This window comes from Bordetella petrii, assembly GCF_017356245.1.
GTDB classification, from domain to species: domain Bacteria; phylum Pseudomonadota; class Gammaproteobacteria; order Burkholderiales; family Burkholderiaceae_B; genus Bordetella_A; species Bordetella_A petrii_D.
The window spans coordinates 337,214-450,023 of sequence record NZ_JAFMZZ010000004.1 but is presented as its reverse complement, the minus strand read 5'-3'; the positions used below and the strand labels follow the sequence as shown (position 1 = coordinate 450,023).

Genomic DNA, 112,810 nt, shown 5'->3' with positions numbered 1-112,810 from the left:
TGATCTGGTAGTTCGAGAACGTGGGGCCCAGCTCGGGCGTCTGGCGCGCCTTGGCCAGGAAGGCCTGGGTGGCCTTGTCCAGCTCGGCGTAGCCCAGCGCGGCGCGGTCTTCGATCTGCAGCTTGAAGCCGCCCATGGTGCCCAGCCCCATCACCGGCGGCGGCGGGAACACCGCGATGAAGGCGTCCTTGATGCCGGCGAACTTGGCATTCAGGCTGCCGGTGATGGCATTGCCCGACAGCGCCGCGCTGTGGCGTTCTTCGAACGGTTTCAGCGTAACGAACACGATGCCGGCGCTGGAGCTGTTGGTAAAGCCGTTGATCGACAGGCCCGGGAAGGCAATCGCGCTTTCCACGCCGGGTTCTTTCAGCGCGATGTCCGACATGCGGCGGATCACGTCTTCGGTGCGGTCCAGCGAGGCGCCGTTGGGCAGCTGGGCAAAGCCGATCAGGTACTGCTTGTCCTGCGCCGGCACGAACCCGCCCGGCACCAGGTACGAAATGCCCACCGTGGCCGCCAGCAGCACCGCGTACACGGCCATCGCGCCGCCCTTGCGGCGGATCACGCCGGTGACGCCAATGGCGTACGAATCGGATGCCCGCCCGAAAAAGCGGTTGAACCAGTTGAAAAAGCCGCCAAACACCCGGTTCATGCCGCGCGTCAGCCAGTCGGGCTTGTCGTGGTGGCCCTTGAGCAGCAGGGCCGATAGCGCCGGCGACAGGGTCAGCGAGTTGAAGGCCGAGATCACCGTCGAGATGGCGATGGTCATGGCGAACTGCTTGTAGAACTGGCCCGACAGCCCGGTCATGAAGGCCAGCGGCACGAACACCGCGCACAGCGTCAGCGCAATGGCGATGATGGGCCCGCTGACTTCGCGCATGGCGCGGTAGGTGGCTTCGCGCGGCGTCAGCCCGGCCGCGATGTTGCGCTCGACGTTTTCCACCACCACGATCGCGTCGTCGACCACAATGCCGATGGCCAGCACCATGCCGAACAGCGACAGCGCATTGATCGAATAGCCGAACAGCAGCAGCAGCGAGAACGTGCCCACAATGGACACCGGCACCGCCAGCAGCGGAATGATCGAGGCGCGCCAGGTCTGCAGGAACACGATCACCACCAGCACCACCAGCGCAATGGCTTCCAGCAGCGTCGAGATCACCGCCTTGATGCTCGACCGCACGAACTGCGTGGGGTCGTATTCAATGCGGTATTCCACCCCGGGCGGGAAGTCGGCCGACAGTTCCTTCATGGTGTCGCGCACCTGGGACGACACGTCCAGCGCATTGGCGCCGGGCGACTGCATGATGCCCATGCCGATGGCCGGCTTGTTGTTCAGCAGCGAGCGCAGGCCGTATTCCTGCGCGCCCAGCTCGATGCGGGCCACGTCCGACAGCCGCGTCACGGCGCCGTCGGGCGACGACTTCAGGATGATGTTGCCGAACTCGGTTTCGTTCTGCAGGCGGCCCTGGGCGTTTACCGAGAACTGCATCGGCACATCGCCCTGCGTGGGCGACGCGCCGATCACGCCGGCCGCCACCTGCACGTTCTGCTCGCGTATCGCGTTGACCACGTCGGATGCCGTCAGGCCGCGCTGCGCCACCTTCTGCGGATCCAGCCACACGCGCATCGAGTAGCTGCCCGAGCCCCAGATCTGCACTTCGCCCACGCCGCCGATGCGCGCCAGGCGGTCTTTGACGTTCAGGACCGCGTAGTTGCGCAGGTAGGTGATGTCGTAGCGGTCGTCGGGCGAGATCAGGTGCACCACCAGCGTCAGGGTGGGCGAGCTTTTGGTGGTGGTCACGCCCAGGCGCTGCACGTCGGGCGGCAGGCGCGGCAGCGCCTGCGACACGCGGTTCTGCACCAGCTGCTGGGCCTTGTCGGGGTCGACGCCCAGCTTGAAGTACACGGTGACCGCCAGGTTGCCGTCGCTGTTGGCCTGCGACTGCATGTACAGCATGTCTTCGACGCCGTTGATGGACTCTTCCAGCGGCGAGGCCACCGTGGCGGCAATGACCTTGGGGTTGGCGCCGGGGTATTGTGCCCGCACCACCACCGAAGGCGGTACCACTTCGGGGTACTCGGAGATCGGCAGCTGGAACATGGCCAACAGGCCCGCCAGCAGCACGATCACCGACAGCACGCCCGCGAAGATCGGCCGGTCGATGAAGAATTTCGAGATATTCATGCTTGCTTCCGATCGCTTAGTTCAGGCTGGCCGCGGCGGTTTGCACGGCGGCCGCCGGCGTGTCCATCGACACCAGGTTGGGCGCCACCGTGTCGCCCGGGCGCACGCGCTGCAGGCCGTTGACGACGATGCGCTCGCCGGCCTTCAGGCCGCTGGTGATGACGCGCAGGTTGCCCCGGCTGGCGCCCAGCGACACCTGGCGGTACGCGGTCTTGTTGGCGTCGTCCACCACCAGCACGAAGCGCTTGTCCTGGTCGGTGCCGATGGCGCGTTCTTCCACCAGCACCGCCTCGCGCGGCTGGGTGCCGCCCAGGCGGATGCGGGCGTACATGCCCGGCACCAGCAGGCCGTCGGGGTTGTTGAACACGGCGCGCACGCGGATCGTGCCCGACGAGGTGTCGATGCGGTTGTCCACCGACTTCACCACGCCTTCACGCGAATAGCCCGCTTCGTTGGCCAGGCCCAGCTGCACCGGCACCGATACGCCCGCGGCGCGGGCCGGGCTGACATACTTCAGGTAGGCCTGCTCGTCCACATCGAAGGCCGCGTACATTTGCGACACCGACACCAGGGTGGTCAGCGGCACCGAGCTGGCGCCCGCGGCCACCACGTTGCCCTCGGTGATCTCGGCGCGCGACACGCGGCCGGCCACCGGCGCCACGATCTCGGTGTAGCCCAGGTTCAGCTTGGCCGCGTCCAGCGCGGCCTCGGCCGCCTGCAGGTTGGCGGCGGCTTCGCGCGCGTCGTTGCGCTTGGACTCGAAATCGCGGCGGGCGATGGCGTTTTCGGCCAGCAGCCGCTTGCCGCGCGCCAGTTCCGACGCCGTGAAGGCCACCCGCGCGCGGGTGGCGGCCAGTTGGGCGGCAGCGCGGTCCACTTCGGCCGCGTAGGGGCGGGGGTCGATGGTGAACAGGGGGTCGCCCTTGTTCACCAGGCTGCCGTCCTGGAAGTGCACGGCGGTCAGCGTGCCCGATACCAGCGGGCGGATGTCGACCCGGTCAATGGCTTCCAGCCGGCCGGAATAATCCTGCCAGTCGACAATGGTCTTGCCCAGGGCGGGCGCCACGTCCACGGCGGGGGCGGCCGGGGCCGACTGGGCCTGGGCCGCGCCGCCGCCGGCCGGGCCGCGCAGCAGGGTGTAGCTGCCGCCGGCGGCGATCAGGGCCGCGAAAACCGCCAGCAATACAATGCGTTGGCGCGAAACAGTCATGGTGTTTCCTTGAACATAATATGGGGACGAATGACCAAGGGCGGCGGGGAAGCAGGCGTCCCGCGGGGGCAGGGACCAGCGCGGGGCGTTGGTCTGAGGCTATCGGTCAATTCAAGACGATTGCATTTTGAATGTTTTCCACCAGGGGATAAACATTGCTGGATCGTCAACACTAGTCGAACCGGACGAACAATAGCGGCGCAAAGCGCGGTATGCTGAGCGCACTCATTTCATTTATTGCCATCCAGGACACGACCATGGACCGCTTTCAAGCCATGCAGGTCTTCGTGCGCGTTGTCGACGCCAACAGCTTCACCCGGGCCGCCGACAGCCTGGCGTTGCCCCGCACCACCGTCACCACCGCCGTCCAGAATCTCGAGCGCCGCCTGGGCGTGCGCCTGCTCAACCGCACCACGCGCCGCATCAGCCTCACGCCCGACGGCGCCGCCTATTACGAGCACAGCACCCGCATCCTGGCCGAAGTCGAAGAAACCGAAGCCTGCTTCCAGGAAGCGGCGCTGCGGCCCAAGGGCAAGCTGCGCATCGACGTGCCGGCCAGCATCGGCCGCCTGATCCTGATCCCCGCGTTGTGCGAGTTCCACACCCGCTATCCCGACGTCGAGCTGGTGCTCGGCATGGGCGACCGCCGGGTCGACATGGTGCAGGAAGCCGTCGATTGCGTGATCCGCGGCGGCGAACTGGAAGACTCCAGCCTGGTGGCGCGCCGCATCGGCACGTTCCAGGTGCTGACCTGCGCGGCGCCGTCCTACCTTGAGCGGCAGGGCATGCCCCACACGCTGGACGACCTGAACAGCCATTACGCGGTGCATTACTTTTCCAGCCGTTCCGGGCGCAACTGCAACTGGGATTTCGTCATCGACGGCAAGACCCGCGAAATCGACGTGCCGGGCTGCGTATCGGTCAACGACTGGAGCGCCCACCTGGCCTGCGCCCTGCAGGGCTTCGGCCTGGTGCAGACGGCCCGCTTCATGGCGCTGCCGCACCTGCAGGCCGGCGAACTGATCGAAGTGCTGCCGCAATGGAAACCGCGCCCGGTGCCGATCTCGCTGCTGTATCCGCAAAGCCGGCAGCTGTCGCCCAAGGTGCGGGTGTTTTCCGACTGGGTTGCCGAGCTGTTCGCGCGCTGCCCGCTGCTCAGCGGCGGCGACGGCAGCGAAGGCTGCGCCGGCGTCGAGAAAGCCGAGCTTACCCCGGCGGCCGAGCGGGCCACCCGGCGCGGCGTGGCGATCGAGGCCGAGTACGTGCTGTAAAACCGCGCCGGCGCGGCGGCCGGGGCGGGGGGTGAATTCCGTACTGTATATTTGGGCGTCGCGTCCACGCACCCCCCGTTTCCCGCCCCATGCATCAGCCCGTCCTACCCGCGTACCTGATCGCCCGCTGGCTACTGCTGCTGGTGCTGCTGGCGGGCGCCTATTTTCTTAGCGGATTCCTGGTTCCCGCCCTGGCGGCGCTGATCATCGGCCTGGCCACCTGGCCGCTGTTCCAGCGCATTGTCGGCAAGTGCGGCGGCCGCACCGCCCTGGCCGCCACCGTGGCGCTGGTGGGCGTCATCCTGGTGCTGATCGTGCCGCTGACGCTGGCGCTGTCGTACGCGGTGCAGGAAGCCAGCAACTTCTTCGCCTGGGCGCTGGCCGCCAACCGCCACGGCATGGCGGTGCCCGACTGGATTTCCTCGCTGCCCGCCGTGGGGCCGCGCCTGGCCGTGTACTGGCAAACCTATCTGGGCGAGCCGCACGCCCTGGGCGCCCTGGTGGAAATGGTCAGCGGCGAGCACCTGGGCAACATCTACCGCATGGTGCTGTCGGCCACCGGCAACGTGTTCCAGCTGGTGCTGAACGTGGTGTTCATGCTGATCACCCTGTTCTTTGTCTATAAAGACGGCGACCGCATGATCGCCCAGCTCGACGTGCTGGGCGAGCGCATCCTGCCCACGCGCTGGCAGCGCTTTTCGCGGGTGGTGCCGGCCACGGTGGGCTCTACCGTTACCGGCATGAGCCTGATCGCCGTGGGCGAGGGCGTGGTGCTGGGCGTGGCCTACTGGCTGGCCGGCGTGCCTTCGCCGGTGCTGCTGGGCGTGGTCACCGGCTTCATGGCGCTGATTCCGGGCGGCGCGCCGCTGTCGTTCACCCTGGTGTCGCTGTACCTGATCGGTTCGGGCCACTTGGTGGCGGGCCTGGCGCTGCTGGCCTGGGGCACCATCGAATTGTTCATCGTCGACAAGACCCTGCGCCCGCGGCTGGTAGGCGGGCCGGTCAAGCTGCCGTTCCTGCCCACCTTCTTCGGCCTGATCGGCGGCGTCAAGACCATGGGCATCGTGGGTTTGTTCGTCGGGCCGGTGCTGATGGCCCTGCTGGTGGCCGTGTGGCGCGAGTGGGTGCGCAATGTCGAGCGCGAACGCGACGCCGCGCGGCTGGAGGCCGCCGCCGAGCCGCGCGGCGACTAGGCCCAGGCCCGCGCGCCGCCAACGGCCGGGCGCGGTAAGCTGGGCATGGTCTGGCTTTTATTCGTTCGAGGTTCAGAATGTCTGCATCATCCGTGGCCGAGCAGGTGGCCACACTGCGCGAGCAGGGCTTCGTGGTGGCCCGCCAGTTCGCCGCGCCCGCCACGGTGGCCGCGCTGCGCGGCCAGGCCGAACAAGACCTGGCCCGGCAAGTCGGGCCGATTGAATACGAAGCCGACCTGCAATACCCCGGCGCGCCCGCATCGCGCCAGGCGCAGGGCGGATCCACCGTGCGCCGGCTGCTGGGCGCCTACGGGCGCGGCCCGTTGTTCCAGGCCTGGGCCACCTCGTCCGAGGTAGGCGCCTGGATGCGCGCCTACTTCGCCGACACGCCGGTGCTGTCCACCGTGCACCACAACTGCGTGATGACCAAACATCCCGCCTACGGCAGCCTGACCGGCTGGCACCAGGACATCCGCTACTGGTCGTTCAGCGACGACGACCTGGTTTCCACCTGGCTGGCGCTGGGGCACGAAACCGCCGACAACGGCGGACTGTTCTTCATTCCCGGTTCGCACGCGCAATCGTTTTCGGCCGCGCAATTCGACGACAAGAAATTCTTCCACGCCGATTTGCCCGAAAACCAGCCATGGATCGACCGCGCCGTATGCCCCGACCTGCAACCCGGCGACGTCGTGTTCTTCCACTGCCGCACCCTGCACGCCGCGCGGCAGAACAGCAGCCAGCAGGTAAAACTGTCGCTGGTGCACACCTACTATCCGCAGAGCTGTACGCCCTTGCCGGGCACGCGCTCAGCCTCATCGCCGGGAGTGCCGCTGGCCTGAGCGGCAAAAGCGCGCAGGTGCAGCACAGGTGTCTCAGAAAGCCAGGAGACAGGTGTCTGACTCCCAAAGGGTGTCAGACACCGCACTGCTTGAGACAGCCGTCGCACCCCTCGATGTCTGACGCCCTCCGAGAGTCAGGCGCCTGCTTGCCAAGCTTCAATCCCCCCGGTCCCCGCGCGCCACCCGCTGGTCCAGCAGTTTGCCCAGCTCGCTTGCCTCGCGCTGCAATATCTTGGCCAATTCCTTTTCCCGCGCCGGCGTCATCCGCAGCGCGATAGCGGTGACGCTCAGCGCGGCCACCGGCCGGCCCGCCGCCGTCAGAATCGCCACGCTGACCGTGCGCGCGCCCGGCACTGCCACGACGTCCATCGCCACATAGCCCGCCTTGCGTGCCTTGGCCCGCAGGGCGCGCACCCGGTCCACGCTCATGCCTTCATAAGTGGCGATGCGTTGCGCGTTGTGGCCCAGCACCAGCTCCGCCACGTCGTCCGGCAGCGCGCTCAGCATCGCCAGGCTGCCGCCGCCCACCCCCAGCGGGCGGCGCGTGCCCACATCCACCACGAACGTCTTGATGGGATACGACCCGATGGCGCGGTCGGCGCACACCGCATCGTCGCCGCTGCGCACCATCAGGAACACGGTATCGCCCGTGTCGTCGGCAATGCGTGCCAGCGCGGGCTTGCACAGCTGCGGCAGGTCCAGCCGTTCGGCCGCGGCCATGCCAATGTCGTAGGCCAGCCGGCCGAAAGAATAGCGCCGCGTGTCGGCGTCGTACGCCAGCAGGTCTTCGGCGGCCAGGCACTGCAGCATGCGATGCGCGGTGCTGCGGTCGATGCCCGTGCGCGCCGCCAACTGCGCGGACGAAGCACCCTTGCGGCAGACAGTCAGTTCGCGCAGCAAGGCCACAACGCGTTCGATGCTTTGGGTGCCGGAGCGGGGCGTGGAATGAAGTGGGGTTTTTTGCATGATCATAATGTGATCATAAATTTACTGGGTTTGCTTGCCTGGAAACAGGCTTGCTCGTAGAGTCTTCAAAAAACAGCCGTAGCACCCACGGGAATCTGCACTCTATCGCATTTTCGATATGTGCACAATGTGAACATACTGGCCGAAAAATCCCGACGGCCAACAGGAGACAAACTCATGCAACTGATGTCCTTCTTTTGGAACCGTCTGGCATGCACAGCCGCGGCGGCCTGCCTGGCTTTCGCCGCGCTGCCCGCGCATGCCGACACCTACCCCGCGCGCCCGATCCGCATCATCGTGCCCTTCGCCGCCGCGGGCACCACCGACCTGGTCACGCGCATCCTGGCGCAAGAACTGGGTACCCGCTGGAACGTGCCCATCGTGGTGGACAACCGTCCCGGCGCGGGCGGCAACATCGGGTCCGACGCCGCCGCGCATGCCGAACCCGATGGCTACACGTTGCTGATGGGCACCGTGGCCACGCACGGCATCAATGCCAGCCTGTACAAGCGCATGCCTTACGACCCGGTGAAAGACTTCGCGCCGATCGGGCTGGTGGCATCCACGCCCAGCGTGCTGGAAGTCAATCCCAAGGTGCCGGTCGATTCGGTGGCGCAGTTCATCGACTACCTGAAGGCCAACCCCGGCAAGTTGTATTTTGGTTCGGCCGGCAACGGCAGTTCGCACCACCTGGCGGGCGAATTGTTCGATTCGATGGCGGGGGTGAAGATGGTGCACGTGCCGTATCGCGGCACCGCCGCCGCCGTCACCGACTTGCTGGCCGGGCAAGTTCAGGTGATCTTCGACACGTTGCCGTCCGCCATGCCCTACGTGAAGTCCGGCAAGCTGAAGGCGCTGGCCGTTACCAGCCCGCAGCGCGACCCGGCCTTGCCCGATGTGCCCACCCTGGCCGAATCGGGCCTGCCGGGCTACGAAGTGGGCTCGTGGTACGGCCTGCTGGCGCCGGCCGGCACTCCGCCCGACGTGGTGAAAAAAATCAGCACCGCCGTGGCCGACATCGTGCATACCCCCGACACCCGCCGCAAGCTGCTGGAACTGGGCGCCACCCCGGTGGGCAACACGCCCGCGCAATTCGCCGACTATATCCAGCGCGAAATCGCCAAGTGGGCCGTGGTGGTGAAGGCGTCCGGCGCCCAGGTGGACTAGGCCCGCACACGAACACGGAGACGCCAATGAAAATACTGGCCGACGGCGCGCATGCCATCTACATGATAGGCGGCGGGGGCATGGGGGTGTCGCACCCCACCGATGCGCACATTTACGTGGTGGACGGCGGCAGCGAAGCCGCCATGATCGACGCCGGCAGCGGCATACAGCCCGAGTGGATGCAGTCCAACCTGGCAAGCGACGGCGTGCCCCTGGAAAAGATCCGGCAGATCGTGCTTACGCACACGCACTGGGATCACGCGCGCGGCTGCGCCTGGTGGCAGCGCGCCACGGGCGCGCGCATCCTGGCGCACAGCCTGGGCCGCGCCACGGTGGAAGAGGGTGAGTGGGCCCATTCGCACGTCGCGCGCCGTGGCATTCCTTCGCAGGGGGCTTCGGTCGCGCGCAGTCTTGAAGACGGCGACGAGATCGCGGTGGGCGGCTTGCGGCTGCAAGTTGTGCATACGCCGGGCCACAGCAGCGACTCGATTTCCCTGCTGCTGCAATTTGGCGGCAAGCGCGTGCTATTCGGCGGCGACACCGTGTTCGCCGAAGGCGGCCACGGCACCGTGTCGGCCAACACCGATTTCCGCGCCTACCGCGATTCCGTGCGGCGCCTGGCTGCCCTGGAAATCGATGCGCTGCTACCCAGCCACAAGCAATTCGTGTTGTCGCGCGCCCACGAGCACGTCGCCATGCTGGAACGCAAGCTATCGGCCAACTGGACCGATGTCGTCACCGCCCGGGTGCCATTCTTTCCCACGTGGTGGCTCGAACACGACGCCAGTCTTTATGAAGATGCCGTCGCCAGCGCCTCGCGCTAGGCAGATTTTCTTGCAGTCAATTGGAGAGTTAAAACATGGATCGGAACAAGCCCGCCATCGGCGTGGTCGGATTGGGCAACGCGGGCCTGTCGCTGGCCGTGCCGCTGATGCACGCCTTCGGCGTCATGGGCTATGACCGCGACGCGAGCCAATGCGACAGGGCGCGCCAGGCTGGCTTGCGCATCGCAGCCACGGCCGCCGAGCTGGCCGCGCGGTGCGACATCGTGCTGCTATCCCTGCCCACGCCCGCGGCGTCGCTGGCGGCAGCCAGCGAGCTGGCGCAAGGCGGCCTGGCGGGCCGCCTGATCATCGAAACCAGCACCGTCAGCCCGCACGACGTCGCCGAGCTATGCGCGCTGGCCGCGCAGCACGGCGCCACCGTGGTCGACGCCGCCATCGTCGGCGGCGTGCACAAGCTGCAACAGGGCCGCGCCACCTTCCTGGTGGGCGCTTCGGCGGGCGACTACGCGCGCGCGAAGCCCGTGCTGGAAGCCGCCGCCGAAGAAATATTCCACTTGGGCGAGGCGGGCAGCGGCATGCGGGCCAAGCTGGTCAACAACGCCGTCGCGCACACCACCATGGTCATGCTGCTGGAAGGCGCCGCTCTGGCTGTGAAAGCGGGCGTGCCCATCGAGGTGTACTACACGCTGATGGAGCGCGAATCCGGCCTGCTGCGGCCGTTGACGCACCGCTTCGGCGAGCGCATCCGCCAGCAGAATTTCGAAGGCGGCATGCCCACTGCCAACGCCCGCAAGGACTCGATGCTGGCGCTGGACCTGGCCCGCGAACTGGGCGTGCCGCTGTTCACCATGCAGGCCTCGCACACGGTGTACGAAATCGCCCATGGCCAGGGGCTGGACCGGCTGGACTACGCCGCGATCTCCAAGCTGTGGGAAAACTGGCTGGATATCGGCTTCGACAGGGGCTGGAATGAGCAATAACATCGCGGCCGCCGGCGTGAACCCGTGGTTTTACGACTACCTGGACCACATCGCCAACCTCGAACTCAAGAACAAGCCGGCCCAGCAGGGCGGCACTCAACTGCGCTACGGCGTGGCGCGCGAACAGCAGGGCGGCACACCCATCTGCGGCCAGATCTCGCAGGCCCTGGTGCCGCGCCTGCATCTGGGTACCGTCATCGTGGTAACGGGCACCGGCAATCCGGTGTGGCTGCCGCACGGCGAAACCGACGGGCCGTCGGGCGCGGCCGTGCTGGCGCGTATGTTCGCCGCACTGGGTGTGCGTACCTGCGTGCTGTCCGAAGCGCAGTTCCTGCCTGGCATCCAGGCATCGATACAGGCTGGCGGTACGCCGTTGCTGGCCGAAAATTCCTGGCGGCAGCGCAGCAACGCCGCATGGTGCCTGCCGTTTCCCGCCGGCAACGCGGCGGCAGGGCCGTTTGTGCAACAGCTGCTGCAACAACTACCGGATCTATCGGGGGCGTTTTTTGTGGAAAAGCCCGGACCCAATCTGAAGGGGGTATTTCACAACAGCAGCGGCAAGGCCAAAGACCCCGATTGGGTGGCCCATGCGCACGTGCTGGCCCAGGCGTTGCGCCAGCGTGGCGTGCTGACAGTGGGCGTGGGCGATGGCGGCAATGAAATCGGCTTTGGGAGAATCCGCGAGCAGCTGGAAAGCCGCCATCCGTATGGAAGGGACTGCGGGTGCGATTGCCATGGTGGCTTGCTGGATTCCACGATGGTCGACTTCCTGCTGCCGGCATCGGTGTCCAACTGGGGGGCTTATGCCATTGCGGCGGCCATGGCATTGGCCTGTGGGCGGCCTGCGTTGTTGCCCGCTTGGGACGATGTGGCGCAGAGTATTGGCGCGCCTATCGCCTATGGGGCGTTCGATGGGTATAGCGGGATGGCGGTGAGTACCGTGGATGGGGTATCGCTGGGGGCCAACCGGGCGGTTTATCGGTTGATGGAAGAGGTGGTGGAGCTGGATCGACAGGGACGGGAGGTGGGGTTGTAGTAGGGGTAGCTGAGGGAAGCCGGTCGACAGGCTGGAATCGGCTCATTTCTGGGGGAACTGTCGATACCAGTATTGCCAATGGCCTTGTTGCGACACGAAGCCAATAGAACAATCCTTTCGAACCTTGCTTCGAAAGGATAGGCCGCATGAAAATCTCGTTTTTGCACACGATCGAAAGCAACAAAGCGCTCTTCGGACGCGCGGCAGTGAAAGCCGGCTGGTCATCAGATCAAATTCGCCATGCAACTCGCGAAGATCTTCGGCAGGCAATGGCACAGCGATCGGCGCCAGGCGGCGGCGCACACGGGCTGGTCCACGAAGCGCTGCGGGGCTTGATGGCCGAGGCCGATGCGGTAATCGTGACGTGCGCAACGCTTGGCCCCGCGGCCGACACCATGGCAGCACCCTCCGTTCCCATCATCCGGGCGGACGCGGCCCTGGCCAAAGCGGCGTCGCGCGCCGGAAGAAACCTTGCCGTGCTCTGTGCCGTCGAATCAAGCGTTGCATCGAACCGGGCGCTCTTCGAGCACTACGCGGCCGCCACCGGCGCGAGTGTGACGGTTCGATTGATTCCCGGCGCCTGGGCGCTTTACCAGGAAGGCAAACAGGCGGCATGCATGGCGGCATGCGCGCAGGCGGCAGATGAGGCGTATGCCCAGGGCTTTGATGTCGTGGCCTACGCGCATCCATGGATGGCGGACTCTGCGGAGTTGGTGGAGAGCAACTGCCGGCCGATGCACGGCGTACAGGCGGCGCTGGACGCGGCCCGCGCCCTGCAGGTGGTGTAGCAACGCTTCGCCGTACGTTATGAGAGCCGTGCCCGTAGCTCGCCGGAGCGGGCAGGTTCCGACTTCTGCCATGCATCCAAGGCGCGAACCTGTGCGAACCATCTTTGTAGATGCTCGTATGCCGCGATTGGAAGCTTCGCCGCCTCAGTATGCATAAGAGGAGATGCAATCGCCAGGTCTGCCAGGGTGAGCCTGTCCTGGGCGACCCATTGCTTATCAGCAAGATGCTCGTCAAGCACTTTCGCAGACGCGAAGATCAGGGCCTCGCCCCGCGCGATTTCAGCCGGGTCGGGGCCGCCTGTTCCGCCAACCATCTTCTTGGAGATTCGCTCTCTGCTGATGATGCCGACTGCCGGGGTGAAATGGTACGCAGACCAGAAAAGCCACCGATTGATATCAGCGCGAAGCTGAATATCTTGGGGGTATAGCGCTTCTGCGCCTCTCTTATCCGCCAGATATTGCATGATCGCGTGAGATTCCCAAAGCAAGAATCCGTCATCGTCCAGCAGAGGCACCTTGCCGTTCGGGTTGATTCGGAGGTATGCGCCGGTTCTGTGCTCGCCCTTGAGCAGATCAACAGTGATGAGCTCCAACTTTGCTTCCAATATGATCGCTGTTAGAAGAACGCGGCGGGAATTGGAAGAAACCGGATGATAGTAGAGGCGCATTTGTCCTTTCCACGATGGGGGCGGGGTTGTAATTTCCCATCCGGCACAAGAACCAGGATGCGTTTGTTCCGCTACCTGCAGCGTATGGCAAAGGAAAAAGAGCGGCTATACGGATCTTGCTCTGATATTGGGCGATGACATCTGTTCAACGATTCGTTGAAACGGAACGATCGGGTGTAGGTCCGCAACGGATCGGAATCGGTGTATCGCCAGCCGCCCGATCAGGGCCGTAGGAACGAATGAAGCGTTTCATGCCTTAACGCTCGCCGCTTCCAGCCCGTGTGCCTTGCTCCAGCGCCTCTGCGAACTTGCGCATCAGACGCACCAGGTCCGTAATGTCTTCCGCAGTCCAGTCCTGAAAGATCCCCCGTGCCAGGCGCTCGCGGGCCTGGTCAAGCTGGTCAGTTATGGCCTTGCCTTTGGAAGACACCACCGCTTCGCGTATCCGGCGATCTTCCGAATTCTCATGCCGCATCACCATCTCCATGCGTTCCAGCTTGGCGACCTGCCGGCTGATGGTCGTGTAGTCCCTGCCTAGTCGATCCGCCAGATCCACCACGCCGATCGGGCCCACCCGTTCGATCACCACCAACAGGCGAAAAAGCGCTTGGTCCAGCTGTACGCCGGCTTCCGCGATCAGCCGTTCGTCGTTGCGCGGGCGGTTCATCACGCTCACGATCGAGATCAAGGACCGATGGAGATCCTTCAGTTGCGCCGAAATATGTGTATCTTGCACTTTCTTTTTGATGGTCATAAACTGCCCTCCTGATATGTGCATTTTACACATTATTTGGAGAAACGATATGCGTGAGCCTGTTGATGTGCTGGTCTGCGGTGCTGGTGCCGCCGGCATGACCCTGGCAATAGAACTGGCGCGGCGCGGCGTGCGCTTTGCCCTCATCGACAAACTCGCATCCCCCTTTTCGGGCTCGCGCGGCAAAGGGATTCAACCGCGTACTCAGGAGGTCTTTGAAGATATGGGGATCCTGGACCGAACCATGGCCGCGGGTGGCGTCTACCCCACGGTTCGCAGATACTCGAATGACGGCAGTCATGTGGATCAGGAAGTGACGAGTGCGGTTGACCCCACTCCCGCCGAGCCCTATCCGTTTCCGTTGATGGTTCCGCAGTTCAAGACCGAAGCGGTCATGCGAGAGCGCCTGGTCGAACTGGGCCATGCGCCGGAGTTCGGTGTCGAGCTGACCGGGATGGTGATTGGCGCCGACGGGGTAGATGCCCGGCTTTCCACCCCCGAGGGCCAGCAGACTTTCCACGCTCGCTACCTTGTGGGAGCAGACGGCGGGCGCAGCATGGTGCGCAGCACCCTGGGGATTGGCTTTCCCGGCAAGACTTTGGGCGTGCGGGCAATCGTGGCCGATGTCGTGCTGGAAGGGCTGTCGCGCGATAGGTGGCACCAGTTCGATGGCAACGGCGCAGGTCCCATTGCCATCTGCCCGCTGGCGGGCACCGACCTGTTCCAGATCCAGGCGCCCGTTGCCCTGGACGGCGACATCGACCTCACCGCTGCAGCGCTGACCGAACGGATTGCCCTGCATACCGGGCGCACGGACGTTACGGTCCATTCGGTTGCCTGGTCCTCCACCTACAACATGAATGCCAGGCTTGCTGACCGTTACCGCGATGGCCCCGTGTTCCTGGTTGGCGATGCGGCGCATGTCCATCCGCCCACCGGCGGACAAGGCCTCAACACCAGCGTGCAGGACGCCTACAACCTGGGCTGGAAGCTGGCGGCCGTGCTTGCCGGCGCGCCCGAGGCGCTTCTGGATACCTACGAAGCCGAACGCCGGCCCGTGGCTACGGACGTACTCGGCCTGTCCACCCGGCTGCTTGCCGGTTTCAAGACCGGGGACAACAGACGGACCCGTGAAGTCCAGCAACTGGACATCGGCTATCCCACCTCGCCGTTATCGCTTTCGTCGCAAGCCGCGAGCAGGCTTGCACCGGGCAATCGCGCGCCTGATGCCATTGTGCGTGGCGCAGGCGGCAGCCCCACGCGCCTGTTCAACCTGTTCAAGGGTACGCACTGGACCTTGCTTGTCAACGGCGCTTCGACCTTTTTACCAAGCGCCGGCTTGCACATCCACAGCATCGGCCCCGGCATGGAGATCGAAGACCACCTGGACCAGTTCGCCAGGTTCTATGGCCTTGGTGAGGGCGTCGCCGTGCTGGTCAGGCCAGATGGCTATTTGGCGGGAATCTTTCGCAGGGATCAGGTGGCAGTGTTGCGAGAGTACCTGGACCGGTATTGCAGGTTAGGGGAGGTTTACTCTGCGGTCGGTCCGGTTGGCAGAAGCCGTTTATAAGTCGATCCCACCCGTTCCGCCCTGATTTGGTTATCGGCCGTGCTCTCCAGCGATGCATCCCGCGTCAGTCGCGTTTTCCGGTGGGACCATGCTATGGATCCACGATTGACCGCTTGGGATTGCAAACCGTGTACCAGTACCGACGGCTATCGGCCAGCAGCAGATATCTCCTCACACTGCCTAATCCAAAGAACTTTCAAGGTTCCATGAGATTCCCGGTGCACCGACGCCTCGTTGCTCCTGCACCTTCTCCACCATGGCTTTCCTGTGTCCAGCACCAAGGAGAAGCACTCCATGAGAGAGTGCGCAGCGGATGCAATAGCCATTGATGTTATCTAGCATGCCAGTCTCGCGACGGTCATTTGTCTCGCTCCACAGAGCGTAGATCTGCCGCAATCTGGCCTCGCCGATCCATCCAACGGTTGCATACACTTCGTCATAGATGGCTGCCCATGCTCGGGCGCAGCGATCGCTATTAAGGTATGGAAAACCGTGATCTCGTGTGTCGAGGCTGTTCTGATCCATCAGGCGGCGATATGCAGGGCTCGCTCTTTCGACCTTTTCGAACATCTCCTGAGATTTTCTGAAGAACTCGTCGTTCGGTCTGTTTAAGTCCACAGGTATAACGTCGACTGGACAGTGCTTCCGATAGAGGGCAACGGCAGCAGACTCGAGATTGCCGTGAGAGCCGTCGAGATAGTTAGGAAGATTGGCAGTAGGAATTTCAGCAAAGATGACGTCAGGCTGAAGGCGTTCAAGAATCGTCCGCAATTCCGCCAAGTTGGCGTGTCCACTTTCGGCGTGGACAGTTCCGATCAGCGATATGCGCATTAGATTTAGGCTCGAGAGGCAGACTGAATGGCGCTTGAAAGCGTTATGGCAGTTAAACGGGGATGAACCACGGTGGCCGAAGTCCTTGATCTGCCACGATATATGTGTGATACGGGGCGCTAGGTCGAATCGGTATGGACTCACCGTTACTGTGTAGTACACGAAGTGGTGATACTGGTGCCATACAGCGCCGGTGTGGACATGCATCCGGTTTGCAGGGGCGGTGATAGGGTAAACGTCGAGGCGTGAGCAGTGGCTGCAATGCTCTCAGCCAGGCCGTACGCGGCGAGCGTATTCAGAATTTCATCGTAGGCGGCCAAGGCTGCGGCCTTGCGCCGCTGGCGAACTGCTCGCTGGACTAACGCAATGGCACTTTGTAGCTCCACAATATAGGTCGAATAATCCGTTAGCGAAATTTGGCCCGCTTCGAATTTCTTTGAGATATCAATAGCGTGAATCAACAAATCAAGAGTCAGTTTTGAACCGTCCATCTGCGGCATCGCACTCAATCGATCATAAATTCCTTGGTAATAGTTGCTCGGCGACATTCGTCCCGCCTGCGCCTCTGCTAGTGCCCAATCTTCCCAGTAGAGCGCTTCACGTTGCTGCGTGGACATACAGCCAGGGAGTAAGGTAGCGCAGAGTAGACAAATAAGGCAATTTCGAAGCATTGGGCGGCGGTGTAAGGTATTCGAGCAGTCAGCGTACCTGTGTGACGCCGATTCAATGTCTCGAAGAATGGCTCGATTTCGGGGGAATTTCTCGTCAAGGCCAATTTTCGTGAGGTTAAGCCCCGAGTGCCGTCCTTCTCATAAGTCAAGCATTCAAGGACAGAGGGCTCTTTGTCAGGATGCACGTCGTGCAGCGTGACTTGCACTTCGCTGAAAGGAGCTGCAAAACCGGAGGTAATTCAGGGTTTGTCAGTTTAGTCATATGGCATCTTGCTTGTTACCCTAGCACCCCGCATGCGGCACACAGCAGTCACATGACAATGAATATCTGGTACAGCGTAGTCGACCACTACCTCGGCCACTTCTTTGTGCGGGCGTCCACGTGGCGTGGCCGGGTAAGAGGCAATTGTTTTAAAAACTTCGTAGTTACGGGGATGTGCCCAGGGTGTTGTATTGCCTGAATTCATATGGCATAGCGAAATACGCGCCTCGTGAGCTGCGACGAGCGACGCGGTATCTACTATGAGGATGTCGTGTTCGCTTTCAGCATAAGCTTCAAGCAGCGTGATCAAGCGTGTTTGTGTTGCCCAGAAGAATGTCTTTCGGTTTATGAATTCGTACCATTCCTTTGGCGTAATCCCGTCCAGCAAGCAACTTGTTAAACGAGCATCACTCATTGGCTTCTGGTCGCGCAGCACCAAGTTCGTCCCATCACGCAAATTGACAACGACTTTTTGAGGTCGCCGTGCGCTTTCGATCTGCGTCCGCAGATCTGTAGTGACTATTGACTGGTCCAGACTGGCCGTAGTCGACAATAGTCCGCGTTCGCGGATGCTAGGCCAGCTACCGGGCTCCGCCATATGATAAAGTTTGGGGTATCGCGCGATGAAATCTTGTATTTGCATGGCGGTCAGGAGACTCGTGCCGTCCAGTTTCTTCGATCAATAATTGTTCGGATATCGCCCTCTGCATCGGGCCCACGTGGAAAGCGTGTGTTGATAAGTGAGACTGGAGCCTGGGCTACGCGCTCTAGTTCCTCGACAAAATTGATAGTTTTGGCGGATAGTTGTTCGAATCTCCTCGCATCACGATTTTTCCCGTGTAAGTAGTCTGCGAACGCTAGCACTATATCGGTCGGCGCATTTAATGCGCAGGCTTGGCGAAATTGTTCCCATTCAAACCATCCGACTCGCCTGTTGCGCCGGGTCGTTGAGGTCTTTTCGTTTTTTTCCATTTCCTCCGCGTCTAGCTCAACTTCGTCTGCGATTTCGCGGAAGCTTGTCTGGTGCTTCAAACGACCTGACGTGGCATTCTGATCGCCATCGGGGTCTCCCACTCGAATGGGTGTAGGGCGCACTACCATAAGTACTCGGCGCACTCGATTAGGCGATATGCCCGCCTCTGCCAGACAACCTGCGACGTTCGTATCTCGCGAGGTTACATGGGGATAGCTGCCATGGAAAATGCTGAGCCCACTACCCTGTGTGCCCTCCAACAAGACCGACTGGCGCTTGCGGTAGGCAATTTCTAGCTGACGCATCGTCGAGCCGCGATATGGTTCCTTCTCGCCAACGTACGGCGCGAGTTCCGGAACGTCTTTAGCAAGTCTTACTGTCGTCAAACCCCGGTCATTGATCCGGCGCGCCGCGGCGGCTCCGCTTCCACTAGCAGTCGATGCGATCGCGCTTTTCACACGTGCCTCTGCTTCCTTATCCGCCTGTTCGATGATCATCGCGTGCGGATCGATGAACAAGCGGTCAGGCTGAACTCCACAGTCCGCAATCTCTTTTAGCAGGTCTGGAACGAACATCGTCATTCCAGGCCCAAGCAGCAACTTGGCATTCACATCCATAGAGCCGGATGGAAGGTGGTGGTATGTGTATTGTCCTCTGGGTCCCAAAACCGTGTGACCAGCATTGGGGCCGCCAACACGTACCAACACGTCGTACTCCTTGGCGAGATAGGCGACAACATGCCCTTTCCCTTCGCTTCCATACTGCCCGCCAACCAGCACGTCCACGCAACGCACGTCGGGGGCAGAAAACAACCCTAAGCTAGCGGCGACCCGAGCAATTGTGTCTCGATTGTCGTTTTTCGTGGTGTTGACGCGGAGGTCTGCGTCACCCTTGAAACCCTCGATATCCTTCTCGCTCTTGATTAAATCGGCTTCCACATAGTCCGGTGCCGCGTCTCGGTCTTGGCGTTCGTGAAATCGCTTACGTAATGCGACGGTTTGGCCATAGAGATGGACATGTACACATGGCAGGGCGTGGTCTTGGCGGAAATGCTCAAGTTGTTTGCGAGTCCGCACGCTGTCGACCACTATTCGCAGTAAGCTATTCCTCTGCGATTGCGCCATCTTGCATACCGCTCGATAGAGCCAAGCGTCGTCGGTCTCCCGGTCTAATATGTCGCCGAGCTCTTGCAGCGATTTTCGGTCCAATGCCCTGCCTCGTCGTGTGGCCTCCTGTCTTAAGAACTCACTGCTACTAAAGCGAAGATAATCAAACTCGGACTCCAGTATCCGGGCTAGCCCGCTTTTACCAGCGCCGAGGTGCCCGCTGATCAACACTACTTGGTCCATGGTGTAGTCCTTGGATTATCTTGAAAATGTCTTCAGCAATAATTTCTGCAGATTTGTTTCCCGAGTCATAGATGACGTCTGCAATGGAGCCGAGCGCCCGCGATGCCACCTCGTTCGGATGGCACACTACCGCCTCATAGTTGATACTTGCGTCTAATCCTTGATCTACGGTCTGGCGCTGTGCGAAGCGCCTGCGCAGAATTTCTTCAGATGCGATGACATGCACGTGTAGTACATGAACGAAAGCAGTTCGGAATTGTGCTGCCTGTTGCGGCTTTCTTACTGCATCAAGTAGCCAATACAGCGCGTTGCTCTGGGCTTCGTGGATCTGTTCTAAGGCTACCGTTACCGGCCAGCGGTAATCGGTCTGCACATCGAGCATGTCACCCAAATTCTGTAAAGCGGTTCGCTCAATGGGGAGTGCTTGGGCCGAGGCGAGCGCGCTAAGGTGGGCACTGGTATTGATCTTGCGAAATCCATGGGTGCTCAGCAGCGCGTTAGCTATGGAGGTTTTGCCTCCCGCTACCGCACCACTGAGCAAAAGCAACCGCTTGTCCGAACGGGCTAAGGTAACCATGCAGCAAAATGTAGAACATATCGGTTACATATGCTAATCAGGGGTTTCCCTCGTCCACCGCCGTCTTTAGTCCTAATTCCGACAGCCAGCGCTGTATTGCTTTCTCCGGCCCCTCCCAATTTGGCGGCTTTAACAACTTCCCATCGACATCGAGTCGGGCAACACCATCCGGCCACAATTTTGCCAGATTGCTTTCATAAACTAACGTCATGGGCACTCCAGGACGTACCCCCATTTCCACCAACGCTCCCATCACGTGACATAGGATGTCCATTAACGCGTCAACTTGGTCGACAATATCTACCGCTCGACGTAGCTCGTCGATTTCAGATTGCATCCACTTTGCACGGGCCTTAGTTCTGATTATTCCAAGAGGGCGAGGGTGGTGCAGAACTGGAAGCCCCAGAGTTCTGTGCATCAGAACAAAGCGGGTATGTGCATCATCTAGTCCAGCAAATTTATTAGCGAGGCGCTGATCGGTCATCGATTCTTCCTTCTAATCTATATTGGTCGCAGCACTTATCGGTCATAGTTGGAGATTAAACCTCTACTTTTGCGAGCCGAGCCGCGTTGGGGTTACCTGTCGATGCTGTGGGCCGATGACATGTGGGGAAAACTTAACCAGAGCTGGTCATTGACTGTGGCCGTAGCAAAAACCCGCCTTTCTTCTGCTTAATCGATTCGGGTTAATGTACTGATTTTTCTTGGGGATTTCGATTTTGACGTCTCGATATCGATTTAGCCCAGGCGCCGGCGATGGGAGGACACTTCCACCCCGATCACGCCGCAGGCCTATCCAATACAGCCAAGGCAGCATCCAGGAACCGAAGTCTTTGTGTCGGGTCACCAGCCCGGATTCTTTCTTAAAGGAATTTACTGTGCAGGCATCGGACACGCTTCAGCCCTGTAAAAGCACGCTGGGTGCCCTGGTTGGCGTGGGTATCGTCGCCGGTTTTGTCTCTGCCCTGGTCAAGTCCAGCGTCGAAACCGTGCTTCCGCCCCGGCCGCCCACGGCGGTGCAGCCGCGGATAGGGCTGCTCGACATGATGGGCATCGATGCGGCATCGGTGAATTACGTGTTCAACCAGACCGCGGTGAACTGGGGCGGCAACGGATTCCACATCCTGTTTTCGCTGGTTATCGTCGTGGTCTATGCGATCCGATGCCGAAGGGCAACCTTTCCGAAGTGAAACTCCACGAGCTGGGGCGCATGAGGCGCGTGATTCGATAGGACTAGGACTGCCAGATGGGATTCCAACTATCGGCTTCAACCCGGACACTTTCGAAGAAGACCAATCTTCAAAATTCACATACGAGCCGGAAAAGATCGATGTCGTGTACCTCGAGTTTATTGCTGCAATTGAGTTGATTCTGAGCAGTCCGGAAGTAAGCGCATTACGTGAAGCTATTGCTAAGGATCTTGGAGTTGTCGATTGAGGAGGGCTGTCTCAAACTGTAATTTCAGCGATCCCAAGGCGCTCCCCAGATATGGTTATCGTCGAATATGATGTCCGTTCAGGGTCGACAGCAGACACTCGCGAATGACAGTCTCCGACCCAACCGGCCTCCACCACCCCACCCCAATCAATCCTCCGGAAACTCCCATTTCTGCGCACTAGCCCCCGCCAATTCCTGCACGCGCTGCTCGTCCTTCCCAAACTCCGACGCAACGCCGCTATACGTAATAGTCCCCCGGTCCAGCACATAGGCACGATCGGCCACCCCAATTGCAGCCCGCACGTTCTGTTCGATCAGCAGCACCGCCGCGCCTTCGTTGCGCGCGGCCACAATAATGTCGAATACGTTCTGCACGATCAGCGGCGCCAGGCCCTGGGATGGCTCGTCCAGCATCAGCAGCCTGGGGTTAAGCAGCAGGACGCGGGCGATGGACAGCATTTCCTGCTCGCCCCCGGATAGCTGCCCGCCCTTGTGGCCCTTGCGTTCGGCCAGCCGCGGAAAGGCTTTATACACGCGGGCGATATTCCACGGCCCCGGGCGGTCTACCGGCACCTTCAGGTTTTCTTCAACGGTCAGGTTCGAGAAAACACGGCGCCCCTCCGGCACCAGGCCTACGCCCAGGCCGGCGATGCGAAACGGCGGCAGGTGCGTGGAATCGGTGCCGAATATTTTCACGTGGCCGGCGCGGGCCGGCGTCAGCCCCATGATGCTGCGCAGCGTGGTGGATTTGCCCGCGCCATTGCGGCCCAGCAGCGTGACCAGTTCACCTTCGTTGACTTCAATATCAATGCCATGAAGGATGTGGCTTTTGCCGTAGAAGGTATTCAGTTGCTGTACCTCAAGCGCCTTCATGTGATTCCCCCAGATAAGCAACTTGCACTTTCTCGCTGGCGGCGATCTGCTCGGGTGTGCCCTGTTCCAGCACTTCGCCTTCGGTCAGCACCGTAATGCGGTCGGCCAGGTTGAAAATGACGCGCATGTCGTGTTCAACCAGCACGATCGTCAGCTTTTGCGCGCGGTGCAGTTTGCGTATCAGCAGCGCGGTTTCGTAGGTTTCCTTGTTGCCCATGCCCGCCGCCGGTTCGTCCAGCAGCAGCAGCTTGGGTTTCAATGCAAGCGCCATCATGATTTCCGCCGAACGCTGGTCGCCGTGCGACAGTTCGCCGACCAGGCGTTCGGCCTTGTCCGTCAGCCCGCCCAAATCCAGCAATTCGTCGATGCGGTCTTCGGTTTCACGGGCCTGTTGCCGCGAACGAAACAGCTTCAGCCTCAGGCCTTGCGTCACTTCGACGGCAACGCGCAGGTTTTCCCGCACGGTCAGCTCGCGAAACACTTCGGTAATCTGGAAGGTGCGCGCCATGCCCATGGCCACGCGGTTCTGTGGCTGCACGTCGGTGACGTCGGCGCCGTCGAACACGATGCGGCCTCGCGTGGGCCGGTAGAACCCGCTGATCATGTTGAAGAACGTGGTCTTGCCCGCGCCGTTCGGGCCGATGATCGCGTGCAGTTCTCCGGGTTCGACGGTGAGCGAGACGTCGTTCACCGCCACCAGCTGGCCGAAATGCTGGGAAACGTTATGGACCTGGAGCAGGCTCATTGTGCCCTCCGCTGGAAAAGTCCGGCGATACCGCGGGGAATAAGCAGCACGACCAGCACGAAGATCATCCCGATGAAGAACATCCAGTCTTGCGTAACGCCGGAAAGGTAGTCCTGCGCCAGCACGAAGATGGCGGCCCCGAGCAGCGGGCCCCAGAAAGAACGCATGCCGCCGATGACCGCCATGAGCACGAAGTCGCCCGACTGCGTCCAGTACAGGTCGTGGGGGCTGGCGAAGTTGTTCAGCAGGGCGTACAGCGAGCCCGCCACCGACACGAAGAAGCACGAGATGGTGTAGGCGATCCAGATGTGGCGGTTGACCGGAATGCTCAGGAACTGCGCACGCCGTTCGTTTTCGCGGATGGCCTGCAGCGTATGCCCGAACGGAGACCGCAGGATGGTGGCCATGGCATACGCGCACAGCGCCAGGACGGCCAGCGCGACGTAGTAAAAGGCCAGGCTGGACGTGATGTCGAATTCCACGAAGCCCAGGTCTATGGCCAGGCGGTGGAAACCGCGCAGGCCGTTGTCCCCGCCGGTGACCGAGTTCCAGCGGAAGGCAATGAAGTAGAACACCTGGCCGAAGGCGATGGTGGCCAGCGCGAAGTAAATGCCGCGCAGCCTGACGATCAGGGCGCCGATCAGCATGCCGCCCAGTGTGCCGACCAGGACGCCCACGACGAAGGCCGCGGGCGTGCTCGGCATCAGGTACTTCAGGGTCAGGCCCGTGGCGTACGCGCCCAGGCCGAAGTAGGCGGCATGGCCGAACGAATTGACTCCGGTATGGCCGACCAGCAGGTTGGTTGCCATGGCCGCCAGCCCGATGACGAGCAGGCGTGTGGCAAGGTCGGTATATCCGCCCAGGGCCGTGATCCAGTACGGCATGCTCAACAGCACGGCCCACAGAATCCACTGATAATGCTTTGATATGTTCATGCGGTGATTCACAGTTTGGTCCCGCCTTTTTCGCCAAACAGGCCGTATGGCCGGAACAACAGCACGATCGCCATGATCACGTAGATGGACGCTTCCGAGGCCGACGGATAGAACACCGTCACGACGCCCGCTGCTACGCCTATTACCAGGCCGCCGAACAGGGTGCCGACCAGGCTGCCCAGGCCGCCCACGATGACCGCCACGAAGCTGGGCATGATCAGGGCTTCGCCGATGGTGGGCGTCAGCCCCAGCATGCCGGCCGCCAGTACGCCGGCCAGGCCCGCAAAAAAGATGCCCAGGCCGAAGTTGAGATTGCGCAGGATGCGCACATCCACGCCCAGGGCGGACACCATTTCCAGGTCGAGCGTGCCGGCGCGTATGCGCATGCCCACGCGGGTTTTCTTCAATACGTAGAACAGCACCGTCACGGCCGCCGCCACCAGGGCCACCATGAAGACCCGGTAGCCCGTCAGGAAGAACAGCGTGGGGCTGAGCGGCGAGTTCAGGATGGCGGGAGTCTGCAGCGGCAAGCCCTGCGCGCCCCAGATGAAGCGGATCGAATCCTGCAGCACGTAGGCCAGCCCGAATGTAAGCAGCAGGCTGTAGAGCGGGTCGCGGTTGTACAGGGGGCGTATCAGCACGCGCTCGACGATCAGGCCGATGATCGCCGTGATGAACGGCGACACGATCAGCGCCCACCAGAATCCCAGGTAGGGGTCCAGCGTAAAGGCGATGTAGCCGCCCAGCGCAAGGAATTCGCCGTGGGCGAAGTTGATGACGTTGGTCAGGTTGATGATCAGGGACAGGCCCAGGGCCATCAGCGCATAGAACGCGCCGATGACCAACCCGTTGAATATGTTGAAAAGGATCAACTGGGTCACGCCAGTTCTCCGTTAAAGCGGCAAGATTCGTCCCCGGCAGGGGCGCATCTGCCTGGCTCAGGGTATGACGGGATTGATGCGAACCGGGCCATCCGCGCTAGCGCGCGGATGGGCCCGGTTGTTCAATGGCGCAGGCCGTCAGGTGGGCCAGGACATCTTGCAGCCGGCTTCTGCGATGGTTGGCGCGATGGTTTTGCTATCGATGATGGTATCGATATGGAACAGGTCGTCGTCGCCCTTGCCCTGGGTCTGCGCGTGGCCGGCCCACAGCGTGCCGATAAGCAGGTGCTGGTCGGCCCGATAGACGGCCTGGCCAGGCTGCAGCGCGACCTCGGGCGGCAGCACAAGCCCGTCCAGCGCCCTGGCCATCTTCACCGCATCCAGCGATTTTGCCTTTGCGGCCGCCAGCGCGCAGGCGTGGATGGATGTGTGGCCGAACCAGGTGCGCGCTGTGGGCACCCGGCCGGTCTTCTTCTTGATGGCGTCGACGAACGCTTGCACGTGCGGCACATCGGGCTGGTTCCAGTACCACTCGATGACCCAGTTGCCGATGCGCGCGTTCGGCGGCAGCGCTTCCAGCGTTTCGAGCTCGATGTTCGCGCCCGCGATGTGAAAGCGCTTGTCCAGGCCGAACTGTACCGCCTGCTTCAGGACGTTGGTCTGGTCGTCACCGTTTTGCAGAATGACGATTACGTCCGGGCTGGCCGACTGCGCCTTGATAAGGTAAGAGGAATAGTCGGCGGTGCCCAGGGGGATCAGGTCGGCGCCGACGTTGGTGGCGCCATACTTTTTCAGGTTGGCGTTATAGGCTTGCAGCAGGCCATGGCCGAACGCGTAATCGGGAACCAGGAAGTAGAACTTCTTGCCGAAGCGTTTGATCAGATCGGGCGCGATTGCGTTGACCAGCAAGGTGGTGGAAGGGCAGGTCTGGAACACGTTCCAGTGGCATTCGGTGCCGGTGATGGGGTCGGCGTGCCCGCCCGGGTCCAGCATGAATACGCCTTTCGCGTGCGCCACCTGGGAAATGGCTTCGGTCAGGCCGGAATTCACATTGCCGATAAGAAAATCGACCTTGTCACGGTCGATGAGTTTGCGCGCTTTTTGTACCGCCACCCCGGCATCGCCGCTGGTTGAATCTTCAACGACCAGCACGGCCTGGCGCCCCAGGATGCCGCCCTTGGCATTGATTTCCTCGATGGCGAGTTGCATGCCTTGCAACTCATTCCTGCCGGTGATTGCGTAGGTTCCCGTCACCGGATTGTCTACGCCGAACTTCACGGGTTGCTCGCCGGCCGCCATGACAATACGCGGCGAGACTATCGCGGCAGCGCCTGTGGTGGCTGCCATTTTGAGAAGGGTGCGGCGGCTGATTCCTTTCGAATTGCTTATGTCGTCCACTCTGTCGTTCATTTAGAACTGTCTCCTGTTGTGGCGAGCTAGCATGTGCCGCGTTTATCAGTACTTGCTGATAAATCTACAAACCCACGCCCCAGTAAATCGAAATTAATCCCCGTGTTGAAACGTTGGTGACATTGCTCCGAAGGTTAGGAAATGTCAATCAGAATAAACGGAAAGTTACGCTCTGGAGGCCTTTCTGCTGCTTGAACTGGTCAGACCAGTGCCTGCCCCTGGTTGATATTGCATTCCCGCACATACTCCACGAATGCCTTCAACGCCGCCGGCACCAATCTTCGCCCCGGGTAATAAAGAAACGGCCCTGAAAACTCCGGCCACCAGTCTTCCAGCACCGGTTCGAGCTCTCCGCGGTCCAGGTACGGCCGTAGCCAGTCCTCGAACAAATAAATCATTCCCGTCCCTGCCGCCGCCGCCTCGATGGCCAGATCGACTGCCGCGCCTGCCTGTACGATTAGCTTCGCCGGGGGATCGAGCTTCAGCATCTCTTTTTTCCGCTTGAATTCCCAGGCCGGCATTACTCCGCTATGAAAGCGAAAACGCAGGCATGAATGTTCCAGGATCTCGCGGGGATGCCTGGGCCGGCCATGGCGCTTCAGATAACCCGGCGCCGCCGCGCAAGCAAAGCGCTGTACGCGCGGACCAATTGGTACGGCGATCATGTCCTGTTCCAGCCGCTCGTCGTACCGGATGCCGGCATCGCAGCCTTCTGCCAGCACGTCGACAAAGTTGTCGTCGGCCACCACGTGCAGCACGATGTCGGGATAAGCCGCCAGAAAACCGGGCACGATGGCGGGCAGCACCAGGCGCACGGCGCTGACGGGCACGTTCAGGCGCAGCGTGCCGGCAGGCCGGTCGCGGAAATGGTTGACGACATCCAGCGCCGCCTCTACCTCGCCCAGCGCCGGCGCCAGGCGTTCCAGCAGGCGCTGGCCGGCTTCGGTGGGTACTACAGAGCGCGTGGTTCGATGCAGCAGCCGCACGCCCAATTGGGTTTCCAGGCGGCGCACGGCTTCGCTGACGGCCGATGCGCTGGCGCCGCTTTGCCGGGCGCCGCCGCGAAAGCCCTTGGCCGCCACGACGGCGACGAAGGCGTTCAGGTCGCTCAAGTTGGTTTTCATTGTCCGGATTTCCGCACAAACTGTGCTGATTGTGCGTACTTATCGAGCGGCGGGTCAAGGCCTAGACTGGGCGCTTCATTATTCAAGGTGACTGCCATGAACCATGTCGACCAGGCCGGCACGTATCTGCTGGGCGAACGCAAGGTGTCCCGCATGGGCTACGGCGCCATGCAGCTTGCCGGCCCCAAAGTCTTCGGCCCGCCGAAGGACCGCGCCGCCGCCGTGGCGGTGCTGCGCGCGGCGGTGGAAAGCGGGGTAACGCACATCGACACCAGCGATTTCTATGGCCCGCACATTACCAACCAGATCATCCGCGAGGCGCTCAGCCCTTATCGCCCGGACCTGACCATGGTGACCAAGGTGGGCGCGGTGCGCGACGACCAGGCCAATTGGTTGCCCGCCTATTCGCCGCGGGCACTGACGCAGGCGGTGCACGACAATTTGCGCAATCTGGGCCTGGACGTGCTGGACGTGGTGAATCTGCGCATTATGTTCGACGTGCATGGCCCGGCCGAAGGGTCGATCGAGGAACCCCTGGCGGTGCTGGCGGGTTTGCAGCAGCAAGGCCTGATCAGGCACATCGGCCTCAGCAACGTGACCGCCGCGCAGCTTGCCCAGGGCCGCGGCCTGTGCCCGATCGTGTGCGTGCAAAATCACTACAACCTGGTGCACCGTGGCGATGACGCGCTGATCGACGCCCTGGCGGGCGATGGCATCGCCTACGTGCCGTTCTTTCCCCTGGGCGGCTTCAGCCCGCTGCAATCGGCCGGGCTGTCCCAGGTGGCGCAAGACCTGGGCGCCACCTCCATGCAGGTGGCGCTGGCCTGGCTGCTGCGGCGTTCGCCCAATATTCTGCTGATTCCGGGCACGTCGTCGCTGGCGCATTTGCAGGAAAACCTGGCCGCCGGTTCGCTGGCGCTGCCGGCCGGCGCCATGGCGGCGCTGGACCGGGTCGCCGCGCAGGACTAGTCCTGTGCACCGCCCTGGGCCTGGGCGGGACGCGTTATTCTTCCTGGTTTTGCGGGGTTGCCAGCCTTCCAGGGCGCCCCGCCATTCACAGGAACCCCATCTTGGCCGAATCCGATACCCGCCACGCCGCCGGCATGCCCAGCAAAGACGTGTCCACGCCCGGCGGGCTGCGGCGCACGCTGGCATCCCGCCATTTGTCCATGATTGCCGTGGGCGGCTCTATCGGCACGGGCCTGTTCGTGGCGTCGGGCAACACCATTGCGCAGGCCGGCCCGGGCGGGGCGTTGCTGGGTTATGCGCTGATCGGCCTGATGGTCTATTTTCTGATGACCAGCCTGGGCGAACTGGCCGCGGCCATGCCGGTGGCGGGCTCGTTTTCCACTTATGGCTCGCGCTATGTCGAGCCGGGCTTCGGTTTCGCGCTGGGCTGGAACTACTGGTACAACTGGGCGGTGACGGTGGCCGTGGACCTGGTGGCGGCGCAGCTGGTCATGGCTTACTGGTTTCCCGATGTGCCGGGCGTGTACTGGAGCGCGCTGTTCCTGGCCATTACCTTCGGCCTGAATGCCTTGTCGGCGCGCGGCTTCGGCGAGGCGGAATTCTGGTTCGCGCTGATCAAGGTAATTGCCGTGCTGGCGTTCATTGCCCTGGGCGTGCTGATGCTGCTGGGCATTATCCGCGGCGGCGAAACCGGCGGCTGGCAGAACTGGACGGTGGGCGACGCGCCTTTTGCCGGCGGGTTCGCCGCGCTGATCGGCGTGGCGATGGTGGTGGGCTTTTCTTTCCAGGGCACCGAACTGATCGGCATTGCCGCCGGCGAATCCAAAGACCCGGCGCGCAATATTCCGCGCGCGGTGCGCCAGGTGTTCTGGCGCATTCTGCTGTTTTACGTGCTGGCCATCGGCGTGATCGGCCTGCTTATCCCCTATACCGACCCGCAGCTGCTGCGCAACGACGTTACCGACATCAGTGTCAGCCCGTTCGCGCTGATTTTCGACCGGGCCGGCCTGCTGGCGGCCGCGTCGGTGATGAATGCGGTGGTGCTGACCTCGGTGCTGTCGGCAGGCAATTCCGGCATGTACGCGGCCACCCGCATGCTGTACGCGCTGGCGCGCGAAGGCAAGGCGCCGGCGGTGTTCGGGCGGGTGTCGGCCAGCGGCGTGCCGGTGCTGGCCCTGCTGGCCACCACCGCGCTGGCCGCGCTGTGCTTTCTGTCGTTTGTGTTCAGCCCTAACCAGGTCTATATCTGGCTGCTGAATACGTCGGGCATGACGGGCTTCATTGCATGGCTGGGCATCGCCATCAGCCATTATCGCTTTCGCCGCGGCTATGTGGCGCAGGGCAACCGGCTGGCCGACCTGCCTTATGTATCGCCGTTTTTTCCGTTCGGGCCGATTTTCGCTTTCGTGCTGTGCCTGGTCATCACGCTGGGCCAGAACTACCAGGCCTTTCTGCAAGACCGCATCGACTGGGTGGGCGCCGGGGCCACGTATATTGGCATTCCCGTATTCCTGCTGATCTGGGCGGGCTATCGGCTGTCGCGCGGATCGCGCTTTGTGCGTTATGGGGACATGACGTTTCCGCTGCGCCAAGGCTGACCCGCCACGGCCGGGGCGCCGCGTGCCGGCCGCCTTATGCCGCGGCCAGCGGCGCGGCAGGAATGCTGGCCAGCTTCCAGCCCGCCTGGCCGTCCAGGCTGACGCCCATGTCATGGAAGGCATCCAGCGTGCTGCGATGCCCCACGCTGACGATCATGCAGTCGGGCAGCTGGCTGCGCAGCAGGCCGTATAGCGCGTGTTCCAGCCCTTCGTCGGTGGCCGAGGTGGCTTCGTCCATGAACACGATGGCCGGCCGGTTGAACAGCACGCGCGCGAAGGCCAGGCGCTGCTGTTCGCCCAGCGACAGAATGCGCGACCAGTCGCCGGTCTGGTCCAGCGCGCCCGCCAGGTGCCCCAGCTGTGTCTGCCGCAGCACGTCTTGCAGGCGCGCGTCGTCGGCCGGGGTGGCCGTGGCGGGGTAGGCGATGGCGGTGCGCAGGTCGCCCAGCGGCAGATAGGGGCGCTGCGACAGGAACAATGCCTGGCCGCCCACGGGGCGCCGCACCTGGCCCTGCGCGTACGGCCACAGCCCGGCCAGGCCGCGCAGCAGGGTGGTCTTGCCGCTGCCCGACGGGCCCTTGATCAGCAGGGCCTGCCCGGGCGCCAGCTGCAGGTGCAGGTCTTGCAGCAGCACCTGGCCGTCGGGGCGCTGCACGGTCATGCCTTCGATGCGCAGCCCATCGGCCAGGGTGTCGATGCGCATGCCGGGCAGCTTGCGTGCCTGCCGGTTGGCGTCCTGGAAGCCGTCCAGCCGGGTCAGCGTGGCGCGGTACTGCGCGAAGGCGTCGTACGAGGTGCGGAAGAACGACAGCGCATCCTGCACCTGGCCGAAGGCCTGCGAGGTCTGCATGACATCGCCCAGCTTGATGGCGCCGCTGAAAAAGCGCGGCGCCTGCAAAATGAAGGGGAACACCACCGCCACCTGGCTCACCGCCAGGTTCAGGCCCGAGAATTTCAGCGTGCGGCGGATCAGGGCCCACAGGTTGCCGATGTACGCCGCGAAGCGCGTGCCCAGTGTCTGCCGCTCGACTTCGGCGCCCTGGTAAAAGGCGACGTTCTCGGCGTTTTCGCGCAGGCGCACCAGCGCGTAGCGGAAGTTTGCCGTCAGCTGTTCGCTAAGAAAGTTCAGGCCAATTAGCGGCCGCCCCACCTTGAAGGCCAGCAGCGTGGCCACGATCACGTAAAGATAAACCAGCAGCACCATGGCGCGCGGCACTTCCAGGCTGCCGAGCTGCAGCGGGCCGGACAAATGCCACAAGATGGCGGTGAATTCCACCAGCGACACTACCGCGCTGACCGCGCCCAGCGCCAGGGTGCGCGAGCCGGTCACGAACGAGGCAATGTCCAGTTCGATGCGCTGGTCGGGGTTGTCTATCGGGTGGTCCAGGAACTGGCCGCGGTAATACGCGTTGCCCGCCAGCCAGTCGTGCGTCAGGTGCGTGTTCAGCCAGGTGCGCCAGTCGATCTCGAACGCCTGGCCCACGTAGTAGTCGACCAGGGCGCGCGCCACGTGCACGGTGGCCAGCACGCCGAAGATGACCAGCATGGTCCAGAAGGCGGCCATGTTCAGCGCCTGCAGGGCGTCGTAGAAGCCCTTGTACCAGTACGAGAACAGCACCGTCATGCGCACCGCGGCCAGCGTCAGCAGCAGTTGCAGCACCAGGCTGCCCAGCGGGCGCCAGCTGCGGCGCGGCGTCAGGTAGGGCCAGGCCAGGCGCCAGAACTGGCGGCCCCAGGCCGTGCCGTGCGCCAGGGCCCACACCAGGGCCGCCGAGGCCAGGCCCGCGATGGCAAAGCTGCCCAGCAGCCATAGCAGGCTGCTGCCGAGTTGCTGATGCCAGTTCAGGTCCATATCGTGCGTATATTGTTCTTCTGGAAATTAGATGCCGCACAAAGGAATAGTTCCCGCTATTCGCCGTGCGCGGCCTGCACCGCCCGCCAGAAGGCGCAGGCGGCCGGGGCCAGCGTCTCGTCCGGGCGAAACAGGCGGATATCGGCCTGCAGGCGCCAGGATGCGTCGCCCGCCTCGACCAGCCGGCCGTCGCGCAGTTCGGCGTCGACCATGCTGTGCGGCAGCCAGGCCACGCCGCGCCCGTCCAGCGCCATGCTTTTCAGCACCGCGGCCAGGTGGGCGGTGAACACGGGCTCGACCCGCGCCTGCGGCAGCGAGGCGCCCAGCAGCGCGCGCACCAGCCGGCCCAGGCCCGATTCGGCGCTGTACGCCAGCAGGGGCACGGCCTTGCGGGCCCGCATCGACAAGGCATGGCGCGGCCGCCCGGTGCGGTCTGGCGCGCACACCGGCACCAGCGTGTCGGTGCCCACTTTCAGTGAACGGTAAGCCGGCGTGTCCAGGCGGCCGGGGGCCTGCGCGTGGGTGTGGCACAGCAGGAACTGCACGCGGCCCTGCTGCATCCAGGCTTCGCATTGCTGCAGCATGTCGGACACCAGCTGGATCGGCCCGATGGGGGTGCGCGATTCCAGGCCGCGCAGCCATTGCGGCAGGAAGGTCAGCGACAGCGCGTGGGTGGCGGCAAAGCGCAGCGTGGCCGACCCGGCGGCGGCCACGGCGCGCGCCTCGTCGGGCACCCGCGCAACCCGGCCCAGGATCTCTTGCGCGGTGGCGCGGAACCATTCGCCGGTTTCGGTCAGCGCCACCGGATGCGTGGCGCGGTCGAACAGGGCCACGCCCAGCCAGTCTTCCAGGGCGCGGATGCGGCGGCTGAAGGCCGGCTGCGTCATGTGGCGGTCTTGCGCGGCGCGCGAGAAATTGCCGCTGGCGGCCAGGGCCAGGAAGTCTTCCAGCCAGGACAGGTTCATGGGCGATGCCTACAAAGCATGAAAGCAGAAAAAAACGGCATTGGGCAAGCGTGCCGCACGGCCCCGATAATACGCTGCATCATCCGCCGGCACGCCGGCGCCGCCCCCGTCACTGCCGGAGCCTTTCTTTATGAAGATCGTCGAAGTCCGCGAGTCCACGCGTCCCATCAAGTCCAATATCCGCAATGCGTACATCGACTTTTCCAAGATGACGCTCAGCCTGGTCGCCGTGGTAACCGACGTGGTGCGCGACGGCAAACCCGTGATCGGCTACGGCTTCAATTCAAACGGCCGCTACGGCCAGGGCGGCCTGATCCGCGACCGTTTCGCGCCGCGCATTCTGGAAGCCGATCCGGCCAGCCTGCGCGACCAGGCGCGCGACAACCTCGACCCGCACAAGGTCTGGGCCGCCATGATGACCAACGAAAAGCCCGGCGGCCACGGCGAACGCTCGGTGGCGGTGGGCACCATCGACATGGCGGTATGGGATGCGGTGGCCAAGATCGAGGGCAAGCCGCTGTACCAGCTGCTGGCCGAACGCTACGGCAATGGCCAGGCCAGGCGCGACGTGTTCGTGTACGCCGCCGGCGGCTACTACTGGCCGGGCCAGGGCCTGGACGGCCTGCGGCGCGAAATGCAAAGCTACCTGGACCGCGGCTATTCAGTGGTGAAGAAGAAAATCGGCGGCGCGTCGCTGGCCGAAGACTGCCAGCGCATCGAGGCGGTGCTGAAGCTGCTGGGCCCGGGCCAGCGCCTGGCCGTCGACGCCAACGGCCGCTTCGACCTGAAGACCGCCATCGAATACGCCAAGGCGCTGTCGCAGTACGACCTGTTCTGGTACGAAGAAGCGGGCGATCCGCTGGACTACGCTCTGCAGGCCGAATTGGCCAACCATTACGACAAACCGATGGCCACCGGCGAAAACCTGTTTTCCATGCAGGATGCCCGCAACCTGATCCGCTACGGCGGCATGCGGCCCGACCGCGACTGGCTGCAGTTCGACTGCGCGCTCAGCTACGGGCTGGTGGAATACCTGCGCACGCTGGACATGCTGAAGGAATACGGCTGGTCGGCCTCGCGCTGCATTCCGCACGGCGGCCACCAGATGTCGCTGGCCATCGCGGCCGGCCTGGGCCTGGGCGGCAACGAATCGTACCCGGACCTGTTCCAGCCCTATGGCGGATTTCCGGACGGCGTGCGGGTGCAAGACAGCATCGTCACCCTGCCGGAACTGCCGGGCATCGGGTTCGAAGGCAAGGCCGATCTGTATGCCGAGATGAAGGCGCTGGCCAGTTGATACGCTGGCGGCGTGCGGGTGCTTCAGGCATTGCGACGTGCAAGGCGTCTTGCCGGATGAGTGATCAAGCGAGGGGACAGATTCCCGTCGACCGGGATATGATGTAGCTCATTCGAGGCCTCTGATCCAATAATGAGAATCATGCCAACTTCTCGCGTTATTGGAATCCTGACCAGGCGAGCGCAACGGGGCAGAACCGGCAGACAGCAATTCCTGGCCTCATTGCCACTCAAAAGCCGCCCGTATCTGGCTTCAACGGTGCGCCTGGCGATCACTGGCATGGGTGGCGCGGCCGCCCTGGCGTTCGTCGCTGCGGCGCCCGCCGCTGTACTGTGTTTCGATACTGCGGGGAAATGGCAAGAGAATGCATCGCCGGCGCAACGCGCGATACGTTGTCAAGACGTGCCCCTGCCTGTTCATGCCGAAGTGCAATGGGCCTTCATGCCGGCACAGCCATTATCTTCTTCGCCCCGCCTGGCCGCTACCGGCGCTGGCGGCAACGCGCGATTTCAGGCCGTTCAGGTGCTGGCCGATGTTCCCGGCCCACCGGCGTCTGTCGCGTTACCCTTCGGGCAGCCGCTGTTGCCCCGCCTGATCGCCTCGCCGTTTGGCGTTGAAGAGCGGGCCATTCTGGCGCATAGTGCTGCAAATCGGGTAACCATTGCCTGCCGGCCAGGAGCACGGCCCGCTGGCGTGACGCTGCGCGGCCCGGGGGTTCGCCTGCCTCGCGGAGCTTCCGGCGTGCTGCGCGTTGCGGCTTCTGGCGATGCCGGTTTTCTGCTCGGACTGGGCAGTGCCGGCCAGGATCCTGACGGGTTATGGCCGGCCGATGTTGCACAAGAACGAGATTCTGTCGATATCCCCTTGCCGCAGGCGGAAGGCGAGCTCGAGCCTGCGCGGGATTCAATAGTGGTTGTGTGTCCTGCTTCGGCTGCCACCTTGACTTTGACTGATGTGCAATTGCTACCGGCTGGCGCTTCGCAACGGGCGACGCGGGCCGGCTGGGCCTGGGCGGAAAGCCGGTGGCGCGATGGGGGCGGCGCGCTGCTGGATGCGGCTCTGCAACATGGCATCCGCAGCATCTATATTTCCGTATCGCTGGCGGGCGATCGCCTGGCCGAGCCCGCGGCATTGGAGCGCTTCGTGCAGGCAGCGTCTGCCAGCGGCGTGGCCGTGTGGGCAGTCGAAGGCGATCCCGGCATGGTTCTTGCCGCAGGCCGCGAACATGCGCTGAGCAGGCTGAATGCCATCAAACAATATCAGTCAGCCGTTGCCGCCGCTGCGCGGCTGGCCGGTATCCAGTATGACATCGAACCTTATCTGCTATCCGCATATACCGAAAACCCGTCGCACATTGCCCGTCAATGGCGCGACACGCTGCTCGCACTGGGTGACGCGGCCGGATCGATGCCCATGGATGTCGTCTTGCCGTTCTGGGTGCTGGACAGCCCGGGCGGAAAAGAAGTGGCTTCATCCGTGCGTATGCCCGGTCGGTCAATAACAGTGATGGCCTACCGTACTGAGGTGGCCGCCATCCAGGCCGCTGCCGAACCCTTGCTGGCTTGGGGGGCGTCCAACAAAGTGCCGGTGCGCGTTGCGCTCGAGGCCGGGCCGTTGCAGGACGAGTTGACGCAATACTACGCTGTAGACCATAGTGGCGGGAAATCGATATTGTGGGCGATCCCGGTTGCAGGCACTGAGGTGATCGTACGGCTGAGCCAGCCCATGCAGATCGAGCATGGCCGTGGCTACCAGCCGCTGCGCGAAAGCACCACGCCCGCCTCGCGGGTCAGTTTCCTGGGAAACTGGCCACGCATGCGCGCCGCCGTCGGCGTGCTGGAGAACATATTTCCCGCCTGGCCCAGCTACGCTGGCATGTCCCTGCACGGACTGCTCGACTAAGGAGATCTTGCATGACGGCACCCCTGGTTCTGATCGCGGACGATGACGATCTGCTGCGGGATCTCGTCCAGCACAAGCTGTCTCTCAGAGGATACACGGTCGAGCAGGTTGCCGATGGGATGGCCGCTTATGAATTCATCAAGGCGCGCCGGCCTGCGTTGGCTGTCCTGGATGCCATGATGCCCGACCTCGACGGCTTCGCATTGCTGCGCCGGCTGAACGCCGAAGGCCTGCTGCAATACACGCGCGTCATCATGCTGACCGCGCGCAAACTCGAAAGTGACATTGTCGGTGCATTCCGCGCGGGCGCGGCCGATTATCTGCAGAAGCCTTTCAAGCCCGAAGAGCTAATGTCGCGCGTCGTCAGGGTCGTCCCACCGGAGTCCGTTTGATGCGGCCATTGGGCAGCTGGATGATTGGCGTTGCGGTGTTCGCCGGCGGAATGGCGAGCGTGGGTATGCCGGATGTGGCTGCCGGCCAGGCGATGCCGGCGCAAACGGCCGAACAACTTTATCTGGACGGGGTGCGCGCGCGCCGGGCCGGCCACACCGACGAAGCGATCGAACTGCTGTCGCGCGCCGCGGCCGCAGAGCCCCGGAATGCGGACGTGCTGTTGCAGCGCGGGTTGGCCCAAGCGGACGCGGGCTGCCTCGAGGCCGCGCGGGCCGACCTGAACGAAGTCCTGCGGCTGGCGCCTGACTATGCCGATGCGCGGCTGGCATTGGCACGCATTGCCCTGCGCGAGAATCAAACCGCACAGGCCCAGGCGCAACTGCAGAAAGTGCTGACAGTCGAACCTGCCAACCGGGAAGCCCGATTGTTGCAAGCCCGCCTGTTGGTGCAGAGCGGCCGGGTACAGGCGGCCGAACGGCCACGCTTCCGGCTGGATATCAACGGCAGCCTGAGCCATTTATCAAATGATTTGCCCCATTGGCGCGAAGGCGCGGTCAGGCTGGCGTATGCCGCCAATGACCGGACCACTTATTCAGGCGGCATGGACGTCAGCCATCGTTTTGGCACTACTGATACGTATATCGAAGGCCGGGTCGATCACCAATTTACTGGACGCCTGGCAGCCTATGTCTACGCGGGCGGAACGCCCGACGCGTCATTGTTGCCCGAAGTCGCGCTGGGCAGCGGCATCAGCGCGCGCCTGCAGCAGCCGGGCGGCCGTCATGCCACTTTTGCGACCTTGGATGGGCGCTTTGCTCGATACGTGACAGGCAACGTCTGGTCGCTGAACCCGGGCCTGGTCCAGTATCTGGCCTCTGATCGCCTGTGGCTGACCGCCAGATGGATCAACACCCTCGACGAACAAAACCATTACCTGACAGGCTGGTCATTGCGAGCCGACTGGCAGGCCTGGGATCGCGCGCGGTTATTGGCCGGCTATGCCAATGCGCCGGAATCCAGCGATGGCATCACGGTGCGTACGCGCGCCATTTATGGCGGCCTGGCCTACGATCTGGATGAACGCAATAGCATCCAGCTTATCGGTGCACACGAAAAACGGGCGGGCCTCTACGATCGCAACAGCATTACGCTGGGCCTGACGACCCGGTTCTGATGGAGCACGTATGTTGCTAGCTATCTGGTGGGGTTCCTGGGTACTCTGCGCGGCCGCGTTGGCCGCGCTTGCCGCATTGATCTGCGTGCGCGCCTATCGGCGCCGGCGCGATCTGCGAGACCAGGCTCTGGTTCGCGACTTGTCGCGCCACCTGATCATCTGGCTGGACGACTCGTCTCATGATATTTCTGCCATCCGGCCGGTCGCCGCCGCACGCCCTTCGATGATCGAAAACTTGCTGTTTCGCACAGCTGATCTGGTGCAGGGCGATGAGCGGACGCGGCTGATTGCTCTGGCGCAGGCACTCGGCTTGCAGGAGCGATTGCTTCGCAAATTGCGGCGCGGGGGATCCGTGCAGCGGCGTCAGGCTGCCGAAACCTTGGTAATGTTCGAGGCCGATGCGGTTGTCGCCGCCCTGGTTACGGCGCTGGACGACCGAAATGTGGCCGTGAGGCTGGCCGCGGCACGTGCGCTGGCCGGCCAAGGCCGGCCGGTGCCCCTGGCCCGCCTGGCAGCCGACCCCGCGTGGTTTGGCGATTCGGTCCTGATTCAGGACCTCTTCGGCAAGCTTGCCTCCTATCAGGCTGATGATCTGGCCATGTTGGCGGTCGACGAAAAAATGGATTTCCGCGTGCGTGCGGCCGCCGCGCAAGCGGTGGCCAGCGCCGGCCGCTATGAGGCTTTGCCGCTGTTTCTGGAAATGGCATCTTCGCGTCACGACACGCTGCGCGAAGCCGCCGCTGTCGCACTGGGGATACTGGCGCATCCACGTGCCGCCGCAACGCTGCGGTCATTGTTGCGGGACCCGTATTGGCCGGTGCGGGCGGCGGCAGCCGAGGCTGCCGGCCGCGTTGCTTCTGCAGACCTCGCGCCTGGCCTGGAAGATGCATTGAACGACGAAAACTGGTGGGTGCGTTCGCGAGCCGCGGACGCCTTGCGCGCCGTCGGCGCCGTGGGGCAAGCCGTGTTGTCGCGCGTTGCTCAGGGGCCCGCGTCGCCGGCCCGCGACGCCGCCGCGCTGCACCTGCCTGGGCAGGAGGCGTAATGTCCGAGTTCTTCCAGCTGCTGGTGCAGGGCGCCCAGATCGTGGTGCTGGCCATCATTGCCACCGGCGTGGCCCAGGACTTGGTCTATCTGCTACAGCTATGCATTGTTGCCGCGCCCCGTGACAAGACCGATGGCGCCGGCTCGGCTGATGAGCTGTGGCAGCGCTACGGCGACGTCTGTCCGCCCATTGCCTTGCTGGTGCCTGCATATAACGAACAAGCCAGCATAGCCGATAGCGTCAAGGCTTTGCTTTCCCTTCGCTATCCGAACATAGAAGTCATCGTCATTAATGACGGGTCGCGGGACGGCACCATGGACGTGTTGAAAAGCGCGTTTCATCTGGACGCGCTGAAGCGTTCTTACGAGCCGACGGTCCCGCATGCGGCGATCCGCCAGGTGTACGGGTCGCCGCTGCACGCCAACCTGGTCGTGATAGACAAACAAAACGGCGGCAAGGCGGATGCGCTGAACGCCGGCATCAATTTATCGCGCGCGCCGCTCTTTTGCGCCATCGACGCCGATTCCCTGATCGAGCCGGATGCCTTATTGCGGGTGGTCCAGCCCTTCATAGATCGACCCTCGCGTACGGTGGCGGTAGGCGGAACGGTGCGGGTGGCCAACGGGTGCCGTATCGCGGGCGGCCAGGTGGTGGAAATCCGTGCGCCACGTAAATTGCTGCCCTTATTCCAGGCGGTCGAATACTTGCGCGCTTTCTTGATCGCGCGCGTGGCCTGGAGCCGCGCAGGAGCCCTGACGCTGATATCAGGAGCGTTCGGCATGTTCCGCAGGGATATTGTGATGGCTGTAGGCGGATACAGTCTGGGCACAGTGGGAGAAGACCTCGAGCTGGGGTTCAAGATACATCGTCGCATGCTCGACGAGCAGCGCGACTATGAAATCGTCTTTTTGCCGGAACCGGTTTGCTGGACCGAGGTGCCAGAATCACTGGCCGTGCTGGGCCGGCAGCGCAGCCGCTGGCAGCGCGGGGCGCTGGAAGCATTCTTCAAGCACAGAAACATGCTGTTCCACCCCCGATATGGCCGTATCGGCTCGCTGGGCCTCGGGCACGTGCTGCTGGTCGATGTACTGGGCCCGCCAATCGAGATGGCAGGATACATTCTGCTTCCGTTATTGTGGGCAAGCGGATGGTTGAGTGTTGACTATCTTCTGGCCTTTCTTGGTTTGACTTTCGCGTTCGGCACGTTTGTCAGCATTGCTTCGCTGGTGCTGTCTGAGATCGGGTTACGGCGCTATCCCGCCGAACAAGACCTGCTGCGCCTGGCGCTGGGCGCATTGCTGGAAAACTTCGGGTACCGGCAGCTAAGCAACCTGTGGAGGCTGAGAGGCTGGTGGCAGTTTCTGCGCGGGGAACAATCCTGGGGAGCCATGACTCGCGTGGGATTCCGGCGAGACTGACGCATGCGCCTTACCGCAGAATACCGGTGGCCTGGTCCATGGCCTGCAATAAATCTTGCGCGGCGGTTTCGATTGCTTGGCGGTCGTATTGCCCGGCGGGTGCGATCAATGTATCTTCCAGGCGCACGCTGGCTTCGCTGACGGCGTCGAATCCGAAGGTGCCACCCAGGCCCGCCAACTGATGCGCCAGCCGGCGCATCGCATCATGGCCCGACCATGCGGGCCCTTCTTTGCGCAAGGCCTGCAGCGTTTGATGCAGTGTCTGGCTTTCAGTCACTATGCGCTGCCGGAAACGCTGCTGCATGCTGGCGTAGGCGGCCGTGGCGTCGGGAGAGAGCGTCATGTCTTGCCTCGTGCCAGTGTGCGGGTAATCCGGGCCAGTTGCAACGCGTCGAAAGGCTTGGGCACTACACCCACTGCGCCCAGGGCCAACAGACGCTGCGTTTCTTCGCTTTGCGCCCGCGCCGTGATGAAAGCGATCGGCAACTGCTCGCACCCCGGCTGTTCGCGGATGCGCCGCATGGTGGTGGGGCCGTCCATGCCAGGCATCATGACGTCCAGCAAGATCAAATGAGGCTGCCAGGCGGCGGCTTGTTCTACGGCTTGTGCGCCGGAACTGCAGCTTTTGACCTCCAGACCGCCGTCCAGTTCAAGTGCGAATACGGCGATTTCACGGATGTCGTCTTCATCGTCGACGTAGAGGATGCGCAGGCGTTCCATAAGGCTTTCGTTCATGACTGGCTGCAGGAGGTCGAGTCGGGCGTTTGCGGGGCCAGCGGGATTTCCACGGTGAACACCGTGCCGGACGGCCCGGTTGTGAAGCTGATCCGGCCGTTCATTTGTGTGACAAGCTGCCTGGTAATGCTCAAGCCCAGGCCGGTGCCGCCCTTGCGGCGCTGGTCCGACGCATCGGCCTGGGCGAATTTATGATAAATCCGTTCTTGAAATTCCGCAGGTATGCCGGGCCCATGATCGCTGACTGCCAGTTGCGCCACGCTGTCGCGTTTCTGCACCGCCAGTGTGACGACGCCGCCTTCCGGCGAGAATTTCACCGCATTCGATATCAGGTTCGTCAGCACCTGGTTCAGGCGGTCGGCGTCAACCAGCACTATCAGGTTGGTGGAGTGCAGTTGAGCCTCCAACGTAACACCATAACGTTCTGCGAACCCCTGGTTGGCTTCTATGGCCAAGTGGGCGATGGCATCCAGCGGTTGCGGCCGCAGGTCGAAGTGAATCAGCCCTGCTTCGATTTTCTGTATATCCAGAATATCGTTCACCAGGCGAACCAGCCGATTGCTATTGGAATGCGCGATCTTGGCCAGATGCATTGCCTTTTCGGGCAAGCCTCCGCCTGCGCCGGCCTCCAATAACTGAAGCGCCCCGCTTATAGAGGTCAGCGGAGTACGAAGCTCGTGGCTGACTGTGGCAATGAACTCGTTCTTGATTTGATCCAGCCGTTTGCGTTCGGTGGCATCGCGCACCGTCGCTACGAGCAATGTCTGGTTGAATAGCGCCAGTTCGTAAAGTGCGAGGTCTATGGGAAATCGGGTGCCGTCCTGGCGTTGTCCGGCCGATTCGTGGACACCTCCGATGCCTGCATGGATGTGCAGGCTCGCTTCCGAATTGCCCGGGCTGGAGAATTCGTCGGCGAGAAGCCGTGATATATGGATATTGGAAGCATCGGCGTCGGCGTACCCGAACATTTGCAATGCGGCTGGATTGATGTCCTCGATCATGCCGTTGCGCCGGATGGTCAGTATGCCGTCGATCGCGTTGTTGAAGATGCCTTGGCTGCGCGTCAGCGAATCATTGAGCGTATTGACGATGCGCTGCCTATCGGCCGCATGGCGCAATTGTGCGCCTGCCGCCGCGGCAAAAGACTCTACGGTTTCGTCCGGAGCATCATCCTGGTCTATGGTTAAAACCAATAGGGCGCTGGGGCCGGCCTCGTCAGCGACCGGTACATGCACACGTTGATACGCGGGTGTATCTTCGTGCGCCGCCAGCGTCTCGATCCAGACCTCCTGGTTCGTGTACCGGTCCGGCCAGCCCAGTTGCGAGTCTGCGGCCGCCGTTGCGAATTCTGCATGCTCGATCGTGCCGTCGCGCTGGAGCGATTGAGTGATTTGCCGCACGGCAGCCTGTTCTGACGCAGAGGTTCGCCATAGCGCCAGGCCGTGCCGCCCTTTCAGCAGACGCATCAGCTCGGCCAGCGTGTTGGCTAATGCATCATGCAATGTGCGGCCGACTCCCGCTGCCTCGGCGATGCGCTGCAAACCCCGCGCCTGGCGCTCGCGGGCTTTCAACGCGGCTTCGCTGGCCATGCGCTGCCTCAGGGCCTTGAAGACGATAGTGCCCGACACTATAAGTACGGCGACGATCACCGCAATCAAGGTCAGGAACAGCGCAACCAGCTGCCGAAATTCCCGCTCTTCGACGGCGCGCCGCGCCATCCGCGCCGTTTCTTCGGCGTGTCGCAACGACGAAATGGCGACCCGGATGTTGTCCATCATGATCTTGCCGGTGCCCTCTTGCACGGCCATGCTTGCCGCGTAGCGCCCCTGGTTGTCGCGAATGTCGATGGTGCGCGCCATTTCTACTTGTTTGCCCTCGATCAGACGCTCTAGTTGCTCTGCCTGCCGCAGCAGTTCGGCATCTCGCTGCAGCAGCGTCTTCAGGCTTCCTACACTGGAGATGATGGCGGGAGTCGCCTGGTCATATGGCACCAGAAAAGATGGGTCACCCGTAAGGATGTAGCCGCGCTGGCCTGTTTCAGCATCCTGGATCAATGAGAACACGTTCTGCAGCTGTACCTGTACCTGGTACGATTCCTGCAATTCGGCGCGCGTGTTTTCGACATTCTGGTGTTGCGCCCATACCGCCCATATTGCGATGCAAGAAAGAAGCACCACGCAAAACATGACAAGCGCGGTGCGTTTGAATAGCAGGCGTTCCGAAGCGGCAGACGGCATAGCGGGCCTTGGCTGATTGCGGCCTTTCGGCGGCATGGACGTTCACGCTAGCATAGCAGCCAGCTTGCTGTACTTGATGCCCTCGGCGGTTATCTTGGTAGTACCAGCAATCTGCCCGGCAGCGTCGGATGCGGCAGCACATCCGCCTCGATGTCGTACACCGCGCGAAGGTTCTGCGGCGTCAGCACCGCATCGGGCGCGCCGTCGGCCACCACTGTGCCGCCGCCCAGCATCACCAGCCGGTCGCACCAGCGGGCCGCCAGGTTGACGTCGTGCACGATCACCAGCACGCCCAGCCCCTGTTCATGGGCCAGCGCGGCAATCGTGCGCAGCAGCTCGATCTGGTGCTTCGGATCCAGGCTGGAAATCGGCTCGTCCAGCAGCAGATAGCGCGGCGTGCCCGGATCGCGCTGCGCCTGGCACTGCGCCAGCACGCGCGCGAACTGCACGCGCTGCTGCTCGCCGCCCGACAGTTCGGGATAGCGCCGCTGCGCCAGGTGCGGCACGCCGGCCAGGGCCAGCGCCTGGCCCACCAGTTCTTCGACTTCCACCGGATCCAGTTCCGGAAACGGATAAGCCCCCATGGCCACCACCTCGTCCACGCCCAGGTCGAAGCTCAGCGATGGTTTTTGCGGCAGCACCGCGCGCTGCCGCGCCTGGCGGCGCGGCGGCAGGCTGGCCAGGGCGGCGCCGTCGAGTTCGATGGCGCCGCTATCGGCGCGCAGCTCGCCAGCCAGCGCGGCCAGTAGCGTCGATTTGCCCGCGCCGTTGGCGCCCAGCAGGCCCAGCACCTGGCCGGGCTCGACCGCCAGCGACACGCCGGACAGGATGCGCGCGCCGTTGCGCGACAGGGCCAGGTCGGTGGTTTGCAGGCTCATCAGAATCGGCGTCCGCGCGCCAGCAGCCACAAGAAGAACGGTCCGCCCACCAGGCTGGTGACCAGGCCGATCGGCAATTCGGCCGGGATGACCACGATGCGGGCCAGCCAGTCGGCCAGCGTCAGCGCCAGCGCGCCGGCCAGCATGGAAGCCGGCAGCAGCCAGCGGTGGTCGGCGCCCAGGGTCATGCGCACCAGGTGCGGCACCACCAGCCCCACGAAGCCGATGCCGCCGGTGGCGGCTACCAGCGGGCCCACGATCAGGGCCGTGGCCAGCACCAGCTTGTAGCGCACGGTGACCAGCGCGAAGCCCAGGTGCTGCGCTTCGCGCTCGCCCAACAGCAGGGCGTTCATGGCGCGCCACTGGCGCATCAGCCAGGCCGACCACAGCAGGGTCCAGGGCGCCAGGAACGCCAGCAGGGGCCAACTGGCGCCGGCCAGGCTGCCCATGCTCCAGAATGTCAGGTCGCGCAGCTGCGCGTCAGAGGCCATGTAGGTCAGCAGCCCGATCAGGCTGCCGGCCACGGTATTGATGGCGATGCCGGCCAGCAGCAGCCCCGCCACGCCGGATACGCGTCGCCCCACGGCGTAGGCGGCGCCGGTGGCCAGCAGGCTGCCGGCAAACGCCGCCGGCGCGGTCACGGCAAAGCCGCCGGCGGTCAGCACAATAGCCGACACCGCGCCCAGCGCGCCGCCGGCCGAGATGCCCACCAGCCCCGGCTCGGCCAGCGGGTTGCGGAACAGCGCCTGCATGGCCGCGCCGGCAATGGCCAGCGCCGCGCCCGCCACCGCGGCGAACAGCACGCGCGGCAGGCGGATGTCGAGCAGCACATTGCGCCACAGCGCGTCGTCGGGCTGCGAGACGCCAGTGGCCAGCACGCGCAGCGCATCGGCCAACGGGATGTGCACCGCGCCGCTCAGCGCGGCCAGCAGCGCCACCAGCAGGGCCGCCGCGCCCAGCCCCGCCAGCACCGCGGGCGGCGCGGCGCGCCTAGCCGGCCGGGCGAGACGGCCGGCCCTGGCGAGCGACACAATCGGTCTCCTTCAATGCGCGGATGGCCTGCGGCAGGCGCGGCCCGGTACCCAGCGCCAGCAGGTCGTCCATGACGACGATGCAATCGTTGGCGGCGGCCGGCGTGGCAGCCACGCCCGGCATGGCGCGCAGTTTTTCCATGCCGCCCGCCGCGTCCAGCGACATGCGCGGCACCACGATCACCTGCGGCGCCAGCGCGCCCAGCGCTTCGGCCGACAGCGGTTTGTAGCCTTGCTGATCGGCCAGCACGTTGACCAGGCCCGCCAGTTCCAGCACCAGCGACGCGGCGGTGCCGCCGCCCGCGCCCAGCGGCGTGCCGGTGCGGTTCATGATCAGCACCGCGCGCGCGTGCGATTCGGGCAGGGCGCGCGCGTCGCGCAGCGCGGCGTCCACCGATCCCGCCAATTGTTCGCCGCGCTCGGGCACGCCCAGCGCCTGCGCGATCTGGCGGATGCGGTCATCCAGCGACTGTGTGCTGGGCTGGTCGGACACCACCGCCACCGGCACGCCCACTTCTTTCAGGCGGGCGATGGCGGCCGGCGGCCCGGCCTGGTCGGACGCCAGCACCAGGTCGGGTTTCAGGGCCAGCACGCCTTCTACGGGCACGGCCCGGTAATAGCCCACGCGCGGCAGTCTGGTGGCGGCTTCGGGGTACAGGCTGGACAGGTCGTCGCCTACCAGGCGGCTGCCCTGGCCCAGCGCGTAGACAATCTCGGTGACCGTGCCGCCCAATGCCACCACGCGCCGGGCCGGCGCGTTTTCCGCGGCATGCGCCGCGCCGGCCAGGCATGCCGCCGCCAGCGCCGCCATTGCCGTTTTCAACAGGCTTGCTGCCATGATGCTCCTTGCGTCAGGCGGTCAAGGGCTGCGCGCACAGGCTGCTGAGCAGGCGCCGCCATTCGGCCAGCTCGGGCTTGCCGGGCTTGCGTTCGCCAAAGAACTGCACGATCAGGTCGCCGCTGGCCGCGTAAAGCTCCAGCGACGTCACCCAGCCGTCGCTGGTGGGCTTGCTGACCACCCAGGCCGAATCGATGGCCTGCGTGTTCAGGTGCAGGTTGAAGCGCGGGTCCAGCACATTGAACCACGGGCCGGTGCGGCGCAGGTTCGACACCGCGCCGGTGTGGATCTGGATCATGCCGCGGTTGCCCACGAAGCACATGATGGGCAGACCCGATCCGGCCGCCGCCTGCAGCATGTGTTCGGCCGTGTCGGCCTCGACGCGCTGCGCCAGGTCGATGCCCGCCGCGTCCAGGGCCGCCAGGCGCGTCACCTTGAACTTGCGCAGCATCGGAAAGAATTCGTGGGTGTCCTGCATGGCCTGCCAGCTGGCGCGCAGGGCCTGCGGGTCGCTGACGGTGCCGGCCTCGTCGCTGGCGGGGTAGGGCAGGTTTTCGGGCCAGGCCGGCTCGCCCGCGAAGCGCACCACCAGCGCATCGTAGGCGTTGGCATCGGTGGCGTCGGTGCGGTACACCTTGTGTACCGCTTCGCCGGCGCGGTCGAAGAACTGCAGGCTGTGCCTGCCGTCCTGCTCGACGGCCCAGGCGGTATCCCAGCCGCTGAAGAACACGCGCAAGTCGATGTCGGGGCCCAGCACCAGGCCCACCGGCCCGTCGGCGTGGATCGATTCGTAGCGGCCGTGGCGCTCGTGCACACACCATTCGTTGCGCGTCAGCGCCATCACTTCGCCCAGCGTGCCCAGCTCGCGGAAGATTTCCTGCGGCGATTCGGCGCGGGTCAGGGCGGTGGCGCGCACGCCGCTGCACTGCGCCGCCACCCACTGGGCCTCGGACACGCCCAGCGCCCGCGCCAGATTGCGCGCGCGCACGCCAGGCTGCGACGCCGCCATGGCGTCGTTCAGGGCCCGCAGCTCGGCTGCCCGTTCGATGTACAAGCTGTTGCTCATCAAGTCTGCTCCCGTCTGCCCCAGTCTACCGGACGCCGCCGCATCGGCCGCGGTCCGCAGGGTATCGGGCACTCATTCTGGCACAAACGAAAATAAAACTCATTCTAAATAATAAAGGATGAGATGCAAGTCCTGTTCCCCGCCGTGGGCTGGGCTACTATGGCCGCCATTCCCCGCAACATGCCAAATGCCATGGGCCAGTCCCAAGAACTGCAGCTGCTGGTCGAACTGGTGCGCGCCGGCAGTTTTTCGGCGGCCGCGCGCGAGATGGGCGTGACCACCGCCGCGGTCAGCAAGCGGCTGGCGCAGATCGAAGACCGCCTGGGCGTGCGCCTGCTCAACCGCAATACGCGCCGCATCAGCCTGACGGCCGAAGGCGAGCTGTACCTGGAAAACGCCCGCCGCATCCTCAGCGACATCGAGCACCTGGACCAGCTCATGGCCAACCGCCAGGCGCAGCCGCGCGGCCTGCTGAAAGTGAATGCGCCGCTGGGGTTCGGCCGCAGCTACATCGCCCCGGCCATCGTGCTGTTCGCGCGCCGCTACCCCGATGTCGACGTGCAACTGCAGCTGACCGACGCACCCGGCGATTTCGTGCAGGATGCTTTCGACGTGGCCATCCGCTTCGGCGATATTCCCGATGCCCGGCTGATCGCCCGCCGCATCGCGCCGAACCGCCGCCTGGTGTGCGCCGCGCCGGCCTACCTGAAAAAACACGGCCGTCCGCAGGCGCCGCAAGACCTGGCGCGCCACCAGTGCATCGTGCTGCGCCAGAATGAAGAAACTTATGGCTTGTGGCGCTTCACGCGCGGCGAGCACAGTGAAACGGTCAAGGTGCGCGGGCACCTGAGCAGCAACGATGGCGAAGTCACGCTGACCTGGGGGCTGGCCGGCCTGGGTATTCTGCAGCGCGCCGAATGGGACCTGGCGCGCTACCTGCGCTCGGGCCGCCTGGAACTGCTGCTGCAAGACTACGCCCTGCCGCCCGCCGACATCCACGCCGTGTTTCCCGAACGCAATCACCTGTCGGCCAAGGTGCGCGTGTTCATCGATTTCCTGGTCGACTACTTCCAGGACAGGCGGCAAGGCGGCACCGGCGCCGCCTGGTAAGCCGCCGGGCTCAGTTGATGGCCACGTTGGCCTGCTTCACCAGCTTGGCGTAGCGTTCGGTGTCGTCCTTGATCTGCTGCGCCATGTGCGCGCTGCTGTCGCCCACCGGCACCGCGCCGATCTCGGCCATGCGCTGGCCGAAGCCGGGCGACTTGATGATCTTCACCATTTCTGCATTCAGGCGCGCCACTACCTCGGGCGGCGTGGCGGCCGGCGCCAGCACGCCGAACCAGGTGCCCATGTTGAAGCCCTTCAGCCCGGATTCCTGCAAAGTGGGCACATCGGGCAGGGCAGCCGAGCGCTGGTCGGTGGTTACCGCCAGGGCCCGCAGCTTGCCCGACTTGATGTGCGGCAGCACCGGCGTAATCGTGTCGAACGACATATCGATCTGGCCGCCCAGCAAGTCGGTGGTCAGCGGGCCGCTGCCCTTGTACGGCACGTGTAGCAGTGTCACACCGCCCAGGTTCTGGAATTGCGCGCCGATCATGTGCTGCCCCGTGCCCATGCCGTTAGAACCGAAAGTGAGCTTGCCCGGTTCCTTGCGCGCCAGGGCCAGCAGTTCTTGAACGCTGTGGGCCGGCACCTTGGGGTTCACCACCAGGATATTCGGCACCAGCGCCACCGTGGTGACAGGCGCGAAATCTTTTTGGAAATCGTAGTTCAGGCTGTGATACACGCTGGTGGCAATTGTGTGGTGCACCGCGCCCATCAGCAGCGTGTAGCCGTCGGGCCTGGCCTTGGATACGTAGTCGGCGCCCAGCGTGGCGCCCGCGCCCGGTTTGTTTTCCACCACCACCGGCTGCCCCAGGCTCTTGGCCAGTTCGTCGCCCAGCGCGCGCGCCAGCGCATCGGTCGTACCGCCGGCCGGAAACGGCACCACCAGATTCACCGGCCGGGTGGGGTACGACTGCGCGGCGGCGCCCCCCGCCAGCATGATGCCCATGGCGCACAGCGCGCCGGCCAGCGAACGGCGCAGGCTGTTCTTTGCAAGTTTCATGATGTCTCCTGTTTTCTTATTAATGAATGGCGCGCCGCCTCTAGGCCGCGCGCGCCTGGCCCGCCGCCGCCTGCAGATGGCGGCAGACTGCCTGGGTGACCTGCCCGGTGGTCGCCGTGCCGCCCAGGTCGCGCGTATGCAACGCCGGGTCGGCGGTCGCGCTTTCCACGGCCCGCATCATGCGCGCCGCCGCCTGGTGCTCGCCCAGGTGTTCCAGCAACATCACCACCGACCAGAACGTGCCGATCGGATTCGCCAGGCCTTTGCCCATGATGTCGAAGGCCGAGCCGTGGATGGGCTCGAACATCGACGGGCCGCGCCGTTCAGGGTCGATATTGCCGGTGGGGGCAATGCCCAGGCTGCCGGCCAGCGCCGCGGCCAGGTCGCTCAGGATGTCGGCGTGCAGGTTGGTGGCCACGATGGTGTCCAGCGAGGCGGGGCGGTTGACCATCCGCGCCGTGGCGGCGTCCACTAGTTCTTTGTCCCAGCGCACATCGGGAAACTCGCGGCTGATCTCCAGCGCGATCTCGTCCCACATCACCATGGCATGGCGCTGCGCGTTCGACTTGGTTACTACGGTCAGCTGCTTGCGCGGCCGCGACTGCGCCAGCCGGAATGCATAGCGCAGAATGCGTTCCACCCCGGCGCGCGTCATCATCGATACATCCGTGGCGGCCTCGATCGGCAGCCCCTGGTGCACGCGGCCGCCCACGCCCGAATACTCGCCTTCGGAGTTCTCGCGCACGATCACCCAGTCCAGCTGCCCGGCCGCGCAGCGCTTCAGCGGCCCGTCGATGCCGGGCAGCAGGCGGGTGGGACGCACATTGGCGTACTGGTCCAGGCCCTGGCAGATCTTCAGCCGCAGGCCCCACAGCGTGATGTGGTCGGGAATGTCGGGGTCGCCCGCCGAGCCGAACAAAATGGCGTCCTTGTCGCGCAGGTATTCCAACCCGTCGGCCGGCATCATCACGCCGTGGCGGCGGTAGTAGTCGCCGCCCCAGTCGAAATCCTGGAACTCGAACGCGAACGATCCATCGGCCTCGGCCAGCACCTGCATGGCCTGCCGGCCCGCGGGGATGACTTCTTTGCCGATGCCGTCGCCCGGAATGGTTGCGATGCGGTACGTCTTCATGTGCCTGGCTCCTGGCCGGCGACCGCCGCCGGCTTGTTTCCCGGGCACTGTACCCAGCGCATCGCCGCGGCGGGCCGCCGGCGATTCAAAACATTGTTAACTTCAGGTTAACGTGCCCGCCGCCGCTTCTGTCGGCGCGCGAGCAGCCTGCGCCTGCACCCGCTGTACCCCCCACACACTGCCGATCACGATCATCATGCCCACCAGTTGCGGCGCGTTCAGGCGTTGCCCCAGCAGCGCCCAGCCCAGCACCACCGCCGTTACCGGGCTCAGGAAACCCAGCGCGGCGACCGCGGCGGGCCCCAGCCGCGCCAGCCCGCGAAACCACAGCGCATAGGTGAAGGCGCCGCCGATTACCGCCAGGTAGGCCAGGCCGCCCAGGTTGGCGATGCTCAGCGCGGGCAGCGGCGCTTCCAGCCAGGCCGCGACGGGCAGCAGCAACAGGCCGCCCGCCGTCAGCTGCCAACTGGCGAAGGTCAGTGCCGGCACGGGCGGCTGCCAGCGGCGGCTGAGCACCGTGCCTAGCGCCATGGACAGCGCGCCGGCCAGCCCGGCGGCCACGCCCAGCGGGTCCAGCGCCGCGTCGGGCGTCAACACCAGCAGGCCCACGCCGCCTATGCCGGCCAGCGCGGCCGCCACCGACCAGCCCCGCACCGGCGCGCCCAGCAGCAGCCGGGCCAGGCCGATCACGATCAGCGTCTGGATCGAGCCCAGCGTGGCCGCCACACCGCCGGGCAGCCGGTAGGCGGTAACAAACAACATCGCCCAGAACACCGAGAAGTTCAGCCCGCCCAGCAAGAAACTGCGCAGCCACCATATGCCGCGTGGCAGGCTGCGCGCCCACCACAGCAGCAGCAGGCCGGCCGGCAGGGCCCGCAGCATGGCAACCGTCAACGGATAGCCGTCCGGCAGCAATTCGGTGGTCACGATATATGTGCTGCCCCAGATGGCCGGGGCCAGGGCCGTGGCAAGCACGTCGGCGCTGCGAGGCATGGTGTGGCTCCTGATGTGGTTTCCGGCGCGGCGCCTTAAGCCAGTTCCGTCAGCCGCTCGATCTGCGCCAGTGGAAGCGCGTTAAGAAGGTGTCAGGCACCCTACGGGAGTCAGACACCTGAGTACCCGGGGGCGCCGCAAGAACCGAAACCCCGTTCAAGCCCATACCCGCCAGACTAATCCCTCTATCCTGAATTGATAATATTCACTAAGGTGCATTCACTATCATCTGTGAGTGAATAATCATGGAGCACCTCACCGCCCTGCGCGTGTTCCGCAACGTCGTCCAATTGGGCAGTTTTGCCCAAGCCGCCCGCCAACTGCGGCTATCGCCCGCGGCGGTCAGCAACGGTCAGCAAGAACATCGGCGAACTCGAAGCCCATTTGGGCGCGCGCCTGCTCACCGTGCTGCCGCATGTGCTGTGCGGCGCGCCTGCGTACCTCCGGCGGCACGGCGTGCCCGACACCCCCCAGGCGCTGCGCGGCCACAACTGCCTGCGCTTCACCCTGTCGGGCCATGCCCACGAATGGAACTTCCACCGGCACGGGCAGACCGTGCCCGTGCGCTACCAGGTCAATTCCAGCCTGGCCGTGCGCGACGCGCTGCGGGCCGGCTTCGGCCTGAGCCCGGTGCCGCGCACTTATGTAGAAGACGACCTCGCCCAGGGCCGCCTTACCGGCCCAGGCCGCTGATTGATTGAGCCAGTCTTGATAATAAGCAAATGGATTTCTTGATTATTTCATCAAAATCAACAGGTTAAGCATCTCGTAGCCGCGCTGCTCGGCTCTTTGTTCGTCATTCCACCCGCCGCGTTGCGCCCGATGCCTGGCCTGCAGGCCCAGCAAGCCCGCCAGCGCGGCAATCCGCCTGGCCTTCCGCGCTTGCGCTTTCCACCTGAATCCCTACGAAATCGTTTGCTCAATACTCGTCCGGATGTACGCTATCTAGCGTGGGATCATTTCCATCGGGCCGAGGCTTCCATGTCAGCCACCCATCCCGAAGCGGCCTGGGTCGCCGCCCTGTTGCTCTTTGCGCCCATTGCAATGGGTACGGTGGCCTTTTTGTTTCTCGACCGCCACCATTTGCGGCACGAGCGCGACACCCTGCAGTCGCGCGAACAATACACCCGCCGCGCCATCGAAAGCATCACCGACACCGGCCGGGTCGCGCTGTTCCTCATGCGCCAGGACACGCGCGGGCAGCGCAGCTTCTTCCATGTAATGGGCCGCACCGAGCGCTTTATCGGCTGCCCGGCCGAACACATCATCGCCGATGCTGACAACTGGCTGCGTCGCCTGCCCGACGCCGACCGCGCCACGCTTGAACAGTCCATCGCCCGTTCGCTGGCCGAATCGCGCCCCATTCGTGCCGATCTGCAAGTGCGGCGCTCAAGCGGGACGGGCTGGGTGCGGCTGGGCACCGGCATGCCCGACCGCCGGCCCGATCGATCCGTGATCTGGGCCGGCTACTGGGCCGACACCACGCCCGAGCACGAACAGGCGCGGATCTTGGCCCAGGCCAAGCACGACGCGGAAGCCAGCGCCGAGGCAAAGGCCCGCTTCCTGGCGGCCATGAGCCACGAAATCCGCACGCCGCTGGCCACCATCATCGGCGCGCTCGACCTCATGCGTGAAACCGGCCTGCAAGCCGAACAGCGCCAGCACTACCAGCTTGCCGACGACGCCGCCCGCCTGCTGATGGAAATCATCGGCGACATTCTCGATTTTTCGCGCCTCGAATCTGGCTACACGGAACCCGAAGCCGTGCCCTTCGATCTGCGCGACGTGCTCGGCCAGGTGCTGCGTGTATTCGAACTGCAGGCGCGCCGCAAAGGCATCGCGCTGACGCTCGACGTCGCGCCGGGCGTGGCCCAAACGCTAACGGGCGACCCCACCCGCATTCAGCAAATCGTGCTGAACCTGGTGGGCAACGCCGTCAAGTTCACCGAGCAGGGCGGCATCCACGTGAGCGCCCGTCTCGAAGCCGCGCCGCGCACCGGCACGCAAGATGACGGGCAACATGGTGGGCAAGATGGTGCGCTAGATGTGGCTCCGCGCACCGATGCGCAGGCGTCCGCTTCGCCCGACGTGCCGCACATCGCGCTTACGGTCGCTGACACAGGCATCGGCATTCCCGAGTCGGTACACAACCAGCTGTTCCAGTCGTTCACCCAGGCCGATGTTTCCACCGCGCGGCGATACGGCGGCAGCGGCCTTGGCTTGGCCATTTGCCACAGGTTGGCCGGCCTGCTGGGCGGGTCCATCAGTCTGTTGCACAGCGCGCCAGGGCAAGGCAGCGCTTTTCAGGTGCGCTTGCCGCTGCCCGTGGCGCGTGGTACCGCCACCGCCGACGCGATCACCGGCACTATCGACGGCGACGCCAGGATCAACGCCGACACCGGCACCGGCGCGAGCGCCAAGGCCGACATCGATATCGACTCCGACATCGACTCCGGCAGAGCGGCGCGGCCAGCCGCCCGCACTGCAGCGCGCCGCGCCGCTCCAGGCGCCCAAACCGTACGCGTCCTGGCCGTGGACGACCACGAACCTTACCGCATCATCTTGGGCCAACTGATGCTTCGGGCTGGCCTGAATTGCGACACCGCGGCCGATGCGGAGCAGGCGCTCGAAGCCCTGCACCAGCACGACTACGCCATGCTGTTCACCGATTGCCAGATGCCCGGCATCGACGGCTGCGAACTTGCGCGGCGCGTGCGTCAGCAGGAAGCGCAGGCGCTGCGGCCGCGCCTGCCCATCGTGGGCGTTACGGCCGACTGCAGCACTCAGCAGATGCAGCGCTGCCGCGCCAGCGGCATGGACGACTACCTTGCCAAGCCCGTCGCTTTCACCGACCTTCAAAAATGCATTAATAAATGGATCAACTGAAACCGTGACCAGCGTACTCATCGTCGACGACCACCCCTCGTTGCGGCTGATACTCAGGCAGCAACTGTCCCAGATGCTGGGCGTGTCGCAGATCATCGAGGCCGGCAATGGCCAGGACGCCGTGCAGGCCGTGCGCCAGCATGAGCCCGGCCTGGTCATCCTGGACATCGATCTACCCAAGATCAATGGCCTTGAAGCCATTCCCCGCATCAGGCTCATCAAGCCCGACATCCGCATTCTGGTGATCTCCGCGCAAGATCCCGTCGTTTTCGCGCCGCGGGTAAAGGCGGCCGGCGCGCAAGGCTACATCAGCAAGGTGCAGGAACTGCCCGAAATCGTGCGCGCCATCGAGGCTGTGCTGGCCGGATACACCATTTTTCCCGACATTGCCAAGGCTCCCGCCGGGAACGCTGACGCAGATAGCGCAAGAAAAATCGAACGACTGTCCGACAAAGAGATCATTGTCATGCAAATGCTGGCACGCGGCATGTCTAACAAGGACATCGGAGATGCGCTATTCATCAGCAACAAAACCGTCAGCACCTATAAAACCCGTCTCATGGCCAAGCTGGAAGTTGGTTCGCTGGTCGAGCTGGTTGATTTGGCACGCAAGCACCAAATTGTGCACTGACTACGCCCTGACCCATTGCCGGTCGAACCCCCTCTTCCGTCCACCATGCAAAACGCCGTGATCCTGTCTTCGAGTCCGGGCTGGGCTGCGCAAAACGGCCTGGCCGACAGCCTGCTCAGGCTGGGCTTGTCTGTGCACGAGGCGCCCTGGCCCTTGGCCGCGTCATTCTTCGGTGCGGGCTACCGCGTGGCTGTTATTCAATTGGACGGCCGTACGGCTGCGCCCGATTCCGCTTACCTGGAACAGGCGGGCCTGTCCGGCGCTACCGTGCTGATTTGCGACTCCGTGCCTGGCGAGCTACCGCCCGCGTATCGGCACCTGGCAGACCCTGCAGACGAAATTAAGCTGGCGACCATACTGGCCGACGCAGGCTTCATGCTGCCATTGCCCACCGAGCCGGAAATCGGGCTGCACATCGGCCAATTGGTGGACGGCGACCCGGACATCATGGCGGAACTGATCGCCAGCCTGCTCGACACAAACCAGTCCGACCTTCGCGACTTTTGTCAAGCCTGTGACTTGCGATACTGGGCCGATGCGCGCGCCAGCGCGCACCGCATCAGAGGCACGGCCCATCTGGTGGGCGCAGCCTCGCTGGTCGCCCTCAGCCAGAGCGTCGAAACGCATGCCCGGCAGAATCACGATGATGCGGTGCTGGCCCTGGCGGCATTGTACGTGCCGGCGGTGGAGCGCCTGTCCCAGACGCTGGCTGTCTTGGCGGCCAGGCCAGCCTGACCGGGTACTAGGCGATCGCACCGCCGGGCACGGAAGCTTCGGCCCGCGGCGTCATCGGCAGATGGGTCTGTAGCGCCACTCGCAGTTCGGCCAGGCTTACCGGCTTGAGCAACACGGCATTCATGCCCGCGGCGATCGCATCTTGTACGTTGTCGTCCTCAGCGCCGGCCGTATAGCCCAGTACCGGTATGTCGGCATTGATGCCGGGGCGAGAACGCAAGGTTTGCACGAATTCCATGCCATTCATCTGCGGCATGGAACAATCACAGATAGCCAGCTTGAATACCTGCCTTTCTATGGCTTCCAGCGCTTGCAAGCCGTTTTCGGTGCATACGACATCATGGTGGCCCAGTTTTTGCAGTTGGCGCTTGAGCAGAATGCGATTGGATGCGTGGTCATCCACCACCAGAATCGGTGTGTGCGCGCCAGGCTTCGCGGACGTTGCGGTTTCCTGCATGGCATTGACGGGCAGCCGCAGGCGTACGATGGCGCGGGTGCCCTGGTCGAGCTGGCTGCTGATCCGTATATCGCCGTCCATGGCGTCCACCAGCCGCTTGCAAATAGGCAGGCCCAGGCCCACGCCACCGTTCGCGGCCGATGCGCCCATCTGCATGAATGGTTGGAACAGTACGGGTAGCGCCTCGGGTGCGATGCCGATGCCTGTATCCGTGATCGAAAACTGCACCCACTGGTGTCCATCCCGGATCGGCGCCGCCTTGATCTCGAGGTGTATGTGCCCGTGCGCGGTGAAGCGGATGGCATTGGACACAAGGTTGTTCAGAATCTGCTTCAGGCGCAGCGGATCAACCATATGGCAGCCGGCGACCGAGGGGGCGATGGCAACGTTCAGTGCTACCTCTTTGCTACGGGCCACGGGCGCGAACACGCCGGTTATTTCGGCGGCGACATCGCGCAATGATGTCGGCGTCGGTCTCAGGCTGAGCTTGCCGGCTTCCACTCTCGACAGATCCAGCAAGTCGTCGATGAGCGACAGTAGCGAGCGAGCCGATTGCAACGCGGCTTCCAGCTGCTGCCTTTCCTGCGTCGCCAGCGAGCCGTGCAATGTCAGTTCCAGCATGCCCATGATGGCATTCATGGGCGTGCGAATATCGTGGCTGATCGACGCCAGGAAGGTGGATTTGGCACGAAGCGCGGCCTCGGCGCGATCGCGCGCCTGGGCGAGTTCGGTCAGGGCGCGTTGCCGCTCTGTAACGTCAAGCCAGCCGCCAATTACGCCGATGACATCGCCCCGGCCATCGCGCAGCGGTTGTGTCCAGTGCTGTAGCGTAACCCACCCTGCATGCAGCCGCACGGTGCGATCTTCGACGGCTGGTCGGCCGCTGTTGATGGTGTGCCGATAAAGACGCTCGAGTTCATGTGCATCCAGAGTGTCGGCGCCCATCCACCGCATAGCGGTTTCAATCGACGCCAGGTTCAAGACATGGCGAGGCTGGCCGCAGGCTTGCGCATAGGCAGTATTGCAGGCTGTCAGTTCGAGGGCGCGGTTGCGCATGTAGATGGGCATGGGAATGGCATCCAGCGCGGTCATGTAGGTGTACAACAGGCTTCTCATCGAATGCATGCCGCGCCGCTGGCGCCGAGCCCGCACCAGCAAAAGCAGAGTAGCGCCGATGGCCAGCGTGCTCACCACGACTGCAAGCAGCATGGGCGAGCCCATGAATGCCCGCCATGGCTGCAGGGCAAGCATAGTTACCAGCCGATCGTCGGCGGCGGCTGCCGCGGGAATGAAAATCAAGGTGTGCCCGGCGATATGCAGCGGCGGATACGCATGAGCCGGCAAAGGAGAAAGATTCGGACGGCGAGGCATGTGCGCAAGATACGCGCCACTGCTACGTCGAAAATGCGGAATTTTCGCCGAATATGTCAGAAATTTCTGAATGTAGGCATGAAATGTGCGCCAGGGGCGCAATTTCACTGATAGGTGATCGTAATTGTGGCTGACGCATTGGCCGAGCCGGGCGTCACGGTGGGGACAATCTGCCTATAGCGCGCCTGCAGCCAGAGTTGGTTGTCTGGAGAAGCGTATCCAGCGGTCAGTTGGTGCTTGTACGCCAGGACGTGTGGATAGCCGTCCATGTTCAGCAGCTCGATGCCCACGCCTGCAGCGGTCGACGTGCTGTCCAGCATCATCAAGGCCGAATACATGCCCGAGCCGCCCGGCGGAACGATGCCGGTGGAGGGATCTATACGGTAAAAGATGGGTATGCCGGTGGGGCAGTTGGCCAGTTGAATAGGGAATGCGGTCGCGGGCGTAAAGGCGCCCGGGCCGCCGTCCAGATTGTGTGAACCGAGATTGACTGTGCGGCTTTGAACGGTGCAGGTTTGGACAGTAAAGGTGATACTGTTGCTTAGCTCGATGTCGTAGTATTTCAAAGCCGCGCCTGGGCTGCCCATGTTGTCTATGTCAGTGGCCTGGACACGGCCAATCACCCCCCCGGGAATGACCTCGCCGCTTGCGACCGGACCCATGACGACAATCTGCAGGGCCATGGTGCCGTTGTTGTAGACATCTTGCGTCGTCGATTGGTTGCGCACCCATACCAGCGGCTTGAACAGGCTTGTGTTCTGGATGACATAGCCGCCAGATTCATAAGCGGGGCCGCCTGTGTACCCCACGAATTTGAAACCCAGATTCGTGCCTGCTATGCGCATCGCCCCATTGGCGGTTTCAGTTGACGGGCCGGGAAGGAAGATGTCGAGGTGGCTGGTATGCGAGGCTACGAAGCCTGTGTTGCCACACGTTGACTGGAACTGGCTGACTCCCGCAGACGCGTAATAGGTGCCGACGATTGCGCCCACGGGCAACGCGGGGTTGATAGTTAGGGAGCTTGGAACATCGAACCGGAATTTCCCTGGAGCGGGCGTCAGCTCGCACTGCAGCAGCCAGGGTTCTGCTGACACCGTAGCGGGTAGCAGCAACGCGGCTATGATGCCGGCCAGCGCAAGCGCCCAGGCGCGCAGGCGAAACGTGGCCCGCTGGATAAGCGGCCGCGTCCTGGCCCATGAGAACGAGGCGGCAATGGCGAAGAAGGATGAAGGGGAAGAAAAAGTAGGTCGTGACATAGGGTGTCGCGCGTGATGTTCATGCGGTGGCTCGGCTATGACCACGTTTGTGAGTGTCACATGCAATACTACATGTTAGATCGGCTTCGTTTCTGCGGAATTTTCCTGAAGATGTTCGCGAAATTTCCGCCGGGGCAGCGTTTTTGAAGCTTATATTCGCTTACTGATAAGTGATCGTAACGGTGGCTGAAGCGTTGGCGGTTCCCGGCGTAACGGTGGGGGCTATTTGCATATAGCGCGCCTTCAGCATGATGTCGGTGTTTGGCGTGGCGAGGCCGGTGGAAGTCAGGGTAATCTTGGTTGCCAATGGGTGGTTTTGGCCGTTCTCGTACAAGAGTTGAACACCTACGCCGCTGGCGCCGGAAGTAGAGTCCGACTTCATTAATGAAGAGCCCTGGCCATCATTGCTTTGAGGAGGGACGATGTCAGTGGCGGGGTCGACCCGATAATAGATTGCCATGTTGGTCGGACACTCGGTCAACGAAATCGAGAACCCTACCGGCGGCGTAGCGGTGCCTACGCTGGTTCCGGCGAGGGTATGTGTGCCTAGTTGAACCGTCGGACTATTTGCCTTGCAGCCTGCCTGCGTTACGGGAATATCTTGCAGCGGCCATTTTAGGGTGCCCCATACGTCGGATGTGAGAGTTCGTCCCTCTGCGTCAGCTCCTGTGCCCACTAGTACGTTGCCGAGGATCAATGATGAAGATGCGAGCTGAATGGTGCCACTTTCGGGGGTTCCCATCGCTAAGCGGACGAGTTCCATTTTGATGAATGGACTGTAGTAAAAGGTAACGCTGCCGTCAGTTTCAAGCGCGGGATTCGAGGCGCCAATGTTGAATACGATATTACCGATTTCCAATCGAGGCGGGCCATTCTTGATCGGTCTAGTGCTGCCGTTGATTTTCAATCCGAAATTAGAAGTTCCTAGCCTTACAGTACTTGAATCTACATAGCTATAAAAGGAGTCAAAATAGAGGTATACGGGAATCGCTCTATAGACGCCTGATGCAGAGGCCGCGCCTTTATCGCAATTTACATATGAGGTCGGGCCACCGTACGATCCTGTAACGACAGTGCCTGTGGGACCTACTACGCCTGCCATCAGTTCGACCGTGCTGGGGGTGGATAGCAGTACCGTCTTGTTGGCGTTGTCGAACCTGCATTGGTACGCCATCGCTTCGTTATAGACGAGTAAACCCATGGCGACGGCCGTTATATACGCGAATGACAGCGCTCTGTGCCGGCGTTTCGGTGAGAGAATGCGTGACGCGATGTGAGCGCTCAAGGCTTTGAATGGCATGGCTATTATCCTCGCGTGCAAGTGCCTTGCAACAGATGAAATGGCTGAGCGGGCTTGCCGGCTGCCTCAGGAATGACATAGTCCAGGTCGCATTGCTCTGTGGCGCCATTGCCCCACTTGATGGTTAACCGGCCCGAGCTGTCTTTCAGGCGGCTGGCGATGATGCGGCTGCCCTGCGCGACCGTGCCGACGTGGCTGCCGTTGCCATCCAGCACTTCTGCGCCGAAGGGCAGGGCCGAGCCGTCTGGCAGCTTGGCGCGAATTACGGCCGCTTGGCCGCCCGCTTCGACCTCGAACTTCACAGGCACGATGGCGCCCGCGGTTGGGGCCACATGCTGGATCGTGGACTTGAACTGCACGTTCAAGGGCAAGCCATGGGGGTCGACTTCGACGGTATTTTGCGCGAACGGAGTCAGGTTCGACACCACACCGTAGCCCCGCGAATTGACGCGTAAGCCGCTCGCGTTGGCGATGCGAGCGCCTGCTGCACCTTGTGCGTCGACGATGGCGAAAGTATCACCCAGTGTCGGCGTCAGGGCTACCCCTCCACCCCACGCCACGGCCGCGCCCGAGACGCTGGCGCTGACTTGGTTGCCACTGCTGGACCGGCTGGCGCTGGCGCCCAATTGCGCATAGGGCGAAACCCAGGAGGCATTGCCGCTGACATTATTGTTATTGCCGCCGCCTCCGCTGCTCCGGGCGTGGCTGGCGCTGACACCGTAGTACAACGGGTTGTCGGATGAGCCTAGGCTGCCATTGACCGTTTCGTAGATGGACGTGCTGTTGTCACGGCTGTTGTGCTGGATGGTGGTGTTGGAGCGCGGCGCCTTGGCGCCGCTGCCTAGCGGCAGGCTGAGGTTCACCATGTAGGTGTTTTCCCAGTTGCCCGAGTGCATGCTGTATTGCCGCGAAGCGCTGATGCTGTAGTTCAGGCGCTTGAAGGAGTTGCGGTAGCCGGCCTGGTATTCGGTGTCGCGCCCGCTGCGGCTCCAGTAGTCTTGGCTATAGCCGGACAAGTACAGCGAGCCCCAGCGATCGCCCAGCGGCTGGCTGAGCATGGCCTGGAAGCGGCCTTTGGCGTTGCCGTAGCCGCGCGGCAACGCGTAGCGCGAGTCGAGCGAGCGCAAGGCCATGGTATCGGCCAGGCTGAGGAAGCCGCTGGTGGAGTAGCGGTAGGCGGCCAGCGTGACGCTGGTGGAGGTGGGTTCGAACAGCCGCGAATAGCTCAGGCTGTAGCTTTGGCCGCTGCGGTCGGGTTCGCCGCGCAGCTCGGCCTTGGCGTACGTGGCGTCCAGGCTGAACGCGCCCCACGCCGTGTTCAGCGCGGTTCCGATTTCGCCGGCCAGATAGTGCTCGGATGCGGTAATGCCGCCGTATCCCGTGACCAGGTTGTTGAACCCATGGCGCACGGTGCCTTGCAGCACGTACGGGGTCTCGTGGACCATGGTGTTGCGGTATTGTCCTGCGGCCATGCTGTAACGCGTAGTACCCGCCCGCAGCGCGTTCACGGGGGCCGAGAACGGCACTCGCGAGATGTGCGTGCTGCCGTCGGCCTCGGTTACCACGACTTCCAGGTCGCCGCCGAAGCCGGTAGGGTACAGGTCGTCGATTTCGAATTCGCCCGGCGCTACCGTGGTTTCGTAGATGACGAGGCCATTCTGGCGGATGCTGACGCGTGCATTGCTGCTTGCGATGCCGCGCACCGTTGGCGCGTAGCCGCGCTGCGATTCGGGATACATGCGATCGTCGCTCGATAGCCGCATGCCGCGCAGGCCCACGCTTTCAAGTACTGTGCCATCGGTGAAGAACTCGCCCGCCGTCAGCTGGCTCTTGATGGGCGCCAGCGAGCGCTGCACCGACGTCTGAATGCTTTGATAGTGCGTGCCCAGCGATTCCCGGTAATTCAGGTTGCCGCGATGGCGGAACCGCCACGCGCCGATATTAAAGCCGCTGTCCAGGCCCATGTAGCCCTGCGTGGTCGAATCGCCGTGGCGGCTGCCGTATCGGTATATGTTGCCGTTGTAGCGCACCATGCCTGCGGTGATGCCTTCGTTCCAGTATTTTGGATCGACATAGCCGCGGGCGCTGCGGTTGAGCCAGATTTGGGGAATGCTCAGGTCCAGGCGTTGCTCGCCGTTGTCGAAGTCGGCGCGCGAATCCGGGATCAGGTCTGGCAGCCGCATGCAGGGGCTTTCTTGCAGCCGCGCCTGCGCGGCGTCATCAAGCCGCTGCAGATTGACGCCGGCAACCGTCAGCAAGTCGGCGTCGACGCACGGCTGCGGATGGGCTTCGCCGGAAAGTTGGCGCACGCGTACCGAGCTGCGCCCCACTTGTCTAGTGTTGACCACAACTGGCACGGTGTAGTCGCCGGGGGCCGCGAAGTTGCCACGGTTGAAGCGGCTGATGTCCACCGGGGCGTCGCCGAATCCGCGCAGCATGTCGGTATTGAACTGAACGTCGGCCACTTGCGTGGGCGCCGACTCCGCCACTGCGGATACACAGATGCCACCAGCGAACAATGCCGAAATCAGATGATAGGCATAGCGGGGGGACGGCAAATTTTTGCGGGAAGCCTGCATGATGCCTCTCTTGCCTGGTAGCTGCGCTTTGACGCTAGCGCACGGGCTCTTGCAACGCGGCTTCACCGCTGCTGATGCCGCCGTAGTCGTTGATGAACTGGTAGCGCACGCGCATGCTCGTCGATGCCATTGCCGTGGTCGGCAATTCGAGAGTGCGGGTTTCAAACGGCGCCACCATGGCGGGGTCTTTTACTGCCAAGGTTTTCTCGCCGGACGCCAGTTCGACGGCCGCAAAGCTGACGTGGTAAGGCGTGGGATTCGATACCCGCAGCACAGCGCGGTTGCCTTCGCCCGCAAGCTGCCAGGTCAGCTGCTGGGGAGCCTGCATGGCGGTGCCGGCTAGCCCAGCCGGCCGGAAGAAGAATTTGATGCGCGAACGGAACGACAGCTGCAGGAAGTTTTCTCCGTTCTTCGCGTTGGGGCGGGCCGGAATGTCGAGCACGTTCAGCCAGAAGATGCTCTCGCGGTCTGGCGGCAAGGGCTCGCCCGAATGCATGATGCGCAGCGTCTGGCTTTTGCCGGGGTCGATGCGCGACATGGGAGGAGAGACGACAAAAGGCACTTCCAACGTGCTGCGTTCGGCCTGCGAGGCGCCGGTATCCAACCACGCCTGTACCAGGCTGGGCGCCTGGCTTTTATTAGTGAGGCGGACGGTTTTTTCGCCGCTTGCTGCTTCATAGATGACCCGCGTTGCCCCGATGACGACCGACGCGTGCGTGATTGCCGGCGCCACAGCCAGGGATAGCGCAGCGGCCGAAAAGATGATGGACAGGTAGCGGTGAAAGCGCATGGCGATTTCCGGTAGTGCGGGCCCGGGCCACGCGTATGGCAGGCCGGGCAGCCGGCCGCCGCGCCGAAGCGCGGGCAGCCGAAGTACAGGGCGCTTGGTGCGCGCCCGTTGGTACCGTAAGCCTGGTGGGCTTATTGGTAGACGAGGGAGTAGGTGACGCTGGACTCGACGGCGCCTGCCGTAGCCGCACCGGTTGCGAAGTAGCCGGCTTCGTAAGAGAGGACGCCGCTGCCACCGCTTACGTCGACGGTTTGGTTGCCGGGCGAGCCGATGACGATGTTTCCAGCGCCGTGAGCGTCGCGCAGGGCGATCTGCACCTCGGTCGCACCGCCCGCGCCGACCGGGATGGTGTTGTTCAAGTGGCCCCTGGCGGTATCGACGTTAGGGCCGGCTTCGAAGTAGGCCATGACGTTGCTGAGGCTGCCGGTGCAGTTGGCCAGCTCGATGTCGAACTGCGTCCAGCCGGCCGTCTTGCCGGATGCATCCAGCGTGCTGGTGCTGACGGTGGGCAGATCGACGTCGAAGTCCGGGCCGCCCGAATTGACGATGTCGCAGGTGGAAGCAGTGATTTCACCGTTGAAAGTGATAGTGCCGTCGCTGGCCAGCGCCACTTGCGCGGCGGCCAGGATTCCAGCACCCGCCAGAAGGCCGGTAATGCGAGACAGTTTCATGGTTGACTCCGTGAAAAATAAGTTGGAATGGCTGGCGAACTGGCGGAATATCAAAAGCCGATCGCAGCAAGACGGAGTCTAGAGATGATGGAGCCTGCAAGGCTGAGGAAAAGTCTGACGGATGCAGGGGAAAGTTCTTATCAGTACCGGTCGCCGGCTGAGCGGGCGGGGTTACTGGTAGACCAGGTTGTATTCCACGCTGGTGTGCACACTGCCTGGCGACACCTGGCCCAGGGCGTAGTATCCGGCCTCGTATACCTGCGTGATGTGGTCTTGCAGCACGACAGGCATGGCGCCTTGGCCGCCATGGGGAGCGCCGATAAGGATGTGCTGGGTGCTGCCCAGTGCGCGCAGGGCGATTTGCACGTTGCCGGCTGAACTGCTGCTGTCCAGGCTGAGGCGGCCGGTGGCCATGTCCACGAAAGGGCCGGGCTCGAAGTGGGTACGCACCAGGGCTGGCCTGTTGCCGCAGCGATGCAGCGTGATGGCGAATGGCGACCAACCCGCGGTTTGGCCGTGTGCGGTCAGTGCGTCGGTTCCAACGCTGGGCAGGGAGATGGTGAAGTCCGGGGACACGCTGCGCGCGATGGAAGCGTGGCCGCCGCGGATTTCACAGCTTTCGGCGACCACGGCGCCCGTGAACGTGATGGTGCCGCGTTGCGCCCAGGCCGCGTGTGTGCTGGCCAGAACGACGATGCCCGCGACGAGGCAGGCAGTGCGGGATGTTTTCATGATCGGCTCCGTGGCGGTGGAATGGCATGCCCCTGCGGCTGGCAGGAAAATCTGCTTGCATGCCTGCCGATAATGGTCGATGCGCCCTTGCCGGTCGGTAGGAAAATTCTGCAGGAAACCCGGGAATTGTCCGATTTTCCCGTGCCGGCCGCCGATGCTTACCGTGCGCCCAGCGTCAGGTTACCGCGCCCCGTTGCGAAAATTGCGGCTGCTTCCACACTTCGCTGTCCAGCACGTCTTTTAATACGTCAACAGCATCCCATACGTCGGCATAACCCAGGTATAGCGGCGTGAGGCCGAAGCGCAGTACTTCGGGTTCACGGTAGTCGCCGATGACGCCACGTGCGATCAGCGCCTGCATGATCGCATACCCGTGCGGATGCCGGATGCTGACGTGGCTGCCGCGCCGGGCGTGTTCGCGCGGCGTGGCCAGCGTCAGCGGATGGCCGGCGCAGCGGCTTTCCACCAGCTGGATGAACAGGTCGCCCAGGGCCAGGGATTTCTTGCGCACCAGGTTCATGTCGGCGGCCAGGCTGATGTCCAGGCCGCACTCTACCAGTGACAGCGACACGATGGGCTGCGTGCCGCACAGGTAGCGGCGGATGCCGCCCGCCGGCTCGTAGGCCGCCATCATGTCGAACGGCCGCTGGTGACCCCACCAGCCCGACAGAGGCTGCCAGAACTGGTCGGTGTGGCGCGGCGCCACCCAGATGTAGGCCGGGGCGCCGGGGCCGGCGTTCAAGTATTTGTACGTGCAGCCCACCGCGAAGTCGGCCTTGGCGCCAGTGACGTCCACCGGCACGGCGCCGGCGGCGTGGGCCAGGTCCCAGATGGCCAGCGTGCCCCGGGCATGGGCCTGCGCGGTGACGGCGGCCATGTCGTACATGGCGCCGGTGCGGTAGTTGACGTGCGACAGCAGCAGCACGGCCACGGACTCGTCCAGCGCCTGCGCCAGCGGCAGATCGTCGTCGACCAGGCGCAGTTCGTAGCCCTGCTGCAGCAGGTCGATCATGCCCTGGATCATGTACAGGTCGGTGGGAAAGTTGTCGCGTTCGGACACGATCACCCGGCGCTGCGGTGCGGCCTGCTGCTGGATGCGCAGGGTGGCCGCCAGTGCCTTGAACAGGTTCAGCGAAGTGGTGTCGGTAACCACCACCTGGCCGGGGCCGGCGCCGATCAGCTGCCCCAGCTTGTCGCCCAGCCGCGCGGGCAGGTCAAACCAGCCCGCGGTATTCCAGCTGCGGATCAGGCCGTTGCCCCATTCCTGGCCGATAACCGCCGCGGCGCGCGCCGCCGCGGCCTTGGGCAGCACGCCCAGGGAATTGCCGTCCAGGTAGATGACGCCGGGCGGCAGTTCGAATTGCTGCTTCAGCGGCGCCAGCGGGTCTTGCTGGTCGGCCTGCAGGCAGTCTGCGCGGGTATGCATGTCGGGGCTCCTTGGTTGCCTGCCAATACTAGCAGCGCGCCGCGCTTCGGGGGGCCTTCAAGCCATCAGCCCCGCCGCCAGGCCCGCGCCGATGATGGCCAGCACCGCGAGCGCCAGCCCGCTGTACAGGCGGTCGCGCTCGCGCAGGAACAGGGCCAGCATCAGCGCCACGCGCAGCACGGGCAGCGCAATGAACATGGCAATGCCGGCCTGCACCGCGGCCAGGCCCGCGGGTGGGGTTTGCCACAGCCATTGCGCCAGCAGGCCGATGCCGATCAGGGCCGAGGCAAACCACGTGCCGTAGTGCAGCAGCATGGCGATGCGCTGTTCGTGCCGCCGGGGGGCGGGCGCCGTCATATCAGGCTGCTCCAGTCCAGGCCGAACGCGCTGCCCAGCATCTGTATGGCCAGCACGGCCAGCACGGCCACAAAGAACAGCCGCAGTTTGTCGGCCGGCAGCCCCATAAGCAGGCGCGCGCCCAGCAGGGCGCCGGCCACCGATCCCAGCGCCACCGGCCCTGCAATGGCCGGGTCGATGGCGCCGCGCACGAAGTACGCGCCGGCGCTGGCCGCCGCCGTCACGCCTATCATGAAGTTGGACGTGGCCGACGAGACTTTGATGGGCAGGCGCAGCGCGGTGTCCATGGCGGGAATCTTCAGCACGCCGCTGCCGATGCCCAACAGGGCCGAGATCAGGCCGGCCCCGACCATCAGCGACAGGCCCATCGGCACGCGGCTGACCTGGTACGCGATTTCGCGGCCCGAGCTGTGGTCGGGGTAGCTGGCGTGCAGGCGCAGTCGGGTGGCCAGCCGGTCGGCGACGGCGCCCACGGGATCGTGGCGGCGAGCCAGCATTTGCCGGGCAGACAGGGCCAGCACCGCGGCAAACAGCCCGTACAAAAACGCCACCGGCACAATGCCGATCAGGAATACGCCGATCAGGGCCCCCAGCGTGGTGGCCACTTCCAGCACCAGCGCCAGGCGGATGTTGGTAAGGCGATGCTTCAGGAATGGGGCGGCACTGCCGCACGAACAGGCGATGACCGACACCAGGCTGGCGGCGATGGCCGTGTGGATGTCGACGCCTGCCCACAATGTGAGGGCCGGCACGATGAAGATGCCGCTGGCCATGCCCAGCACGCCGCCCAGCGCGCTGGCGCCGAACGCGGCAAGGCACAGGCCCAGTGAATATAAAGGGTCCATCAGCCGCGCCGTGTCTTGGCCGAGCGCGCCAGGCGCGTCACGAAGCGGATCAGGTCGCCCCGGTAGTACAGCCGTTCGTAGTCGACCGGCCGGCTGTCCAGCGAATACGACGTACGTTCGATGCGAAACACCGGGCTGCCCGCTGCAATCGACAGCGCTTGCGCGACGTGCGCATCGCAGGCGGTCGCTTCCAGCTGGTATTCGGCCTCGATCAGCGGCAATCCGTATTTTTCTTCCAGCAGCGTGAAGATGGGCTCGGTGCGCAGATCGTGCTTGACCACTTTGCGGCCGATATCAAAGGGCAGGTAGGTTTCGTCGAATGAGACCGGCACGCCGTCGGCCAGCCGCACGCGTTCCAGGCGGTACACCCGCGTGCCGGCGGACAGCGCCAGCCGCGCGGCCACTTCTTTGTCGGCCGCGGCCACCCGCTTGTCCAGCACGCGCGCCGTGGGCATGCGGCCCAGCGCCTGCATGTCTTCGACAAAGCCGCTCAGTTCGGTGAGTTCCTGGCGGATTTTGGGTAAAGCCACATACGTGCCCCGGCCGCGATGGATTTCCAGCAGCCCGCGGCCGACCAGCCCTTCGACGGCTTTGCGCACGGTGATGCGGCTGACGCCGAAACGCGTGGCCAGCGCGGCTTCGGGCGGCAGTTGGTCGCCCGGCGCCAGGGCGCCCGAGGTGATCTCGGCGGCTAGCGTCTGTTCGACCTGGGCGTACAGGGGCAGGGAACTGGCAGGGGCTGTCGGCATGGGCGCATTTTGTCATCATGACATCATGATGTCTATAGAGGCCCGGCGCCGTGGGGCAAGATTATTTTTCCTCATGCATACGTGAGATATCGTCGCTGTATCAAACCGCGGGCGGCTCCTACCATTTTGCAAAACCACAGGAGACACCATGCTATTTCTCGTCATCAGCACGCCCCGGCCCGAACGGCCTTCCACGTTGATCGATTCGCGCAGCCGCTACTGGGACTGGATGCGGCCGCTGCTGCAGTCGGGCCAGGCCAGGTCCGTATACGCGCGCGCCGGGCGCGGCGCGGTGGCCTTGTTCGATGTCGACTCCAACCTGACCCTGCATCGCTACATGAACGAATGGGCCGACATCATTCCAGCGCATTTCGACGTGTACCCGCTGCTGGATGAAGATTCGGCCAAGGCATTCCTGGCCACCCAGGCCGGAGAACCGGCATGAACTCCGGCCGCCGGGCCTGGCTGCGGCAGGCGGGCCGGCTGGCGCTGGCCGCCGGGGCCGCCGCCTGTACGCCGGCCGCGCACGCCGAAGACGCGTTTCCAGACAAGCCAGTGCGCATGATCGTGGCCTTTCCCGCCGGCGGCGGCACCGACATCGTGGCGCGCCTGATTGCCGAACGGCTGACGGCGCTGTGGGGCCAGCAGGTCATCGTCGACAACCGCGGCGGCGCGGGCGGCGTGATCGGCACGGAGATCGCCGCGCGCTCGGCGCCCGACGGCTACACCATTTTCATGGCCACGCTGGGCAATATGTCGATCAACCCGCACCTGTACAAGATGGATGTCGATCCGTCGCGGGACCTGGCGCCCATTTCGAATGTGGTCGATGTGAACTTCGTACTGGTCGCGAATCCGAAATTGCCGGTACACAACGTGAAAGAGCTGATCGCGCTGGCGAAGCAGAAGCCGGGGCAGATCAATTATTCGTCGTCGGGTGTGGGCGGCGCGCCCCACCTGGCGGGCGAATTGTTCAACGACATGGCCGGGGTGAAGCTGGCGCACATTCCGTACAAGGGCAGCGGCCCCAGCTTTACCGACCTGATCGGCGGGCAGGTGTCGCTGACGTTCGACAGCCTGGTGCAGGCGCTGCCCTACATCCAGAGCGGCAAGCTGCGCGCCCTGGCCGTGCTGGCCAGCCAGCGTTCGCCGCTGCTGCCCCAGGTGCCCACCCTGGCCGAGGCGGGGGTGCCCGGCTACAGCTTCACCAACTGGTTCGGGCTGCTTGCGCCGGCCGGCACGCCCGCCAAGCGCATCGGCAAGCTCAACGCGGCCGTACGCCAGGTATTGCAAGAGCCCGCGGTGCGCGAGCGGCTGAGCGCCATGGGCGCCGTGCCGGCGGGCACCACGCCCGAGGCGTTCGGCCGGCTTATCCGCGACGAGCGGGCCAAGTGGGGCAAGATCATCCAGGAACGAGGGATACGGGCACAGTAGCGCGCGCCAGCAGCCATTTGCGGAAGCACACCACCTTGCCATCGTCGGCGCGCGCTGCGGGGCACACCAGGTGGTAGCCGCGCCGGCGTCGCAGCACCAGCGGGTGCGGCGCCACCAGCCGGCCCTGGGCCAGGTCTTTTTCCAGGTAGCGCAGCTGGCCCAGCGCCACGCCCAGGCCCTCGGCGGCGCATTGATAAATCACACTGAGGTCTTCGTAATACATGTCTCCCACCGCCAGGCCCCGCGAGGCGCCCGCCAGCCGGATCCAGTCGGGCCAGTGTTGCGGGCGCCGGTTCGAATGCAGCAGGGGCAGCTCGAGCAGCGCCGCGGTGGTACAGGGGCGCGGCAGGCGCGCGGCCAGTTCGGGGGCCATGACCGGCGTCAGCTCGTCGCTGAACAGCAGGTCGTTGCGCAGGCCCTCCCAGGGGCCGTCGCCGTACACGATGCCCACGTCGGCGTTGTCGCGTTTGAAGTCCACGCCTTCCACGCTGGCGGCCAGCCGCACGTTGATATCGGGATGGTCGGACTGGAAGGCCGGCAGCAGCGGGATCAGCCAGCGCAGGAACAGCGTGGTATGGCCGCGCACCGTCAGCACCTGCTTGGCGCCGGTCGAGACCAGGTCTTGCGTGGCGCGCACGATCTGCGCAAAAGCGCCGCTGAGCGCGGCGGCATACAGTTCGCCGCCGCGCGTCAGCTGCAGCTGGCGCGCGCGCCGTTCAAACAGGCTGAAGCCCAGCCACGCTTCCAGCGCCTTGATCTGGTGGCTGACCGCGCCCTGGGTGATATGCAGTTCCTGCGCGGCGCGCGTAAAGCTCAAGTGGCGGGCGGCGCTTTCGAATACGCGCAGCGGGTTCAAGGGCGGCAGTTGCGGATTCATGCGCGGGCCTCCGCGGCGCGGCGGCGTGCCGCGCGGCGCGACTTATTCTTCAAAGATTAGTTTTTATTATGCCTGACGAGGAGTTTGCAGGTGAATATGCGATACAGCACTGAATTTCCTTCGCTGCGAGGCCAGGTCGGCGAGGCCGAGTGGCAGGCGCGCAAAGACCTGGCGGCTTGCTACCGGCTGATGGACCGCTACGGCATGACCGACATGATCTACAACCACATCACGGCGCAGATTCCGGGCAAGCCCGACCGCCTGCTCATCAATCTGTACGGCCTGCTGTACAAAGAGATCACCGCGTCCAGCCTGGTCGAGATCGACTACGACGGCAACATCCGCCACAAGCCCGATACCGATTACGGCATCAATAAGTCGGGCTATGTCATCCATGGCTGCATTCACCGCGCGCGCGCCGATGTGCATTGCGTGATCCATACGCATACCCGCGCGGGCATGGCGGTGTCGGCCATGCGCCAGGGGCTGCTGCCCATTACGCAGACGGCGTCGCGCTTTCATGGCCACGTCGCCTACCACGCGTTCGAGGGGCCGGCCGTCGACCTGGCCGAACAGGAACGCCTGGTGGCGGACCTGGGCCCGCACAATGCGATGATTCTGCGCAATCACGGCCTGCTGGTGTGCGGCGCGTCGATCGCGCAGGCTTTCAACCTGATGTACCAGCTGGAAATGGCCTGCCGCACGCAGGTCGACGCCATGGCGGCGGGCATTGATCAGGTGCTGCTGCCCGACGAGGCCGTGCTGCAGCGTTCGGCCCACCTGTACCAGCCCGGCACGCGCCGGCCCTATGGCGAACTGGAATGGCACGCCATGCTGCGCCTGCTGGATGCCGAACCGGGCGGCTATCCGCCGTATGCCAGTTGATTGCCCTTCGACCGCCTACCGGAGACCGCCTTCATGCCTTTCGATATTCCCGCGGGCGCGTGCGACTGCCACGTGCACGTGTTCGGCCCCGCCCGGCAGTACCCGTACGACCCGGCGCGCACCTACACCCCGGCCGACGCGCCCCTGGCTGAGCTGTCGGCCCTGCATCGCGAGCTGGGCATCGCGCGCACCGTCATCGTGCAGCCCAGCCCTTATGGCGCCGACAACCGCTGCCTGCTGGACGCGCTGGCGCGGCTGGACGGCGCCGGGCGCGGCGTGGCCGTGATCGACGACAGCACCACCGACGCGGCGCTGGCCGCCATGCAGCAGGCCGGCGTGCGCGGCGTGCGGGTCAACCTGGAAACCGCCGGCGAGCACGACCCGGCGGTGGCGCGGCGCAAGCTGCAGCGCGCCGCCGAGCGCGTGGCGCCGCTGGGCTGGCATGTGCAAACCTATACCAACCTGGCCACCTTCGCGGCGCTGGCCGACAGCCTGCCCGGCCTGCCGGCCACGCTGGTGGTCGATCATTTCGGCCGCGCGCAGGCCGGGCTGGGCCTGGCGCAGCCCGGCCTGGACCGCCTGCTGGATGCGGTGGCCGCCGGCCGCGTGTATGTGAAGCTGTCGGCCCCGTACCGCATCTCGCGCGAGCCCGACTACGCCGACGCGGCGCCGCTGGCGCGCGCGCTGATCGATGCCAACCCCGACCGCATGCTGTGGGGGTCCGACTGGCCGCACCCCGGCTCGGCGGCCGGCGGTCCGCTGTCGATCGATGGCATTACCCCGTTCCGCCAGGAAGACAACCGCCGCGCGCTGGCCCGCTGCCTGGAATGGGCCGGCAGCCCCGAGCGCGCCCGCAAGATACTGGCGGACAACCCGGCGCGGCTGTACGGCTTCGGCTGATGCGGCCGGCCGCGATCCACAACGATATCCACCATACGGAGAGAGACTCATGACCATGCGCTTACTTGCGCTGGCGGCGCTGGCCGCCGGCGCGGCCTGTGCCGCCGGCCCGCGGCCGGCCGCCGCAGCCTATCCCGAAAAACCCATACGCGTCGTGGTGCCCCTGGCGCCGGGCGGCACCGTGGACCTGGTGTCGCGGCTGATCGCCAAGGGCCTGTCCGAAGAGCTGAAGCAGTCCGTCATTGTCGAGAACAAGCCGGGCGCCAGCGGGCTGATCGGCACCCGCGACGTGGCGCACGCCGAACCCGACGGCTATACGCTGCTGGCGGTGGCCAATACCTTTGTCTCGGCGCCGGCTTTCGTGCCCAACGCCGGCTACGACCCGCTGAAAGACTTCGCGCCCGTTACCCAGACCTGCCAGATTCCCATGGTGCTGGTGGCGCATCCGGCCGTGCCGCAGCACACGGTGAAGGCGCTGATCGAGCGCGCACGCGCGCAGCCGGGCGAGGTGTCGTTCGCGTCATCGGGCATCGGTTCCACGGGCTATATTGCCGCCGAGCTGTTCAGCCGGCAGGCGGGCATCGAGATGCTGGGCGTGGCCTACAAGGGCAACGGCCAGGCGCTGACCGACGTGGTGGGCGGGCAGGTAATGACTATGTTCGACCAGGTCAGCACGTCCAGCCCGTACATCAAGAGCGGCAAGCTGCGCGCGCTGGCGGTAACCACGGCCACGCGCTCGGTGCTGCTGCCCGATGTGCCCACCATCGCGGAATCGGGCCTGCCGGGTTATGAAGATGTGACGTTCAATGCGATTCTGGCGCCGGCCGGCACGCCCGCGCCGATTGTGGCGCAACTGCACCAGGCAATCGGCAGGGTGCTGGCGCAGCCCGCGTTGCGCGAACAATTGGCAGGGCAGGGGATAGAGGTGAAAGTCAGCGGCAGCCCGCAGGCGTTCGGCGACTATTTGAAGCAGGCGGCGCAGAAATACCGCGGCATTGCGCAGGGCCGCCCCGCGGGAACGTAAGGCCATGCGGGCCGGCGGGGCGCACGGGGGCGCGCCGCCGGCGGGGCTTTAGTCTTGCCGGTCGGTGACTTCGACCAGGTGGTAGCCGAACTGGGTTTTCACCGGGCCTTGCACCACGTTGACCGGCGCGCTGAACACGACGGTGTCGAATTCTTTGACCATCTGGCCGGGGCCGAACGTGCCCAGGTTGCCGCCGTCGCGGCCCGAGGGGCAGCTGGAGTTTTCACGCGCCACCTGGGCGAAGTCGGCGCCGCCTTCGATGGCGGCCTTGAGCTCGTTGCACTTTGCTTCGGTGGAAACCAGGATGTGGCGTGCGGTAGCTTGGGCCATGGAATGACTCCTTTCTTGAATGCAAAACGCCATATTGCACTAGTCTGGGGTTTCAGTAAAACGCGGTATTTGGGTCGGCCGGGTGTCTGACACCTGCGGAGTCAGACACCTGCGCGATTGGCGCGAAATGCCTTGCTACCAGCGGTAAGAGGTTGTCAGGGTGACCAGCCGGCCGGGGCCGTAGGCGCAGGCGCCCCATGACCAGCACTGCGAGAAATAGGCCTTGTCGGTCAGGTTGCTGGCGTTGAGGGCGACGCGCCAGCTGCGGTTTTCCCAGGCCAGCATGGCGTCCAGCAAGGTTACCGAAGGGGTTCGGGGCACGTCGGCGACGTCGCCGGATTCGTCCACGAAGCTGCTGGCATAGTGCACGCCCGCGCCGACGGTGAAGCCGTCGATGTTGCCCAGCGAGAATTTATAGGTGCTCCAGAGGGCGGCCTGGCGCTTGGGTACGCCGGTCAGTTCCTTGTCGACGTTCAGGTAGGTGAAGCTGGCGTTGATGTCCAGCCGCGGAGTAATGGAGCCTACCCATTCCAGTTCCAGGCCGGTGTTGCGGGTTTTGCCGCGCTGCGAAACCTGCGTTTCGGAAACTTCCACCGTGCGGTTGACTTCGCGCAGTTCGAATACGGCGGCCGATGCGCGCCAGTCTTGCGCGGGCGGCTCATACTTGACGCCGGCTTCCCATTGTTTGCCGCGCAGGGGCCTCAGCCGCTGGCCATAGCTGGTATTGGCCTGGGGCAGGAACGACTCGGCGTAGCTGATGTACGGCAGCAGTCCGGGCACGATCTCGTACATCAGGCCGAAGCGCATGGAATCGGCCCGGTCGTTGCGGTCGTCGGCGCCGTCTTCCCAGTTCTTGGCCTCGTCGTGCCGCCAGCCGGCCAGCAGAATCCAGTTGCGCCAGCGCATTTCGTCCTGGATATAGACCCCCAGCTGCTTGATGCCGTTGGTTGCGATGGGCTCGCGGGGCGGGGGCTGGTAGCCCACCTGGTAAATGGGGTTGTAGACGTCGATCGGGTCCAGGCCGGTGTAGTCGTCGACGCCCGAGCCCGAATCTCGGTAGCGCAGGAAGTCCACGCCCACCAGCATCTGGTGCGCCACTGAGCCGGTCGAGAATTTGCCCACCAGGTTCTGGTCGGTTGCCAGGATCTGCGTGTGGTGCTTCCAGAAATAGGCCGCACGGTCCAGCATGCGCTGATCCGCGTCCAGATATGGCGCGTACACGTCGAAGGCGCCGTAGTCGGTCTTGTTGTCCGTCCAGCGCGTGCTTTGCCGGAACGTCCAGTTTTCGCCAAGCTCCTGGCGGAACGACCAGCCCGCCTGCATGCTGTCGGCGTCGAAGCGGTCGTAGCCCGGCTGGCCCACGAAGGTATGCCGCGAGATGCGGCCGTTGGGGTTGGGCAGAATGGTGCCTTCCCAGGGCAGGGTGCTGCCCGAATCGCCGCTGGCCCGGTCTTTTTGCCATTTCAGCCGCAGGGTCAGCTCAGTTCTGGCGCTGGGCGCCCAGGTCAGCGACGGGGCGATCAGCTGGCGGTCGTCCTGGCCGTAGTCGACCTGCGTTCCGCTTTCGCGGCCCAGGGCCACCAGCCGGTACAGCCAGGTGCCGTCTTCGGTCAGCGGGCCGGTCAGGTCCGCCTGCAGCTGGCGCGCATCGTGGTTGCCCACTTGCACGCCGATTTCATGCTGCGCCTCGGCCTGGGGCAGCTTGCTGACGTTGTTGATCAGCCCGCCCGTGCCGCCCTGGCCATACAGCATGGATGACGGCCCGCGCAGCACTTCCATGCGTTCCATCAGGTAAGGCTCGACGCGCGGGGTGCTGGTCCAGAAGTTCACCCGGTCTTTCAGGCCGTCCAAGAAGATGTCCTCGATTTCCACGCCGCGCGCCTGGGCTGTGTCCATGCGCGTGCTGGCCCCGTAGATGGAAGTGCGCACGCCCGCGCTGTAGGTCAGCGCCTGGTCCAGCGTGTTGGAAGCCGTGTCGCGGATCTGGTTGGCGGTGACCACCGAGATCGACTGCGGGGTTTCCACGATGGGGGTGTCGGTTTTCGTGGCGGTGGCGCTGCGCTGCGCCATGTAACCCATCACCGGGCCGGTGGCGAATTCGGACTGGCCCGTAACGGTGACGGCCGGCAGTTCGCTGACGCTGGCCGGCGGCAGCGGCTTGAGCACGTAGCGCCGGTTTGTATCGGGAACCGCTTGCAGGCCGGTGCCGGCCAATACGCGGGCCAGGCCCTGCGCGACTGTGTAATTGCCCTGCAGGCCGGGGCTGTTTTTGCCGTTGGCAAGTTCGATCGAGCCGGCCAGGTAAATGCCCGCTTCGCTGGCGAAGCGCGTCAGCACCGTGCGCAGGGGGCCGGCGGGGATGTCATAGCTGTGCTGCGCGGCGGCGGCCGGCGCCGGCGCCTGGGCCGCGCCGGCCTGGCCGGGCGCCATCCAGGCGCCGGCCGCGATGGCCACGGACGCTGCCGCTGTCCGCACCCATGCCGCCAGGGGCCGCGGCGCCAGCCCGGCCGGGCCAGACGGCGCGTGGCGCAGTGCTGGGGCTGGCTGCCCGGCGCGGGCCGGGGGCAGGGCATGCGATAAACGCCGGTACATGACGTATTCCTTTCAACGATGATGGTAAATAGCAGGCCAGCCGCCGGTGCGCGCGCGGCGCGCCGCCCGGCAATGCGACCCTCTCTATTCCCTAATCAATCGAGAAGGCAAAAAGCGGAACTGTTTTTGGAAAATTCATGTGGACGGCGCCTGCGCCGTGCGGGCGCTGACCGATATCCACCATGGCCAGGGCCGGCGCACCTGCAATGAAGCCGCTTCCGCCAGCATGGCCAGGGCGCCGTCTACGTCGCGCAGCGGAAACGTGCCGAACACGCGCCGTTGCGCGACATCGGGCGCCAGGCTGATGTGGGCCGCATGGTAGCGGCCCAGTTCGCCGATGACATCGGCCAGGGAAAGATCCCAGGCGATCAGTTCGCCGCGGGTCCAGGCTTCGCGCGCGGCGTCGGCGGGGGCGCCGGCGGCGATGCGGCCGGCATCGAACCAGGTCTGCCGGCCGGCCGGAACGACGCCGGCCGCGCCGGTATCGGCGGTGCGTATCTCCACCGCGCCTTCGTATACCGCCAGGAAAGTGCGGGCCGGTTCTCGCCGCACCGTGAAGCGCGTGCCCAGGGCGCGCATGCGGCCCTGCGGCGTGTCGATGACAAAAGGCCGGGCGTCGCCCTGGGCGGTGGACACCAGGATTTCCCCCGCGGCCAGGGTCAGCCTGCGCAGGCCGGCCCGCATGTCGGCGTTGAGCGCGCTGGCGGTATTCAGCCAGACCTGCGATCCGTCGGCCAGCGTGAAGCGGCGTATGTCGCCCGTGCCGGTGCGGTAATCCGCCGTCCAGGCGGCGATGGCCGCGGCCGCCGGCGATCCGGGCCGGGCCGCCCAGCCCAGGAACCCGGCGCCGGCCAGCGCGCCGATGCCCGCCAGCACCCGGCGGCGCGACCGCGCGCGCGCGTGCACGGCACCGACCTTGGCGGCCATCTGCCGCGGGTCGGGCGTGCTTTGCAGCGGCGCCAGCACGCGCTGGCTGACCGATTCGACGTATTGCCAGGCCTGTCGATGATGCGGGTGCGAAGCCAGCCAGGCCTGCCAGCGCGCCTGGTCGGCCGCACTGGCTTCGCCCGAAATCAGCAGCGCATACCATTGCGCCGCGTGCTCCATCACGGCGTGCGAAGGCCGGGCGTCGTCGCCAGGTGCGGCCGGAAATGCGGAATCGGCGGACATGGATCAGGGCCCGGCCATGTCACAGCGGCGGCGCATGCCGCAGCGCGGCGGCCGTCTGCACGGCCTGGGCCTGCATGCAGCGCAGCATGGCCTGGGCCACATACTTGCGCACCATGCGCGAGGACACACCCAGTTCGCCGGCCACGTCCGCCGCGGTCATGCCGCACACGGCCGACATCAGGAACGCCTGCGCCGCCTTGCCGGGCAGGCTGTGCAGCAGCTCGGCGATTTCCTGTAGGGCCTCGAGCACAATGGCCTGGCGTTCCGCCGACGGCGCGTACCCCTGCGGCTGGGCGGCCAGCGTGTCCAGCCAGGCTTGCTCGATTTCGCGGCGGCGCCACAGGTTGATGCACATGCCCTGCGCCATGGCGCGCAAATACGCCCGGGCCTCGAGCGGGCTGCCGAAGCCGCGCGAGGCCGGCTTCAAAATCAGGCGCAGGAACGCTTCATGCGCCAGATCCGCCGCATCGGCGGCGTTGCCCAGGCGCCGTTGCAGCCAGGCCCGCAGCCAGGCGTGATGATCCGCGTACAGCGTATCGATCGACGGCGAAGAAAGCAAAAGGGAAGGCGCGGCGTCCACGGTCGAACTCTCTTGGGGAGTCCTCAATAAAGAGGGTGCGCCTAGATGGTAATGGAAATAGTTCTTGTTTTGAAGTGTTGGCCGCCGCGGGCGGGCCAGTCTTTACCGGGGCGAGGCATGGCCGCCACACGGGTTTTCCCGTAGGCGGCAGCCGCTACACTGGCCGGATCAGCCACTGACCCTGCTGGAAGCACGCCATGAATGCCACCCCACTGATCGACCTGAAGCCGCTTGAAGCCGTGCTGCAGAAATTCGCCGACGAACGCGACTGGAACCAGTTCCACGCGCCCAAGAACCTGGCGATGGCGCTGACCGGCGAAGTGGGCGAGCTGGTCGAGATCTTCCAGTGGCTGACCGAAGCCGAATCCCGGCGCGTCGCGCAAGACCCCCGCACCGCGCGGGCCGTGCGCGACGAGCTGGCCGACGTCATGCTGTACCTGGTGCGCCTGGCCATGGAACTGGGCGTCGACATGAACGAAGCCATCATCCACAAGATCGAGGTGAACCGGCAGAAGTACCCAGTGGGCGACGCCCTGCCCAGGCACCTGCGCTAGGCGCAGCCGCCTTACAGGGTGGCCACCGGCGTCACCGGCGACCCCACCGCGCCCGGCAGGCGCAAGGGCGGCGCGGTCAGGAAGAACCGGCTGCGCCCCTGCGCCGCCAGCGCGGCGGCCAGGTCCGACAAATACCACAGCTCGCCCAGCGGCACGCCCAGCTTGAACAGGCACAGTTCATGAATGGGCATGAACGCGCCCTGTATGCCCAGCGGCCCCTGCGGCGGACGGCGCTCTACCGCGTAGTTGTCGGCCACCAGCGCGGCGATCTGGCTGTCGCGGATCCAGTCGCGCAGGCGTTCGTCGCGGCCGTCCAGCACGCTGCAGGCGCCGTGCAGCACGTGCGGGTCGGGCTGGCGTTGCATGGACAGCAGCACGTCGGCAAAGCCTGTGTGCAGGCACAGGATGTCGCCCGGCTCGACCGCGATCCGGTCGGCCCGCAGCACCTGCATCAGGTCGTCGTAGCCGACTTCGCGGCGCTCGTCGCCGAAGTGCTTGCGCAGGTTCACCAGCACGCCGCGGCCCTGGATGGGCGTGGCGGCGAAATTGTCGATGCCCAGCCTGGCCGCGCGCACCGGCTGGTGCTCGCCTTCTTCGGCGGCGCGCGATGCGCCCTGGATGTGCTCGCCGCCGGCATAGCCGTTGTAGTACACCGGCACCGGCTCGCCCGTGCCGTGCACGTCGAACATCGAGCCCACGTGCGCGAAACTGTCCCACTGGGTGGAATACTGCGTGTACAGCACGACGTAGTCATCGCAGATCACGTCGGTAACGCCGGGGTGTTCGCAGCAGTGCGCCATGTTGTAGGCGAACTTGCCCTTGCGCGTGGTGGCGCGCAGCTGCGGCGGATACCGGAACGGGTTCAGCAGGTTGCCGCCCGGGTAGTCCAGCGGCAGGCTCAGGCAGAAGCGCTGCCCGCTGGTGATTTCCCGCGCGGCGGCGGCGACGCGTTCCGGGGTCAGCAGGTTCAGGCGCCCCAGCTGGTCGTCGGGCCCGAAGTCGCCCCAGTTCGACCCCGGCGGCCGGTGCTTCCATCGTTGTTGTCCGCGTTCGCCAGTCATGGCTGTCCTCCAGTGGTCTGCTGCTGCGGGATCATTGAACCTTGATATTGGCGTTGCGGATCACCGCGCCCCATTTCTCGGATTCGCTCTTGATGAAGGCGGCGAACTGCTCCGGCGTGTCACCGACGGTCAGCATGCCCTGGGTATCGAGCTTTTCGCGCACGGCGGGATCCTGCAGCGTCTTGACCAGCGCGGCGTGCAGCTTCTGCACCACTTCCGGCTTCATGTGGGCCGGCCCGATAATGCCCATCCAGCCCACGGCTTCGAAGTTATCGTAGCCCTGGCTGGCCAGCGGCTTGACCTGCGGCAGCGCCGGGATCGACGTGCGCGTAGTCACCGCCAGCGCGCGCAGGTCGCCGCGCTTGATGAAGGGCGTGACGGTGGGCGATGCCTCGAACAGCACGTCGATCTGCCCGCCGATCAGGTCGGTGATGGCGGCCGGACCACCCTTGTACGGCACGTGCAGCATCTGCACATGGGCGCGCTGCTTGAACATTTCCTGGGTCAGGTGGCTGGTCGAGCCGTTGCCCGGCGAGCCGAAGTTGAGCTTGTTGGGCTGGGCCTTGGCCGCCGCCACCAGGTCCTGCACCGACTTGATGTCCGACTTGGCCGACACCACCATGGTCTGGGCCACGGCCGCAACGTTCATGATGGCGGTGAAGTCCTTCACCGGATCGTAGTTGGTGTTCTTGAACAGGTGCGGGGCGATGCCCAGCGGGCCGCTGGAACTCATGCCCAACGTGTAGCCGTCGGGCGCGGCGCGCGCCACCAGGCCCGTGCCCAGCGTGCCGCCGGCGCCCGGCTTGTTCTCGACGATGATGGGCTGGCCCAGCACCTTCGACAGCCCGTCGCTGATCACGCGCGCCAGCAAATCCACCGACTGGCCGGCCGGGTAAGGCACCAGCATGGTGATGGGCTTGTCGGGGTAGTCCTGGGCCGCCATCGCGGGCTGCGCCAGCGGGCCCAGCAGGCAGGCAAGCGCGGCTGCTTTCAGCATTTTCTTGGTATGACGCATAGGTTTGTCTCCGTAGTTCGCCAGTTCCCGCCGGCGGATTGTTTATGGGTACTGCCTGGGGGCGCATGCGCGCCGCGTTCGCGGCGTCATGCGCCGGTGTCGTGTTCGGCGGCCGCCCCGCTTGCAAACGCGGCATCGATCTCTTGCGGCGACAGGCCCAGTTCGGCCAGCACCGCGCGGCTGTGCTCGCCCAGGCCGGGCGCGCCATAGGGCCGCGTGCCCTCGGGGTGCTCGCCAAACTTGATCAGGTTGGCGACGCCCTTGTAGGCGCCGGCCTTGCAGTGGCGCATGTCCATGATGAACCCCTGCGCGGCGACCTGCGGATCGTCGAACATGTCTTCCACCTTGCGCACCGCCGCGCACGGTACCGCTACCCCGAAGGTCTCTTCCCATTCCAGCGCCGTGCGGGCGGCCAGGCCCTGGCGGATCATGGGAATCAGCTCGTCGGCGTGGGCCGCGCGCTTCTTCACCGAGTCGTAGCGTTCGTTGCCGGCCAGCCCGGGCATGCCGATCAGCGTGCACAGCGATTTCCAGAAGTGCGCGGTATTGGCAGAAAGGTACAGGTGGCCTTCTTTGGTGGGATGGATGCCGGTGATGCCGCCCGACCGCATGTCGCGATTGATGTCGCGCGGCTCGTCCCGCTGCATGACCAGGCGCGCCGACTGCATGGCCAGCGCGCTGCCCAGCAGCGAGACCGACACTTCCTGGCCGCGGCCCGTGCGCTCGCGCTGGTACAGCGCCGCCGTGATGCCGTTGGACACCATGGCGGCGGCGTAGTAGTCCACCACCGATCCATACACGATCTCGGGGCCGCCCTGGCCCATGCCTTGCGCCGCGCAGATGCCGGTGCGCGCCTGCAGCACCTGGTCGTAGCCCGCGTTGTCGGCCAGCGGGCCGCTTTGCCCGTAGCCGGTCATGGCGCAATACACCAGGCGCGGGTTCACCGCGCTGAGCGCCGCGTAGTCGATGCCCAGGCGCGCCGGCACCGAGGGCCGGAAATTGTGCAGCAGCACGTCGGCCTGCCGCGCCAGGCGCCGCAGTATTTCCTGGCCGGCGGGCTGCTTCAGGTCCAGGCAGACGCCGCGCTTGCCGCGGTTCACGCCCAGGAAGGCGCGGCTTTCGGCGGCCAGGGTAGAAGGATATTTGCGCAGGTTGTCGCCGTCGGGCGGCTCGATCTTGATGACTTCGGCGCCCAGGTCGGCCAGCAGCGCGCCGCCATACGGCCCGGCAATATAGGCGCTGAGGTCGATGACTTTGATGCCGGCCAGCGGGGCCGAGCCGGCGGGTGCGGATGGCTGGCTCATGTCAGTTCCCCGCCGCCGGCTGCCCGGCCCGCGCCAGGACCAGCCGCGCGCGCTGCACGAAGGGGGCGTCGATCATCTTGCCGTCCAGCAGATAGGCGCCGTTCGCGCCATTGCGCGCCTCGGCGTCCAGAATCTTGCGCGCCCACGCCAGTTCCTGCTCGGTGGGGCTGAATACTTCGTTGGCCAGGGCGATCTGGCCGGGGTGGATGCAGGTCTTGCCCAGAAAGCCCACGCGCCGCGCCAGCAGGGCTTCTTCGCGATAGCCCTGCGCGTTCGCGACATCGGCATAGGCGGAATCGAGCACCACGCGGCCCGAGGCGGCCGCCGCCATGCGCAGCGCGAACATGACGGCATGCACATTGGGGGCGTCGTAACGGGCGATGTCCAGCGGCTCGAACAAGTCGCCCAGGCCCAACTGCAGGCCCCATACCCGCGGGTGCGCGCCGGCGATCTGCGCCGCGTTCAGCAGGGCCGCCGGCGATTCGATATTGGCCAGCACTTTCACGGGCGCCTGGTCCGCGCCGCGCACCGTCGGCTCGATCTGTTCCAGCTGTGCAATGCCGGCCAGCAGGCCGTCGCGCGATTCGATCTTGGGGATATTGACGATGTCGATGCCGGCCCGGCAGGCCACGCGCAGGTCATCCAGGAAATGGCCGGTGTCCATGGCGTTGACCCGCACGATCAGAGTCTTGCCCGCCCGGGCCGCCGCGGGCTGATCCAGCAGCAGGCCCAGTTGCTCGCGCGCATAGGCCTTGCGGTCGGGCAGCACGGCGTCTTCCAGGTCGAAGCTGATAGCGTCGGCCGCGCTATTGAGCGCCTTGGTGAACAGTTCCGGCCGGGACGCCGGTACGAACAGCTTGCTTCTCATGCGGTCTCCTTGTTGCAGCGATTATGGAGACGCCGGGCCTCGCGCGGCTGTGTTTAATCTAGCTTCAGAAGATATAAAATCTACGATGTGAACACCCATTTCCTGCACACGCTGCTGGCCATCCATCGTTACGGCTCGATGGCCGAGGCCGCCCGCCGCCTGAACATCACGCACGGCGCCGTGGCGCAGCAGATCCGTGCCCTGGAGGCGCACGTCAACGCACCCCTGGTGGCGCGCTCGGGCAAAACGGTGCATCTGACCGAAGCCGCCCACCGCATTCTCGATACATCGCAGAAAATATTGGACGATGTCGATTCACTGGCGACCCTGGCGCACACCCGCGAAATACGCGGCGAACTGCGCCTGGGCACCGGCAATACCTCGCTGAACAGCACCGTGCCGAACATCCTGGCCACGCTGGCCAGGCGCTACCCGCACCTGCATGTCTTCATCCGGGCCGGCCTGTCCACCGAGTTCTACGCCAGCGTCGAAAGCGGCGAACTGGATGTGGCCATCGCCCTGGAAGCGCCGTTCGAACTGCCCAAGAAACTGGTGTGGCGCCTGCTGCGCGAAGAGCATTTTTCGCTGCTGGCATCGGCCGGCCATCAGGGGCGCAGCGCGCAAGACCTGCTCAACAGCGAAGACTTCATCCGCTACGAAGCCGGCAGCTGGATCGGCAACCTGATCGACCAGTACCTGAAGAAGTCGGGCATCGCCACGCGCGACCGCTACGAACTGGCCTCGACCGAATCCATCGCCCTGATGGTCAACAAGGGGCTGGGCGTGGCCATCGTGCCCAATGCCTGGAACCTGTGGAAACAGGGCTTGAACGTCATCAGCCTGCCCTTGCCCGTGCCCTGCCAGCCGCGCCGCTTCGGCCTGATCTGGGCCCGCTCGTGCCCGCGCATGCAATTGGTTGAGGCGTTCGTGAAGGCTGCCGAGCAGGAATACCGGGGGTAAGAGCGACGCCGTATGAGGACTTACCCGTATTTGCTTCGCAATGGTGCGCCCGCATTCCGTGCAGCAATCTCACAGAGCAGTTGCTTACGGCTTCAGTAAGCTCTTGTTATCAATCATAAAACTGGCGTTCTGCCCCCTCGCCGCGCCGCGAGTGTAAACAATCATTCCTTAAAGGAATAAGAACTTAAGCGTTTAATTCCCTTTTGAGTTGTCCGGGTTTTTTGCATGATCGCTGCTCCTGGAGTACGAGCCCATGCAGAATCCATCGCCATTTACCCTTAATTCCGCCCCGCCGGTGCTTAGCGCCGAACTGGCTGCCGCGCTGCAGCCCATTGTGACCCCGCACCTGAGCGACAACCTGCACCGCCAGCGCGGCGTGGTCGGGCTGGCCCGCTACAACCGGCGCGGCAAGCTGGTGGGCAGCGCACTGACGGTCAAGACGCGGCCGGGCGACAACCTGTTCATCTACAAGGCCATGACCCTGGTCCAGCCCGGCCACGTGCTGGTGGTGGATGCCGGCGGCGACCTGACCAATGCCTGCGTGGGCGAGATCATGAAGCGCTACCTGCAGCAGCGTGGCTGCGCGGGCCTGATCGTGGACGGCGCCATCCGCGACGTTGCCGCCTTCGAGAACGACGATTTTCCCTGCTATGCGCGCGGCCATGTGCACCGCGGCCCGTACAAAGACGGCCCGGGCGAGGTCAACGTGCCTGTCAACATCGGCGGCCAGGTCATCCAGCCCGGCGACGTGATCGTGGCCGACGAGGACGGCATCGTGTCGTTCCCGGTGGCCGTGGCCGATACCCTGGTGCAAAAGGCGCGCGAGCACGCCGCCAAGGAAGAACGCATCATGGCCGAGATCGCCGCGGGCGCTGAGCGCCAGAGCTGGCTGCACCCCGTACTGGAAGCGAAGAACCTGCTGTAGACCGTCATGACCGCAACCCTTACGCAACAAGACCCGGCCGCATTCCTGGCCCGGCGCATGAGCGCCATCAAGCCTTCGCCCAGCATGGCGGCCAAGCGCAAAGTCGACAACCTGCGCGCCGAAGGCAAGACCATCATCGATTTCACCATAGGCGAGCCCGATGTCCGCACGCCCGCGCACATTGCCCAGGCCGGCATCGCGGCGATCGAAAGCGGGGCGGTGAAGTACACCTCGTCGTCCGGCATCCGCGAACTGCTGGTGGCCGTGCAGCAGAAATTCAGCCGCGAGAACGGCCTGTCGTTCTCGCTGGACCAGCTGGTGGTGGGCACCGGCGCCAAGCAGCTGATCTTCTCGGCGCTGCAGGCCACGCTGGACGCCGGCGACGAAGTCATCATTCCGACGCCGTACTGGGTCTCGTACCCCGACATGGTGCTGCTCAACGACGGCAAGCCGGTCATCGTGCCCACCGTCGAGGCCCAGGGCTTCAAGCTGACGCCCCAGGCGCTGGAAGCCGCCATCACGCCGCGCACCAAGTGGCTGCTGCTCAATGCGCCCAATAATCCTTCCGGCGCCATCTACACCGAAGCCGAGCTGGCGGCGCTGCTGGCCGTGCTGGAGCGGCATCCGCACGTGCTGCTGATGGTCGACGAGATCTACGAGCACTTTTGCTACGATGGCCGCTATGTGTCGCCGCTGGCCGTCAGCCCCGGCCTGGCACCGCGCGTGCTGCTGGTCAACGGCGTGTCCAAGGCCTATGCCATGACCGGCTGGCGCGTCGGCTACGCGGCCGGCCCCGCCTGGATGGCCCGGGCGATCTCGACGCTGATATCGCAATCGACGTCGTGCGCCAGCCAGATCTGCCAGATGGCGGCGGCCACCGCGCTGTCGGCCGACCAGCAATGCGTGGCCGACATCATCGCCTTGTACAAAGAGCGCCGCGACATCATCGTGGGCCTGCTCAACGGCATCGAATCGATGTCGTGCCCGATGCCGGCAGGCGCGTTCTATGTGTTTCCCAACATCCAGGGCTTCATCGGCAAGCGCACCCCCGACGGCAAGACCATCGGGAACGACCTGGATTTCGTGCATTACCTGCTGGACGCCGCCGGCGTCGCCGTCCTGGACGGCACCGCCTATGGCAACCCCGGCTACATGCGCATGAGTTTCGCCACCGACCTGGAAACGATCCGGGCCGGCTGCGAAAAGCTGTCCTGGGCGTGCAGCCAACTTAAATAACATTTCACGGGAGAAAACCATGAACTTCAAGAACCTTCTGAAGGCCGTGCCCTTGCTGGCATGCCTGGGCATAGCCGGCGTGGCGCATGCGGATGCGCTGGCCAACATCAAGGAACGCGGCGCGCTGGTGTGCGGCACGCTGGGCACGTCCGAGCCCTTCAGCTTCCAGGACCCGAAAACCCGCCAGGTCGTCGGCTACGAAATCGACCTGTGCAAGGCGATCGCCGACCACCTGGGCGTGAAGCTGGAGGTGAAGATGATTTCGGTGGCCGCCCGCATTCCCGAACTGGCCGGCGGCCGGGTCGATGTCGTGGCCGCCAACCTGGGCTGGAGCCCCGACCGCGCCAAGCAGATCGACTACAGCTACCAGCACTATGTCAGCCCGCAAAAAATCCTGATCCGCCGCGAAGATGCCGGCACCCTGAAAACCAACGCCGACCTGGCCGGCAAGCGCGTCAGCGCCGTGGCGGGCTCGTCGTCGGAAGCCGGCGCCAAGCGCCTGATCCCGGACGTGACCACGGTTACCTTCAAAGACCCGCCGACCGCTTTCATGGCGCTGCAGCAGAAGAAGGTGTCGGGCTTCGTCGGCTCGGAACTGATGCTGCTGAAGTTCAAGCAGGACGCCGAATCGTCGCCCGTCAAGCTCGACATCATCGAAGACCCGCTGTTCGTCGAGCCCTGGGGCATCGGCATGGCCAAGGGTGAAGACGGCCTGCGCACCGAGGTGAATAAGGTGTTGTCCGGGCTGGAAGCCTCGGGCAAGATGCAGGTCATCTTCGACCGCTGGTTCGGCCCGGACACCAAGTTCCCGACCAAGCGCGTCTTCAAGGTCGAAGAAATCAAGGGTTGAGCCCGGCGGGGCGGGTAGCTGCTTATGAACTACACATTGGATTTCGGTGCGTTACTCAGTAACGGCTACCCGACGCTGATCCTGGGAGGGTTGGCGACGACCCTCGAAATGACCCTGCTGGCATGGCTGCTGGCCTTCGCGCTGGGCAGCCTGCTGGCGGTGCTGCGCATGCTGAACCTGCGCGCGCTGAACTGGCTGATCATGCTGTATGTGGCGTTCCACCGCAATGTGCCCATGCTGGTGCACATCCTGCTGTGGTACTTCGGCGTGGCGGCCATCGTGCCGCCGGCGCTCAATGACGCCATCAACATCATCGGCGGCGAATTCTTCTATGCCACCATCGCCATCGGCCTGGTCACCGCTGCCTACGTCAGCGAAGACCTGCGCAGCGCCATCCGGGCGATTCCGCGCGGCCAGATGGAAGCCGCGCGCAGCCTGGGCCTCAGCTACCTGCAGGCCATGCGCAAGGTGATACTGCCGCAGGCATTCAAGATCTCGATTCCCCCGCTCACCAACCAGACGCTGCTGCTGTTCAAGAACACCAGCCTGGCCATGGCCATCGGCCTGGTCGAGCTCACCGGCGCGGGCCGCGAGATCGAATCGGCTACCTTCAAGACGTTCGAGGCCTATCTGGTGGTTACGGTGCTGTACCTGGCGATTTCGCTGCTGCTGATGCTGGGCGGCGCGCTTCTATCCAAACGGGCCGCTTACGCGGCCAAAGCCCGGTAAGCCGCCATGCTGGACATACTTTCCGACAACTGGCTGCTGTTGCTGGTGGGCCAGTGGCCCAACGGCCCCATGGGCGGCCTGGTGGCCACCGTGGGACTGGCCCTGGTCAGCCTGGCACTGGCGTTTCCCATCGGGGTGCTGCTGGCCCTGGGGCGCATCAGCTCGCACAAGATTTTCTATTGGCCGGCGACGGCGGTGGTGTACGTGGTGCGCGGGCTGCCGCTCATCATGTTCATCTTCTGGGCGTACTTCTTCCTGCCGCTGCTGATCGGCAATACCGTCAGCGGCGTGGCTACCATGGCGGCCGCGCTGATCATCTACGAAGGCGCATACCTGTCCGAAATCATCCGCAGCGGCATCCAGGCATTGCCCGCCGGGCAGATGGAGGCGGGCCGTTCGCTGGGGCTGAGCCACATGCAGGCCATGCGCAAGATCGTGCTGCCGCAGGCGCTGTACAACACCATTCCCAGCATGCTCAGCCAGTTCATCTCGACGGTGAAGGAAACCTCGCTGGGTTTCGTCATCAGCGTGCACGAACTGACCTTCGCCGCGGCGCAGGTCAACAACATGCTGCTGACCAAGCCGTTTGAAGTGTTCTCGCTGCTGGCGCTGACCTACTTCGTGTTGAACGTGATTCTTACCGGGGTCGTCAAGCTGGTCGAGACCCGCATGGGCGGCACGCGCACCGTGGCGGCATAGGCACTAGGTATTTCCATGATCGAATTCAAGAACGTCAGTAAGTGGTACGGCGACTATCTCGCCCTGGACAACATCAATGCCACGGTGCGCCAGGGCGAAGTGCTGGTCGTGTGCGGGCCGTCGGGGTCGGGCAAGTCCACGCTGATCCGCACCATCAATCGGCTGGAACCCATCCAGAAAGGCAACATCCTGGTCGACGGGGTGGACGTCTACCGCTGCGGGTCGCTGGACGAAATGCGCAGCCACATCGGCTTCGTGTTCCAGCAGTTCAACCTGTTTCCGCACATGAGCGTGCAGGAAAACCTGATGATGGCGCCCGTGATGCTCAAGCGCATGGGCAAGGCCGAGGCGCGCGAGCACGCGCAGGCGCTGCTGGAACGGGTGGGCCTGGGCCACAAGGCGGGGGCCTATCCGGGCGAATTGTCGGGCGGCCAGCAGCAGCGCGTGGCCATCGCCCGCGCGCTGGCCATGAAGCCGCGCATCATGCTGTTCGACGAGCCCACCAGCGCGCTGGACCCGGAAATGGTCAACGAGGTGCTGCTGGTCATGAAATCGCTGGCAGCCGAGGGCATGACCATGGTGTGCGTCACGCACGAAATGAACTTCGCGCGCGACGTGGCCGACACGGTATGGTTCATGGACGCCGGCCGCATCGTCGAGCAGGCGCCGCCCGAAGAATTCTTCGCGCAGGCCCGGACCGACCGGGCGCGCAAGTTCCTGGCCGATATCAGGCACTGAGCCCGCCGCCACGCGAGGGCCGGGCTGCATCCAGCCCGGCCTGGCGGGTTCAAAGCAGCGTTTTCGAGTGCATCTCGACGCACTTGTAGAAAGTCTGCACCGACTCCAGTTCCAGCGCATCTTTGCGCGCGAAGAACATCAGCGGCGCCAGGCTGACCGGCCACTGTATATCCACCTGCGCAACCAGGCCGTATCGGCAGTATTCCTCGACGGCGGTGGCTGTTGAAATGGTCAGCAGGTTCGTCGCCGCGGCCAGATGGAAATTGGACACGAAAGACATCGATTCCACCGTCGGGAAGGGCGGAATCAGCCCTTTCTGTGAAAACGCCCGTTCAAATACCCGGCGGGCTCCCGTGCCCTGCGGCAGCAGAATCCAGCCTTCCTGCTGCAGTGTTTCCAGGGTGATGCTGGCGCGCTTGCGGATGGGGTGGTGTTTCGCGCAGGCGATTTTCATCGGGACATTGCATATGGTCTTGAATTCGATGTCGCTGCCTTGCAGGGCGTGAAACTCCGAACCCAGGCGCCCCATGGCGCAGTCGAAATCGCCGGTCGCGATGCCGGCGACCATTTCTTCGACCGTGCCTTCCACGAATTCAAAAGTAATGTCGGGCCGCGTCTGCCTCAGGGTGGCCAGGACTTTGGGTATCAGGTCGAGCAGGGCAAACGACAACGCCCCTATGCGCAAATGCGGGCGGGGCGGCGTTGCCAGAAATGTCGCTTCAACCCCCTGCAGCGCATTCAAGACAAGGCGCAGCCTTTCGCGCACGGCTTCGCCTGCCGGCGTCAGGCGGGCGCCTTGCTGGTCGCGCTCTACCAGCTTTACGCCCAATAGCGATTCCTGCTCGTGCAGCATCGCGGTCACGGCCGGCTGCGTGACGGACAGGGCATTCGCCGCCTGGCGCAGGGATCCGCTTTCGGCAACGATCTCGAGCAGCGCCAGGTGCCGTACTCGCAGCTTGGAAAGTCGGGAAGATATTGGACGGCTCATCATAAACCCTGTTTATCACGAGATCATATCTTCTGAATTTACTCTTATTACAGGCGTACCTACACTCGGACTCACTCTTTCAGCACCTGCAGTACTTGGCATAAAGGATGACTGTGATGAAACTGGAATTGAAGCCTTTGGCCGCTTCGATTGGCGCCGAGGTTCTGAATATCGATCTTTCCCAACGCCTCGACGCGGAGGCGGCACGGGCGCTCGATGACGCTTTCAACGAGCACAGCGTGCTGCTTTTCCGCGGCCAGAATATCAGCGAAGGAGAGCACATTGCCTTCAGCCAGCACTTCGGAAAGCTGGAAATCCATGTTTTGCGCCAATACCTGCTGCCGGATCACCCCGAGATCCTGGTGATCTCGAATATCGAGGAAAATGGCCGCGGCATCGGCATCAGCGACGCGGGCCAGTACTGGCACACCGATCTGTCCTACAAGAACAATCCCAGCCGTTGCTCCGTGCTGTATGCCCTGGAAATTCCGGCTCCTTCCGCGGAGAAAACGTACGGCGACACATGCTTCGTCAGCACCGTCGCGGCGTTCGAGGCCATGGACGACGAAATGAAGTCATACCTGCAGGGCCTGCAAGCACGCCACCATTACCAGGCGCGGTACCACAAGATGAAGGCCAGCAATCAGGCGCGGCAAGAACTGACGGAACAGCAGAAGAACGAAGTTCCGCCGGTGGTGCATCCGGTGGTGCGCACGCACCCGTACACGGGCAGGAAATCCCTGTATGTGAACGAGGGTTTCACAACGGAAATCGTCGGGTTGCCGGAGGCCGACGGCGAGAAGCTGCTCGGCCGGCTGTTTGCGCACTGCGCTCAAGAGAAGTTCATGTATCGCCATAAGTGGCGCAAGGGCGACGTTCTTATGTGGGACAACAGCGCCACGCAGCACCTAGCGATTGCGGACTACGCGCTGCCGCAGCGCCGGCGCATGCATCGGACCACCGTGGCGGGCTCCCAGGTTTTCTAGGCAGTGCCTCAGGCCTCGTTAAAGCGGCCTTTTGCGTCAGGGAAAATATCGCGCCGCCGCTTCGCCAGAAGAGGGCGGCGCGCCATCACACTAAATCCTGAAACGAAACGGAGGAGAGATGAAAGAGGCCCTATCGCGCTGGCTGTTGATGGCGCTTGGATTTTCGTTCGCCTGTACGGCTGCAGCCGCTTATCCCGACAAGCCGGTTACCCTGGTCGTGCCATTCGCGGCGGGCAGCGCCACGGACAGCGTGGCGCGCATTGTCGCCGACGGCCTGGGCAAGCGCCTGGGCCAGACTGTCATTGTCGAGTCCAAGCCGGGCGCCACCGGGCGCATCGGCACAGACTACGTGACAAAGGCCGAGCCCGACGGCTACACGCTGTTGATGGCGACAAGCGGCACGCTTGCGGTCAACCCGGCGCTTTACGACGATATTCCTTACGACTCGGTCAAGGGCTTTGCCCCGATCCTGCTGGTTGGCGAGGTGCCTTTTGCATTGGTGGTGAATAACGACCAGCCGGTCCAGTCGGTCCGGCAACTGATCGATCACGCCAAGTCGGCATCCAAGGACCTGTTTTTTGCCTATGCGTCGCCCACGGCGCAGGTTGCCAGCGAGATATTCATCCGGGATGCCGGATTCAATGCGATCGGCGTGTCGTACAAGTCGAGTCCCAAGGCGGCGCTGGGGCTGATCAGCAACGAAACCCAGTTCTACTTCATTGATTTCGGGACGGGCCTGGGCCACATCAAAAACCAGAAGATACGGGCACTGGCCGTCGCCGGAACCGCCACCGACCTGTTGCCCGGCGTGCCGGCCATCGGCGACACCGTGCCCGGCTTTTCAATAACCTCGTGGAACGGAATTCTTGCGCCGGCAGGAACGCCCGAGGCCATTGTGTCCAGGCTGAATCAGGAGTTGCGGGCCGTGCTTGGCGACGCCGACATCCGCGCCAAGCTGGGCAACATCGGCTTCCAGGTCCTGGGGACGGGAACGCCCGACGATTTCTCCGCATTAATAAAGACCGATCTGAAGAAGTGGAAAGACTGGGTCAAGGAACTCGATCTGAAGCTGTCTTGAGCCGTCCATCATCAAACCGCGCATCGGCAATGGCCCGGCCGGCGGCCGGCGCCATGGCATCCACAGCAAGGGGCTCATAGTGAAAACCGTTGCATGCCTGTTGGCCGCCGTACTGGGCTGTGCCGGCCTGCCCGCCGCATCCGGCGCGGCGCCTTTTCCGGCCAAACCGATCAGGCTGATCGTGGGCTATTCCGCCGGGGGCACCGCCGATGTTGTTGCCCGCGCCCTGGCCCAGGAAATGGGTAAATCCCTGGGGCAGCCTGTCGTCGTGGAAAACAAGGCGGGCGCCAATGCGCTGATTGCAACCAACGAGATCCTGCGGGCCGAGCCGGATGGATACACACTGTTGATGGCGTCCCTGTCGCACGTCGTGAACCCGATCCTGACTCCCGGCCAGGCAGGCTATGACCCGGTCAAGGATTTTTCGCCCATCTCGCGGGTGGGCGTGTTGCCGCTGGTATTGGCCACCGGCCATGAATCCCGCTTTCATTCCCTGGACGACCTCATCCAGCAGGCGCGCGCCCATCCGGGAACGGTCAGCTATGGATCCGCCGGCGTGGGCGGATCGGGCCATCTGGCCGGCGCAATGCTGGAACAGGCAACGGGAACCACCATGCTGCACGCGCCGTTCAAGGGAAATGCTCCCGCGCTGCTGGAAGTGATCGCGGGAAGGATTTCCTTCATGTTCTATCCGACCATAGGCATCGCGCAGCAAATCAGCGAAAAAAGGATCAGGGCCCTGGGCGTTGCCAGCAAACAAAGATTGCCGCAGTTTCCCGGCGTGCCCACCCTGGAAGAAGCGGGTTTCCCGGGTTTTGAAAGCACGGCGATATGGCTGGGCCTGCTGGCGCCAAAAGAAACACCGCATGCCGTCGTCGAGCAGCTGTCGCTGGCCGTTTCAAAAGCCCTGTCTGCTTCAGGCCTGAAGGCCAGGATTCAAGGCATGGGCGTGCAGCCCGTAGACGATACGCCGCAGGAATTTGCGAAGTTCCTGCATGAAGACCATGACAGGTGGCGTGCCGTCATTCAGAAAGCGGGGCTGCTGCCGCAGTGAGGCCCCGCATTGCGGCAATTGGCGCGAAAGCCCGGGCAACGGCCCGCCCTTCAAGCGCTGAGCCCGCCGCCGTAGGGCCGGGAAAAATCGCACACGTCGCGCGCGATGCGCGCGATTTCCTGGTAGAACATGGGGTTCGACTGCTTGGCGTACATGGCGCAGTACATCGACGTGGGCATCGGCTTGGTCGTGCGCGCCAGCACCAGCTTGCGGCTTTTGAACAGCTCGGAAAAATAGCCGGTGGCAATGCAGGCCACGCCGAACCCCGCCACCGTCAACCCCACCATGGCCTGCAGGCTGTTGATGGTGAACAGGTTCGACTGCGACGTGTACGGCGCCAGCCATTCGTCATAAATGGCGTTCAGGGCAGAATCCGGGTCCTGGCGGATGATGTTCATGCGCGAGATGTCTTCGGGCGTGTACACCCTGGCCGGCGAAATCACCGCAGGGCTGCCGGCCCAGCCGAAATCCACCTGCGCGATCGGCTCGATTTCCAGATAGGGATGGCGGATTTCCCAGTGCAGGATCGCCATGTCCAGCTGGCCGTTCAGCAGGCTTTGCTGCAGCTGCCAGGCCATGCCGATCTTGGGCTGCACGATCAGCTCGGGAAACGAGGTGCGCAGCGCCTGCATCAGCTGGGGCAGCCAGGTCATCGCCGTGATTTCGGTAATACCCAGCCGCAGCGAGCCCGAAAAGGGCTTGAAGCCCTTCATCTTCAGCAGCATCTGGTCGCGCCGGCCGAGCAGGTCGGCCGCCATTTCAAGCAGTTCTTCGCCGGTGCGGGTCAGGGTGGCCTTCTGGCCGCTGCGGTCGAAGATCTGGATGTTGAAGCTGGTTTCCAGTTCCTGGATGCGCTTGGTAATGGCCGACTGGGTGGTGTTGAGCCGTTCCGCCGCATTGGCGAAACCGCCCAGCTGCACCACCCAGTAAAGCGCCTCGATCTGCTTGAAGGTCAGCATCATGGCCTGTTTCCGCCGCTGTCCGAGCCGTACCGCCGCGCGGGCTTCAGTCGACCGAGGCGCCCGACCGCTTGACGGCCTTGCCCCATTTGCCGATTTCGTTGTCCACGAACTGCTTGCCCGCCGCCGGTTCATAGACCAGCGGCTGCGCGCCGCGGTCGGCCAGCGCGCGGGCCATGCCGCGCGACTTGAGAATGGCGTTGATCTTCTGGTTCAGATAGGCCACCACATCGGCGGGCGTTTGCGCCGGCGCGAACACCATGGCCCAGCCCACCGCCTCGAAGCCCGGCAGGGTTTCGGCCACGGTCGGCACATCGGGCAACTGCGGAATGCGTTCGCGCGTGGTCACCGCCAGCGGCACGGCCGCCTTGGAGGCGATATGCGGCAGGGCCGCCGTGACCGAGTCCACCATCAGCGGCACGTGGTTGCCCAGGAAATCCGCCTGGGCGGGGCCGCTGCCTTTGTAGGGGATGTGGCGCAGCTCGACATGGGCGTCCGCCTTGAACATCTCGGCCGACAGGTGCTGCGTGCCGCCTATGCCCGCGCTGGCGTAGGCCAGTTCATCGGGCTTGGCCTTGGCCTGCTGGATCAGCTGGGGCAGCGAGGTAATGCCGCTTTGCGGCGTGGCCAGGAAAATCAGCGGCACGGTGAAGATGCCGCCCACCGGCACGAAGTCTTTTTGCAGTGAATAGCCCGGGTTGCCGTACAGCGTCTGGTTGACCGCGGCGGCGCTGCCGCCCACCACCAGCGTGTAGCCGTCGGGCGTGGCGCGCGCGACATGCTGCATGCCGATATTGCTGCCCGCGCCGGCCTTGTTTTCCACGACCACGGGCTGGCCGATGTCTTTGGCCAGTTGTTCGGCCACCATGCGGGCAAAGATGTCGGTGGCCTGCCCGGGCGGGAAGGGCACCACCAGATTGACCGGCCGGTCGGGATACGCGGCGTGGGCCGCGCCGGCCGCGCTGATGAAAATGCCGGCGGCAAGGCCGGCAAGGCGTTTGAATTGCTGCGACATGGGGCTTCCCTCCTCGGATGCATACTTTGTATGGCCGGGATTGTAGCCGTGCGGCGCGCCGCCCACGCTGGCGGACGTGCCCGGATCGCGGCCTCAGGATGGCGGCGCCTGCCGGCCCGTTTCCGGAACCGCCAGCCCCATCGCGGTGAAGCCGCCGTCCACGGCGATGATCTGCCCGGTGACATAGCCAGAGGCCGTGTCGTCCAGCAGCCAGTTGATGGTGCCGCACAGTTCGCGCGCCTGGCCGTAGCGCCCCAGCGCCACGGCGCGGCGCCAGCTGTCGCGGGTGGCTTCGGAATGCACCGCTCGGGTCAGCGGGGTTTCGATGGGGCCGGGGGCCACGGCATTGACGCGCACGCCGAATTTCGCGAACTCTACCGCCATTACCTGGGTCATGGTGACGATGGCGCCTTTCGACGAGCCGTAGGCCACGCGGCCGTAGTTGCCGCGCAGGCCGGATACCGACGCGATGTGCACGATCGAGCCCGCGCCGCGCGCCCGCATCCGGCGGGCGACGGCGCGCGCGGTAATGAACGAGCCGATCACGTTGACGTCCAGGATGCGCCGGAAGGTGCTGACATCGGTATCCAGGCAGGCGACTTCGGCCGCGATGCCGGCCGAGTTCACCAGGCCCGAGACAGGGCCGAAGCCCGCCTCGCAGTCGGCCACCACCTGTTCGACGCGGGCCTCGTCAGTGACGTCCAGGGTTCCCAGCCTTAACTGGCCGGCAGAGCCCGCGCGCAGGCTGGTCCGCGCCGCCTCGATGCGTTCCGGCTGCACGTCCAGGGCCAGCACGCGCCGGCCCTGGTCGAGCAGCCCCTGCGCCAGCGCCAGGCCGATGCCCGACGCCGCGCCCGTGACGGCCACGATGCCGCCCTGATCTTCACTCGCTCCACCCATGCTGTGTCTCCCGCCTTGGCTTCAGTTGTGATGCAGGGTCTGCTCGACGATCCACTCTTCTATTACCGCCTCGACCGTCATGCAGGCCGGATTGCGGCCGCTGGTGAAGCGTCCGGCGTGGATTTTTCCCTGCATGTCCATGACGATGCCCGTGACATGCGCAACCGGGTAGCCGCCATCGTCGCAGCGGATCTCGCCGTTCATGTTCAGGATCTCGAGCGCCGGCCCTTCCAGTTCCAGGGTGTGCTGCGCGCCGCCGCATTGCAGGCTGCAATGCGCCAGGCTGCCCACGCTGCTGCGCACGATGGCGCGCGACAGCCCCGATTCAATAAAGGTTTTTTCCAGGCTTTGCACCAGGTCTTCGTTGGGGTGGATGCGTATGTAGAAAATCCGCCCGGTGCGGCCTTGTTCTATGACTGCCATGTCAGGCCTCCCGGTAGCTGGGCTGGAACACCGGCGTGCGTATCTCGGGATCGACGCCGATGACCAGGTTCATGTGGCCCAGGGTGTTCAGGTAGGCCACGCCGTCCTCGGCCAGGATGCAATGTTCGGTGAGGAAATGGCCGCCGATCAGCTCGCCGGAATCGGTGGTGACCAGGCCGTGGCAGTGGATGGCCAGCTTGCCCTGGTCCGTGGTGCCGACGGTTGCGCCGGCGCCCACCAGCATGGCGGTGCGGTCGAGATCCAGCGGAGTGGTGTAATGCGCCACCTGCTCGACTTCCGGGCTGGTGGTGATCAGGAAATAGCGCAGGCGGCTGAACACCGCGCGCTCGATATTGAGGGCGGCCGCGCTGGCGCCCGTGGCGGCCATGGCGCTTGCCACGCTGTCGTACAGGCTGGCGCCGCGGCGCAGGGTGAAGCGGTAGGTCTTTTGATTCCGGCCGGCCATCACGTCGCGCCTTGTGGGCGAAACGGGGCCAGGGTGTTTCAGCAACTGGACGGTAGATGGGGTAATCATCTTATTGCCTTCTTATGTCGGAACAAGGGCGGGTAGCCCTCAGGGTTGGGAAAGTGAACCTCGGTCGAGCAGCTCCTGGTAGATGATTTTCTTGGTGATCTTGCCGTAGCCGGATTTGGGCAGCTCGGGCCAGATCACGAAGCGGCGCGGGTGCTTGTAGCGGGCGATATTGGCGTCGAGCCAGGCCTGGAAAGCTTCCTGGTCCCATTGCGCGCCGTCTTTCAGTACGCCCACCATCACGCCTATTTCGCCCCAGGTGGGGTCCGGCACGCCCAGCACGCATACCTCTTTGATCAGGCCCGCGGCCAGGATTTTTTCTTCGATTTCGCGCGGATAGATATTGGATCCGCCCGAGATATACATGTCGGATTCGCGGCCGGTAATGTACAGATAGCCCTGTTCGTCCAGGTAGCCCACGTCGCCGGTGCGGAACCAGCCGTCGCGGAATGCCTTGCGGTTGGCTTCGGGGTTGTTGTAGTAGCCCGCGAACACCGCCGGCCCGCACACGCAGATTTCGCCCGGCTGCCCGGCGGGCAGCGGGTTGCCTTCGGCGTCCTGGATGCTGACCTCCATGCCCGTGCGCGCATAGCCGCAGGACCCCAGCCGCGGCATGGCCGCATCATCGGGCGAGTGATCGCAGGGCGGCAGCACGGTGATGTTGCCCGTTACCTCGCCCAGGCCGAAATACTGCACCAGTACCGGCCCCAGCTTCTGCAGCGCCAGTTTCTGGTCGGCCCGGTAGGTGGGCGCGCCCGCGTAGATGATGTAGCGCAGCGTGTCGTGCTTGTAGCGGTCGACGCTTTCGTGTTCGGTCAGCATCTTCAGGATGGTGGGCACCGTGAAGAAGTTGGTGACGCCATACCGCTCTATGGTTTGCCAGGCGGCCTCGGCCGAAAATCGGGCGCTGGTGGAAAAAATGGTGGTGGCCCCGCGCACCAGCTGGGCCAGGTAGTGGATGCCCGCCCCGTGCGACAAGGGCGCCACGACCAGGCTGCGGTCGTGGTGGGTGGTGCCCGGCATCAGGTCGCACAAATGGTTGGTCAGTACAAAGGCCATCTGGCCGTGGGTAAGCACCGCCGCCTTGGGCTTGCCGGTGGTGCCGGAAGTGAAGAAGAACCAGCACGGGTCGTTGTAGTCCACCCGCTGCGTCTGGTGAGACGCGCCGGCGGCCAGGCCGGCGTCGATGATGGCCTCGACGCCGCCGGCACCGGCCTGGGGCCCCATGCCGGCCACCAGCTTCAGCCCGTCCAGGCGCTGGGCCAGCCGGGCATGATCGGGGAAATCGGCGTGGCAGATAAAGGCCGACACGCCCGAGCTGCGGGCCAGGTAATCGACGTCATCCGGCGTGATGCGAAAGTTGGTGGGCACCCATACGCCGCCGATCCGGAACGTGGCCAGCATGACTTCCAGCAGTTCGCGGCAGTTGGGGGAATGCGTAAGAATGCGGTCGCCCTTGGCCAGGCCCGCCGCCTGGAAGGCGGCGGCCAGGGCCTGCACGCGCTGCTCGAGTTCGCGCCAGGTGGTGACCTGGCCGTCGATGATCAGGGCGGGTTCGCCGGGCAGCCGCGCGGCAGCCTGGCCAAGAAAGGTGGCCAGGTTCATGACCCGTTGCGACACTGCAGCCAGGCCCCCCGCCGGAGCATCTTGCTGCGCTGTCGTCATTTGATGCGCTCCAGGATGCTGACGTAATTGGCGACGGCCGCGCCGCCCATATTGAACACACCGGCCAGGCGGGCGCCGGGGATCTGCATGTCGCCGGCCGACTCTGTGAGCTGCATGCACGCCATGGCATGCATGGACACGCCGGTGGCCCCCACGGGATGGCCCTTGGCTTTCAGGCCGCCCGACGGGTTGACGGGCAGCCTGCCGTCTTTCTGGGTGATGCCTTCGCGCACGACCTTGTAGCCTTCTCCGCGCGCCGCCAGGCCCATGGCTTCGTATTCGATCAGCTCCGCAATGGTGAAGCAGTCGTGCGTTTCGACCAGGCTGAGGTCGTCCAGGGTGATGCCCGCCGCCTGCAGCGCCTGGCGCCAGGCCCGCGTGGCGCCTTCGAACGCCAGCGGGTCGCGGCGGCTGAGCGGCAGGATGTCGTTGACATGCTGCCGCGCGCGAAACCCGATGGCGCGCGGAAACTGGGCGGCCAGGGCTTCGTCCACCAGCACGATGGCGGCCGCGCCATCGGACACCAGCGAGCAGTCTGTGCGGCGCAGGGGCGCGGCCACATAGGGGTTCTTCTCGGACACCGTATCGCAGAACTCCACGCCGAGATCTTTGCGGATCTGCGCGTAGGGGTTGGCGACGCCGTTCTTGTGGTTCTTGGCCGCGATCATGGCCAGCTCGTGGCTGCGGTCGCCATAGCGCTTGAAGTATTCGCCGGCGATCTGGCCGAACACGCCCGCGAAGCCGCCCTTGATATCGGCTTCTTCTTTGCGGTAGCTGGCGTTCAGCAGCAAATCGCCGATTTCGGGGGTGGGGCGGCTGGTCATTTTTTCCGCGCCCACCACCAGCGCGATGCGGCCGCGGCCCGACTCAATGAAGTCCATGGCCGTGTACAGGGCGGCCGAGCCGGTGGCGCAGGCGTTTTCCAGGCGGGTGGCGGGCACATGGGCCAGGTCCGGGTCGGCCAGGGCCACCAGCGCGCCCTGGAAGTCCTGCTTCTGGAAGCCGTTGTTCATCACGCCGACGTAAATGCCGTCGACCTCTTTGCCGCTGATTCCCGCGTGCGCCAGCGCCGCGCCCGACACCTGGGCCATCAGGCTTTCGGTATCGGGGTCCGCCAGTTTGCCGAAAGGGATGTGCGACCATCCTGCAATTACTGCCTTGGTCATTGTGTCTCCTTGGGTGAATAGTGTCTTGTTGCTGATTCAGGCGTGGGCCTGCGTGTTGAATGCGCGCGGCAGCCCCCGTTTGCGCAAGTAGTCTTCCAGCGCCTCGGCTTCTTTTCGAAGCAGGCCGTACAGCTGCGCCTCGCGTTCGGGCGACATGCGGCTTTCGACGGTGGCGATGCTGTATGCGCCCACGACCTTGCCGTCCGGGTCGCGCACCGCCACGCCCAGCCCCCATGATCCCTTGAGCACCATGCCGCGGTTGATGGCGTACCCCTGGGCGCGGGTGTCGCGCACCTGCTGGGCCAGCGCTTCGCGCGTGTAGTGCGGGTAGACCAGCGTGATGTCCGCCATGTTCTGGTCGAGCAGGGATTCGACTTCGTCGTCATCCAGCGCGGCCAGCATCGACAGGCTGCCGCCGCCCACCCCCAGGGGATGGCGGTCTCCGGCTTGAAGAACGTGCGACTTCAGCGGATAGTTGCCTTCTTCACGTAGCAGGCACAAAGAATGAGAACCCTGGCGCAGCGAGAAAAAAGCGGCATCGCCTGTTGTGGCGGCCAGCCTCAGCACCGGCTGGCCCACGAAGTTGTGCAGGCCGAAGCGGTCGGACGCCACCAGCCCAAGGGCATAGCATTCCGCGCCCAGGAAATACCGGCGCGTCTGTTCGTCTTGCTGGACCAGGCCATCGGTGATCAGGGCGGTGGTAAGGCGATGCACCGTGGATTTATTCAGGCCCGTTTGCCGGCATATTATCGACAGGGCCACCCCTTGGTTGCGGCCGCGGGCAATGCAGCGCAACACACTGATCGCACGGTGTATGGCCTGCGACCCATTGGCACGTGCGGTATCAGAAGGAGAGTCCAGTAGTTCCATATGGTGGACCGTAAGAAATTTACTAATTGCCAATTCTACGCGCCGGCTTTATAAAATCAACGAAACCGACAGGCCAGGATTCATTTTGGGTCCATATTGTGAACCGGGCTCGATCGTGTTGACCAGTGCCCATACCTATTACTAACAACAGGCCCGACTCGGCCTAGGAGACAAACATGACGCTTTCCCGTCGCTCGTTCATGCTTTCGACCACCGGCATCGCCGGCGCAGCCATGCTCGGCGTTCCCCTGCAGTCGGCCTTCGCCGCCAAGACGTACCGCTACAAGTACGCCAATAACCTGCCGCCGTCGCATCCCATGAATCTGCGCGCGAAGGAAATGGCCAAGAAAATCGCCGATGAAACCGACGGCGCCTTCAAACTGCAGGTGTTTCCCAGCAGCCAGCTGGGTTCCGACACCGAAACCCTGAACCAGCTGCGTTCGGGCGCGGTCGAGTTCTTTACGCTGTCGGGCCTGATTCTTTCCACCCTGGTGCCCGCGGCGGCCATCAGCGGCATCGGATTTGCCTTTCCGGATTACGACACGGTCTGGAAGTCCATGGACGGCAAGCTGGGCGAGTACATTCGCGGCGAGATCGACAAGCACGACCTGATCGTGATGGAAAAAATCTGGGACAACGGCTTCCGTGAAATCACCACCAGCACCAAGCCCATCAAGGGGCCGGAAGACTTCCAGGACCTGAAGATCCGCGTGCCGGTAAGCCCCCTGTGGACGTCGATGTTCAAGGCCCTGCAATCCGCGCCCACCAGCATCAACTTCAACGAGGTGTATTCCGCGCTGCAGACCAAAGTGGTGGACGCACAGGAAAACCCGCTGGCCATCATCCAGACGGCCAAGCTGTTTGAAGTGCAGGAGTACTGCTCGCTGACCAACCATATGTGGGACGGCTTCTGGTTCCTGGGCAACAAGGCTGCCTGGGACCGCCTGCCCAAAGACATCCAGACCGTGGTGGCCAAGCACATCAACGAAGCCGGCATGAACGAGCGCAACGACGTGCACGCGCTGAACGATGAACTGCAGAAGAAGCTGACCGAAGAAGGCATGCAGTTCAATACGCCGGATGTCGCCCCCATTCGCGCCCAGCTCAAGAAGGCCGGTTTCTATTCCGAATGGAAAGGCAAGTTCGGCGACAAGGCGTGGGCCATCCTGGAAGGGTCGGTCGGCTCGCTGGCGTAAAAGGGGAAAGGCCCGATGTCCTCTCAAACCACCGCCATGCCAGATACGATTGCGCCGAGCCCGCGTATTGGGCACAAATGGATACGCCCGCTCGACACTTTCCTGGGGTACTTGATAGAAATACCCGTCGCGCTGCTTGTCATCGCGGAAGTCATCATTCTTTTCTCGGGCATTTTTGCCAGGTATGTACTCAACACCCCGCTGATCTGGTCCGACGAGCTCGCCTCGCTGCTTTTCCTGTGGCTGGCGATGCTCGGCGCGGCGGTGGCTTTCCGGCGTGGCGAACACATGCGCATGACGGCGTTCGTCAACCGGGCGTCGCCATCGACTCAGGCCTTCCTGAATGTGTTCGCCATTTCGGTGTCGCTGTTTTTCGTGCTGCTGGTGCTGGGGCCCGGCTTCAGTTCGGTAACCGAGCAGTCCGTCATTACCACGCCCGCCATGGGCATCAGCATGGGCTGGCGCACCGCCGCCTTGCCCACAGGGCTGGTGTTCATGGCCATCTTCGCGGTGATGCGCCTGATCGAAGTCTCGAACTGGCGGCTGGTCGGCAAGGCGCTGCTGCTGATGGCGGCAATAGGCCTGGCGCTGTACGCCATGACGCCGCTGTTCGAAGACCTGGGCAACTACACCCTGGTGATCTTCTTCGTGGTGCTGGTGGCCGTCGGGGTCTTTACCGGCGTGCCGATCGCTTTTTCGTTCGGCATCGCCACCTATGCCTATCTGTCGCTTAGCACGTATGTGCCCGTGGTGGTGCTGGTGGGGCGCATGGACGAGGGCATGTCCCACCTCATCCTGCTGGCCGTGCCGCTGTTCGTGTTCCTGGGCCTGCTGATCGACATGACGGGCATGGCGCACAAGATGGTGTCCTTCCTGGCCAGCATCCTGGGCCATGTGCGCGGCGGCCTGTCTTATGTGCTGGTGGGCGCCATGTACCTGGTGTCGGGCATCTCGGGCGCCAAGGCGGCCGACATGGCCGCCATCGCGCCGGTGCTGTTCCCTGAAATGAAAGCGCGCGGCACCGACGAGGGCGAACTGGTGGCGCTGCTGTCGGCCACCGGCGCGCAAACCGAAACCGTTCCGCCCAGCCTGGTGCTGATCACCATCGGTTCGGTTACCAGCGTATCGATCACTTCGCTGTTCATCGGCGGCCTGGTGCCCAGCGCGGTGCTGGGCGTGATGCTGTGCCTGGTGGTGTGGTGGCGCAACCGCAATGTCGACCTGACGGGCATGGTGCGCCAGCCGCGCTCGGAAGTGTTCAAGAGCTTTGTCATTGCATTGCCTGCCCTGACCCTGCCTTTCGTGATCCGCGCGGCGGTGGTCGAAGGGGTTGCCACGGCAACGGAAGTCTCGACCATCGGCATTGTGTATTCGTGCATTATCGGCATCTGCGTCTACCGCAAGTTCGACGTCAAGCGCCTGTACCCCATCCTGATCGACACGGCGACCCTGTCGGGCGCCATCCTGCTGATCATCGGAACCGCCACCGGCATGGCCTGGGCCCTGACGCAGTCGGGCTTTTCGGCCGACCTGGCCGAGCTGATGGGTTCGCTGCCGGGCGGCGCGTTCACCTTCTTCTGCGTGTCCATCATCACCTTCATCGTGCTGGGCAGCGTGCTGGAAGGCATTCCCGCCATGGTGCTGCTGGGGCCCTTGCTGTTTCCCATTGCCGAAGAACTGGGCATCAACGACGTGCACTACGCCATGGTGGCCATTCTGGCCATGGGCATCGGCCTGTTCGCTCCGCCCTTCGGCGTGGGCTACTACGCCGCGTGCGCAATCGGGCGGGTGGCGCCGGACAAGGGCATCAAGCCTATTGTCGGGTACATGTGCTCGATCTTCATCGGCCTGCTGCTGGTGGCCGCCATTCCCTGGCTGTCCACGGGTTTCCTGGATAAATAAGCGGGGGCGCGCACATGGACGACAAGCAATTTTCCGGACGCGTGGCCCTGGTGCTGGGCGCCGGATCGGTAGGCGAAGGCTGGGGCAACGGCAAAGCGGCGGCGGTGGCCTATGCGCGTGAAGGCGCAACCGTCATCGCCGTGGATCTGAACCTGGACGCCGCGCGCGAAACCCACGGCATCATCCAGCAAGAGGGCGGACAAAGCGAGGCCCTGGCGGCCGACGTCACCCAGGCCGACCAGGTGGCCGCGCTGGTGCAGGGCGTGGCCGACCGCTACGGCCGCATCGACATCCTGCACAACAACGTGGGCATGGCGAAGATGGGCAGCGTCACGGAGCTTTCCGAGGCGCAGTGGGACACCGCCATGAACGTGAACCTGAAAAGCGCCTTCCTGGCCTGCAAGCACGTGCTGCCGGTGATGCAGGCGCACAAGCGCGGCAGCATCATCAACATTTCCAGCCTGGCAGCCATCCGCTACACCGGTTATCCCTACCCCGTGTACTACGCGTCCAAGGGCGGGCTGAACCAGCTGACAGTGGGCCTGGCGCTGGAATACGCCCGGCAGGGCATACGGGTCAACGCCATCATGCCCGGCTATGTGGACACGCCGCTTATCTACAAAGACATCTCGGGCCAGTACGGCAGCCAACAAGAGATGGTAGACGCGCGCAACGCGCGCTGCCCCATGGGCCACATGGGCACGGCGTGGGACATCGCCAAGGCGGCGGTATTCCTGGCGTCGGACGCGGCGGCCTATATCACCGGCGTGTGCCTGCCCGTGGATGGCGGGGTGCACTTGGCCTGCGCCTGAAGCACGGATCTGGTGTGTACCAGGTGTCTGACTCCCCATAGGGGTGTCAGACACCGCACGACTGAGATGGCTGTGGCCTACAGCGGTGTCAGGCACCTGGCGGAGCCTGACACCTGGGCTATACCCAGGCAAAACGCCGTTTCTCGCCTTAAGGCAAGCCTTAGCGATTGCTGGCCAGCCGAATCCCCAGGCCCACTAGGGCCGCGCCCATCACGGCGTCGACTACCCGGCTGACGCGCGCGTAGACGGATCGAACGCGCCCCACCGAGAAGAACGTGGCCAGCGTTCCCAGCCACGCGGCCGTTATCAGGCCGACCAGCGCCACCACGCTGACGTATACCCAGGTGGGCGCGCCGACCGGCAGCACGGTCACGAACAGGGTAGCAAAGAAGGTCGCCGTCTTGGGGTTGGTGATGCCCACCATGAAACCCTGGCGCCACGCTTGCAGCGCCCCCAGCCGCGGCACGCCGGCCACGTGCGGCTGGCGGTTGCCCGCCTTGAAAGAGGCCATCAGCATCCGCGCGCCCAGGTAGATCAGGTAGGCCGCGCCGGCCAGGCGGATGGCTTCATACAGCCAGAACAGCTGCTTGATCAGCAGGCCGAATCCAAGAATGGCCAGGCTTGCCCACACGACCACCGCGCAGGCGATGCCCAGGCCGACGAAGATGCCGGATCGCCGGTGATTCAAGGCATTGGACGTGACGGCAACGAAGTCCGGCCCGGGGCTGATGCAGGCCAGTAGAACGATGCCGGACAGCGTGAGCAGTTGAGACAGGTATTCCATGGATCCTACTCGAGACGTTGTTGATCGGAACTCGGCGGCGCGCCCGCGGGCGTATGTGGAATCTTACTCATCGCGGCAGGCGGCCGCCATGGGCCGGGCCGGCCGCGCCCCCCCGGCCTTGCTTTTTAATGCAGGGAATTCCACAGATTGATGGCGGCGTAGCTGCGCCACGGCTGCCATGCAAGCGCCAGTTCGCTGATTTGCCGCGGAGTGCGGGGGGCCAGGGCCTTTTTTATGCCGAAGTCCGTCGGCAGGAAGGCGTCGGGCCAGGCCATCGCGCGCATGGCGATGTACTGGGCGGTCCAGGGGCCGATGCCCGGCAGCGCCAGCAGTTTTTCGACTTCGCGCGCGGGTTCCGCCCCGGGGCCGAAGTCGATCTGCCGCGTGGCCAGGGCCTGCGCCAGCGCGTGTATGGTTCTGGCGCGCGTGCGTATGATGCCCAGCGGGCCCAGATGGCTTTCGATGTCTCCTGCAAGGCCGAGTATGCGCTCCGGCGATGGAAACGTACAAGACAGGCCGGCAACGGCGGCCGGTACCGGCGTGCCGTATTGGGCCACCATCCGGGCCGCCAGCGTGCGCGCGGCGCCCACCGTGATTTGCTGCCCCAGCACGGCCCGCACCGCCATCTCGAAGGGGTCGAAACTGCCGGGCAGGCGCGTTCCCAGCACTTGCATGCCCGGCGCCAGGTCATTCATCGCGCACAGCCCCTCATGGACAGCCTGGGGGTCGCAGCCCAGGTCAAACAGATGGCGCACCCGCGCCAGCACTTGCGGAAGAACCGGCAGCAACGACGCCGACGCTTCGACGTTGAGCGACCTTTTTTTGGGCAAGTGACTGACGCGTATCCAGCCCGGGTGCGCGTTGCCGTCGGGCCCGGCAAGAAGCACGGCTCGCGCGTAGGTGTTTTTGTGGATGGCTTCCACGCCGGGGATGGCGCGCGAAGCCAGGAAATCGAGCATCGCCTCCCATTGATAGGGTGGGCGATACCCCAGCGCCAGATTGATCCGGGCAGCCGGATCGGCGCGCTTTTCCTGGCCGCGGCGCAGCGCCGTGGGGGCAAGCCGATACTGGCTTTTGAACAGGGCGTTGAAGCGCCTGAGGCTGCCGAACCCCGAGGCCATTGCCACATCGACGACAGACAGGCCGGTATCGGTAAGCAGGTTCTTGGCCAGCAGCAGCCGGCAGGTCTGCAGGTACTGGATCGGCGTGACGCTGAATTCGGCGACGAATACGCGGCGCAGGTGCCGGCCGGTGCAGCCCAGCCGGCCTGCCAGCTCTTCCAGCGTGAGGTCGCTGCCGCAGTTGTCTTCGAGCAGCCGCGCCGCGCGCCGGGCGAGAGATGCCGAAGCGTCGATCGGCGCATTGCCGGGCGCCAGTTCGGGGCGGCAAAGCAGGCAGGGACGATAGCCGGCCTGTTCAGCCGAGGCCGCCGTCCGGTGAAACGAGCAGTTTTCAGGCCGGGGAAGTTTGGCGGTGCAGATCGGCCGGCAATAAATGCCCGTTGACGACACCGCGACGAAGAATCGCCCGTCGAACCTTGCGTCTTTGGCCTTGAGCGCCGAGTACCAGGCGTCTGGGCCGCCGTGTGCCGCCATTGTTTTCTCCATGCCGGAAAGTTTAACCAGCGGGCCGGCCTGTTTCTCGCCGTTTTCGGACATGGTCGTGCACGGCCGGAACCTGGCCGCGCCGGGGTTTTCGCCGCGGGCGCAAAGAAGATTATGATCGGCACCTGATCTTCCGGCCGTACCGTCAAGCCATGCCCATCGCGATCACCATCAAGACAGTCATCCACCGCGCGCCCGGCCCAGCCCGCCCGGCGCCGAGGCAGGCATGAGCTGCGTCCTGGCGGCAGACCTGGGCGGCACGCGCTTTCGCGCCGCGCTGGTGGACGCGGCGGGCAACATCGCCCATTCCTGCGTCATCGACAGCCCGGCGGGCGCCGGCGCCCGCCCCGGCTGGGACGAAATCGACGCCGGCGCCTGGTGGCGCGGCCTGCAGTTTCTGTGCGACACCCTGGCGGCCCAGGCCGGCGCCGATTTCGACGCGGTCGAAGCCATCGCCATCTGCGGCGTCACCCGCAGCCAGGTGTTCGTCGACGCCCAGGGCGCCGCCATCCGCCCGGCCATCACCTGGCGCGATACGCGCGCGGCGGCGCACATCGCCGAGTGGCTGGCCGCCATGCCGGCATCGCACGCCGAATTCGGGCAGATCAACGCCTTTCATCCCTGGGCCCGCATCGCCTGGCTGTTGCAAGCCGAGCCGCATCATGCGGCGCGGGTGCATGTGGTGCTGGAACCCAAGGACTACCTGAACTTCCGCCTGACGGGCCGCGCGGCCAGCGATACGGTATCGATGGCCCGCCTGGCGGCAACGGCCGCCGCCGGCGCGGCCGGGCCGGACCTGCTGACGGCGCTGGGCGCCAGCCCCGCCTGGGTGCCCCCCTTGCTGCAGCCGCTGGATATTGTCGGGCCGGCGCAGGCCGGCCTGCCCGGATCACTGGCCCGCCTGGCCGGCCGCCCCGTGCTGGCCTGTTCGAACGACACCTGGGCAGCGGTGGCCGGGCTGGGCGCCTTGCGGCCGGGCTACGCCTACAACATATCGGGCACCACCGAAGTCTTCGGCGCGGTGGGGGCCGAGCCGGCGCAGGCACAGGGCCTGATGACGGTGGACTGGGGCGGCGGCCATCACCAGATCGGCGGGCCGGGCCAGAACGGCGCCGATACCGTGGCGTGGCTGCTGCCTTTGCTGGGCCGCCTGGGCGACCAGGGCATGGCCGGCGTGGCGGACGCCATGAACGCCTTGCTGAATGCGCCGCGCGATCCGCAGCCGGCGCTGTTCCTGCCTTACCTGCAGGGCGAACGCGTGCCGTACTGGGACCCGGACCTGCGCGGCGCTTTCGTGGGGCTGAGCCGCCGCCACGGGCCCGGCGACCTGGCCTGGGCGGTGCTGGAAGGCGTGGCCTTCCTGAACCGCATTGTGCTGGAACGCGCCGAAGCCGCCCTGGGCGGCCCGGTGCGCGAAATCCGCTTCGGCGGCGGCGCGGCGTCCAATCCGCAGTGGTGCCAGGTCAAGGCGGACGTGTGCGAACGCGCGGTGGCCGTGGGCCAGGCCGAGCAGCCCGGCGTGCTGGGCGCGGCGGTTGCCGCCTGGACGGCGCTGGGCCGCTACGGCAGCTTCGCGGCCGCGCAGGACGCCCTGCCGCGGGTGGCGCGGCGCTACGAGCCGCGGGCCGAGCGGATGCCGGCCTATCGCCAGCTGTACGCGCAGTTCCGCGCCGCCGAGGCCGCGCTGGCGCCCGTGTCGCGCGCGCTGGCCGGCATGCGCGCGCCGTTGCCCGGCGCCGCCGGGGTATAAACTACGACGCCATCAGCGCCGGGCAGTGGCCCGGCATGCGGGGGCCGGCAGGCCGCGCCCGCACCATCATTAAAAGCGGCAGGGGTTGAGTTGATGCGCGGCATCCTGGAAAAGTACGGCACGGCTATCGCAGGGCTGGTCCTGGTGGGGTTCTTCGCATTGGCCGCGCCCAACTTCGCGGCGCCCGGCAATCTGTTGAATATCGCCAAAGAAACCAGCTTTCTGGCCATTCTGGCCATCGGCTTCACGCTGGCGCTGGTCACGGCTGAACTGGATTTGTCGGTGGCCGACGTCGCCAGCCTGGCGGCGGTGGTGACCGGTGCCCTGGTGCACACCGGCCAACCCGTGCCGCTGGCCATCGGCGCGGGGCTGGGCATAGGGCTGCTGTGCGGGCTGGCCAACGGCATCGCGGTCACCCGCCTGCGCGTGCCTTCGCTGATCGCCACCCTGGGCATGGCCGCCATGGCGCGCGGCTTCGCCTTCATGCTGACCGACGGCGTATCGTATGTGGGCCGCTGGCCTGCCGCCTTTACCGACCTGGCGCGCGGCAAGCCGCTGGGCATCCCGGCGCTGGTCTGGTGGATGGTGGGCGCCGTGCTGCTGTCGTTCTTTCTGGTCAGGTGGACCCGCACCGGCGCCCGCATGACGGCCACCGGCGAGGCCGGCGAATCCGCGCGCCTGGCCGGCATCGACATCCGCGCCATGAAGAGCATCGGCCTGGCGCTGTCGGGCCTGTGCGCGGGCCTGGCCGCGGTATTGCTGACGTCCAGCCTGTCTTCGGCCGCGCCCAACATGGCGGGCGATTATTTTCTGTACGCCATCGCCGCCGTGCTGCTGGGCATGACCATGTTCAGCCCCGGCCACGCCAATATTCCCGGCACGCTGGTGGCCGCGCTGATTCTCAAGGTGCTGGGCAATGGCCTGATCCTGATGGGCGCGCCGTACTACGTGCAGGATATCGTGCTGGGTTTCATCATCATCGCGTCCGTCGCGGTGTCATCGGCCGTGCTGAAGAAAGCGGCCTTCAAATTCTGATCGGAAGGGGAGAACCAACCATGACCAAGCTTATCAAGCGCACGCTGCTGGCCGGCGCGTTTGCCGCCCAGGCCCTGGCCGCCGGCGCCGCGCATGCGTTCGATGTGGGCATCGTCGCGTTCCAGATGTCTTCGGAAACCCACGCCCGCGTGGCCAACGCGGCCGCCGAGGCGGCCCGCGCCAAAGGCTGGACGGTAACCCAGCTGAATGCCGGCGGCGCTTTGCCCAAGCTGGCCGAACAGCTGGACACGCTGGTCAACAAGCCGGTCGACGCCATCGTCATCGCCATGGGCAAGCCGGTTGAGACCGATGCCCAGCTGCAGGCCGCCCAGGAAAAGGGCATTCCCGTTATCGGGGTGATGTCCGGCGCCAGCCCCCGCATGCTGTTCGACATCGAAGTCAACGAATACGCCACCGGCGCGCAATCGGTCTTGTACCTGCTGGGCAAGATGGGCTACCAGGGCAACATCCTGTCGGCCCGCTTCGACGGCAATTCCGGCACGCGCATCCGCGGCAAGATGCTGGACGCGGTGCTTTCCGAAAACACCGCCGTGAAGGACCTGGGCAAGTTCAGCATGGCCCGCACCCAGAGCTGGCGCGACGATGTGCGCAACGGCATGCAGGCCCTGCTGCTGCGCCACCAGGGCCAGTTCAAGGGCATCTGGGCGTCGTTCGACGGCCAGGCCTACGTTATTGACGACCTGCTGCAGGCGCAGGGCATGAAGAAGGGCGATATAACGCTGGTGTCGGTGGACGGAGCGGCCGAAACTTATCGCCGCATTGCCGATCCCAACAGCCTGATCACCGCCACCATGATGATTCCGTTCGAGCAGATGGGCGCCAGCGCCATCGACGCCCTCGACCGTATCGTCGTCAAGAAGCAGCCCAGGCAAAGCATTACCGAAGGCCCCTACCTGTTCATGGATTCGGTGCTGGTCGACAGCGGCAACGTCCAGAAATTCCTGCAATCCAAGTAAGAGCCGGCCCCATGTCCACCGCCTTGTCGCTACGCCAGATCAAGAAATCGTACGGCGCCGTCGAAGCCCTGAAAGGCATCGACCTGGACGTGCCCGCGGGCAAGGTCATGGCCATCTGCGGCGACAACGGCGCGGGCAAGTCGACGCTGATCCGCATCATTTCCGGCGCGCAGGCGCCCAGCGGCGGCGAGCTCAGCCTGCACGGCCGCCAGGTGGTGTTTGCCTCGCCGCACGATGCGCTGGCGCAGGGCATTGCCACCATCTACCAGGACCTGGCGCTGGCCCCGCGCCTGTCCATCTGGGAAAACATCTTCATGGGCGCCGAGCTGGTGCGCCGCGCGGGGCCGTTCAGCGTGCTGGACAAGCGCCGCATGGCCACGGACGCGCGGGCGTACCTGCAGCGCCTGTCGGTGCCCATCGACGATATGAACCGCCCGGTGGAGCGCATGTCGGGCGGGCAGCGCCAGGCCGTGGCCATCGCCCGCGCCCTGCGCTGGGACGCGCGCGTCGTCATCATGGACGAGCCCACCGCCGCCCTGGGCGTGAAGGAAACCGCCCTGGTCCTGAATCTGGTGCGCAAGCTGCGCGAAGAAGGGCGCACGGTGATCCTGATCAGCCACAACATGGCCGATGTCGTGGCGCTGGCCGACCGGGTGGCGATTCTGAAGAGCGGCGCCAAGGTCATCGAGCGCGAGGTGGCGGGGCTGGATGCCGACGGCCTGGCGCACATGGTGATGACCGGGCGGGAATAGCCGCCCGCTGCCCGGCACCTGGGCAGTGCAGTTTTCCCGCGCGCCCTGCCTCAACTTGATGCATGCGCACCGAACGGGCGCGGCGAACGGGCGTCGCGCCCGTGTCTTTCCTGGGCGGAAATCCTGGCATGCAGTTTGCTTGATGTCTGGGTGACAGGCCATTTTTCAGGGGGAAGCCGTGTCCGCCCAAGCAAGCCGCATCGATCTGTTCACGTTCAACAGCGTGCCCATGCGCGCCTTCCACCTGTCGTGGATGGCGTTCTTCGTCTGTTTCTTCGCCTGGTTCGCCAGCGCGCCGCTGATGCCGGTGATCGCGCGCGAATTCGCATTGACGCCGGGCCAGGTGGCCGATATCAACATCGCCGCGGTGGCGGCGACGATACTGGTGCGCCTGATTGTCGGGCCATTGTGCGACCGGTACGGCCCCCGCCGCGTCTATGCCGGCCTGATGGCGCTGGGCGCCATTCCGGTGGTTGCCCTGGCGTTCGCCACGGACTACACCTCGGTGCTGCTATGCCGCCTGGGTATCGGCGCCATCGGCGCCAGCTTCGTGATTACCCAGTATCACACCTCGGTCATGTTCGCGCCCAATGTGGTGGGCACAGCCAACGCCGCCAGCGCCGGCTGGGGCAACGCCGGCGCGGGCGGCGCACAGGCCCTGGTGCCCATGGCGCTGGCCGCGTTCATTGCCCTGGGGCTGGACGAATCATCGGCCTGGCGGGCGGCGATGGTCGTGCCCGGCGTGGCGCTGCTGGCCATGGCCGTCGTGTATTGGCGCTATACCCAGGATTATCCGCAGGGCGATGCCCTGGATCTGCGCCGGCGCGGTGTTGCGGTCGACGGCGGCAAGAAGGGCGGATGGGCCAGCTTCGGCGCGGCTTGCGCGAATTACCGCGTCTGGATGCTGGCCATTGCTTATGGCGCCTGTTTCGGCGTGGAACTGTTCGTGCACAACATCGCGGCCATGTACTACGTGACCCGCTTCCAGCTGTCGCTGGGCCAGGCGGGCCTGGCCGCGGGCGTCTTCGGACTGCTGGCCTTGTTTGCCCGCGCGCTGGGCGGCATTCTTTCCGACCGGGCCGCCCGGCGCGGCGGCCTGGCGTGGCGCCCCAGGCTGCTGGCCGCGATGATGCTGGGAGAAGGCCTGGGCCTGCTCTGGTTCGCGCACGCGCAGGGCGTGGGCGAAGCCATTGTTGCCATGGTGGCCTTCGGCCTGTTCACGCACATGGCTTGCGGCGCCACCTACGCCCTGGTGCCATTCGTCGATCGCAAGGCCCTGGGCGGCGTGGCCGGCATCGTGGGCGCGGGGGGCAATGTCGGCGCGGTGGCGGCCGGCTTCCTGATGAAAGGCGTGGGCGATGTGCAGCAGACCGTGACGGTGCTGGCGGGGTTCGTGATCTTCTCGGTGCTGTGCGCGCTGGCCGTGCGCTTTGGCGCCGGCCAGCAAGACAAGGCCGGGGCGGCGGCCGTTGCATTGGCGCGCTGACACGAACGACGGCGGTATTGCCCAGGTGTCAGGCTCCGCCAGGTGCCTGACACCGCTGTACGCCGCAGCCGTCTCAGTTGTACGGTGTCTGACACCCTCCGGGAGTCAGACACCTGGCAATACTCCTTGCGGGAGTCGGACACCTGGCAATAACCGGAAGCCACTGAATCGGTCTTAGTGCGCTGGGCAGCAATCCGCCGGCTCGCCCGCCAGCCGCGGCGGCAGCGCCAGCGTAACCCGCGTG

General features: G+C 64.6%; 109 protein-coding genes and 1 pseudogene (2 of these 110 cut by a window edge). 49 read left to right on the top strand and 61 right to left on the bottom strand.

What is annotated here, in order from left to right; translation table 11 throughout:
• Together J2P76_RS20270 and J2P76_RS20265 are read right to left on the bottom strand one after the other, a co-directional pair.
• A protein-coding gene (locus J2P76_RS20270; protein WP_207409648.1) for an efflux RND transporter permease subunit crosses the window boundary here: on the bottom strand, positions 1-2,188 show its 5' portion. Its footprint begins 998 nt before the window's first position; 2,188 of the gene's 3,186 nt are visible here — the first part of the coding sequence; it begins with the start codon at positions 2,186-2,188; its stop codon lies off the left edge, out of view.
• A 16-nt stretch (positions 2,189-2,204) separates the two neighbouring features.
• On the bottom strand, positions 2,205-3,398 hold the full coding sequence (locus J2P76_RS20265; protein WP_207409647.1) for an efflux RND transporter periplasmic adaptor subunit: 1,194 nt from the start codon (positions 3,396-3,398) through the stop codon (positions 2,205-2,207).
• A 257-nt stretch (positions 3,399-3,655) separates the two neighbouring features.
• On the opposite strand from J2P76_RS20265, the gene J2P76_RS20260 reads away from it, so the two are divergent.
• From J2P76_RS20260 to J2P76_RS20250, 3 genes are all read left to right on the top strand, one after another.
• A complete protein-coding gene (locus tag J2P76_RS20260) occupies positions 3,656-4,669 on the top strand; it encodes a LysR family transcriptional regulator (protein ID WP_207410609.1) in 1,014 nt (337 codons plus the stop codon).
• 89 nt (positions 4,670-4,758) lie between these two features.
• On the top strand, positions 4,759-5,862 hold the full coding sequence (locus J2P76_RS20255) for an AI-2E family transporter (protein ID WP_207409646.1): 1,104 nt from the start codon (positions 4,759-4,761) through the stop codon (positions 5,860-5,862).
• Between the two features lie 77 nt (positions 5,863-5,939).
• Positions 5,940-6,704 (top strand): phytanoyl-CoA dioxygenase family protein, encoded by a 765-nt coding sequence (locus J2P76_RS20250; protein WP_207409645.1) that lies wholly within the window; start codon positions 5,940-5,942, stop codon positions 6,702-6,704.
• Between the two features lie 156 nt (positions 6,705-6,860).
• On the opposite strand, the gene J2P76_RS20245 is transcribed toward J2P76_RS20250, so the two are convergent.
• Entirely contained in the window at positions 6,861-7,670 is an 810-nt protein-coding gene (locus tag J2P76_RS20245) for an IclR family transcriptional regulator (protein ID WP_207409644.1), read from the bottom strand.
• 177 nt (positions 7,671-7,847) lie between these two features.
• On the opposite strand from J2P76_RS20245, the gene J2P76_RS20240 reads away from it, so the two are divergent.
• From J2P76_RS20240 to J2P76_RS20220, 5 genes are all read left to right on the top strand, one after another.
• The gene (locus J2P76_RS20240; protein WP_207409643.1) at positions 7,848-8,837 is read left to right on the top strand and encodes a Bug family tripartite tricarboxylate transporter substrate binding protein; all 990 of its coding nucleotides are present in this window, start codon (positions 7,848-7,850) and stop codon (positions 8,835-8,837) included.
• A gap of 26 nt (positions 8,838-8,863) precedes the next feature.
• Positions 8,864-9,661, top strand: a complete 798-nt coding sequence (locus J2P76_RS20235) for an MBL fold metallo-hydrolase (protein ID WP_207409642.1) — start codon at positions 8,864-8,866, stop codon at positions 9,659-9,661.
• A gap of 35 nt (positions 9,662-9,696) precedes the next feature.
• The gene (locus tag J2P76_RS20230; RefSeq protein WP_207409641.1) at positions 9,697-10,602 is read left to right on the top strand and encodes an NAD(P)-dependent oxidoreductase; all 906 of its coding nucleotides are present in this window, start codon (positions 9,697-9,699) and stop codon (positions 10,600-10,602) included.
• Positions 10,592-11,638, top strand: coding sequence for a glutamate cyclase domain-containing protein (locus tag J2P76_RS20225; protein WP_207409640.1), 1,047 nt, complete (start codon positions 10,592-10,594; stop codon positions 11,636-11,638). The genes J2P76_RS20230 and J2P76_RS20225 overlap by 11 nt, the downstream gene beginning before the upstream one ends.
• Positions 11,639-11,784: 146 nt before the next feature.
• Positions 11,785-12,426: an arylsulfatase gene (locus tag J2P76_RS20220; RefSeq protein WP_207409639.1), complete on the top strand. Its 642-nt coding sequence runs from the start codon at positions 11,785-11,787 to the stop codon at positions 12,424-12,426.
• A gap of 17 nt (positions 12,427-12,443) precedes the next feature.
• Here the strand turns inward: J2P76_RS20220 and J2P76_RS20215 are convergent, their stop codons facing one another.
• Both J2P76_RS20215 and J2P76_RS20210 read right to left on the bottom strand, forming a co-directional pair.
• The gene (locus J2P76_RS20215; RefSeq protein WP_207409638.1) at positions 12,444-13,094 is read right to left on the bottom strand and encodes a glutathione S-transferase family protein; all 651 of its coding nucleotides are present in this window, start codon (positions 13,092-13,094) and stop codon (positions 12,444-12,446) included.
• A 256-nt stretch (positions 13,095-13,350) separates the two neighbouring features.
• On the bottom strand, positions 13,351-13,848 hold the full coding sequence (locus J2P76_RS20210; protein ID WP_207409637.1) for a MarR family winged helix-turn-helix transcriptional regulator: 498 nt from the start codon (positions 13,846-13,848) through the stop codon (positions 13,351-13,353).
• A gap of 49 nt (positions 13,849-13,897) precedes the next feature.
• On the opposite strand from J2P76_RS20210, the gene J2P76_RS20205 reads away from it, so the two are divergent.
• On the top strand, positions 13,898-15,418 hold the full coding sequence (locus tag J2P76_RS20205; RefSeq protein ID WP_207409636.1) for an FAD-dependent oxidoreductase: 1,521 nt from the start codon (positions 13,898-13,900) through the stop codon (positions 15,416-15,418).
• A gap of 180 nt (positions 15,419-15,598) precedes the next feature.
• Here J2P76_RS20205 and J2P76_RS20200 read toward each other — a convergent pair whose 3' ends face one another.
• The 6 genes from J2P76_RS20200 to J2P76_RS20175 form a co-directional block, all read right to left on the bottom strand.
• Positions 15,599-16,249, bottom strand: coding sequence for a hypothetical protein (locus tag J2P76_RS20200; RefSeq protein ID WP_207409635.1), 651 nt, complete (start codon positions 16,247-16,249; stop codon positions 15,599-15,601).
• 146 nt (positions 16,250-16,395) lie between these two features.
• The gene (locus tag J2P76_RS20195) at positions 16,396-16,866 is read right to left on the bottom strand and encodes a hypothetical protein (protein WP_207409634.1); all 471 of its coding nucleotides are present in this window, start codon (positions 16,864-16,866) and stop codon (positions 16,396-16,398) included.
• A gap of 308 nt (positions 16,867-17,174) precedes the next feature.
• Complete coding sequence (locus J2P76_RS20190) at positions 17,175-17,825, bottom strand: DUF7002 family protein (RefSeq protein ID WP_242697627.1); 651 nt, start codon at positions 17,823-17,825, stop codon at positions 17,175-17,177.
• 5 nt (positions 17,826-17,830) lie between these two features.
• Positions 17,831-19,504: an adenylosuccinate synthetase gene (locus tag J2P76_RS20185; protein WP_207409633.1), complete on the bottom strand. Its 1,674-nt coding sequence runs from the start codon at positions 19,502-19,504 to the stop codon at positions 17,831-17,833.
• On the bottom strand, positions 19,461-20,081 hold the full coding sequence (locus J2P76_RS20180) for a hypothetical protein (RefSeq protein WP_207409632.1): 621 nt from the start codon (positions 20,079-20,081) through the stop codon (positions 19,461-19,463). The genes J2P76_RS20185 and J2P76_RS20180 overlap by 44 nt, the downstream gene beginning before the upstream one ends.
• 37 nt (positions 20,082-20,118) lie before the next feature.
• Complete coding sequence (locus J2P76_RS20175; protein WP_207409631.1) at positions 20,119-20,565, bottom strand: hypothetical protein; 447 nt, start codon at positions 20,563-20,565, stop codon at positions 20,119-20,121.
• A gap of 394 nt (positions 20,566-20,959) precedes the next feature.
• On the opposite strand from J2P76_RS20175, the gene J2P76_RS20170 reads away from it, so the two are divergent.
• Both J2P76_RS20170 and J2P76_RS20165 read left to right on the top strand, forming a co-directional pair.
• The gene (locus tag J2P76_RS20170) at positions 20,960-21,271 is read left to right on the top strand and encodes a DUF1440 domain-containing protein (protein WP_207409630.1); all 312 of its coding nucleotides are present in this window, start codon (positions 20,960-20,962) and stop codon (positions 21,269-21,271) included.
• Positions 21,234-21,518, top strand: a complete 285-nt coding sequence (locus J2P76_RS20165; RefSeq protein WP_207409629.1) for a hypothetical protein — start codon at positions 21,234-21,236, stop codon at positions 21,516-21,518. The genes J2P76_RS20170 and J2P76_RS20165 overlap by 38 nt, the downstream gene beginning before the upstream one ends.
• Before the next feature lie 147 nt (positions 21,519-21,665).
• Here the strand turns inward: J2P76_RS20165 and J2P76_RS20160 are convergent, their stop codons facing one another.
• The 6 genes from J2P76_RS20160 to J2P76_RS20135 form a co-directional block, all read right to left on the bottom strand.
• Positions 21,666-22,391, bottom strand: coding sequence for an ABC transporter ATP-binding protein (locus J2P76_RS20160; RefSeq protein ID WP_207409628.1), 726 nt, complete (start codon positions 22,389-22,391; stop codon positions 21,666-21,668).
• The gene (locus J2P76_RS20155) at positions 22,378-23,136 is read right to left on the bottom strand and encodes an ABC transporter ATP-binding protein (RefSeq protein ID WP_207409627.1); all 759 of its coding nucleotides are present in this window, start codon (positions 23,134-23,136) and stop codon (positions 22,378-22,380) included. Before J2P76_RS20155 ends, J2P76_RS20160 begins: the two co-directional genes overlap by 14 nt.
• Positions 23,133-24,071, bottom strand: coding sequence for a branched-chain amino acid ABC transporter permease (locus J2P76_RS20150; RefSeq protein ID WP_207409626.1), 939 nt, complete (start codon positions 24,069-24,071; stop codon positions 23,133-23,135). The genes J2P76_RS20155 and J2P76_RS20150 overlap by 4 nt, the downstream gene beginning before the upstream one ends.
• An 8-nt stretch (positions 24,072-24,079) precedes the next feature.
• The gene (locus tag J2P76_RS20145) at positions 24,080-24,952 is read right to left on the bottom strand and encodes an ABC transporter permease subunit (RefSeq protein ID WP_207409625.1); all 873 of its coding nucleotides are present in this window, start codon (positions 24,950-24,952) and stop codon (positions 24,080-24,082) included.
• 138 nt (positions 24,953-25,090) lie between these two features.
• Positions 25,091-26,362, bottom strand: coding sequence for an ABC transporter substrate-binding protein (locus J2P76_RS20140; protein ID WP_207409624.1), 1,272 nt, complete (start codon positions 26,360-26,362; stop codon positions 25,091-25,093).
• 200 nt (positions 26,363-26,562) lie between these two features.
• Complete coding sequence (locus J2P76_RS20135; RefSeq protein ID WP_207409623.1) at positions 26,563-27,486, bottom strand: LysR family transcriptional regulator; 924 nt, start codon at positions 27,484-27,486, stop codon at positions 26,563-26,565.
• Positions 27,487-27,582: 96 nt separating this feature from the next.
• On the opposite strand from J2P76_RS20135, the gene J2P76_RS20130 reads away from it, so the two are divergent.
• A complete protein-coding gene (locus J2P76_RS20130; RefSeq protein ID WP_207409622.1) occupies positions 27,583-28,455 on the top strand; it encodes an aldo/keto reductase family oxidoreductase in 873 nt (290 codons plus the stop codon).
• A 134-nt stretch (positions 28,456-28,589) separates the two neighbouring features.
• Complete coding sequence (locus tag J2P76_RS20125; protein ID WP_207410599.1) at positions 28,590-30,053, top strand: amino acid permease; 1,464 nt, start codon at positions 28,590-28,592, stop codon at positions 30,051-30,053.
• Between the two features lie 34 nt (positions 30,054-30,087).
• On the opposite strand, the gene J2P76_RS20120 is transcribed toward J2P76_RS20125, so the two are convergent.
• Both J2P76_RS20120 and J2P76_RS20115 read right to left on the bottom strand, forming a co-directional pair.
• Positions 30,088-31,905 (bottom strand): ABC transporter ATP-binding protein/permease, encoded by a 1,818-nt coding sequence (locus tag J2P76_RS20120; protein WP_207409621.1) that lies wholly within the window; start codon positions 31,903-31,905, stop codon positions 30,088-30,090.
• Positions 31,906-31,961: 56 nt separating this feature from the next.
• Entirely contained in the window at positions 31,962-32,870 is a 909-nt protein-coding gene (locus J2P76_RS20115) for a LysR family transcriptional regulator (protein ID WP_207409620.1), read from the bottom strand.
• Positions 32,871-33,000: 130 nt separating this feature from the next.
• Here J2P76_RS20115 and J2P76_RS20110 point away from each other — a divergent pair, with 130 nt between their 5' ends.
• The 6 genes from J2P76_RS20110 to J2P76_RS20085 all read left to right on the top strand — a co-directional run bounded on the left by J2P76_RS20110 (position 33,001) and on the right by J2P76_RS20085 (position 40,099).
• Positions 33,001-34,167, top strand: a complete 1,167-nt coding sequence (locus tag J2P76_RS20110) for a mandelate racemase/muconate lactonizing enzyme family protein (protein WP_207409619.1) — start codon at positions 33,001-33,003, stop codon at positions 34,165-34,167.
• A gap of 141 nt (positions 34,168-34,308) precedes the next feature.
• Positions 34,309-36,069 (top strand): hypothetical protein, encoded by a 1,761-nt coding sequence (locus J2P76_RS20105; protein WP_207409618.1) that lies wholly within the window; start codon positions 34,309-34,311, stop codon positions 36,067-36,069.
• A gap of 11 nt (positions 36,070-36,080) precedes the next feature.
• On the top strand, positions 36,081-36,461 hold the full coding sequence (locus tag J2P76_RS20100; RefSeq protein ID WP_207409617.1) for a response regulator transcription factor: 381 nt from the start codon (positions 36,081-36,083) through the stop codon (positions 36,459-36,461).
• Entirely contained in the window at positions 36,461-37,636 is a 1,176-nt protein-coding gene (locus J2P76_RS20095) for a YaiO family outer membrane beta-barrel protein (RefSeq protein ID WP_207409616.1), read from the top strand. Before J2P76_RS20100 ends, J2P76_RS20095 begins: the two co-directional genes overlap by 1 nt.
• A 10-nt stretch (positions 37,637-37,646) precedes the next feature.
• Positions 37,647-38,681 (top strand): HEAT repeat domain-containing protein, encoded by a 1,035-nt coding sequence (locus J2P76_RS20090; RefSeq protein ID WP_207409615.1) that lies wholly within the window; start codon positions 37,647-37,649, stop codon positions 38,679-38,681.
• Entirely contained in the window at positions 38,681-40,099 is a 1,419-nt protein-coding gene (locus tag J2P76_RS20085) for a glycosyltransferase family 2 protein (RefSeq protein ID WP_207409614.1), read from the top strand. The genes J2P76_RS20090 and J2P76_RS20085 overlap by 1 nt, the downstream gene beginning before the upstream one ends.
• A gap of 10 nt (positions 40,100-40,109) precedes the next feature.
• Here the strand turns inward: J2P76_RS20085 and J2P76_RS20080 are convergent, their stop codons facing one another.
• The 7 genes from J2P76_RS20080 to J2P76_RS20050 are packed head-to-tail and all read right to left on the bottom strand — an operon-like array spanning position 40,110 to position 46,884.
• Positions 40,110-40,442, bottom strand: coding sequence for an Hpt domain-containing protein (locus tag J2P76_RS20080; RefSeq protein WP_207409613.1), 333 nt, complete (start codon positions 40,440-40,442; stop codon positions 40,110-40,112).
• A complete protein-coding gene (locus J2P76_RS20075; protein ID WP_207409612.1) occupies positions 40,439-40,834 on the bottom strand; it encodes a response regulator in 396 nt (131 codons plus the stop codon). Before J2P76_RS20075 ends, J2P76_RS20080 begins: the two co-directional genes overlap by 4 nt.
• Complete coding sequence (locus J2P76_RS20070) at positions 40,831-43,107, bottom strand: CHASE3 domain-containing protein (protein ID WP_207409611.1); 2,277 nt, start codon at positions 43,105-43,107, stop codon at positions 40,831-40,833. The genes J2P76_RS20075 and J2P76_RS20070 overlap by 4 nt, the downstream gene beginning before the upstream one ends.
• A 53-nt stretch (positions 43,108-43,160) precedes the next feature.
• Complete coding sequence (locus J2P76_RS20065; protein ID WP_207409610.1) at positions 43,161-43,949, bottom strand: heme ABC transporter ATP-binding protein; 789 nt, start codon at positions 43,947-43,949, stop codon at positions 43,161-43,163.
• Positions 43,949-44,920: an iron chelate uptake ABC transporter family permease subunit gene (locus J2P76_RS20060; RefSeq protein ID WP_207410595.1), complete on the bottom strand. Its 972-nt coding sequence runs from the start codon at positions 44,918-44,920 to the stop codon at positions 43,949-43,951. The genes J2P76_RS20065 and J2P76_RS20060 overlap by 1 nt, the downstream gene beginning before the upstream one ends.
• Before the next feature lie 19 nt (positions 44,921-44,939).
• Positions 44,940-45,818, bottom strand: coding sequence for a heme/hemin ABC transporter substrate-binding protein (locus J2P76_RS20055; RefSeq protein WP_431603434.1), 879 nt, complete (start codon positions 45,816-45,818; stop codon positions 44,940-44,942).
• 13 nt (positions 45,819-45,831) lie between these two features.
• Entirely contained in the window at positions 45,832-46,884 is a 1,053-nt protein-coding gene (locus J2P76_RS20050; RefSeq protein ID WP_207409609.1) for a hemin-degrading factor, read from the bottom strand.
• A 192-nt stretch (positions 46,885-47,076) separates the two neighbouring features.
• Here J2P76_RS20050 and J2P76_RS20045 point away from each other — a divergent pair, with 192 nt between their 5' ends.
• On the top strand, positions 47,077-47,994 hold the full coding sequence (locus tag J2P76_RS20045; protein ID WP_207409608.1) for a LysR family transcriptional regulator: 918 nt from the start codon (positions 47,077-47,079) through the stop codon (positions 47,992-47,994).
• 10 nt (positions 47,995-48,004) lie between these two features.
• Here the strand turns inward: J2P76_RS20045 and J2P76_RS20040 are convergent, their stop codons facing one another.
• The 3 genes from J2P76_RS20040 to J2P76_RS20030 all read right to left on the bottom strand — a co-directional run bounded on the left by J2P76_RS20040 (position 48,005) and on the right by J2P76_RS20030 (position 51,116).
• The gene (locus J2P76_RS20040; RefSeq protein WP_207409607.1) at positions 48,005-48,991 is read right to left on the bottom strand and encodes a tripartite tricarboxylate transporter substrate binding protein; all 987 of its coding nucleotides are present in this window, start codon (positions 48,989-48,991) and stop codon (positions 48,005-48,007) included.
• A gap of 40 nt (positions 48,992-49,031) precedes the next feature.
• Positions 49,032-50,123 (bottom strand): tartrate dehydrogenase, encoded by a 1,092-nt coding sequence (locus tag J2P76_RS20035; RefSeq protein ID WP_207409606.1) that lies wholly within the window; start codon positions 50,121-50,123, stop codon positions 49,032-49,034.
• A 102-nt stretch (positions 50,124-50,225) separates the two neighbouring features.
• Positions 50,226-51,116, bottom strand: a complete 891-nt coding sequence (locus tag J2P76_RS20030; protein ID WP_207409605.1) for an EamA family transporter — start codon at positions 51,114-51,116, stop codon at positions 50,226-50,228.
• Positions 51,117-51,361: 245 nt separating this feature from the next.
• Here J2P76_RS20030 and J2P76_RS23845 point away from each other — a divergent pair.
• The 5 genes and pseudogenes from J2P76_RS23845 to J2P76_RS20010 all read left to right on the top strand — a co-directional run.
• A pseudogene (locus J2P76_RS23845) lies at positions 51,362-51,421 on the top strand (hypothetical protein); the annotation flags it as partial.
• Between the two features lie 100 nt (positions 51,422-51,521).
• Positions 51,522-51,809 carry a LysR substrate-binding domain-containing protein gene (locus J2P76_RS23840; RefSeq protein ID WP_431603444.1) on the top strand — a complete coding sequence of 96 codons (288 nt, stop codon included), beginning with the start codon at positions 51,522-51,524 and terminating at the stop codon, positions 51,807-51,809.
• Positions 51,810-52,097: 288 nt separating this feature from the next.
• Entirely contained in the window at positions 52,098-54,002 is a 1,905-nt protein-coding gene (locus J2P76_RS20020) for an ATP-binding protein (protein WP_207409604.1), read from the top strand.
• Between the two features lie 4 nt (positions 54,003-54,006).
• Positions 54,007-54,633 (top strand): response regulator, encoded by a 627-nt coding sequence (locus tag J2P76_RS20015; protein WP_207409603.1) that lies wholly within the window; start codon positions 54,007-54,009, stop codon positions 54,631-54,633.
• Between the two features lie 45 nt (positions 54,634-54,678).
• A complete protein-coding gene (locus J2P76_RS20010) occupies positions 54,679-55,368 on the top strand; it encodes an Hpt domain-containing protein (RefSeq protein WP_207409602.1) in 690 nt (229 codons plus the stop codon).
• Positions 55,369-55,375: 7 nt separating this feature from the next.
• Here J2P76_RS20010 and J2P76_RS20005 read toward each other — a convergent pair whose 3' ends face one another.
• The 11 genes from J2P76_RS20005 to J2P76_RS19955 form a co-directional block, all read right to left on the bottom strand.
• Positions 55,376-57,304 (bottom strand): ATP-binding protein, encoded by a 1,929-nt coding sequence (locus tag J2P76_RS20005; protein ID WP_207409601.1) that lies wholly within the window; start codon positions 57,302-57,304, stop codon positions 55,376-55,378.
• Complete coding sequence (locus tag J2P76_RS20000) at positions 57,301-58,452, bottom strand: fimbrial protein (protein ID WP_207409600.1); 1,152 nt, start codon at positions 58,450-58,452, stop codon at positions 57,301-57,303. Before J2P76_RS20000 ends, J2P76_RS20005 begins: the two co-directional genes overlap by 4 nt.
• Before the next feature lie 160 nt (positions 58,453-58,612).
• Positions 58,613-59,752: a fimbrial protein gene (locus tag J2P76_RS19995; RefSeq protein WP_207409599.1), complete on the bottom strand. Its 1,140-nt coding sequence runs from the start codon at positions 59,750-59,752 to the stop codon at positions 58,613-58,615.
• A 5-nt stretch (positions 59,753-59,757) separates the two neighbouring features.
• Entirely contained in the window at positions 59,758-62,217 is a 2,460-nt protein-coding gene (locus tag J2P76_RS19990; RefSeq protein ID WP_347565348.1) for a fimbria/pilus outer membrane usher protein, read from the bottom strand.
• Between the two features lie 148 nt (positions 62,218-62,365).
• Positions 62,366-63,121, bottom strand: a complete 756-nt coding sequence (locus J2P76_RS19985; protein ID WP_207409597.1) for a fimbria/pilus periplasmic chaperone — start codon at positions 63,119-63,121, stop codon at positions 62,366-62,368.
• A 131-nt stretch (positions 63,122-63,252) separates the two neighbouring features.
• A complete protein-coding gene (locus J2P76_RS19980) occupies positions 63,253-63,792 on the bottom strand; it encodes a fimbrial protein (RefSeq protein WP_207409596.1) in 540 nt (179 codons plus the stop codon).
• Between the two features lie 171 nt (positions 63,793-63,963).
• On the bottom strand, positions 63,964-64,524 hold the full coding sequence (locus J2P76_RS19975; protein ID WP_207409595.1) for a fimbrial protein: 561 nt from the start codon (positions 64,522-64,524) through the stop codon (positions 63,964-63,966).
• Positions 64,525-64,699: 175 nt separating this feature from the next.
• Positions 64,700-65,950: a kynureninase gene (gene kynU / locus J2P76_RS19970; RefSeq protein WP_207409594.1), complete on the bottom strand. Its 1,251-nt coding sequence runs from the start codon at positions 65,948-65,950 to the stop codon at positions 64,700-64,702.
• A 57-nt stretch (positions 65,951-66,007) separates the two neighbouring features.
• Complete coding sequence (locus tag J2P76_RS19965; protein ID WP_207409593.1) at positions 66,008-66,307, bottom strand: DUF1634 domain-containing protein; 300 nt, start codon at positions 66,305-66,307, stop codon at positions 66,008-66,010.
• Entirely contained in the window at positions 66,304-67,152 is an 849-nt protein-coding gene (locus J2P76_RS19960; protein WP_207409592.1) for a sulfite exporter TauE/SafE family protein, read from the bottom strand. The genes J2P76_RS19965 and J2P76_RS19960 overlap by 4 nt, the downstream gene beginning before the upstream one ends.
• The gene (locus J2P76_RS19955; protein WP_207409591.1) at positions 67,152-67,901 is read right to left on the bottom strand and encodes a GntR family transcriptional regulator; all 750 of its coding nucleotides are present in this window, start codon (positions 67,899-67,901) and stop codon (positions 67,152-67,154) included. The genes J2P76_RS19960 and J2P76_RS19955 overlap by 1 nt, the downstream gene beginning before the upstream one ends.
• A 148-nt stretch (positions 67,902-68,049) precedes the next feature.
• Between J2P76_RS19955 and J2P76_RS19950 the strand changes: the two genes are divergently transcribed.
• Both J2P76_RS19950 and J2P76_RS19945 read left to right on the top strand, forming a co-directional pair.
• Complete coding sequence (locus J2P76_RS19950; protein ID WP_207409590.1) at positions 68,050-68,346, top strand: DUF3303 domain-containing protein; 297 nt, start codon at positions 68,050-68,052, stop codon at positions 68,344-68,346.
• Positions 68,343-69,335, top strand: coding sequence for a Bug family tripartite tricarboxylate transporter substrate binding protein (locus J2P76_RS19945; RefSeq protein ID WP_207409589.1), 993 nt, complete (start codon positions 68,343-68,345; stop codon positions 69,333-69,335). The genes J2P76_RS19950 and J2P76_RS19945 overlap by 4 nt, the downstream gene beginning before the upstream one ends.
• On the opposite strand, the gene gcvA is transcribed toward J2P76_RS19945, so the two are convergent.
• Positions 69,304-70,212: a transcriptional regulator GcvA gene (gene gcvA, locus J2P76_RS19940; protein ID WP_207409588.1), complete on the bottom strand. Its 909-nt coding sequence runs from the start codon at positions 70,210-70,212 to the stop codon at positions 69,304-69,306. The genes J2P76_RS19945 and gcvA overlap by 32 nt on opposite strands.
• A 96-nt stretch (positions 70,213-70,308) precedes the next feature.
• On the opposite strand from gcvA, the gene J2P76_RS19935 reads away from it, so the two are divergent.
• The 3 genes from J2P76_RS19935 to J2P76_RS19925 are packed head-to-tail and all read left to right on the top strand — an operon-like array spanning position 70,309 to position 73,021.
• The gene (locus J2P76_RS19935; RefSeq protein WP_207409587.1) at positions 70,309-71,097 is read left to right on the top strand and encodes a class II aldolase/adducin family protein; all 789 of its coding nucleotides are present in this window, start codon (positions 70,309-70,311) and stop codon (positions 71,095-71,097) included.
• A 33-nt stretch (positions 71,098-71,130) separates the two neighbouring features.
• Entirely contained in the window at positions 71,131-71,997 is an 867-nt protein-coding gene (locus J2P76_RS19930) for an amidohydrolase family protein (RefSeq protein WP_242697625.1), read from the top strand.
• 49 nt (positions 71,998-72,046) lie between these two features.
• Positions 72,047-73,021, top strand: a complete 975-nt coding sequence (locus tag J2P76_RS19925; RefSeq protein WP_207409586.1) for a tripartite tricarboxylate transporter substrate binding protein — start codon at positions 72,047-72,049, stop codon at positions 73,019-73,021.
• A gap of 48 nt (positions 73,022-73,069) precedes the next feature.
• Here the strand turns inward: J2P76_RS19925 and J2P76_RS19920 are convergent, their stop codons facing one another.
• From J2P76_RS19920 to J2P76_RS19905, 4 genes are all read right to left on the bottom strand, one after another.
• Positions 73,070-73,351 (bottom strand): peptidylprolyl isomerase, encoded by a 282-nt coding sequence (locus J2P76_RS19920; RefSeq protein ID WP_207409585.1) that lies wholly within the window; start codon positions 73,349-73,351, stop codon positions 73,070-73,072.
• A 135-nt stretch (positions 73,352-73,486) separates the two neighbouring features.
• Complete coding sequence (locus J2P76_RS19915) at positions 73,487-75,805, bottom strand: TonB-dependent siderophore receptor (RefSeq protein ID WP_207409584.1); 2,319 nt, start codon at positions 75,803-75,805, stop codon at positions 73,487-73,489.
• A gap of 273 nt (positions 75,806-76,078) precedes the next feature.
• Positions 76,079-77,113: a FecR domain-containing protein gene (locus tag J2P76_RS19910; protein ID WP_207409583.1), complete on the bottom strand. Its 1,035-nt coding sequence runs from the start codon at positions 77,111-77,113 to the stop codon at positions 76,079-76,081.
• 19 nt (positions 77,114-77,132) lie between these two features.
• Positions 77,133-77,693 (bottom strand): sigma-70 family RNA polymerase sigma factor, encoded by a 561-nt coding sequence (locus J2P76_RS19905; protein WP_207409582.1) that lies wholly within the window; start codon positions 77,691-77,693, stop codon positions 77,133-77,135.
• Positions 77,694-77,890: 197 nt separating this feature from the next.
• Here J2P76_RS19905 and J2P76_RS19900 point away from each other — a divergent pair, with 197 nt between their 5' ends.
• Complete coding sequence (locus J2P76_RS19900) at positions 77,891-78,247, top strand: nucleotide pyrophosphohydrolase (RefSeq protein ID WP_207409581.1); 357 nt, start codon at positions 77,891-77,893, stop codon at positions 78,245-78,247.
• 11 nt (positions 78,248-78,258) lie between these two features.
• On the opposite strand, the gene J2P76_RS19895 is transcribed toward J2P76_RS19900, so the two are convergent.
• The 4 genes from J2P76_RS19895 to J2P76_RS19880 all read right to left on the bottom strand — a co-directional run bounded on the left by J2P76_RS19895 (position 78,259) and on the right by J2P76_RS19880 (position 82,495).
• Complete coding sequence (locus J2P76_RS19895) at positions 78,259-79,308, bottom strand: cyclase family protein (protein WP_207409580.1); 1,050 nt, start codon at positions 79,306-79,308, stop codon at positions 78,259-78,261.
• Positions 79,309-79,339: 31 nt separating this feature from the next.
• Positions 79,340-80,323 carry a Bug family tripartite tricarboxylate transporter substrate binding protein gene (locus J2P76_RS19890; RefSeq protein WP_207409579.1) on the bottom strand — a complete coding sequence of 328 codons (984 nt, stop codon included), beginning with the start codon at positions 80,321-80,323 and terminating at the stop codon, positions 79,340-79,342.
• An 86-nt stretch (positions 80,324-80,409) separates the two neighbouring features.
• Positions 80,410-81,627, bottom strand: coding sequence for a CaiB/BaiF CoA transferase family protein (locus J2P76_RS19885; RefSeq protein ID WP_207409578.1), 1,218 nt, complete (start codon positions 81,625-81,627; stop codon positions 80,410-80,412).
• A gap of 1 nt (position 81,628) precedes the next feature.
• The gene (locus tag J2P76_RS19880) at positions 81,629-82,495 is read right to left on the bottom strand and encodes an HpcH/HpaI aldolase/citrate lyase family protein (RefSeq protein WP_207409577.1); all 867 of its coding nucleotides are present in this window, start codon (positions 82,493-82,495) and stop codon (positions 81,629-81,631) included.
• Positions 82,496-82,582: 87 nt separating this feature from the next.
• Here J2P76_RS19880 and J2P76_RS19875 point away from each other — a divergent pair, with 87 nt between their 5' ends.
• The 7 genes from J2P76_RS19875 to J2P76_RS19845 all read left to right on the top strand — a co-directional run bounded on the left by J2P76_RS19875 (position 82,583) and on the right by J2P76_RS19845 (position 88,632).
• Positions 82,583-83,455: a LysR substrate-binding domain-containing protein gene (locus J2P76_RS19875; RefSeq protein WP_207409576.1), complete on the top strand. Its 873-nt coding sequence runs from the start codon at positions 82,583-82,585 to the stop codon at positions 83,453-83,455.
• Positions 83,456-83,708: 253 nt separating this feature from the next.
• Positions 83,709-84,380: an RraA family protein gene (locus J2P76_RS19870; RefSeq protein WP_207409575.1), complete on the top strand. Its 672-nt coding sequence runs from the start codon at positions 83,709-83,711 to the stop codon at positions 84,378-84,380.
• A 6-nt stretch (positions 84,381-84,386) separates the two neighbouring features.
• Positions 84,387-85,616 (top strand): aminotransferase class I/II-fold pyridoxal phosphate-dependent enzyme, encoded by a 1,230-nt coding sequence (locus J2P76_RS19865; RefSeq protein WP_207409574.1) that lies wholly within the window; start codon positions 84,387-84,389, stop codon positions 85,614-85,616.
• 19 nt (positions 85,617-85,635) lie between these two features.
• Positions 85,636-86,466: an ABC transporter substrate-binding protein gene (locus tag J2P76_RS19860; protein WP_207409573.1), complete on the top strand. Its 831-nt coding sequence runs from the start codon at positions 85,636-85,638 to the stop codon at positions 86,464-86,466.
• 24 nt (positions 86,467-86,490) lie between these two features.
• A complete protein-coding gene (locus tag J2P76_RS19855; RefSeq protein WP_207409572.1) occupies positions 86,491-87,195 on the top strand; it encodes an amino acid ABC transporter permease in 705 nt (234 codons plus the stop codon).
• A gap of 6 nt (positions 87,196-87,201) precedes the next feature.
• Positions 87,202-87,894, top strand: a complete 693-nt coding sequence (locus J2P76_RS19850) for an amino acid ABC transporter permease (protein WP_207409571.1) — start codon at positions 87,202-87,204, stop codon at positions 87,892-87,894.
• Positions 87,895-87,909: 15 nt separating this feature from the next.
• Complete coding sequence (locus J2P76_RS19845; protein WP_207409570.1) at positions 87,910-88,632, top strand: amino acid ABC transporter ATP-binding protein; 723 nt, start codon at positions 87,910-87,912, stop codon at positions 88,630-88,632.
• 49 nt (positions 88,633-88,681) lie between these two features.
• Here J2P76_RS19845 and J2P76_RS19840 read toward each other — a convergent pair whose 3' ends face one another.
• A complete protein-coding gene (locus J2P76_RS19840; RefSeq protein ID WP_207409569.1) occupies positions 88,682-89,623 on the bottom strand; it encodes a LysR family transcriptional regulator in 942 nt (313 codons plus the stop codon).
• A gap of 113 nt (positions 89,624-89,736) precedes the next feature.
• On the opposite strand from J2P76_RS19840, the gene J2P76_RS19835 reads away from it, so the two are divergent.
• The 3 genes from J2P76_RS19835 to J2P76_RS19825 all read left to right on the top strand — a co-directional run bounded on the left by J2P76_RS19835 (position 89,737) and on the right by J2P76_RS19825 (position 92,738).
• Positions 89,737-90,606 (top strand): TauD/TfdA dioxygenase family protein, encoded by an 870-nt coding sequence (locus J2P76_RS19835; RefSeq protein ID WP_207409568.1) that lies wholly within the window; start codon positions 89,737-89,739, stop codon positions 90,604-90,606.
• A gap of 118 nt (positions 90,607-90,724) precedes the next feature.
• On the top strand, positions 90,725-91,684 hold the full coding sequence (locus J2P76_RS19830; protein WP_207409567.1) for a Bug family tripartite tricarboxylate transporter substrate binding protein: 960 nt from the start codon (positions 90,725-90,727) through the stop codon (positions 91,682-91,684).
• A 79-nt stretch (positions 91,685-91,763) separates the two neighbouring features.
• Entirely contained in the window at positions 91,764-92,738 is a 975-nt protein-coding gene (locus J2P76_RS19825) for a tripartite tricarboxylate transporter substrate-binding protein (RefSeq protein WP_207409566.1), read from the top strand.
• Between the two features lie 50 nt (positions 92,739-92,788).
• On the opposite strand, the gene J2P76_RS19820 is transcribed toward J2P76_RS19825, so the two are convergent.
• From J2P76_RS19820 to J2P76_RS19785, 8 genes are all read right to left on the bottom strand, one after another.
• A complete protein-coding gene (locus J2P76_RS19820) occupies positions 92,789-93,700 on the bottom strand; it encodes a LysR family transcriptional regulator (RefSeq protein WP_207409565.1) in 912 nt (303 codons plus the stop codon).
• 43 nt (positions 93,701-93,743) lie between these two features.
• Positions 93,744-94,712: a Bug family tripartite tricarboxylate transporter substrate binding protein gene (locus J2P76_RS19815; protein WP_207409564.1), complete on the bottom strand. Its 969-nt coding sequence runs from the start codon at positions 94,710-94,712 to the stop codon at positions 93,744-93,746.
• Positions 94,713-94,805: 93 nt separating this feature from the next.
• Positions 94,806-95,612, bottom strand: a complete 807-nt coding sequence (locus tag J2P76_RS19810; protein WP_207409563.1) for an SDR family NAD(P)-dependent oxidoreductase — start codon at positions 95,610-95,612, stop codon at positions 94,806-94,808.
• Positions 95,613-95,633: 21 nt separating this feature from the next.
• Complete coding sequence (locus J2P76_RS19805; RefSeq protein WP_207409562.1) at positions 95,634-96,035, bottom strand: PPC domain-containing DNA-binding protein; 402 nt, start codon at positions 96,033-96,035, stop codon at positions 95,634-95,636.
• Position 96,036: 1 nt separating this feature from the next.
• Complete coding sequence (locus J2P76_RS19800) at positions 96,037-96,570, bottom strand: hypothetical protein (protein WP_207409561.1); 534 nt, start codon at positions 96,568-96,570, stop codon at positions 96,037-96,039.
• Positions 96,571-96,609: 39 nt separating this feature from the next.
• Positions 96,610-98,232, bottom strand: coding sequence for an acyl-CoA synthetase (locus tag J2P76_RS19795; RefSeq protein ID WP_207409560.1), 1,623 nt, complete (start codon positions 98,230-98,232; stop codon positions 96,610-96,612).
• Complete coding sequence (locus tag J2P76_RS19790; protein WP_207409559.1) at positions 98,229-99,398, bottom strand: acetyl-CoA acetyltransferase; 1,170 nt, start codon at positions 99,396-99,398, stop codon at positions 98,229-98,231. The genes J2P76_RS19795 and J2P76_RS19790 overlap by 4 nt, the downstream gene beginning before the upstream one ends.
• Positions 99,399-99,434: 36 nt before the next feature.
• Entirely contained in the window at positions 99,435-100,268 is an 834-nt protein-coding gene (locus tag J2P76_RS19785; protein WP_207409558.1) for an IclR family transcriptional regulator, read from the bottom strand.
• 176 nt (positions 100,269-100,444) lie between these two features.
• Between J2P76_RS19785 and J2P76_RS19780 the strand changes: the two genes are divergently transcribed.
• From J2P76_RS19780 to J2P76_RS19770, 3 genes are read left to right on the top strand one after another with little or no spacing between them, the layout of a single operon-like run.
• Positions 100,445-101,464 carry a TRAP transporter substrate-binding protein gene (locus J2P76_RS19780; protein WP_207409557.1) on the top strand — a complete coding sequence of 340 codons (1,020 nt, stop codon included), beginning with the start codon at positions 100,445-100,447 and terminating at the stop codon, positions 101,462-101,464.
• Positions 101,465-101,479: 15 nt separating this feature from the next.
• A complete protein-coding gene (locus J2P76_RS19775; RefSeq protein ID WP_242697624.1) occupies positions 101,480-103,366 on the top strand; it encodes a TRAP transporter large permease subunit in 1,887 nt (628 codons plus the stop codon).
• 14 nt (positions 103,367-103,380) lie between these two features.
• A complete protein-coding gene (locus J2P76_RS19770; RefSeq protein WP_207409556.1) occupies positions 103,381-104,178 on the top strand; it encodes an SDR family NAD(P)-dependent oxidoreductase in 798 nt (265 codons plus the stop codon).
• 160 nt (positions 104,179-104,338) lie between these two features.
• Here J2P76_RS19770 and J2P76_RS19765 read toward each other — a convergent pair whose 3' ends face one another.
• Positions 104,339-104,962 carry a LysE family translocator gene (locus J2P76_RS19765; protein ID WP_207409555.1) on the bottom strand — a complete coding sequence of 208 codons (624 nt, stop codon included), beginning with the start codon at positions 104,960-104,962 and terminating at the stop codon, positions 104,339-104,341.
• Between the two features lie 125 nt (positions 104,963-105,087).
• The gene (locus J2P76_RS19760; RefSeq protein WP_207409554.1) at positions 105,088-106,557 is read right to left on the bottom strand and encodes a DNA-3-methyladenine glycosylase 2 family protein; all 1,470 of its coding nucleotides are present in this window, start codon (positions 106,555-106,557) and stop codon (positions 105,088-105,090) included.
• 235 nt (positions 106,558-106,792) lie between these two features.
• On the opposite strand from J2P76_RS19760, the gene J2P76_RS19755 reads away from it, so the two are divergent.
• The 5 genes from J2P76_RS19755 (at position 106,793) to J2P76_RS19735 (ending at position 112,566) form a co-directional block, all read left to right on the top strand.
• A complete protein-coding gene (locus tag J2P76_RS19755) occupies positions 106,793-108,316 on the top strand; it encodes a xylulokinase (protein WP_207409553.1) in 1,524 nt (507 codons plus the stop codon).
• Positions 108,317-108,409: 93 nt separating this feature from the next.
• Complete coding sequence (locus J2P76_RS19750; protein ID WP_207409552.1) at positions 108,410-109,351, top strand: ABC transporter permease; 942 nt, start codon at positions 108,410-108,412, stop codon at positions 109,349-109,351.
• A gap of 20 nt (positions 109,352-109,371) precedes the next feature.
• A complete protein-coding gene (locus tag J2P76_RS19745; RefSeq protein WP_207409551.1) occupies positions 109,372-110,328 on the top strand; it encodes a sugar ABC transporter substrate-binding protein in 957 nt (318 codons plus the stop codon).
• 11 nt (positions 110,329-110,339) lie between these two features.
• Positions 110,340-111,080 (top strand): ATP-binding cassette domain-containing protein, encoded by a 741-nt coding sequence (locus J2P76_RS19740; RefSeq protein WP_207409550.1) that lies wholly within the window; start codon positions 110,340-110,342, stop codon positions 111,078-111,080.
• A 178-nt stretch (positions 111,081-111,258) separates the two neighbouring features.
• Positions 111,259-112,566, top strand: coding sequence for an MFS transporter (locus tag J2P76_RS19735; protein WP_207409549.1), 1,308 nt, complete (start codon positions 111,259-111,261; stop codon positions 112,564-112,566).
• 174 nt (positions 112,567-112,740) lie between these two features.
• Here J2P76_RS19735 and J2P76_RS19730 read toward each other — a convergent pair whose 3' ends face one another.
• Positions 112,741-112,810: the final stretch of a sensor histidine kinase gene (locus J2P76_RS19730; protein ID WP_207409548.1), read on the bottom strand. 1,760 nt of this gene lie beyond the right edge of the window; only the last 70 of its 1,830 coding nucleotides appear in the window; its start codon lies off the right edge, out of view; it ends in the stop codon at positions 112,741-112,743.

Coding starts and splice junctions, on each gene's coding strand:
- J2P76_RS20020 (WP_207409604.1), top strand. CDS start 52,098: ATGTCAGCCACCCATCCCGAAGCGGCCTGGGTCGCCGCCCTGTTGCTC.
- J2P76_RS19910 (WP_207409583.1), bottom strand. CDS start 77,113: ATGTCCGCCGATTCCGCATTTCCGGCCGCACCTGGCGACGACGCCCGG.
- J2P76_RS19785 (WP_207409558.1), bottom strand. CDS start 100,268: ATGGAACTACTGGACTCTCCTTCTGATACCGCACGTGCCAATGGGTCG.
- J2P76_RS20240 (WP_207409643.1), top strand. CDS start 7,848: ATGCAACTGATGTCCTTCTTTTGGAACCGTCTGGCATGCACAGCCGCG.
- J2P76_RS20140 (WP_207409624.1), bottom strand. CDS start 26,362: ATGAACGACAGAGTGGACGACATAAGCAATTCGAAAGGAATCAGCCGC.
- J2P76_RS19885 (WP_207409578.1), bottom strand. CDS start 81,627: ATGAGCCAGCCATCCGCACCCGCCGGCTCGGCCCCGCTGGCCGGCATC.
- J2P76_RS19755 (WP_207409553.1), top strand. CDS start 106,793: ATGAGCTGCGTCCTGGCGGCAGACCTGGGCGGCACGCGCTTTCGCGCC.
- J2P76_RS20220 (WP_207409639.1), top strand. CDS start 11,785: ATGAAAATCTCGTTTTTGCACACGATCGAAAGCAACAAAGCGCTCTTC.
- J2P76_RS19860 (WP_207409573.1), top strand. CDS start 85,636: ATGAACTTCAAGAACCTTCTGAAGGCCGTGCCCTTGCTGGCATGCCTG.
- J2P76_RS20100 (WP_207409617.1), top strand. CDS start 36,081: ATGACGGCACCCCTGGTTCTGATCGCGGACGATGACGATCTGCTGCGG.
- J2P76_RS19760 (WP_207409554.1), bottom strand. CDS start 106,557: ATGGCGGCACACGGCGGCCCAGACGCCTGGTACTCGGCGCTCAAGGCC.
- J2P76_RS19745 (WP_207409551.1), top strand. CDS start 109,372: ATGACCAAGCTTATCAAGCGCACGCTGCTGGCCGGCGCGTTTGCCGCC.
- J2P76_RS20095 (WP_207409616.1), top strand. CDS start 36,461: ATGCGGCCATTGGGCAGCTGGATGATTGGCGTTGCGGTGTTCGCCGGC.
- J2P76_RS20265 (WP_207409647.1), bottom strand. CDS start 3,398: ATGACTGTTTCGCGCCAACGCATTGTATTGCTGGCGGTTTTCGCGGCC.
- J2P76_RS19835 (WP_207409568.1), top strand. CDS start 89,737: ATGAAACTGGAATTGAAGCCTTTGGCCGCTTCGATTGGCGCCGAGGTT.
- J2P76_RS20185 (WP_207409633.1), bottom strand. CDS start 19,504: ATGGACCAAGTAGTGTTGATCAGCGGGCACCTCGGCGCTGGTAAAAGC.
- J2P76_RS19765 (WP_207409555.1), bottom strand. CDS start 104,962: ATGGAATACCTGTCTCAACTGCTCACGCTGTCCGGCATCGTTCTACTG.
- J2P76_RS19975 (WP_207409595.1), bottom strand. CDS start 64,524: ATGAAAACATCCCGCACTGCCTGCCTCGTCGCGGGCATCGTCGTTCTG.
- J2P76_RS20255 (WP_207409646.1), top strand. CDS start 4,759: ATGCATCAGCCCGTCCTACCCGCGTACCTGATCGCCCGCTGGCTACTG.
- J2P76_RS20135 (WP_207409623.1), bottom strand. CDS start 27,486: ATGAAAACCAACTTGAGCGACCTGAACGCCTTCGTCGCCGTCGTGGCG.
- J2P76_RS19750 (WP_207409552.1), top strand. CDS start 108,410: ATGCGCGGCATCCTGGAAAAGTACGGCACGGCTATCGCAGGGCTGGTC.
- J2P76_RS19870 (WP_207409575.1), top strand. CDS start 83,709: ATGCAGAATCCATCGCCATTTACCCTTAATTCCGCCCCGCCGGTGCTT.
- J2P76_RS19845 (WP_207409570.1), top strand. CDS start 87,910: ATGATCGAATTCAAGAACGTCAGTAAGTGGTACGGCGACTATCTCGCC.
- J2P76_RS19935 (WP_207409587.1), top strand. CDS start 70,309: ATGCGATACAGCACTGAATTTCCTTCGCTGCGAGGCCAGGTCGGCGAG.
- J2P76_RS20165 (WP_207409629.1), top strand. CDS start 21,234: ATGCGATCCGATGCCGAAGGGCAACCTTTCCGAAGTGAAACTCCACGA.
- J2P76_RS19920 (WP_207409585.1), bottom strand. CDS start 73,351: ATGGCCCAAGCTACCGCACGCCACATCCTGGTTTCCACCGAAGCAAAG.
- J2P76_RS19795 (WP_207409560.1), bottom strand. CDS start 98,232: ATGACGACAGCGCAGCAAGATGCTCCGGCGGGGGGCCTGGCTGCAGTG.
- J2P76_RS20190 (WP_242697627.1), bottom strand. CDS start 17,825: ATGCAAATACAAGATTTCATCGCGCGATACCCCAAACTTTATCATATG.
- J2P76_RS20155 (WP_207409627.1), bottom strand. CDS start 23,136: ATGAGCCTGCTCCAGGTCCATAACGTTTCCCAGCATTTCGGCCAGCTG.
- J2P76_RS20235 (WP_207409642.1), top strand. CDS start 8,864: ATGAAAATACTGGCCGACGGCGCGCATGCCATCTACATGATAGGCGGC.
- J2P76_RS20210 (WP_207409637.1), bottom strand. CDS start 13,848: ATGACCATCAAAAAGAAAGTGCAAGATACACATATTTCGGCGCAACTG.
- J2P76_RS19900 (WP_207409581.1), top strand. CDS start 77,891: ATGAATGCCACCCCACTGATCGACCTGAAGCCGCTTGAAGCCGTGCTG.
- J2P76_RS20065 (WP_207409610.1), bottom strand. CDS start 43,949: ATGAGCCTGCAAACCACCGACCTGGCCCTGTCGCGCAACGGCGCGCGC.
- J2P76_RS20090 (WP_207409615.1), top strand. CDS start 37,647: ATGTTGCTAGCTATCTGGTGGGGTTCCTGGGTACTCTGCGCGGCCGCG.
- J2P76_RS20105 (WP_207409618.1), top strand. CDS start 34,309: ATGCCAACTTCTCGCGTTATTGGAATCCTGACCAGGCGAGCGCAACGG.
- J2P76_RS19780 (WP_207409557.1), top strand. CDS start 100,445: ATGACGCTTTCCCGTCGCTCGTTCATGCTTTCGACCACCGGCATCGCC.
- J2P76_RS20030 (WP_207409605.1), bottom strand. CDS start 51,116: ATGCCTCGCAGCGCCGACGTGCTTGCCACGGCCCTGGCCCCGGCCATC.
- J2P76_RS20160 (WP_207409628.1), bottom strand. CDS start 22,391: ATGAAGGCGCTTGAGGTACAGCAACTGAATACCTTCTACGGCAAAAGC.
- J2P76_RS20150 (WP_207409626.1), bottom strand. CDS start 24,071: ATGAACATATCAAAGCATTATCAGTGGATTCTGTGGGCCGTGCTGTTG.
- J2P76_RS20115 (WP_207409620.1), bottom strand. CDS start 32,870: ATGAACCTGTCCTGGCTGGAAGACTTCCTGGCCCTGGCCGCCAGCGGC.
- J2P76_RS19880 (WP_207409577.1), bottom strand. CDS start 82,495: ATGAGAAGCAAGCTGTTCGTACCGGCGTCCCGGCCGGAACTGTTCACC.
- J2P76_RS20245 (WP_207409644.1), bottom strand. CDS start 7,670: ATGCAAAAAACCCCACTTCATTCCACGCCCCGCTCCGGCACCCAAAGC.
- J2P76_RS20000 (WP_207409600.1), bottom strand. CDS start 58,452: ATGTCACGACCTACTTTTTCTTCCCCTTCATCCTTCTTCGCCATTGCC.
- J2P76_RS19950 (WP_207409590.1), top strand. CDS start 68,050: ATGCTATTTCTCGTCATCAGCACGCCCCGGCCCGAACGGCCTTCCACG.
- J2P76_RS19840 (WP_207409569.1), bottom strand. CDS start 89,623: ATGATGAGCCGTCCAATATCTTCCCGACTTTCCAAGCTGCGAGTACGG.
- J2P76_RS20085 (WP_207409614.1), top strand. CDS start 38,681: ATGTCCGAGTTCTTCCAGCTGCTGGTGCAGGGCGCCCAGATCGTGGTG.
- J2P76_RS19980 (WP_207409596.1), bottom strand. CDS start 63,792: ATGAAACTGTCTCGCATTACCGGCCTTCTGGCGGGTGCTGGAATCCTG.
- J2P76_RS20205 (WP_207409636.1), top strand. CDS start 13,898: ATGCGTGAGCCTGTTGATGTGCTGGTCTGCGGTGCTGGTGCCGCCGGC.
- J2P76_RS19850 (WP_207409571.1), top strand. CDS start 87,202: ATGCTGGACATACTTTCCGACAACTGGCTGCTGTTGCTGGTGGGCCAG.
- J2P76_RS20200 (WP_207409635.1), bottom strand. CDS start 16,249: ATGCGCATATCGCTGATCGGAACTGTCCACGCCGAAAGTGGACACGCC.
- J2P76_RS19810 (WP_207409563.1), bottom strand. CDS start 95,612: ATGGGTGGAGCGAGTGAAGATCAGGGCGGCATCGTGGCCGTCACGGGC.
- J2P76_RS19800 (WP_207409561.1), bottom strand. CDS start 96,570: ATGATTACCCCATCTACCGTCCAGTTGCTGAAACACCCTGGCCCCGTT.
- J2P76_RS20055 (WP_431603434.1), bottom strand. CDS start 45,818: ATGGCAGCAAGCCTGTTGAAAACGGCAATGGCGGCGCTGGCGGCGGCA.
- J2P76_RS20225 (WP_207409640.1), top strand. CDS start 10,592: ATGAGCAATAACATCGCGGCCGCCGGCGTGAACCCGTGGTTTTACGAC.
- J2P76_RS20250 (WP_207409645.1), top strand. CDS start 5,940: ATGTCTGCATCATCCGTGGCCGAGCAGGTGGCCACACTGCGCGAGCAG.
- J2P76_RS19740 (WP_207409550.1), top strand. CDS start 110,340: ATGTCCACCGCCTTGTCGCTACGCCAGATCAAGAAATCGTACGGCGCC.
- J2P76_RS19865 (WP_207409574.1), top strand. CDS start 84,387: ATGACCGCAACCCTTACGCAACAAGACCCGGCCGCATTCCTGGCCCGG.
- J2P76_RS19965 (WP_207409593.1), bottom strand. CDS start 66,307: ATGACGGCGCCCGCCCCCCGGCGGCACGAACAGCGCATCGCCATGCTG.
- J2P76_RS20180 (WP_207409632.1), bottom strand. CDS start 20,081: ATGGTTACCTTAGCCCGTTCGGACAAGCGGTTGCTTTTGCTCAGTGGT.
- J2P76_RS20260 (WP_207410609.1), top strand. CDS start 3,656: ATGGACCGCTTTCAAGCCATGCAGGTCTTCGTGCGCGTTGTCGACGCC.
- J2P76_RS20035 (WP_207409606.1), bottom strand. CDS start 50,123: ATGAAGACGTACCGCATCGCAACCATTCCGGGCGACGGCATCGGCAAA.
- J2P76_RS19960 (WP_207409592.1), bottom strand. CDS start 67,152: ATGGACCCTTTATATTCACTGGGCCTGTGCCTTGCCGCGTTCGGCGCC.
- J2P76_RS19790 (WP_207409559.1), bottom strand. CDS start 99,398: ATGACCAAGGCAGTAATTGCAGGATGGTCGCACATCCCTTTCGGCAAA.
- J2P76_RS20110 (WP_207409619.1), top strand. CDS start 33,001: ATGAAGATCGTCGAAGTCCGCGAGTCCACGCGTCCCATCAAGTCCAAT.
- J2P76_RS20010 (WP_207409602.1), top strand. CDS start 54,679: ATGCAAAACGCCGTGATCCTGTCTTCGAGTCCGGGCTGGGCTGCGCAA.
- J2P76_RS20230 (WP_207409641.1), top strand. CDS start 9,697: ATGGATCGGAACAAGCCCGCCATCGGCGTGGTCGGATTGGGCAACGCG.
- J2P76_RS19945 (WP_207409589.1), top strand. CDS start 68,343: ATGAACTCCGGCCGCCGGGCCTGGCTGCGGCAGGCGGGCCGGCTGGCG.
- J2P76_RS20045 (WP_207409608.1), top strand. CDS start 47,077: ATGGGCCAGTCCCAAGAACTGCAGCTGCTGGTCGAACTGGTGCGCGCC.
- J2P76_RS20125 (WP_207410599.1), top strand. CDS start 28,590: ATGCCCAGCAAAGACGTGTCCACGCCCGGCGGGCTGCGGCGCACGCTG.
- J2P76_RS19820 (WP_207409565.1), bottom strand. CDS start 93,700: ATGATGCTGACCTTCAAGCAGATCGAGGCGCTTTACTGGGTGGTGCAG.
- J2P76_RS20175 (WP_207409631.1), bottom strand. CDS start 20,565: ATGACCGATCAGCGCCTCGCTAATAAATTTGCTGGACTAGATGATGCA.
- kynU (WP_207409594.1), bottom strand. CDS start 65,950: ATGCATACCCGCGCAGACTGCCTGCAGGCCGACCAGCAAGACCCGCTG.
- J2P76_RS19995 (WP_207409599.1), bottom strand. CDS start 59,752: ATGCCATTCAAAGCCTTGAGCGCTCACATCGCGTCACGCATTCTCTCA.
- J2P76_RS19890 (WP_207409579.1), bottom strand. CDS start 80,323: ATGCGTCATACCAAGAAAATGCTGAAAGCAGCCGCGCTTGCCTGCCTG.
- J2P76_RS19770 (WP_207409556.1), top strand. CDS start 103,381: ATGGACGACAAGCAATTTTCCGGACGCGTGGCCCTGGTGCTGGGCGCC.
- J2P76_RS19830 (WP_207409567.1), top strand. CDS start 90,725: ATGAAAGAGGCCCTATCGCGCTGGCTGTTGATGGCGCTTGGATTTTCG.
- J2P76_RS20215 (WP_207409638.1), bottom strand. CDS start 13,094: ATGCGCCTCTACTATCATCCGGTTTCTTCCAATTCCCGCCGCGTTCTT.
- J2P76_RS20050 (WP_207409609.1), bottom strand. CDS start 46,884: ATGAGCAACAGCTTGTACATCGAACGGGCAGCCGAGCTGCGGGCCCTG.
- J2P76_RS20040 (WP_207409607.1), bottom strand. CDS start 48,991: ATGAAACTTGCAAAGAACAGCCTGCGCCGTTCGCTGGCCGGCGCGCTG.
- J2P76_RS20130 (WP_207409622.1), top strand. CDS start 27,583: ATGAACCATGTCGACCAGGCCGGCACGTATCTGCTGGGCGAACGCAAG.
- gcvA (WP_207409588.1), bottom strand. CDS start 70,212: ATGAATCCGCAACTGCCGCCCTTGAACCCGCTGCGCGTATTCGAAAGC.
- J2P76_RS20075 (WP_207409612.1), bottom strand. CDS start 40,834: ATGAACGAAAGCCTTATGGAACGCCTGCGCATCCTCTACGTCGACGAT.
- J2P76_RS19815 (WP_207409564.1), bottom strand. CDS start 94,712: ATGTCGCAGCAATTCAAACGCCTTGCCGGCCTTGCCGCCGGCATTTTC.
- J2P76_RS19775 (WP_242697624.1), top strand. CDS start 101,480: ATGTCCTCTCAAACCACCGCCATGCCAGATACGATTGCGCCGAGCCCG.
- J2P76_RS20080 (WP_207409613.1), bottom strand. CDS start 40,442: ATGACGCTCTCTCCCGACGCCACGGCCGCCTACGCCAGCATGCAGCAG.
- J2P76_RS19895 (WP_207409580.1), bottom strand. CDS start 79,308: ATGACTGGCGAACGCGGACAACAACGATGGAAGCACCGGCCGCCGGGG.
- J2P76_RS20120 (WP_207409621.1), bottom strand. CDS start 31,905: ATGGACCTGAACTGGCATCAGCAACTCGGCAGCAGCCTGCTATGGCTG.
- J2P76_RS20070 (WP_207409611.1), bottom strand. CDS start 43,107: ATGCCGCCGAAAGGCCGCAATCAGCCAAGGCCCGCTATGCCGTCTGCC.
- J2P76_RS19925 (WP_207409586.1), top strand. CDS start 72,047: ATGACCATGCGCTTACTTGCGCTGGCGGCGCTGGCCGCCGGCGCGGCC.
- J2P76_RS19985 (WP_207409597.1), bottom strand. CDS start 63,121: ATGCGCTTTCACCGCTACCTGTCCATCATCTTTTCGGCCGCTGCGCTA.
- J2P76_RS19955 (WP_207409591.1), bottom strand. CDS start 67,901: ATGCCGACAGCCCCTGCCAGTTCCCTGCCCCTGTACGCCCAGGTCGAA.
- J2P76_RS20195 (WP_207409634.1), bottom strand. CDS start 16,866: ATGTCCACGCAGCAACGTGAAGCGCTCTACTGGGAAGATTGGGCACTA.
- J2P76_RS19855 (WP_207409572.1), top strand. CDS start 86,491: ATGAACTACACATTGGATTTCGGTGCGTTACTCAGTAACGGCTACCCG.
- J2P76_RS19805 (WP_207409562.1), bottom strand. CDS start 96,035: ATGGCAGTCATAGAACAAGGCCGCACCGGGCGGATTTTCTACATACGC.
- J2P76_RS19930 (WP_242697625.1), top strand. CDS start 71,131: ATGCCTTTCGATATTCCCGCGGGCGCGTGCGACTGCCACGTGCACGTG.